The following is a 115,343-nucleotide window of genomic DNA, read 5'->3' on the forward strand; positions in this document are numbered from 1 at the left end:
GCGCCCGCTGCCCGAGCTGGTCGACGAGCGCACCGCCGCGATCTACGAGCTTGGCCTCGACAATATGCAATTGTCGCCCGGCGCCGGCGCCACCCCCGAGGAGCGCCGCCGCTTCGAGGAAGGGCTGATCGACCTGATGAAGCGGCGCCAGCTCTATTTGGAGGATCCCACCGGCGTCGAGATAACGGAGGGCGTTCTCTATCGGGCGCGGGTCGACATTCCGGCGCGGGTGCCGGTCGGCGAATACACCGCCGAGACCTTCCTCATCCAGGACGGACGCGTGGTTGCCGCCGCGGTGCGGGAGATCCGGATCGAGAAGCTCGGCTTCGAGCGCTTCGTCGCAATGGCGGCCGAGCGCTGGTCGATCGCCTACGGCCTGTTCGCGGTTCTGGTGTCGCTATTGCTGGGCTGGGGCGCGAGCGCGCTGTTCCGGCGCACGTAGCACCCGTAAGCGGCGCCAATCACTTGTTTACCCCTGTCGTCTAGGGATTGGACGGTACGTCTCTTCACAAGGGAAAGACCGGCCGCGCATGGACGAAATGATGAACTTCAGCAGCTTGCCGGGCGCGGCCGATCAGGCGCCCGCTACCCACGCCGTTTCGCCGCAAATGCGGGCGAAGGCGCGGCACGAGGCGCTGGGTTCCGTCGCGTCCGTCACCGGCGGCGGCGCGCAGATCGAGATCGAGGGACGCCGCCTGCGCGAGCTGGCGCTGGACAGCGACCCGACGGTCGCCATGTCGGGCCAGGTCGGCAGCCAGGTGAAGCTGGAATCGGGCCGCCGCTGGCTGCTCGCCAACGTCCGGAACCTGCGCCGCACCGACAGCGAAAGCGATGTCATCAGCGCCGAGATCGACTTCCTCGGCGAAGGCGACGAGGACGAGGCGACCGGTCGGCTGGTCAATTTCAAGCGCGGCGTCACCAGCTTCCCGATTCCCGGCAACCGCGTCTTCCCGGTCACCGGCGACGACTTGAAGCAGATGTTCGCCGCCGACGACCGTCCCCATATCGAGATCGGCACCGTCTATCCGACCCGCGACGTCCGCGGCGCCCTCTATGTCGACGCCCTGCTCGGCAAGCATTTCGCTTTGCTCGGCTCGACCGGTACCGGCAAGTCGACCGCGACCGCTCTGATCATGCACCGCATCTGCGACATGGCCCCGGAAGGCCATATCGTCATGATCGATCCGCACGGCGAATATTCGGCCGCGTTCAAGGGCTATGGCGAGCTGTTCAACGTCGACAATCTCGCCATGCCTTATTGGCTGATGAACTTCGAAGAGCATTGCGAGGTGTTCATCACCTCCGCCGGCGCCGAGCGGCAGCGCGACAGCGACATCCTCGCCAAGTGTCTGCTGCTCGCCCGTTCGAAGAACCGGGCGGCCGAGGGCCTGACCAAGCTGACTGTGGATTCGCCGATCCCGTACACATTGTCGGACCTCACCAACGCCATCAATCACGAGATGGGCCTGCTCAACAAGGCGACCGACACCGCGCCCTTCATGCGGCTCAAGACCAAGATCGACGAGCTAAAGGCCGATCCGCGCTACAGTTTCATGTTTTCGGGGATGCTCGTCGCAGACAGCATGACCGGCTTCATCTCGAAGATTTTCCGCCTGCCGGCCAAGGGCAAGCCGATCTCGATCGTCGACGTCTCGGGCGTTCCGTCGGACATCACCTCGGTGGTGGTGGCCGTGCTTTCGCGCCTCGTCTTCGATTATGCGATCTGGTCGCGCAACGAGCTGCAGCGGCCGGTGCTCCTGGTCTGCGAGGAGGCGCACCGCTACGTGCCCGCCGACAAGACTTCGAGCGGCCAGGCGGTGCGCAAGGTTCTCGAGCGGATCGCCAAGGAAGGCCGTAAGTACGGCGTGTCGCTGGGGCTCATCACCCAGCGTCCGTCCGATCTGGCCGAAGGCGTGCTCTCCCAGTGCGGCACGATCATCTCGATGCGCCTCAACAACGAACGCGACCAGGCTTTCGTGAAGAGCGCGATGCCGGAGGGCGCGCGCGGCTTCCTCGACGTCATCCCGGCGCTGCGCAACCGCGAATGCATCGTCTGCGGCGAAGGCGTCTCGATCCCGCTGCGCGTGGCCTTCGACGATCTCGAGCGCGACCGCCGTCCGGCCTCGTCGGATCCGGCCTTCTCGGACCTGTGGAAGCAGACCGGCGACGAGGAGGCGATGGTCGCCCGCGTCGTCAAGCGCTGGCGCGCCCAGGGCCGCTGACGGCCTTCCCCTCGGAACCAAAAAAGGGCGGTGCCGAGGCGCCGCCCTTTTCCTTTTCAACGAACCTTTTTGGGCTCAGCCCTTGGCGGGCTTCTTGTCGGTCTTGGCTTCCGCCTGCTGGACCGGGCCGCGCGCCGCGCCGGTCGGGACTGCGAGCAGGTTGCGCAGCTTCTGCCGGAAGCTGGCGAGCTCGCCGCCGGCAAGCTGGGCGCGCATCGTGAACTTGACCGACGCCGGGTTGATCGGCGTGCCGTTGCGATAGAGCTCGTAATGGAGGTGCGGGCCGGTCGAGAGGCCGGTGGAGCCGATATAGCCGATCACCTGGCCCTGGCGGACGCGCTGTCCGGGCTCGGCGACGATCCGGCTCATGTGGCTGTAGCTGGTCATCAGGCCCCCGGCATGGTTGATCCGGACCTGCTTGCCGTAGCCCCCGGCCCAGCCGGCGCGGGCGACGCGGCCGTCGGTGGCGGCGAGGATCGGCGTGCCGTAGCCGCCGCGGAAGTCCATGCCCTTGTGCATGCGCGAGTAACCGAGGATCGGGTGGCGGCGCATGCCGAAATTGGAGGAAACCGCGCCCGGAACCGGGCGCTGCAGCATTCCGCTGGTCTTGCCGACGCCCGAGGCCTCGAACCATTGCAGGCGGCCGCCCTGGTCCCACTGCATCAATTGCAGGTCCTTGCCGTTGGCGCGGTTGAGGCCGGCATAGAGGAGTTCGCCGGTCTCGGTCTCGCCGGTGGCGGCGCGGCGGTGCCGGACGATGATGTCGAAGCGATCGTTAGCGCCGACCGAGCCGATGTTGAGCTGGGTGGAGAGTGCGCGGATATAGGCCTCGACCGCCTTGGCGGGTGCGCCGGCGGCGCGCGCCGTGCGGTAAAGGCTGGATCCGACCGTCCCCTGGATGCGCAGCGGCGTGTTGTCGACCGCGATCGGGATCTGGGTGAGCTGCAGCGCCCCGCCCACACGGTTGACCTCGAGCTTCAGATCGAAATCGGCACGGAAGGCGAGCGCGTCGAGCGGGCGCGGCACGTTGCGGTTGGGGCGGCGGCCGAGAGTCAGGTCGAGCGTCGTGCCGCCCTTAAGGTCGGCGAGCGGCATGACCCGGGCGATCATGGCCGCGACGGCCGCTGCTTCCTCGTCGGCGATGCCGGCGCGTTCGAGCGCGCGCGCGAAGCCGTCGCCGCTGGAGAGCGTGGCGACGAGGTCGATGCTGGGCCGTTCGGGCGTGTCGGTGAGCGGTTCGACCGCGTCGGTCGGCGCCATGCGGCGGCCGGTGTCGCCGCCGTAAGCGAGCGGTGCGATGGCGAGCGTGCGGGCCTCTTCCCATTGCGCGTCCGGCAGGACCGGCGAAGCGGCGTGGAGCGGCTCGAGCCCGGGGGCGAGCGCATAAGCGGCGTAACAAAGGAGGCTGCAGGTCGCGAGACCGCGCCACCAGGTGCGCGATCCGATCCGCGCGCCGAGGTCGGTAACGAGTTCGATATCCGCAGCGGGGATCGCGTCCTTGACCTTGCTGCCGAAACCGCGGGCGATCGCCGGCCGGTGCAGCGCATTGTCCAGGCTCAGCGCGGCCGTGCCGCTGCCGTTGCCGGACGAAAACTCGTTAAATTGATACAAGATTGCCCCGCACCTTCGGTAATCTGCCCCCGCCGCTTTCGCGACGGCCCGGAAACTCTGGGGAAACAGGGTTAAAGTAAAGTGTAGAATTACGGAGATGGGCCAACCTGTGCGGTGAATCGCGCCGTGCCATCGACGAACCGAAGAATTCGCGGGAACCTTAGGGAAAGATTGCGCTTTCGCGCGCCAATGCCGATCTATCGCCCATGAGCGACTACGCCCGGGCGCCCCTTGCCGCCATCCTCGGTCCGACCAACACTGGAAAGACCCATCTGGCCGTCGAGCGCATGTGCGCCCATTCGAGCGGGATGATCGGATTCCCGCTGCGACTACTGGCGCGCGAGGTCTACGACCGGGTCGTCAAATTGAAGGGCGAGAGCCGGGTCGCCCTGATCACCGGCGAGGAGAAAATCCTGCCGAAGGACGCGCGCTGGTTCCTTTGCACGGCGGAATCGATGCCGATGGAGCGCGATTTCGCGTTCGTCGCGCTCGACGAGGCGCAGCTCGGCGCCGATCCCGAGCGCGGCCATGTCTTCACCGATCGGATGCTGCACGCCCGCGGCCGCGAGGAGACGATGATCCTCGGCTCCGAAGCGTTGAAGCCGATGGTGCGGGCTTTGCTGCCCAAGGCCGAGATCATCAGCCGGCCGCGTTTCTCGACCCTGAGCTTTGCCGCTCCGACGAAGCTGTCGCGGCTGCCGCCGCGCTCGGCGATCGTCGCCTTCTCGGCCGAGCAGGTCTATGCGGTCGCCGAGATGCTGCGCCGGATGCGCGGCGGCGCGGCGGTGGTGATGGGCGCGCTCTCGCCCCGCACCCGCAACGCCCAGGTCGCCATGTACCAGGCCGGCGAGGTCGATTATCTCGTCGCCACCGACGCAATCGGCATGGGGCTCAACATGGACGTCACCCATGTCGCCTTCGCCGGCCTCGGCAAGTTCGACGGCCGCCGGCGCCGCCGGCTGACCCCGGCCGAGATGGCGCAGATCGCGGGCCGCGCCGGCCGGCACCAGCGCGACGGCACGTTCGGCACCCTGCTGCTCGACGGCGAGCGCAGCGCCGAATTCACGCCCGAGGAGATATCCGCGATCGAGGAACATCGCTTCGCGCCGATGGACTTCCTCTATTGGCGCGAGGGCGAGCCTTCGTTCCGCAGCGTCGAGGCCCTGGTCCGCGATCTCGAGCGGCGGCCGGGCGAGGCCGGGCTCCGCCCTGCGCCCGAAGCGGTCGATCTTGCCGTGCTGAAGCGCCTTGCCGAGGATCCCGAGGTGCGCGGCCGCGCCGTGGGCCCGGACCGAGTCCGCCGCTTATGGTCGGCTTGCGGGCTGCCGGATTTCCGCAAGACCGGCCCCGACCATCACGCCCGCCTCGTCGCGCGCCTCTACGCCTTCCTGACCGAGGGCAATGGCCGCATCCCACAGGGCTGGTATGCCGAGCAGGTCGCCCGGCTCGACAATGTCCAGGGCGATATCGACACGCTCGCCGACCGCATCGCCGGGGTGCGCACCTGGGCCTATATCGCCCACCGCGCCGACTGGCTGCTCGATCCCGCCGCGATGGCCGAGCGCACCCGCGAGGTCGAGGAGAAGCTCTCCGACGCGCTGCACGAACGGCTCACCCAGCGCTTTGTTGACCGCCGCACCGCGGTGCTGATGCGCGACGTCGGCGGCAAGGGCGCGGCCGAATTCCCGGTCCTCGTCGACGAGCAGGGCGAGGTCAGCGTCGGCACCTATCCGATCGGCCGGCTCGAAGGCTTCCATTTCGAGGTCGATCCGGCCGCGCGCCACGCCGACCGCAAGATGCTGCTCGCCACCGCCGAGCGCCGCCTGGGCGGCGAATTCGAGAAGCGCGCCGCCGCTTTGGTCGCGGACACCGACGAGCATTTCACCTTGCGGACCGAGGCGGACCAGATCGTCGCCATCCTGTGGCGCGGGCACGAGGTGGCGCGGCTCGGCCCCGGCAAGAATCTGCTTTCGCCCCGCGTGCTGCTCGACCGCCGCCTCGAGCGCCTGTCGGACCGCGGCCGAGAGGCGGCGATCGCGAGGCTGAAGACCTGGGTCGCGCACCAGATCGAGAGCGTGCTCGGCCCGCTCCGCAAGGTCGGCGCCGCCGGCCAGGATCCGGCCCTGCCGCCCGCCGTACGCTCGGTCCTCGCCATGATCGCCGACGAAGGCGGCAGCCTCGCCCGCTCCGAAGTGGCCGAGGCGCTCGGCCAGGTCCCCAAGGAGCAGCGCCGGCTGATCTCGCGCCTGCGCATCCGCATCGGCGCGCTCGATCTGTTCATGATCGACCTTCTGAAACCCGAGGCGGTGCGCTGGCGCACGGCGTTGCGGGCCGCCCGCGCCGGCCGGCCGATGCCCTTGCTGCCGCCGCCGGCAAGCGTCGTGCTCGACACGCCGGGGGAGGAGCGCCGCGCCTTGCTCGGCCGGCTCGGCTTCCGCGCGCTCGGGCCGCAGATGCTGCGCGTCGACATGGTCGAGCGGCTCGCCCGCCACGCGCACGAGGCGCGCGCCGGCAAGCAGCCGAGCGTCGTCGATGAAGCGCTCGCCACGTCGCTCGGCCTGCAGCCGCCGGCGGTGGCGCGGCTGATGAAGGATATCGGCTTCCGCCCCTCGTCCGGCGCGGCCGGCTGGGTCTGGAAGGGCCGCGGCCGCAAGCGCCCGGAGCCCAGGCACGATCCCTCGCACGCCTTCGCGGCGCTGGCCGGGCTGCGGCGTGGCTGAGACGATCCGGCTCGACCGCTTCCTGTGGTTCGCGCGGATCGTGAAGACGCGCGGGCTGGCGCAGCAGCTGGCCGAAGGCGGCCGGCTCCGCCTCTCTGGCCGGGTCGTCGATCGCGCCCACGCCGCGGTCCGGGTCGGTGACGTGCTGAGTTTGGCCGTCCGCGGCCAGGTACGGGTGCTGCGCGTCGAGAAACTGCCGCTCCGCCGCGGCCCGCCGGCCGAGGCTGCCCTTCTCTACAGCGAAGTTTCGTCCGTCCCGCGCGACCAGCCGTTGACGAGCGAAGGCGGCGGGGACTAGGGATTCCCTGTCCTCAGGAGAGCTTCTTCATGACGTACGTGGTCACCGACGCCTGCATCCGCTGCAAATATATGGATTGCGTGGAAGTTTGTCCGGTCGACTGCTTCTACGAAGGCGAGAATATGCTGGTGATCAATCCCAGCGAATGCATCGACTGCGGCGTCTGCGAGCCCGAATGCCCGGCCGAGGCGATCCTGCCCGATACCGAGACCGGCCTCGAGAAATGGCTCGAGGTCAACGCCACCTATTCCGCCGAATGGCCGAACATCACCCGCAAGCGCGAGGCCCCGACCGACGCCGACGAGCATAAGGGCGAAGAGGGCAAGTTCGAGAAATATTTCACGACCGAGCCCGGCCAGGGCGACTGACCCGGCTGCCCGCGCAGTCATCGAACTGCAAGCTCGGGGCGGTAGGCCCTGAGAGATATCGGACGAATCGCACCGCGGCGCCTAGCTTTTGCGGGCAACCTTTGCTATATACACGCCATCGAAGCGGGTGCTGGCGCATCCGCATTTTGGTGATCTAGAAGAATCGCCGCAATTCATGACCGGTCCGCATCGTGGGGAGAAGCGGTTTCGTGCATCTTGCGGCTGTCTCCACGGAAAGGTCCACATTCATGGCAGCGAAGGCGTTGAACTTCGACGTTGGCGATTACGTAGTTTACCCCAAGCACGGCGTTGGCCGTGTTGTCGAACTGCAGAGCACCGACATCGCCGGCATGCAGCTTGAACTCTACGTACTGCGTTTCGAGAAGGAAAAGATGACGCTGCGCGTTCCGACCAACAAGGCGGAAAGCGTCGGCATGCGCAAGCTTTCGTCCGACAAGACGATGCAGGAAGCGCTCGCCACCCTCAAGGGCAAGCCCAAGGTGAAGCGCACCATGTGGTCGCGTCGCGCCCAGGAATATGAAGCGAAGATCAATTCGGGCGACCTCGTGTCGATCGCCGAAGTGACGCGCGACCTGTTCCGCGCCGACGACCAGCCCGAGCAGAGCTACTCCGAGCGCCAGATCTTCGAAGCCGCTTCGAGCCGCCTCGCGCGCGAGCTGGCGGCGATGGAGCATGTCGACGAGCCCAAGGCGCTCGAGAAGATCCTCGAGATTCTCAACAAGGCGGCCGCCATCTACAACAAGGACAAGGTCGTCGAGAAGTAAGACTTCCCGCAATACCGGATTCAAAAAGGGCGGCCCGCAACGGCCGCCCTTTTTCATGTTGCCGTCCACCTTACGCCTGTGTATTATTCCGACAACACAGTCGAGGGGAACAACGATGCGTACCGCAATGATTCTGGCTTCCACGATCGCTTTGGCGGCCTGCGGCATGGTCGCCGATGCGCGGGAGAATGGTGATGCCGGTCCGGTCACGCAGCGCAATTTCTCGGTCGCGGGCTTCGATTCCGTCTCGCTCGGCGGCCCGCACAACGTCATCGTCAAGGTCGGCCCCGCCGCCTCGGTGCGCGCGGAGGGCCCGGCCGGCGAGCTCGACCGGCTCGAGGTCGAGGTCAAGGACGGCGACCTCAAGATCCGCACCAAGAAGGGCAAATGGTTCGGCAGCTCGAAGGGCAAGCCCGTCACTGTCTACGTCACCACCCCCCGCCTCGGCAGCGCCGCGATCGGCGGCTCGGGCGACATGAAGATCGACCGCGTCGAGGGCACGCGGTTCGCGGCCGCGATCGGCGGCTCGGGCGACATGGACATAGCGTCGCTGAAGGTCGACGAGGCAAGCTTCTCGATCGGCGGCTCCGGCGCCATCCGCGCCGCGGGCAGCGCAGCCAAGACCAACGTGTCGATCGCCGGCTCGGGCGACATCGATATTTCCGGGGTCGAAAGCCGCACGGCATCGGTCTCGATCGCGGGCTCCGGCGACGTCAAGGCGCGGGCGAGCGACACGGCCAGCGTCTCGATCGTCGGTTCGGGTGACGTCGAGATGGCCGGCGGCGCCAAGTGCAAGGTCAGCAAGATGGGCGCCGGCGACGTGCGCTGCGGAGCCTGATCCTTATCGATCGTTAACCATCTCGGGGGCATGATCGCAGCCATGAACCGGATCATGCCCCTTTTTCTCGCCTGCGCCGCCGCCGCCGCGCCAGCCTCGGCCGCCGACCGCCGCTTCACCGTCACCGATTTCGATCGCGTCCAGGTCGAAGGGCCGTTCGAGGTTGTGCTCGTCACCGGCAAGGCGCCGTCCGCGGTCGCGACCGGCGACAGCCAAGCCGCGCTCGACCGCGTTTCGGTCGATGTCCAGGGGCGCACCCTGCGCGTGCGCGCCAATGCCTCGGCCTGGGGAGGCTATCCCGGCAAAAGCGCTGGCAGCGCGCGCCTTACCCTCTCCACGCACGATGTGCGCGCCGTCACCGTCGCCGGCTCGGGCATGCTCGACGTGAACCGCGTCCGCGCGATGCGCTTCGATGCCGCTTTGTCCGGCACCGGCCGGCTCGGCATCGCTTCGATGGAGGCCGACACTTTGATGGTCGGCCTGATCGGCTCCGGCACGATCGCGATGGCCGGCAAGGCCAAGGCTCTGCGCGCCACCGTCCAGGGCGCGGGCAATTTCGAGGCCCCGGGCCTCGTCGTCGAGGATCTCGACCTCAACGCGGCCACTACCGGCACGATCGCTGTCACCGCGCGGCGCACCGCCAAGGTGACCTCGCAAGGCGTCGGCGAAGTCCAGGTGCTCGGCAAACCCGCCTGCACCATCCAACAGCGCGGCCCCGGCCCGGTCGCCTGCGGGGATTAGAGCGTCGCCTTCTTCCCTCCCTGGAAGGGAGGGGTTGGGGGTGGGTCCCGCCGAGGCACTCGGGAGGCCATCAGCCTGATCGCTCGTTCGACCTTGTTGCGTTCCGAACCATTGCCTCACTGTCCGCTCCGGCCCATTGCGAGCATGGGCTGAATGCCATTACCCTTGAGCGATGTCGCTGCGGAAAAACCGTGTTGTCGTATTAGCCGTGGTGGCGGCACTTGTGCTGATTAGCGCGTGCGAGCGGCCTATCCAGAACCCCACGAAGCTTAGCGCGATCAAAGTCGAAGCGCAGATGCTCATGAAAGCCCATCCAGTTGCCGCGGAGATCACGCGAGCCCAATGGCCGCCCGCAGTTGCCAGCCTTAAGCCCGAGTTCGTGACAATCGACCCGGATGGCCTGCATATAACGACGCGCGCCTATTTTGATGGCGGTTGGGGGTATTTCGTCCCCCGAAAATCCGGCCCGCTGCCGGAGCCTGTCGGAAGATTCGAAAAGGTCGCGGACGGCGTCTTTTGGTGGCATCCTTACTGAACTCACATCTGAAGAGACGACGGCAAGCCTGTCCGACCAGTATCCTTTCCGCCCATCGCGGATATTCACGGCTGCTCATCTAACCGAAGCGCTTGCCTAGCCTCCCTCCCTTGCAGGGAAGGACTGGGGGGTGGGCCCGCCGAGACATTCGGCGCCGCATGCCGTCATTGCGAGGCGCGGCAATCCAGCCCGCACCGGTCGTCGCGTCGATCGCTGGATTGCTTCGCTGCGCTCGCAATGCTGCAAGGGCGGTCCGGCTCGCCACTGCTTGCCTGCAGCGCCTAGATCAGCCCCAGCGCCGCCAGCTTGATCGCCAGGTTCGGGGGCAGGCTCGCCAGGCCTTCGTCGTCGCCGTCGAAATCCTGCGGCGCGTCCTCGGCGGCGAGATAGCGCCAGCCCTGGTGGGCGCGCTTGGCGATCGCCTTCACCGGCACCAGATTGGGATCGAGGCGGATGATCGTGCGCCGGTCGTCGCCCTCGCCGAAGCCGAGGATGGTCTGGCGCGCGCACAGGCGGTGCTTGATGATCCAGTAGATCGATCCGCCGATCAGCTCGTCGGCGCGCTTGGGCATGAAGCGCGTGACGATCGGCACACAGCCGTCCTTCAGCCGCGCTTCCTGCCGCCTGCGCAAAGTGTCGAAGCTCGCGCAGCCGACCGCGACCTTGCTGATGTTGAGGGAAGGCATAAGCCGCCGTCTAGCGCCGCAGTCCCTGTCGGATCAACCGCTTAGCCGACCAGCCCCGTCGCCACGGCGAGGCCGAGGAAGGCGAAGAAGCCCATCGAATCGGTGATCATCGTGACGAACACCGATGAGGCGACCGCCGGGTCCTGGTCGAAGCGCTCGAGCAGCACCGGCACCACGACCCCGGCGAGGCCTGCGATCGCTATGTTGATCAGCATCGCCGCGGCGATGACCCCGCCCAGCGGCGCATTCCAGAAGACCAGCCCCGCACCCACCCCGATCAGGATCGCGATCGTGACGCCGTTCAGCAAAGCGATCCGGATCTCGCGCGAGATGGTGCGCCAGGTGTTCGAGCGCGTCAGCTGGTTCATGGCGAGCGCGCGCACGGCCACCGCCATCGTCTGCGTGCCGGCATTGCCGCCGATCGAGGCGACGATCGGCATCAGCACGGCGAGCGCCACCATCTGTTCGATCGCGGCTCCGAACAAGGCGATGATGGTCGAGGCGACGAGCGCGGTGCCGAGATTGGCGATCAGCCAGCGCACCCGCGCGCGGTAACTGTCGCGGATCGGCTCGTTGATGTCGCCCTCGCCGGCGCCGGAGAGGAGCAGCACGTCCTCGGCCGCTTCCTCCTGGATGATGTGGACGATGTCGTCGACGGTGATCATGCCGACCAGCCGCCCCGACTGGTCGACCACGGCCGCCGAGATCAACGCATATTTCTGGAACCGCAGCGCCACCTCTTCCTGGTCCATGTCGACCGGGATCAGGGTCTGCTCGCGCTGCATCAGGTCGGTCATCTTGAACTTGCGCGGCGTGCGCAGGATCCAGCTCAATTGCACCGTGCCGATCGGGTGATGCTGGGGGTCGACGACGAACACTTCCCAGAAATCGGTGGTGAGATGGTCGCCGGACCGGAGGTAGTCGATCACCTGGCCGACGGTCCAATGCTCGGGCACCGCGATCAGGTCGCGCTGCATCAGGCGGCCGGCCGATTCCTCGGGGAAGGTCAGCGCCTCCTCGATCGCGGCGCGGTCGTCCGGGTCGAGCGCGCGCAGCACGGCGCGCTGCTCGGATTCCTCCAAATCCTCGATCAGGGCGACCGCGTCGTCGGTCTCGAGCTGGCCGGCAATGTCGGCGACTTCGTGCGGCTCGAGCGCCTCGATCAGCTCCTCGCGCACCCAGTCGTTCATCTCGGCGAAGACGTCGGCGTCGAGCAGGTCGGAGACCGTCGCCGCCAGCGCCCGGCGCTCGTCGCGGTCGAGGATCTCGAACAGGTCGGCGACGTCGGCCGGGTGGAGCGGTTCCACCAGGGCGCGCGCGCCGTCGCCGTCGCCGGCATGGACATGGTCCATGACGTCGCGGACGAAGGCGTGCTTCAGCCGGTCGTCCTCGTCGTGCAGGGTCTCCGGCGGTTCCGGGACCCCGGGCGCGGGGAAGGCGGGCGTTTCGAGTTCGCTGTCGCTCATCGCCTCTCCTGATGTGTGGCCAACCGCCTCCTAGGGCGGCTGGCCGCGCCTGTCGATATTTCCGATGCGGCGAGGGGTGGCGCAATTCCGCCCCCGGCTTTAAGTCGCTCGGCAACGCATGACAGGAGACCCGACATGGCCGACGAACTCAACACCCTGGTCCTTTCCCTCGACAGCGGCGGCGACGTCGTCATCAAGCTTCGCCCCGATCTCGCGCCCGGCCATGTCGAGCGGATCAAGGAGCTGACCCAGGAAGGCTTTTACGACGGCGTCATCTTCCACCGCGTGATCGACGGCTTCATGGCGCAGGGCGGCGATCCGACCGGCACCGGCATGGGCGGCTCCGACAAGCCCGACCTCAAGGCCGAGTTCAGCCGCGAGCCGCACGTCCGCGGCGTCGCCTCGATGGCGCGCGCGCAGAACCCGAACTCGGCCAACAGCCAGTTCTTCATCTGCTTCGACGACGCCCGCTTCCTCGACGGCCAATATACCGTGTGGGGCGAGGTCACCGAGGGCATGGAGCATGTCGACGCGCTGCCCAAGGGTGAGCCGCCGCGCGAGCCGGGCAAGATCGTCAAGGCGAGCCTGCGCGCCTGAGCCTTGGCGCGGCCGGTCACTCTCGTCACCGGCGCCTCGGCGGGGCTCGGCGCGGAATTCGCCCGGGCCTGCGCGCGGCGCGGTGACGAGCTGGTGCTGGTCGCGCGCCGCCGCGACCGGCTCGAGGCGCTGGCGGCGGAACTGGGCGGCAGGGCCCACGTCGTCGCCGCCGATCTCTCGGCCCCCGGCGCGCCCGAGGCCCTGCTCGGCGAGGTCGCGGCGCGCGGCCTGACTGTCACGACCCTGATCAACAATGCCGGATTCGGCCTCGCCGGCCCCTTCGCCGACCAGGCGCTCGAGCGGCAGCGCGAGATGATCGATCTCAACATCCGCGCTTTGGTCGGGCTCACCCACCTCGTCCTGCCGGCAATGAGGGCGAACAGGGCCGGCTTTATCCTCAACGTCGCCTCCACCGGCGCTTTTCAGGCCGGGCCCGGCTTCGCCCTCTATTTCGCGACCAAGGCGTTCGTGCTCTCGTTTAGCGAGGCCCTGCATCAGGAACTGAAGGGGAGCGGCGTGCGCGTCTCGGCGCTGTGCCCGGGCCCGACCCGGACCGAGTTTGGCGAGGTGGCGGGCGTCACCACCGACCGCTTCGATCGCTTCGCCGCCGACGCGGCTTCGGTGGTGCGCGCCGGCCTCGCCGGGCTCGATCGCAACCAGGCGATCGTCATCCCCGGCTTCTCCAACAAGCTCAGCGCCCAGTCCAATCGCCTGCTGCCGCGCGCCTGGATGCGGCGCATCGTCGCCTCGATGAAGCTCTAGGCCGGCCGTCGGCTCAGCGGCGCGCGCTGCTTATCCAGCCCTCGCGGAAGGCGAGGTTGAGCGCGTTGGGATCGACGAAATTCAGGAACGCCCGCTCATGGCCGAGCGCCACCACGCCATATTCGCCCTTCGCGACGCGTGGCGGCGGTGCCTGGATCATGCCGAGGCACGGCGGCGGATCGAAGCCGTAACTCGGCCTGGCGCGCACGATCGCGCCGGGAGCGAGGGCGCCCTTGTAGACGTGCAGGATCTTGAACGACGCCTTCTGGCCGTCGCGCGCGCCCTTCAGCACCACGCCATAGACGATGTCGGTCGCGGCATCGAAGCCCGGCTTCAGCCGCTCGGTCTCGGTCTGGCCGGGGATCGGCGGCGGGCACGCCGCGGCCGGCGCCGCGACGCAGGCCAGCAGGAGGACGAATAGGTTCGGCCATCGACCCATCTTTCCAGCCTAACATCTTCGATGCCGGGCGAAAACAGGCCGGCCTCACCCCGCCGCAGGTTCGGCGCGGAGCGCGCGCAGCGTCAGCAGCACGGCGAAGAGCAATTCGATCGCGCCCACGGCCAGGATCGTGCCGCCCGGAATCGCCCCGCCCGCGAAGAGGCCGAGCAATCCCGCTGCGGTGATCAGCCCGCCCAGCACCCAGAACAAGGCGTCGCCATAGAGCGTCCGGAACACGGCATAATGGGTGCCGACCGCGATCGCCGCGATCGGGAACACGTGAGCGGGCTCGAGCGGAAGGAACAGCCAGGCCGCGAGCAGCCCCCCGATCATCGCGACCGTGCTCTCCAGCGCGATCGCGGCCAGCCTGTTGTCCGCCGCCTCCTTCGCCCTTTTGAAGACCAGCCGGCAGGCGAGGGCGCCAAGCGGGAAGATCAGCATTCCCCCGAAGAACAAGGTCGTGAACGCCGGCCCGATACCCGTCTTCCGCTCGACCATCGCCGCCGCGAGCCAGACCGGACACGAACACGCCCGGCCCGCCCCCGACATAGGCCCGCCGCAGATCGCTCTGCGCGTCGTCAATCGTCATGTCCCCGCCCCTCATGTACGGGCGCACCATGGCCGCTCGCGCCGGAGCGTGCCAGCCAAAGCATGGCCCCGCTCACAACAAGCGGACCGCGGGCGCCGGCCCCGCGCCGCGCAGCAGTCGGCGAGCGCCCACACCATCGCGTCGGCCCGGTCCGGTGAGCGACCCGGCCCCGCATAGAGCCCGCCGATCGTCATCCCGCACAATTGGTCCTCGAGCGCGGGAAAGCGTGCGAATGACGGCTTTCGACCCATTGCGCACATTCCGCGCATCGGCTGAAGTCGCTTAGCGGGTTGCCCGAGGGCGATCAGCGATGGATGATGGAGACGAGGCAGCCAGGATCGGCGTCTGTAACTTCGACCGTCGCCGAGAGCTGGCCCGCGAGCGCGTTGACGATCCCGGTTCCAAGGCCCGGCTTCCCGCTCGCGTGATCGCCTTGTATCCCGATCCCGTCGTCGGCGACCGTGAGAATCCATCCTTCGGCGGTCGCATGGAATCCAATCTTGATCATGCCCTTCGCGGTCGCGGGATAAGCGTGCTTGAGCGAGTTGATCACCAGTTCCGTGACGATCAGGCCCATGCTGACAGACTTTTCAGCGGTCGTGATGCTGTCGTCGGCGTCGACGGTTAAGGACAGCAATTGGGGATCGGCAATCATCGAAGCCCCGATGCTGGCGCATAGGTCGGTAAAGTAGCGACGCAGCTCCACATCGCCGGTCGAGCTGGACGCGAGCTGGCGCTGAAGGGTGGCGATCGACATAACCCGGTGATGCGCGTCACGAAGGTGGATCCGGGTCTCTTCGGACTGGGAGATCCGCACGCGCTGCATCAGCACACTGGCGATGATCTGCAAGCTGTTGGCGACGCGGTGGTTCAACTCTTGAAGCAGCACCTGTTTTTCCTGCAGCAGCGCATCGTTGGCGCGCTGCGCCTGGCGGATCTCGGTGACGTCGGTCACGGCGACGACAAGGCGCAGGGCCTCCTCGCCATGATGATCGAGCATATGGGCATGGATCACGAGGTGACGTGCTGAAACGCCGTCGCGCTTCAAGTCCATTTCGTACGCGTCGATCGAGGCGTGGCCCGCAGCCGTCGCCGTCAGCAACGATCGCAATTGCGGTATTTCCCACTCACCGACGCCCAGTTCGAACAGCTCCTTGCCGACCGCGCTTTCGCAATCGACCGAAAAGTTGCGGCAGAACGAACCGCTGGCGGCCTGCACAACGAGCTGCTGGTTCAGCAGGATCAGTGGGGTGCTGGAGGACACGACGAGCGCCATACCCAAGCTGCTCGCTGACAAAGGTCTCACAGAGATACCAAATTCCATGGCCGAAGCCTTGGCTAACCGGAGACTCGCGGTGCGAAAGTCATACCCGGGGCTCGCTTATCGACGCTGCGGCGAGGGGAGCCTCTTCCATCTAGCACAGATCGGAACGGAGTGCGCCGCTAAATGCAGGGATAATCATTCTACCCAGATTTGGGCGGGGAACGTCTCGACCGAGGTCTCCGATCTCAGGTAATCGCGTACCACTCACTTGCGTCATTGCGAGGCGCGGAACGCGCCGCGGCAATCCAGTCGATCCCCCCGCAACGCCCGCTGGATTGCTTCCTTCCTCTCGCAACGACGGAGGAGGCTCATACGCTTGGCGCACCACGCCAGCTTGACGCTGTCGATATGAATTAACCATACCGGCGCATTCTACGCCGCCATTTCCTCCCGCACCGCCCCGAACAGCCAATCGTGGAAAATCCTGACCGGCCGGCGCGCCAGTGCCGAGCGGCGGCAGGCGAACCAATAGCTATAAGGGCTCTCGACCTGGATACCGAACAATTGGACCAGGCGTGGATCGTGCGACTCCTTCAAATGACTCTCGAGCATGAAGGCGACGCCCAGCCCCTGCGCGGCGGCGTCGAGGATGAGCTGGCCCGAATCGAAATGGTCGACTGCGGCGGGCTGCAGGTCCGGCAGGCCGATCGCCTCGCGCCAGTAAGCGAAGGTGTCGGGCAAATCGCGGTGCAGGAAGATGGTGGCGCCGCTGAGCTGGGCCGGATGGGTGAAGGCGGCGGCGGTCTCGCGCGATCCGATCGCGATCGCGCGGTTGTTGTCGATCCGCCGCGAATAGAGATTGGGGTCGACCTCGGTCGCCACCACGATCGCGGCGTCGAGCCCCTCGTCGAGCCGAGCGAGGCCGTGCGCGCCGGTGTCGATGTCGATGTGGAGCTGCGGGTGGAGCGCGCGCAACTCGGGCAGATGCGGCATCAGCCGCTGCGACGCGAACAAAGGCAGCACCGCCAGTCGCAGCCGCATCACCGCGCTCTCGCCGGTGGCGCGCTCCATCGCCAGCGCCAGCGCATCGATCGACGGCGCGATCTCGCCGAGCAATCTCTCGCCGTCGGGATTGAGGTGGATCGACTGGTGGCGCCGCTCGAACAAGGGATAGCCGACGAAGCGCTCGAACGCCTGGATGCGGCGGCTCAGCGCCGGCGCGGACAAAGCCAGGGCTTCCGCCGCGGCCTTGACCGAGCCCAGCCGGGCCACCTGCACGAATGCCTCGATCGCCGTCAGCGGCGGCAGTCTGCGCACTTCAAACCATCCTTCTTGTGCATCTGCACAGCTCCTTGGGAAGCGCACCCCGCGTGCATTTCCGTGCCGCCTCTGCGTGCAGCTGGTGCAATCGTAGCAAACGCGTTCGCACTTGCAACATAACTCAACCTGTTAGATAGAGAAGGGGCCTTTCAGGCATCCTCTCCTAAAAACTTTCAGGGTCGGCTCCCCGGAGCCGGCCCTTTTTTTGTCCCCGCACGCGCCTCGATCGTCATTGCGAGCCTGCGCCGGGATAACGCGCGCCCACCCGTTCGCCCTGAGCCTGTCGAAGGGTCTGCCTTCCTCAGAACGTGCGAAAAGGAGCGGGCTTCGACAGGCTCAGCCCGAACGGGTCCGGGGAGCTACCCCGCCGTCATTGCGAGCGCAGCGAAGCAATCCAGCCGCACCAACCGTCTGCGCCGTGCTGGATTGCCACGTCGCGTGCCGCGCCTCGCAATGACGGGCGGCGGTGGGTGCTCCGTCGCCCCGGCGCAGGCCGGGACCTCAGGACGAGACCGCACGATCCCCATGAGATCCCGGCCTCCGCCGGGATGGCGCCGCCGCCGCTTCGCGCCGGCGCCGCCACCTTTTTTGAACCTTGGCGGTGGAAGCGCCGTTGTCTTTTCTTATGTCGGGGGCGGACACAGGAGCGAAGAGAGTTTCATGGCGGACGAAGAAACACCGAGCCGGCTGCAGGTCGCCAACATGCGGCCCGACGACAGCGGCCGCGGCCTCGCGCGGTTGCCGCGGGCGATGATGAACGCGCTCGGCCTCAGCGAGGGCGACGTCGTCGAGCTGACCGGCAAGCGCTCCACGCCCGCCCGCGCCGTCCTCTCCTACCCCGAGGACGAAGGGCTCGACATCATCCGCCTTGACGGCCTTCAGCGCGCCAATGCGGAGATCGGCTCGGGCGATTTCGTCACCATCCGCAAGGCCGAATCCAAGCCCGCCCAGCGCGTCGTGTTCGCACCGGCGCAAAAGAATCTGCGGCTCCAGGGCTCGGGCCAGGCGCTGAAGCGCAGCTTCGGCATGAAGCCGGTCACCGCCGGCGACGTCATCGCCACCACCGGCCAGCAGCAGGTCCAGCGCGGCGACATCCCGCCGCAATTGCGCCAGATGTTCAACGCGCCGGCCTATGCGCTGCAGGAGATCCGCCTCAACGTCGTCTCGACCACGCCCAAGGGTATCGTCCATATCGACGCCAATACCGAGGTCGAGCTTCGCCCCGAATATACCGAGGCCAAGGATACGCGCCGCGCCGACGTCACCTATGACGATCTTGGCGGCATGGGCGCGACCATCGACCAGCTGCGCGAGATGGTCGAGCTGCCCTTGCGCTATCCCGAGATTTTTGAGCGGCTCGGCGTCGATCCGCCCAAGGGCGTCCTGCTGCACGGCCCGCCCGGTACCGGCAAGACCCGGCTGGCGCGCGCGGTCGCCAACGAGAGCGACGCCAATTTCTTCCATATCGCCGGCCCCGAGATCATGGGCTCGGCTTATGGCGAGAGCGAGAAGAAGCTGCGCGAGCTGTTCGAGCAGGCGTCGGCCGCGGCGCCCTCGATCGTGTTCATCGACGAGATCGATTCGATTGCGCCCAAGCGCGGTCAGGTCCAGGGCGAGACCGAGAAAAGGCTGGTCGCGCAATTGCTCACCCTGCTCGACGGGCTCGAGCCGCGCCAGAATCTGGTCGTGATCGCCGCCACCAACCGGCCCGAGGCGCTCGACGAGGCGCTGCGCCGGCCAGGCCGGTTCGACCGCGAGATCGTGATCGGCGTGCCCGACGAGAAGGGCCGGCGCGAGGTGCTGGGCATCCACACCCGCGGCATGCCGCTCGCCGAGGGCGTCGATTTGCAGGAGCTGGCGCGCCAGACCTACGGCTTCGTCGGCGCGGATCTCGCCGCTTTGACGCGCGAGGCGGCGATCGACGCGGTGCGGCGGATCATGCCGCGCATCAACCTCGAGGAAGGGACGATCCCGCCCGAGGTGCTCGACGATCTGTCGGTGACGCGCGAGGACTTCACGCAGGCGCTGAAGCGGGTGCAGCCGTCGGCGATGCGCGAGGTGATGGTGCAAGCGCCGAACATAGGCTGGGACGATATCGGCGGGCTCGACGCGGCGCGCGAGCGGTTGCGCGAGGGGGTCGAACTGCCGCTGAAGGATCCCGACGCGTTCCGGCGCCTCGGCATCCGCCCGGCCAAGGGCTTCCTGCTCTATGGGCCGCCGGGGACGGGCAAGACTTTACTCGCCAAGGCGGCGGCGCGCGAGGCGCAGGCCAATTTCATCGCCACCAAGTCGTCCGACCTCCTGTCCAAATGGTATGGCGAGAGCGAGCAGCAGATCGCGCGCCTGTTCGCGCGGGCGCGGCAGGTGGCGCCGACGGTGATCTTCATCGACGAATTGGACAGCCTCGTCCCCGCCCGCGGCGGCGGGATGGGCGAGCCTCAGGTCACCGAGCGCGTGGTGAATACGATCCTCGCCGAAATGGACGGATTAGAAGAATTGCAATCCGTCGTGGTCATAGGGGCGACTAACCGGCCGAATCTGATTGATCCGGCTTTGCTGCGGCCGGGGCGGTTCGACGAGCTCATCTACGTGTCGGTGCCGGACGAGGCGGGGCGGCGGCGGATTCTCGGCATTCACACCGAGGATGTGCCGCTGGGCGAGGGCGTCGACCTCGACTCGCTGGCGGCGCGGACCGACCGCTTCACCGGCGCCGACCTCGAGGATCTGGTGCGCCGCGCCGGCCTGTTCGCGCTGCGGCAATCGCTGTCCGCACAGACGGTCGAGGCCGAGCATTTCGAGAAAGCGCTGAAGGAAACCCGCGCCTCGGTCACGCCGGAGATGGAGAGGGACTATGCCGAGATCGAATCGAAGCTGAAGCAGGACGCGTTCAGCGCGGGCGGAATCGGCTTCGTCTCTCCGGGCATGCTCACGCCGCGGGATCGGCGGGGCGGAAGCGAAGGCTGACCCACAGCGCCTGGCCCAGCATCAGCGCGCCGGTAACGAGGAACGGGAGCGGCATCGACAGGCCATAAAGCGCCACGCCGACCGCCGGTGCGGCGACGAAGGCGACCCCGTTCACCGACGTCACCATCCCCGCGACGGCGTTCTGCTCGTGCGGCGCGACTGCGAGCGAGGCACCGCTGGTGAAGCCCGGGCGGAAGAAGCCGAAGCCGAGCGAGGCAAGCGCGAAGCCGGTTGTGATCCCGTAGAGGCTTTCCGAAAGGCCGGTGATCACCGCGCCGACCGCGGAGATCACGGAGCCCCACCAGACCAGGGCCCGGGGTTGCAGCGCCAGCCGCGGGATCAGGCCCCATTGCGCGAGCAGAGTGGCGCCGGCGCCGGCCATCAGCACGAGAGCGATCCATTGCTGAGCCTCGTGCAGCGGCAGATGCAGCCGGTCGATGACGTGGAAGCCGATCACGCCAAGCAGGGCGGCGTGGCCGTGGCCGCCGATTGCGCCGATCATCAGCCAGGTTGCGATGCGCGAGTCGCGCCAGCGCAATTCGCCGCTATCGCTGGTTTCGTCGCGCATCGAGGCGCCGCCGCCGCCGCCGCCCATGATCGGCTCGGAGGTGAGCGGTCCTTTGGCGGCGGCGCGCGGCGTGTCGTCGGGCAGGCGCAGCGCCACGGCGGCGAGGACGAGCACACCGATCGCGGCGAATACGATCAGCGGCCCCGACAGGCCCAGCGGCGGGAAGATGAACAAGGGGGCGAGGGCGGGGCCGACGATCGTGCCGAGCCCGAACGAGGATGCGATCGCGGCGATGGCGTTGGTGCGCTGCTCGCCTTCGGTACGCGCGGCGACATAGGCCTGGACGGCTGGGGGCGAGGCCGAGCCCCACGTCCCGTAGATTGCCCGTCCGAGCACGAAGATGATGAACACCGTCATTGGCGGAAGCAGCCCCTCGAGGCCGGCCGCAAGCACGGCGCCGCAGACGAGCATCGAGATGATGAAGCCGTAGAGTCCGAGCCGCATCAGGGCGCGGCGGCCGCGCTTGTCCGACATGCGCGCCCAATGCGGCGCGGTCAGCACCCAGATCACCGCCGAAAGGCTGAAGGCGATCGCCACCCAAAGGTCGGGGATACCCAGCTCGCGGCCGATCGACGGCATCAGCGACTGCATCGCCGTGTTGCCGGCGGCTGCGACCAGCATGATCGCGAACAGCAGGGCGAAGCGTTCCCGCGTCAGCGACGATCCGGAGGCCGGGTCGCTGCTGGGTTCGGTCGCTGCCGGATCGTGCGAAATGGGGCTCACTCCTCGTGCGCTGGTCAGTCCAGGTCGCGTAAAACCGGCAACCCGTCGTGCAATAGGGATAAATGCACGGTAGCGCTGCCCCGCCCTTGCCATTGCCGCGTTGTTTTGCCAACGCACCTGATATCAAGAGGATTGGGACCAGCATGACGCTTTCGGCTGAACAGGCACGCACCGATGGGGCCTTTGCGCGAACCGCCGGCGCGGGCCCGCTCTGGATGTTCCTCCGCGGATTCCTGAAGCACCCCGTAATGGTCGGATCGGTCATTCCGTCGTCGAAGGTGCTGATCGACAAGATGCTCGAGCCGGTTGACTGGGCCAGCACCAAATTGTTCGTCGAATATGGTCCCGGTGTCGGCACTTTCACCCAGCACATCCTGGACCGGCTCGCGCCCGATGCGACGGTGCTGACGATCGACACCAATCCTGACTTCACGGCCTATCTCAACGGTAAGTTCACCGACAGCCGCCTCGAGGCCGTCACCGGCTCGGCGGCCGACGTGCGCAAGATCATGGCCGATCGCGGCTTCGAAAATGCCGACTATATCCTGTCGGGCCTGCCCTTCTCGACGCTGCCGCCGGGCGTCGGCCCTGCAATCGCCGCGGAGACCGCGGCCGCGCTTCGCCCCGGCGGCGCCTTCCTCGTCTATCAATTCTCGCCCAAGGTCCGCGAGTTCATCGCGCCGCATTTCGACCGGATCGACAAGGGGTTCGAGTGGGTCAACATCCCGCCGGCGACCCTGTTCTGGGCCTGGAAGGACTAACCGGACGTCTTCTTCTCCCCGCCGAAATTCAGCCGGCGAGAGATGCGGTAGTCGGCCACGGCGACCAGGAAGTAGGACGCCCCCCATTTCAAGCGATTGAACCATGTCCGGTGGGTCCGATGGCGCTCGCGCGTGATCGGCTCGCTGTCGGCGATCTCGTGGTCGACGAAGCCGCGCATCGCCTCGGCGAACGCCCGGTCCTCGACGCGCAGCATCATCTCGAGGTTCAGGAACAGGCTGCGCATGTCGAAATTGGCCGATCCGATATGGACCGCGTCGTCGATCACGAACAGTTTCGTATGGAGCTTGGTCGGCTGATATTCGTAGATCTCGACGCCGCGCTTCAGCAGCCACCAATAGGTATTACGGGCGGCCCCGATCGTTGCATTGTTGTCGGACTTCGCCGCAGTCACCAGGCGCGCCTTCCCGCGCCGCGCAACCCGCGCGATCCGGCGCAGGATGCCGACGCTCGGTGCGAAATATGCGGCGATGATGTCGAGCCGCGTTGCCGACAGCATGTCCCTCCGCATCGCCCGTGCCCACGGGCTCAATCGCCGGGTGGGGCCGCCGAACAGCCAGTGGAGCTTGCCGTCGGTTACGCTGTGCTTGTGGAGCAGCCGACGCAGTTCGCGGATGCGGCCATTTGGCTTGCGGGCCCACCCGAACAAATCGTCGAAATAACGGACGAGGCCAAGGACGCTGTCGCCTTCGACCTGGAGGCCAAGATCTCGCCACGCCCCGGATTCAAGCGTGCCGAAATAATCGTCGGAAACGTTGAAGCCGCCGATAATGACTTTGTGGCTGTCTGCGAGCGCGAGCTTCTGGTGATTGCGCAGCAGGTAGCGCCGCCCGAAGCGCGGGCTGAAGCGGCAGAATTGACACGCGCTCTCGATGAGCGGCTTGAAGAAGGCGGCCTTGGCGGTGTCGCTGCCGAAGCCGTCGACGAGCAATGACACATTCACGCCACGATTCACCGCTGCCAGCAAGGCGTCCCGCACCCGCCGCCCAGACACGTCATCCAGGAACATGTAATAAAGGACGCGAAGATCTTCTTTGGCCCCGTCGATCAGCGCGATCAGCGCCTCGAGCCGCTCGCGGCCGTCGGCGAGCAGAACGAGATCGTTGCCTGCGACGGAGACCGATACGGACGGCGTCGTTTTCTTCGGATTGGCGTCGGCCATAGGGTTCGACATGAGGGCCTTGACCGGCCGGCGCAAGCCCCCCAAATCATTGACACTGGCGGCTTCGGCTGGTAGCCGCCCGCCTTTCCCATCCAGCCGAGACTAGCGGAGCTGCTCCATGGCGCGCGTAACCGTCGAAGATTGCGTCGACAAAATCCCGAACCGTTTCGACCTGGTTCTGCTCGCCGCCCAGCGCGCGCGGCAGATTTCGGGCGGCGCCGAACTTACCATCGATCGCGACCGCGACAAGAATCCGGTCGTCGCGCTGCGCGAGATCGCCGAGACCACGGTGCGTCCCAAGCAGCTCGAAGAAGCGGTCATCTCCAATCTTCAGCGCGTCCAGGTCGACGACGACGATGCGCCGGACGAGGTCGGCTCGCTGAGCCAGTCGGCCGAGGCGCTTCGCCTCACCGCCGCCGCTCCGCCGCGCAACACCAACCTGGCCGGCGACTACGAATAAGCGTCGCTAGCGTCGGAATAGAAAAAGCGGACCGTTCCAGCTGGAGCGGTCCGCTTTTTTCGTAGAGTGGCTGAATATCAGGCGAGCTCGGGATGGGCGGTTTGTTCAGTGTCCGTGCTGGCAATCAGTTCCGAGTCGCGCCACACTTGGAAAGCCGACCCGCGCGCCATCTTGCGGGCATATTCGACCGCCGCCTGATCCTGATAAAAGCCCAGTTTTTGCGAGACGGGCGTACGGCCTTCGCTCTGCACCTGCAGCGAATACATCGGCATGGGATCGTCCCCCCTGGTCCTGCGAATTAAGACTTAATTTACCCTTCGACCCGCCTGGAGTCGAGTCCGGCCCGTCCGGCCCAACTCAGGCGGCGTCCGCCTTGCCGATCTCGGAACGGTCGACCCAGGCGAGATCGCGGAGGGTGAGGGCGCGGCCGTCACCCGCCCGGACGGCGATCGGCGCAATCGGCTGATGCGCGGCGCGGTCGACGAGGACGGGGTTGGACGGCACACCGGTGACCCAGCGTTCGCCCCATTGCCGCAAGGCGATCAACACCGGCAGCAGGGCTTCCCCCTTCTCGGTGAGGCGGTAGGCGATCTTGCGGCGGTCGCCCGGATCGGGCTCGCGCTTCAATATGTCGTTCTCGACCATGCGTGCGAGGCGGTTGGAGAGGATGTTGCGGGCGATGCCGAGCGTCGACTGGAATTCCTCGAAATGATGGAGGCCGTTGAAGGCCCCGCGCAGGATCAGGAACGACCAGCGTTCGCCGACCGCTTCGAGCGCGGCCGAGATGCCGCACTCCGCCAGCACGGCTTTCTTGTAATCCAGCTTGAGCATTGCGCGCTTAGACTAGCTCTTTTTGCGCCATTGTCATGCCCGAAGCGAATATCCGCTTCGGACCGAAGACTTCGACCGCCTCCGCAACGGCTTCTTAAGGCGGGACGCTTAGATTGGGCGCTCTCCAATTCAGCGGATCTCAGTCTCGATGTCCCAGTGCCGCGTCCATCTGATCGCCGCCGCGCGGCCCAATTTCATGAAGGTGGCGCCGCTCTGGCACGCGCTGACCGCGACGACCGAGTTCGCGCCGGTGCTGATCCACACCGGGCAGCATTACGACATCAACATGTCGGACGCGATTTTCGCGGACCTGCGGCTGCCGGCGCCCGATCACCATCTCGGGGTCGGTTCCGGCTCCCATGCGGAGCAGACCGCGCGCGTCATGGTCGCTTATGAAAAGCTGGCGACCGACGACCGGCCCGACTGGCTGGTCGTGGTCGGCGACGTCAATTCTACCGCGGCCTGCGCAATGGCGGCCGCCAAGCTCGCGATTCCGATCGTCCATCTCGAGGCGGGGCTGCGCAGCCGGGACCGCGACATGCCGGAGGAGATCAACCGCTTGGTCACCGACGCCGTTACCGACGTTTTCTGGACCCCGTCCGAAGATGCCGATTTCAATCTGCTGGACGAGGGGGTTCCTGCCGACCGGATCAGCCGCGTCGGAAACATCATGATCGACAGTCTGGAGATGGTCCGCGGCGGCATCGAAGCGGCCGGGTTTCGGGCCGACCTGGGGCTGGGCGACGCGCCCTACGGCGTCGTGACCCTCCACCGGCCGTCCAATGTCGACGATCTTCAGCAGCTGACGGCGTTGGTTGATGCGCTGGTCGATGCGCAGCAGCGCCTCCCGCTCGTCTTCTCGCTCCATCCGCGCACGCTTGCCCGCCTCACCGAGGCAGGGCTGCTGAACCGTCTCGACACCTCCGGAGTGCGATTGCTCGAGCCGGTGCCCTATGTAAACTTCATGAACCTCGTCGTCGGTGCGACGGCGATCATCACCGACAGCGGCGGCATTCAGGAGGAAACGACCTATCTCGGCATCCCCTGCCTGACGCTGCGCGAAAATACCGAGCGGCCGATCACGGTCAGCCATGGCACCAACCGGCTGGTGCGCGCCGAAACCCTCGTCGCGGAGCTCGAAGCGGCGCTTGGCCGCCGCGGAGCGCCGCAGGCGCCGCCCGAACATTGGGACGGCCGGACGGCGCTTCGCTGCGTCGAGGACCTGCGCGTCCGCAACGGCAGCGGCCGCCGCCGCACGCGGTGAACCGCAATCTGCCGTTTTTTGCATTGCAACGAAGCAGGGCCGCACCCAATGTCGGTTCGTGCTCAGGCAATATGAACTGCTCGAAAAAGTAAGGGGCTACGACCCCGACGCCGACGAGGCGATGCTCAACCGCGCCTATGTCTTTTCGATGCAGAAGCACGGGACGCAGAAGCGCGCGTCGGGCGACCCCTATTTCAGCCATCCGATCGAGGTGGCGGGCATCCTTACCGATCTGCGGCTCGACGACGAGACCATCGTCACCGCCATTCTCCACGACACGATCGAGGATACGGTCGCGACGCCCGAGGAGATCGAGAAGCTGTTCGGCAAGAATGTCGCGCGGCTGGTCGACGGCGTCACCAAGCTCTCCAAGATCGAGGCGCAGACCGAGAGCCAGCGCGCGGCCGAGAATCTGCGCAAGTTCCTGCTCGCCATGTCAGGCGACATCCGCGTCCTGCTCGTCAAACTCGCCGACCGTCTCCACAACATGCGCACGCTCCACTTCATCAAGAATGAGGATAAGCGTCGCCGCATCGCCCGTGAGACGATGGACATCTATGCCCCGCTCGCCGAGCGGATCGGCATGTACGAGTTCATGACCGAGATGCAGACGCTCGCGTTCCGCGAGCTCGAGCCCGACGCCTATGCGTCCATCTCGAAGCGGCTCGAGCAGCTCCACAAGGGCGGCGGCGACCTGATCGAGCGGATCAGCCGCGGCCTCAAGGCGCATCTCGAGGCGAGCGGCATCGAGGCCGAGGTCCAGGGCCGCGAGAAGCATCCTTATTCGATCTGGCGCAAGATGGCCGAGCGCCACGTCAGCTTCGAGCAATTGTCGGACGTCATGGCCTTCCGCGCGATCGTGGGCTCGGTCGAGGAATGCTACCACACGCTCGGCCTGATCCATCAGCGCTGGCCGATGGTGCCCGGCCGCTTCAAGGACTTCATTTCTACGCCCAAGCGCAACGGATACCAGTCGCTGCACACGTCGGTGATCCACGACGAGCAGGTCCGCATCGAGATCCAGATTCGCACCCGCGACATGCATGCCCAGGCCGAGCACGGCCTCGCCGCCCACTGGGCCTATAAGGAAGGCAAGACGGTCGCCTCGACCCAGCATCCCTGGATCAGCGACCTGATCGAGATCCTCGACCATGCCGGCAGCGCCGAGGAGCTGCTCGAACATACCCGCATGGCGATGTACCAGGACCGGATCTTCGCCTTCACGCCCAAGGGCGAGCTGATCCAGCTTCCCAAGGGCGCGACGCCGGTCGATTTCGCTTATGCGGTGCATACCGATCTCGGCGACCAGACGGTCGGCGCCAAGATCAACGGCCGGGTGATGCCGCTACGCACCCCGCTCGAAAATGGCGACCAGGTCGAGATCCTCGTCTCCAAGGCGCAGCACCCACAGCCCGGCTGGCTGAGCTTCGTCGTCACTGGCAAGGCCCGCGCCAAGATCCGCCGCTTCGTGAAATCCAAGGAGCGCGAGGAGACGATCGCGCTCGGCCGCAAAATTTTCGACGAGATCGTCCAGCGCCTGCCGACGCAGCTCGGCTGGGAAGCGGTCACCGAGGCGATGAAGCGGCTCAACATCCACGACGACGATTCGCTGATGGAGGCGATCGCGCTGAAGCGGATCGACGACGTCGCCGTGATGGAAGCCCTGATGCCGGGCTCGGCGACCAAGCAGGGCGTCAAGCCGCCGCCGCAACGGCAGGCCATCTCGATCAAGGGCCTGACTCCAGGCGTGGCGTTCGACCTTGCCGCCTGCTGCCACCCGATTCCGGGCGACCGCATCGTCGGCCTGCGCCGCGAAGGCGCCGGGATCGAGGTGCACACGATCGGCTGCGAGACTCTGGCGAGCGGAATCGATGCCGACTGGGTTGATCTCGCCTGGGGCGACGAGGCGGACGGCGGCGCCGCGCGCCTGTGCATAGTGATGAAGAACGAGGCCGGCGCCCTCGCCGTCATCGCCGGCATCCTCGGCAGCCACGGCGCCAACATCGTCAGCATGGACCAGGTGAGCCGCGACGGCAGCTTCCACACCTTCCATTTCGACATAGAGGTGCACGACGTTCAGCATTTGATGCGGATCCTCGCCGCGCTCCGCGCCACCGAGGTGGTCTCCACCGCCGAGCGGATGTAATGATGGACCGGCGCCTCTTCCTCGGTGCGCTCGGCGCGGCCGCCTTCGTCGGGCCCCGCGCTGAAGCGTTCGCGCCGGCGCCGAGCTTCGTGATGTGGCACAGCCCGGGCTGCGGCTGCTGCCTCGAATGGGCAAAGCGGATGGAGGCGGCCTTCAAGCGGAAGCTGCCCGTCGTGGAAGTCGCCGACCTCGCCGGAGTCAAGCTCGCCCGCGGCGTACCGGCGGAGCTTCAGTCCTGCCACACCGCCCTGGTCCACGGCTATGCGATCGAGGGCCATGTGCCGCCGGCCGATATCCAGCGGCTGGTCGCAAGCCGGTCCCGCACCATCGCCGGCCTCGCCGTCCCGGGCATGCCCGCCGGATCGCCGGGCATGGATGTCGGCCACAGCCGCAAGCAGCCCTACCAGGTCATTGCGTTCGCGCCGAACGGGCGGCGATCGGTCTTCGCCAGCTACGGCTGATCGGAGCGGCCCTGCACTAGCCCTTTTGTGCGCTCTGCTTTGTGATAGGGTCGCGGCATGAACGACAAGCCTTCCATGACCTACGGCCAGTATCTCGGCCTCCCGCGATTGCTGAGCGCCCAGCATCCGATCTCGGATCACCATGACGAGCTTTTGTTCGTCATCATCCACCAGACCAAGGAATTGTGGCTGAAGCAGGTGATCCACGAGCTCAAGCTGGCGCGCGAGCTGGTCCGCGCCGACGCGCTCGTGCCGGTCCACAAGAATCTGTCGCGCGTGTCGCGCATCCAGGCGGTGATGACCTTGTCCTGGGACGTGCTCGCAACGCTGACGCCGACCGATTATACCAGCTTCCGCCACGTTCTCGGATCGAGCTCGGGCTTCCAGTCCGCCCAGTTCCGCCAGGTCGAGTATCTGCTGGGCCTGAAGGATGCCGGCCACCTCCGCTTCCAGGAGGAAGGGAGTGCGGAGCACGAGGCACTGGGCGCAGCGCTGCGCAGCCCGAGCCTGTGGGACGAGGCCAATGCCGCGCTGGCGCGGGCGGGATTCGATCTGCCGCCCGCGGTGCTCGATCGCGATTGGAGCGAGCCCTATCAGCCGAGCCCCGAGGTCGAGGCGGCCTGGGCCACCGTCTATCGCGACGCCAAGCGCTGGTGGCCGCTCTACCAGCTCGCCGAGAAATTGGTCGATGTGGACGACGCTATGGCCACGTGGCGGCACAAGCATGTGATCACGGTCGAACGCGTCATCGGCTTCAAGCGCGGCACGGGCGGCACTGCGGGCGTCTCCTATCTCCAGTCGACGCTCGGCAAGCGCGCCTTCCCCGAATTATGGACGCTGCGGACGGCTTTGTGACGCGCCCAGCTCGGCAATTGTCTCGGCGATGATCTTCTCCCGCGCCTTGAGTCCGGGATGCGTGGTGGCGAAGTGCGGGCCGACGCGGGCGGCGTAACGGCGCCAGAAGGGCACGGCCGCCGAAATATCGTAGCCCGCGGCCCAGGCGAGGCGCAGTCCGAGCCTGTCCGCCTCGATCTCGGTCGCCTTCACGCGCGACGCATTCTTGCCGAAATGCCGCAGCAGACCGCGCGGGACGCCGGCTGCGTCGAGCTGCTCGGGATGGCCGAGTATGACGTGCGCCATTTCGTGGCCGAGCACGATCGCCAGCTCGTCGTCGCTCTGGAGGTAATCGAGCATCCGGGTCGTGACGATCGCATAGCCGCGGCGCGCGAAGGCGTTGAGCTGGCTCGAACGGGCGAGGCGGACGCGCGCCGGACAAGCAGGCACGGCCGTGATCGTTGCCGTCGCCGGCCGGCCATCGCGCAGCAAATCGAGGCGTACCGGCCCACCCGCGAGCTGCAATTCCAGTCTTTGCTCGAGCGCTTCTATGCCCCGCCGCGGTGCGTCGTCGCGATCTTCGTCTCCCTTGTCCGGGGCATAGGAGAAAGGAACGGCGTTCGCGGTCAGCAGCACGTCGCCGGCGCGCAGCCCGGCTTGGGCCGCCGGACCGCCCGCGACCACCGCCAGCACGCCCGGACCGCGATCGAGGCCGAAGCGGGCGACCGCATCGTCCCGGTCCGCCACCGCATATTCGCCGAGATGGTGGAGCAATAGGCCCGCGGCAGGCGCCGTACGGACGCATAAGGCCAAGCCCTGGCGCGCGATTCGGAAGCCCACCTCGGCAACTCGATAATCGTCGGCACGGACGAAGGAGGGTGAATCGGCTGTCTGAACCGCATCGTCGTGCAGCTGGATTTGTGTCGCGGCAGCGGAGGACCACAGCATGAATGCGGAAATGGCGATAACGGCGCGGGTCATACGCTGATCCTAGCCTCTCGCTCCGGCTTGATCGAGTTCGGACTAAGCTGGGCGGGGCGGACCCGGCGAAGGGGCGCGTTGCGCGTAATCGGCGGGGCGAGATTGACAGGATCAGACAAAAGAAAAGGCCGGGAGAAACTCCCGGCCTTTGTCAGAATATTCAGATGCCAGCTGTTACGGGCTGACCGGCTCGTCGTCGCTGTCGTCGAGGATCACCCACAGGCCGAGGCCGGCGGCGATCAGCGCGAGAATAGCGACAACGACATTCGCGCCGCCGTCGAGCTCGGAGCCGTCGACGGTCTCAGCCGCCGGAGCCAGATCAACCGACGCCGCGCGAGCGGTGCTGGCGGCGGCAAGCGCCGGAGTCGCCGTCAGCGCCAGTGCGGCCGTCGCAGCGATTAGTCCCTTAAAAGTCACGTCAGCTTCTCCCTTCGTACTCAACTTAGTCTTCTATTTCGGCGGCCTAACTACCTGACAGGGGATCGAGTGTCCACCCCGAAAACAGCCCCATTTGGAATCGGGCGATGCCACCTAGCCGCCGCAAGGTGTACAAAAGGCTAACGAAAGCAATAGTTCCCAAGTAGAGGCGCGCATTAGGCACGGCTCGACATTGCACGTCACCGCCCTGTTTCACTATAGGCATCTTTCGCATGACGAGAAAAACGCATCGATTCAAGGGGAGAGCAGGGTGAAGCCGCGACCGTGCCGACCTGCGGGCTGGCCCTGCCTATCGGCTGGACTGTGCCGCCTTTGGCTCGGGGTGCTTCTGCTGGCGCTGCCGTCGCTGGCCTCCGCGGCGGTCGAGATCTCCTTCTATTCCAAGGAGTGGCGCGACACGTTTCCGCACGCTTTCATTGTCCTTCGCGGCATCGACGAGCGAACAGGCCAGCGATTCGACGCCAGCTATGGCTTTACGGCCACACATGTCAGCCCCGCGATTCTGTTTGGCTCAGTCCAGGGCGAAGTAAGGCCTTCGAAGCCCGACTATATTGCTGGCAGCGACGAGCACTTTCGTTTCGTGCTGAGCGATGCCGAGCTGGACAGCGTGCTCGCCATTGTCGCGCGCTGGAAGGCGCTCGCTCAGCCGTCATACAATCTCAATCGCCAGAATTGCGTATTCTTCGTCGCGGACATTGCCGCGGCCGTCAACATGAAGGCGGACCGGCCCAAAGAGCTGATGAAGAAGCCGCGTTCTTTCCTGCAGTCGGTCAGCGCATCGAATCGAGAATGGCTGGCGGCGCGCGGCGCTTTGGTTGTTCGCGAGACGCCGCCCTCGACGGCCGTCGGTGCCCGAACCCGTTAGCGGCCGGTCCGCCGGCCACCCCGCGTTGACGGGGCGGTAAGACATAGAAGCTAAGCTGTTCGAAACCAGCAATTCCGCTGACGGTCTGCGACATGTCCCAATCCATCAATGAACATGTCGTGGTCGTGGGCCTCGGTTATGTCGGCTTGCCGCTCGCCGTCGCGCTCGCGCGGACGACGCGCGTCACCGGGTTGGACATCGATACGTCCCGTATCGCGGAACTGCGCGAGAGCCGCGACCGCACGCACGAAGTCGGCGCGGACGTCCTGGCTCAGTCGACGCTGGCCTATGCTTCCGATCCCGCCGATTGCGCCGCCGCGGACGTCTACATCATTACGGTGCCCACTCCGGTCGATGCTGCCAGCAGGCCCGACCTGCGTCCGCTTCTCGCCGCCACGCGGACGGTGGCGCAACATCTGGTCCAGGAACGGCGGCCGGTCATAGTCTACGAGAGCACGGTCTATCCCGGCGTCACGGAAGACCTTTGCGGGCCGCTGCTCGAGGAAGTGTCCGGCCTGAAGCGCGGCGTCGACTTCTTCCTCGGCTATTCCCCCGAGCGGATCAATCCGGGGGACCGCGAGCACAGCATCGACAAGATCGTGAAGGTTGTCGCCGGCGAAAATGCTGCGGTCCTGGATCGGCTGGCTACGCTCTACGATCGCGTCACCGACGCGGGAACGTTCAAGGCCAAGTCGATCAGGACGGCCGAGGCTGCGAAGGTAATCGAGAACGCCCAGCGCGACATCAACATCGCCTTCATGAACGAGATCACCCAGATTTTCGAAAAGCTCGGCCTGTCCGCGCTCGACGTGCTCGAGGCGGCAGGCACCAAGTGGAACTTCCTCAATTTCCGTCCCGGCCTCGTCGGGGGGCACTGCATTGGCGTCGATCCCTATTATCTCAGCCATTGCGCGCAGAGCCTCGGCCATTTGCCGCGGGTCATCCTGGCAGGTCGCGCGATCAACGACGGCATGGGAAGCTGGATCGCCGACCGTATTCACAGTCGCCGGCAAAGCCGTACCGGGTCGGTCCTGATCCTCGGCGTCACTTTCAAGGAAGACGTCCCGGACCTCCGTAACTCGAAGGTCCTGGACGTGGTCAATCGGCTGCGATGGCTGGGCCACCACATCACCCTTCACGATCCGATTGCCGATCCTGCGGAGGTCCAACACGAAAGCGGGCTCGCCCTGGACACCTCGGCATTGGCAGCACGCTACGACGTCGTCTTGGTCGCCGTGTCCCACCGCAGCTACTGCGCAATGGCGGTGGATGAAGTGACGGCGCTCGTTGCGGAAGGGGGCCTCGTCGCCGACCTCCACGGCATATGGCGGGATCAGTCCTTCCCGGAAGGCACGACGCTCTGGTCGCTCTGACCTGGCTCAAACGCCGTGATAGGCGCGGTACCACTCGACGAAGCGCGGAATTCCCACATCGATCGCGGTCGACGGTTGGAAGCCGAGGTCGCGGTGGATCGCGCTGATATCGGCATAGGTGTCGCGGACATCGCCAGGCTGCATCGGCATCAGACGTTTTTCGGCGCTGCGCCCGCAAGCCTGCTCGATCACCGCGATCATGCGCGTCAGCTCTTCGCTATTGTTGTTGCCGATATTGTACAGGCGATGCGGGGCTTTGCTGCCGCCCGCTTTCTCCGTGCCATCGTCGGCGGGAGGATTATCCAGTGCGGCCACGATCCCGGTGACGATGTCGTCGATATAGGTGAAGTCGCGCCGCATATTGCCTTCGCCGAAGACGTTGATCGGTCGGCCCTCCAGGATCGCCTGGGTAAACAGCCACATCGCCATGTCGGGCCGCCCCCAGGGACCGTATACGGTGAAGAAACGCAGGCCGGTCTGGGGAAGCCGGTAGAGATGGGCGTAGGTCTCGCTCATCAACTCGTCGGCCTTCTTCGTCGCGGCATAGAGGGAGAGCGGGTGGTCGACCCGGTCTTCGACCCGGAAGGGCAACGTATCGTTGCCGCCATAGACCGAGGAAGAGGAGGCATAGACGAGGTGCGGCGCCCGCCGCTGGCGCGCGACCTCGAGCAGATTGAGATGCCCGACGAGGTTGGAATGGGCGTAAGCGTGCGGGTTCTCAATCGAATAGCGGACGCCGGCCTGGGCGCCCAGATGCACGATCGCCGCGAAATCGCAGTCGTCGAATTGGCGCGTCAGCCCGGCAAAGTCGCCGAAATCGGCTTCGATGAACCTGAAGGCGGTGCCGAATTCGGTGTGGAGGGCGGCAAGCCGATCACGCTTGAGCTGGACGCTGTAATAATCGTTGACGTTGTCGAGCCCGATGACCTTTTCGCCGCGCGCCATCAGGCGTCGGGCCACATGATAACCGATAAAGCCGGCAGCGCCGGTTACGAGCGTGGTCATAAATCAAGCTTCTCCGGAACCCCGCCGTGGGCATATCGTTTCGCCTGCCAAACCTCAACGAGCAATCAGTCGTTGAATCGGCCCGGGATTTTGGGCTTATAGGGGATAGTGTAAGGCGATGCCTTTATCCGACCTTTCGAATAGCTGCTCCGCAAAACCCGGCAGCTGGAGCATTCTGAGCTAATCCAACGTGCCAACACAAAATGGTAACCTCAACAGCGCGCGACGCACATTGTGGAACCGCGTCCGCTTCCAGCTGGGCGCCGGGCTGCTCCTCGCCGTCCTGCTGCCTTATTGGGTGCGCCGCCAGTTTCCCACCGAAGGGACGATCACCAGTCTGCATTATTCGTTGATCGGTACCGTGATCGGGCTGGCGCTGGGCTATTACGGGTTTCGGCGGCTGTCGCGTTATCCGGGCGCACGAGCCTCCTTCCATATCCTCCCGTCGTTCGCGGTGTCCTATGGGCTGGTGCTGCTGGTCTTCTTCTTCTTCCGGATCGATTACAGCCGACTGCATTTCCTCGCCAGCTTCGTCATCTGCATCGTCTGGTACTATTTCATCTACTTCCGCGTGCAGCGCCAACGCCGGCTCTGCATCGGCATCGTTCCGTTCGGACAAATCGATTCCCTGCGGAGGGTGACCGACGTGCGTTGGGTGACGCTGGTGGATCCGGCTACCGACACGCGCGGGTTCGATGCCGTGGTCGCCGACTTGAGGGCGGACATCCCGGAGGCCTGGGAACGCTTTCTCGCCGATCGGGCGCTGCAAGGCGTGCTCGTAATGCACGTGAAGCAGGTGGAGGAATCGCTCACGGGCAGGGTCGCGATCGAACATCTGTCCGAGAACAATCTCGGATCTCTCATTCCTGGCGTCGTTTATGGCAAGGTGAAGCGGGCCGCGGATTTCGTTTCGGCCCTAGTCGCCCTGCCCCTGCTGCTGCCTTTCCTGGGTCTGGTCGCGCTCGCAATCCGGCTCGATTCCGCAGGCCCCGCTCTCTTTCGTCAGGAGCGAATGGGCTATCGCGGCGTGCCCTTTAGAATGTTCAAGTTTCGGACCATGATCCACACGAACGGCAGGCCGGAAGACCCCAGGGTCGCCGCCATGACGCGGGATTCAGACGATCGCGTCACACGCATCGGCCGGTTTTTGCGGCAGATGCGCATCGACGAACTGCCCCAGGTGGTGAACATCCTGCGCGGAGAGATGAGCTGGATCGGCCCGCGGCCCGAAGCTGTGCCGCTCTCGCAATGGTACGAGGCCGAGCTTCCCTTCTACCGGTACCGGCACATTGTTCGGCCCGGCATCACGGGCTGGGCACAGGTGAAACAGGGCCATGTCGCTGAGGTCGACGAGGTCCTGGGCAAGCTGCATTACGACTTTTACTACATCAGGAATTTCTCGTTCTGGCTTGATATCCTGATCGTCGCGCGCACCATCCGCACCATCATGAGCGGCTTTGGCGCCCGGTGAGACGGGCCGTTTGCGCTGACTGCCGGGTCACGTGCCGTTCACAGGACAAGGCATAGGCGCGAAACATGGTCTGGAATCGACGATCCATCCTGCAGGTTGGCGGCCTTGCCGCAGCGGGTGCCCTCGTCCCCGCTGCGGCGTGCCGCGCCCAAACCCGTTTGCCCGATGCCGCACAGCCGGGCCAGATCGTCGATCTGGAGGCGGGCCGGCGGTCGGGACGCTTCGTCTGGAATGCCGGCAACATGGCCGCGGAAATCGCCGGGGATCCGTCCGGCGGCGTCTATGTGCCGTCATCCGCCGATCCGTCGGGCCGGACGGGCGCCTGGGTCCGGCAAGTCGAGGGCGGCCTGCAGCCCGAATGGTTCGGTGCCTTGGGAGACGGCGTCACGAATGACACTGCCGCGCTTGCAGCTCTCGCAGCCTTTGTGACGCGCAAGGGCGGTGGAGAGATTAGCCTTCGCCGCACGACCTACTTGGTGGGCGGACAACGAAGGAGTGCAACGGGTCCTTTCGCCTTTGCGCCCGATCCGATCCTCGATTTCAAGCGCTGCACTCGGCCGTTGATCATTCGTGGCAACGGCGCTCGCCTGAAGTGCGTCAAGGGGCTGCGTTATGGCACCTTCGAGGCGCGTTCCGATCGGCCGGCCCACCACAAGGCGCCTTATTACGGGGACGGGCGGGCCACGCCCTATTGGGCCATGATCCGCATCGACGATTGCACTGGGCTGATCGAAGTCTCGGACCTGGAACTCGACGGGAGCCTTGATGGCCACCGGCTCGGAGGGATGTGGGGCGATCTGGACGGGGGGCGCCAGATCGGAGCGTTCGGCCTTGCGCTCTACAATAACCGCGGCCGCGAAATGGTGCGTAACGTCTACGCGCATCATCACGCTTTGGACGGGATACTGATCGACGGTCCCGACGTGGAGAGGGCCGAGGAGTGCGTTTTCGAACAAGTGCGCTGCGAATATAACGGCCGCCAAGGGGTGAGCGTGGTCGGCGGACGCGGCTACGCCTTTATCGACAGCCAGTTCAACCATACCGGCAAGGCCGCAATCGTCAGCGCTCCGGGCGCCGGGGTCGATATCGAGGCCGAAGGCGGAAAGACGGTCCGGAAACTGCGGTTCGAGAATTGCGAATTCTCAAACAATGCCGGTTGCGGGCTGGTAGCGGAATCCGGTCCGGCCGAAGACATTGCGTTTCGCAACTGCGTCTTCATTGGGACCACGAACTGGGCGGCCTGGCCGCGCAAGCCCGGAATGGCGTTTGATCGCTGCACCTTCGTAGGGCCGGTGACGAATTGTTATGGCGATGCGCGCAATCCCGCTGCGGCCACACGGTTTACGAACTGTTTCTTCCGGGATGATCCGAAATTAAGCCCCAGCGGGTTGGTCTACCAGCCCGGGCCGATCGTCGCCTTGTCGCAGGCGCCCAACGTCTCTTTTAGGCGCTGCGACTTCCGATTGACCCACGGCCACGTTCTGCCGTGGACCCACAGCGAAGTGATATTCGCCGATTGCACGATGTCCCAACGCAAGAAGGATGTGGCTTATCCTCGCGGCACCTTCCTCGGCCGCAACACGATCGTCGGGAACGTGGATCTGACTGGTGCCAAGATCGTCGGCGAGGTGATCGTGAATGGGGTGCGCAGATCTTGATTCCTGCGATCAATGTGTGGTGCGGCCAACGATCCCCACCGACAGGGATAAGGCCGGAGGCAATCCGAACGACGCCAGGCCTTCCACGCGCACAATGTCGAAATGGACCGCCAGTTCGTCGATCATCCGTCGATAATCGAAGCCTTTATGCTCGTTGCGCCTGACCTTGTGAGACTGGCGTGCGGTGGCAGCGACGATTTCCTTGAGCGTGTAGTTCTCGGAGTCCCCATATACCGCGCGCTTCATAAGATATTTGACGAGGAAGACGGGTCCCATCTCGTTGGGAACCGACACGTAAAGGTGGCCTTCGGTCACTCGTGCAAGTTCGGCCAGATATTCGCGCATCGCCGGTTCCGGAATGTGCTCTAGCGTTTCGAGCGACACCGCCGTGTTGAACGAGTGGTCGGGGAATTGGCGCAAAGTCTCGGCGCAGGTGCACTCTATCAGTGAGACGTCGGGTCGGCCGGCATAAGCGGCGCGACCCAGGTCGAGGCCGCCTTCCCAATTGGCGTCGAGCCCCACATATCGCTCGACCTTGGCTGGCGTGTGCTGGAGGACACGTCCGTCGAAACAACCGAGTTCGATAATGCGAAGCGGCGCGTCCTCTTGGGCCGCAAGTCGATCATGCAGCCAGCGAAATCGTGAAAGATGATAGTAGGACCTGAGGCCACGCTTCGCGAACAGGCGTTCGTTGTAATCGGGCACTCCAAAGTCCCCTTCTGCCTGACCATATCCCCTGACTCGGAGAAGCATATGCTTCACCATCGGGACGACTTTGACAAGGGGCTATCTCTATTGCCGCGCAGGGGGAAATGACTTCCGCGTTACTCCGGCAGGAACTGCGGGAATATCTGGTAGGGTATCCAGAACTCCGAGTGGCCGGCGAAATTGAGCCACACGAACTGCACGGCGGCGGAATAAGCAAGAAGAAGGAAGATGATCAACCGGTTCTGTTTGGCTGACTCGCTGTACAAAGATGGAATCCACGCAAAAACGAAAATCTGCAGAGGAATCGCATACAAGGAAAAGCGATCCAGGACCGTGTTCGAGTCAAACACAAACAAGAGCGGCCCAGATGAAATCGCGACGATGGAGAAGTTTCTCCACATCTTCTTGGCCGACTCGCCGATGGGAATCCTTTTCATATTAGCGAGGTAGAGCAACGCAGGAATCGCGTTCATCCCGGCGCGGATGGCGGCGCCCTGCGATTCATACTCGTTTTCAGAATAGTTCATGATCATGCCTTCGAGGCCGGAGACGATGAACACGTAATAAGCCACTACGGCCGCGATCGCGCCGAAGGCGAAGACGAGTACGCGGTTGCGCGTATAGGCCATGCCTACGAGCGGCAGGACCACGAGGGCACTGCGGTGGAAGGCAGTAGCGACGATAAGCCAGAACAGGAATTTGGCGAACGAGTGTTTGCTGATCGCGACGAGTCCCAGCATGAGGCAGCCGATCGCCACGCCCTGACGGCTGTATCCCATCGCCACCACGATCACGAGGTAAGGCGTGGCCACGGCGAGCGCGAGCCACGGGTTCGGCAGCTTGAAGGCGAAAACGAACAGGCCGGTCACGAAGATCGCTGCGCACATGAGGTTGACCAGCCAGATGTCGGCATCGGCCCGGTGCGCGAGCCAGTTCAGAAACCCATAGGCGGTGTCCGTCCGGCTGAGCGCATCGCTGAATTTCATCAGCGCGATGTCCTCGAACATCAGTTCATAGGGGCTCCAGTCGGCGCCGACCTCGTAGCGGAGCCCGATGAACAGGATGAGCAGCAGGGCCATGAAATACGCCCCCCACGTCATCCGTTGTCCAAGCTGATAGCCGCCGGTCTTGAGCGCCGGAATCGCGGTCAGAAAATAGAGAATCCAGTAAGGCAGCATTACTCGTTGCTTCTTGCGGCGGACCGAAGAGGTCGCAGTGGAAAAAGGGAGGATTGGGCGGCTGGGACTGGTTTCTCTGACGCCGAGGCTGGCGCGGCACGATGGCAGTTTCGGCCTTGGCTTGCAATGCCGCGGGAAAGCTTGGAATGACGAGCTATGCGGCGTCAACGGCTTGTCATTTCGATCAATTCCTCATGGAATTTCGTCAATTTTCGCGCCGGTCTGATCCGGGGCCTGGTCGACCAGGGCTATGAGGTTGTCGCGGTCGCGCCCGAGGATGCGCATTCCGCTCGGATCGCGGAACTCGGCGCGCGCTTCGTGGCGCTTCCGATGGATGGCCGCGGCACCTCGCCGCGCAAGGATGCGGCGCTGTTTGCCGGCTATCTGAAGATCCTGCGCGCGGAGCGGCCCGCCGCGTTCCTCGGATACACGATCAAGCCGAACATCTATGGCTCGCTCGCCGCCGGCCTGCTCGGCATCCCGACGATCAACAATGTCGCCGGCCTCGGCACGGCATTTCTTCAGCGCAATTGGCTGAACCGGACGGTGCGGATTCTCTACAAGACCGCGCTGCGGCGGGCCGAGGTCATCTTCTTCCAGAACCCGGATGATCGCGACCTGTTCGTCGGCGAAGGGCTGGTCCCGCCGGGCGTCGCGGACCTCCTTCCCGGCTCCGGGGTCGATACCCGCCGATTTGCTCCGATGGAGCGCCCGACCGCCCACTCGGGGCGCGTTTTCCTGCTCGTGGCGCGCATGCTCTGGGCCAAGGGCGTGGCCGAATTCGTCGAAGCGGCCCGCGACGTCCGCGCTCGCTTCCCCGACGCGCGCTTCCAGGTCCTCGGCATCGTCGATGAAACGAGCAAGGGCGCGATCGATCGCGCCACGATCGAGCGATGGGCCGCCGAGGGGGCGATCGAATTCCTTGGCAGTGCCGACGACGTGCGACCCCATCTGGCAGCCGCCAATTGCATCGTTTTACCGACTTATTATCCGGAGGGGACGCCGCGCAGCCTGCTCGAGGCCGCGGCGATGGGCAAACCACTGCTGGCGACGGACGTGCCCGGCTGCCGCCAGATCGTCGATCACGGCCGCAACGGGTTCCTGGTGCCGCCGCGCGATGCCCGCGCGCTTGCCGACGCGATGGCACGCTTCTGCACTTTATCGGACGAAGCGGTGGCGCTCATGGGCGCCGCCAGCCGCGAGCGCGCCGAGAAGGAGTTTGACGAGCGGATCGTGATCGACCGCTATATTGCGGCGATCCGCCGGACCGTCGGTTCCTAATCCGCCGAGAGATGCCGGGCGCGCGGCGCCTTCTTGGCGCGCGGTCCGCCCCATGGGCGAGGCTCCGCCATCAGCGCGCAGGCCGCCGCGAAGAGGGCGGCAATGGCCGCCGTTCGGAGCGGATAATCCACCATGCTGTGCGCCACGATCGCGCCCGACGCGATGGTCGCAGCCCGTGCGAAAGCGTCGGGTGCTTCGGCTGACCAGATCGCAATCGTCCGGCGCAACCACCAGAGCAGAAAGACCAGGATCACCACGATCCCGGGAATGCCGGTCTCGAGCGCCAGCTCCAGATAATCGCTGTGGGCGTGGTTCATGTAGACCCGCGTGACCGCCTTGGGATCCTCATGCGTGCGATAGACATCGGCAAATGTCCCAATGCCCGAGCCGAGCGGCGCATATTCGACTGCGGCCGTGATCGTCTTGCCGAACGAGGTGTAGCGGGAGTCCTGTCGTTCCTCAGCGCCCTTGCCGGTCAGGTTGTTGCCAAACGGCCCGACGACCACGAGCGCTACCGCGAGCACGGTGGCGAGGCCCAGGACGGGTATGCCCCATTTCATGGGCTTGGTCTTGGACGATCGCAGCATGAGGAGGCTCGCCAGTGCAACCGGCACTCCAAGCCCCAAGCCCGCCAGCGAGGTGTTCATGATCAGGCCGAACAATGAGATGGCGATTGCACCGCCGAGGACGACGACCATGCCGGACGTGCGCCGTGCCGAGCGACGCGCGCGCGCCGATACGTACAGCGCGGTGATGAAAGGAACGGAGACGAGCAGCAGCGTGGCGAGATGATTGCTGTTGGAGAAGAAGCCCGTCGTCTGTCCGTAATTGGTGATCCGATAAATATACCAGGACGACATGTTGCCGCCGGCGATCTGCAGGGCGCCCAGGCAGACGGAGAGCGCGGATGCCAGTGCGATGGTCCAGGCGATGCCGGCCGCGGTGAAGTTGCCGAGTCGCACGATCGAGAGAAGGACGGCATAAGCCGGCAGCAGCCAAAGCGCCGATGCCACCGTCCGCCCAGCATCGAGCGAGATGGGCAGCCACGGCAACGGCTGCCCGGCCAGGACGAAGCCCTCGGCGATCGGGCCGCGACCGGGGAGTGTCGTCCACAAGCCGGGCGGGAGGGGAATTAACTGGAGCAGGATGACGATGACGATGGCGGCGGCGATGCCCAGCAGGTGCCGCGCCGCTCCCGAAACGGGCGTCTTTCTGACGGTCACGAACGACCATACGATCATCGGGATCGCCATCAGCTGCAGAATCAGGTTGGCCCAGAACCCCGCCGCGCTGGCTCCGCCAAGCAGGACACAAAGCATCAGATAGGCCGGCGTCATGCCGAGCCGCAGATATTTGGCCACTATTTTTCTGCCCGGATGTCGAGATTGGTGATGAGGACGTTCTGGGTCTTCGGGAATTCTGCGGGCTCGCCAATCAAACGAAGCCACTGGGCGCTGCAGCCGGTCCGTGGGACCGCGAAACGGATGGAGAGCTTCTTCCGGTCATAGCTGACGCCGACCATCTCGGCTCGCCCCAGGGAGGCTGAAGAACCGGCACAGGAAATGTCCCACGCCAGGCGGCTTCCCTCGCCGCTGGCGTTTCCTTCGGCCTCGAACTGCAGGCGGTACGCGCCCGGCGACAACGTCAGCAACTGGCTCGCCAAAGCCGCTCGCTGGCGCCCGTAATATTCGACCTGCAATCCGGGCTTGCGCCCAATCTCGGCGACGCCCGCGGGCGTCGTGTCCAATGCCCAATTGAACGGCGGAAGAGCGGCATCTTGTCCGAAGCGGCCATTATAGACCAAACCTTCGGCGGGCTTGGCGCCGCCCAACTGCCGCCACAGCTCCTGCGCCCGCCCCACGTCGCCGCGCTGCACGAGATTATGCAGGAGCATAGCCGGCCACATCGGCGGCTCGGACGGAGCGCCCGACGCGCCTTCGCGCGCCAGTTTCAGGATAAGTGCATCGCTGGCATTGGCCGAGGCGAGATGCTTGAGGACCGCCTGGTGCATGTCCGGATCCTGGCGAAGCACCGTGATGAGTGCGGGTTGGGATGCCGGATCGGCCGCCATGCGGGCCAGTTCGGGGACGAGCACCTTGCTCGCCTCCGGAAGCAATCGCGCAAGGACGGTCATCTCGGACGCGGCGTCGGCGACGCGGCCGGCTCTCAGATATTGGTCTAGAAGCAGGAGGCGCGACAGTCGCGAGCGCGGGTTGCGCCGACGCGCTTCCTCGAGAAGCGGCAAAGCTGCCGCATTGTCGCGCCGGATCACCGCCTGGGTTGCGGCGATGAACAGGGGCTCGTCCGCCATCGGCGCCCGGGCCAGCGCTTTGATTGCGGCGTCGGCGAGCGGGGGGCTGATCGAACCCTTTCGCTCCGTAAATTCCGACATCGCCATCGTAGTCGGGATTCGCGGGTCGTTCGGCGCAATCGCGCGCAACCCTTCCGGGTCGCGGCGAAGGAGCTCGTTGAGCGCGGCCTTCTGGGTTGCCAGCCCGGCGATGCCGAGACCCGCAATGGATAAGAAACCGATGGAAGCGAACCGCTTCCAGGACGATCCCGTTGGCGAGGCCCGATTAGGCCTCGCGCTGTGTGATAAGCTCAATTTCCCGCTCACGTTTACCAACGCCACCGTAACGATATGGCTCATAGTCGTAGCCGTAGCCATAGCCATGCGCCTGGTGACGGAATTTGGTCAGAACCGCCCCGATGATATGCGAACCAGAGCTCTGGAGGCGGTTTATGGCGTCCACCGCTGCCTTGGTGCGCGTCTTGCCGCTCTCGATCACCATCAGCGTGCCGCGTGTCACGGCGCCGAGCAAGGGCGCGTCGGCCAGGCCGAGCACGGGCGGCCCGTCAAGAATGACGAGGTCGAACTCCGCAGACGCTTCCGCGATCAGCGCCTTGAGGCGGGGCGAGGACAGCAGCTCTGCGGGGTTGGGCGGGAGAGGTCCGCACGGAATGATGCAAAGATTCTCGATCTGGGTCTTCCGCACGTGCGTACGCAGGCGGTCATGGTTGGTCAGCAAGCGCGACAGGCCGACGGTGGTGTCTGAGCCCGTCACGAAGGCCGGCTTGCGAAGGTCGGCATCGATGAGCAGCACCGAATTGCCAAGGCGCGCGAAATTCTGGGCCAGCGCGAGCGTCGTGCTCGACTTGCCTTCTGCCGGCCGCGTGCTGGTGACCAGCAGCGACTTGGGAACGCCGTCCTCGGTCGTAAACTGAAGCGCCGTTCGGACGGAGAAATAAGCCTCGGAAATCGGTGAGGTCAGATCCTTCAGTTCCTCGGAGAGGCTGTGGCTGTTTTCCTTGCGCGGCACAACGCCGAGCGACGTCAAACCGAGCTTGTCGCGAACGTCGTCCGGAGTCTTGACCGTGTCATTCAGGAATTCGAGCACGAAGGCCGCACCGAGCCCTGCTGCCAGGCCGAGAATGAGGCCGATGGCAAGGTTCACGAAGAGATTGGGCTTGTACGGCGCGGTCGGCACGTCGGCACGGTCGACCACCGATACGAGGTTCGTGCCGATGCCGCCGGCCACGCCGATTTCCTTGTAGCGTTGGAGCAGCGCGTCATACAGTGACCGGTTGGTGTCGACCTCACGCTGGAGGATATTGTACTGGATCGTGCGGCCGCGGAGGTTGAGCACGCTCGCCTTGAGCTCATTGACGCGCGCCTGCAGCGTCCGTTCCGCGGCGGCGGCCGCTTGATAGTCGGCGAGGAGCGAGTTCGACCGGCCGCCCGCCACGTTGCCGGCTTCGGCGCGGATCTGCCGATTGATCTCGTCGATGCGGGACCGCAGGCTGATCATGTCCGGGTAATCGGGCCGGAACTTCGTCAACCTCTCCTGATATTCGGATTCCAGCGCGGCGCGCTGCTGACGGAGCGGCGCGGTGCTCTCGTTGACTTCTGCGGTCGTCCCGACCGCGCTCGCTTGGCGGTACTTTTGCTCCGCTGCGATTCGCTGGGTCTGAGCTGCGGCCAGCGCCTTGTTCAGTTCGACCAGCGACGCCCCGGTCAGCGAGTTGGCGTCGCTGGAGCCGATGTCGGCGGTGGTGCCGGTATTGATGATCCCTTGGCGCTGGGCGTAGCCGACGAGCAGTCGCTCCGACTTTTCCAGTTCGCCCTTCACGTTGCGGATCTGGCGCTCCAGGAAGTTGCGTGCATAAGATGATGCCTCGTACCGCCGCTCCAGGTTGGAATTAATGAAATTGTCGGCGAAGCTGTTGACGACCTTCGTCGCCAGCACGGGATCTTCTGAAGAATAGGAGATGATAATCAGACGGCTGAGCTTGACCGGATCGACCTCAAAATTCTTGCGCAGCTTATCGGTCGCAAAATCGATCTTTGCGGAGCGATCCTCGGTTTCGATCGGCACGAACTGATCGTTGGCCGCCAGATTGAGATCCTGGGCGACGCGCTGCGCCAGGGTGCGGCTCGCCAGCAAGCCATATTGGGTCGCGAGATATTCGCGGTCCTGCGCCATCGCAGGCGCCTTCTCGTCTTCCATGATGGCGACCGACGGCGGATTGATCTCCAGCGTGGCGGTCGCGCGATATGCCGGCGCCGTCAGGAACGTGACCAGGACCGCGCCCGCTAGGCCGACCGCGACCGCCGCCAGGATGAGCCAGCGCCATTCCGAAAGAATGCGAAGGATCATCGCAAGGTTGATGTCGATCCCCTGGGGAGAGGCATAGCTGCGAACTCCCCACTGCGGACGCAATGCAAGGTCGCTGGCCTTATCCGTCGCAAGCGGCCAAACACGCTGCGCGCCAGAGGGGTCGAGATCGGTCTTGCTCATATAGCTGCGAGATGCCTTCTGGTCTGTGCGTGAAAGTGCGGGCTGAAGGGATCAATAAGGTCGGAACATTGCCAGCACAGGCAGCACCCCAACCAGCTCCCTGTATATCGAATTGATGGCGTTACCGTCCACGACAACGATGTCGCCGCTATAGATGGCCGGGTCTTCGGCTTGGCCCCGACGGATCGCGACGAGATCGAACGCGGCGGCCATGCGCTGGCCGTCGATCTGCCGGAACACGGCCACGCGACGGGGATTGGCCCGCTCGTCCGTCCCGCGCGCCATGGCCACGGCCTGGACCAGGGTCATAGGCCCGTTGACCGGATACATTCCGGGCTGACGGACCGACCCGTCGACCGTCACGTTCCGGCGGCTGGACGATTTAACGCCCACTGCCACGTCGGGGGACTGGAGATATTTGTTGCCGAGCCGGGCGGTCAGGAGCTGGTCGATCTGCGCGGTCGTCATGTCGGAGACTTGGACGTTGCCGACCAACGGAAGAGCGATGTGGCCGGTGAGGTCCACTTCGAAATCGCCCGAAAGGTCGGCGACCTGGAAGACGTCGATCCGGAGGGTGTCGAGCGGAGCGACGCGATAATCCGCTTCGAGCGTCAGCGTTGTGGGAGTGTCAGGCGATCCGAAGTTGCGAACGTCGTAAGGGATGGGACCCCCACGGGTTGAACCACAACCCGACAGCGCCAGCAAGACCATCAGCATCAGCAGCAGGCCGGGAAATGAAAACGCCTGCGCGCGAAGGGACTTGAGGCGAATGGCAGCCTGGCCTCCATTAGGAGCCGACACGCTCAAATTCGATGTCGTCACTTTACCCACCTTGAATTGTCCGGACTTGCGCCGGTGAACCGAAGCTCTTAGTCCGATGTGACCAAAGGGCGCAAATGAATTCAAGCTGCTATGGCTTCCGGGGCCGAAGGAAACCGGGCTTCACTTGGACCATTGTCGTGTCGGAATTGACTGGTCACGAACCGGTTGGATCAGGGCCCGACCCCAGGTAAATAGTTGTCCTCGTCACTTTCGGGAAGTTCGAAGCGCGATATGTGCGGAATAGCCGGCTTTGTAGGAGCGCAGTTCGCGCAGGATCGCCTGTCGGTTCAGGGCGCCGTGATGGCCATGACCGACCGGATCGCGCGGCGAGGCCCGGACAGCGACGGGCATTGGGTCGATCTGGAAGCGGGTGTGGCCTTGGGCCACCGCCGGCTCGCCATTGTCGAGCTATCCGATGCGGGCAGCCAGCCCATGGCCTCCCATTCCGGGCGCTTTATGGTCGTCTACAACGGCGAGATCTATAATCAGGATGACCTCCGGGCCGAGCTTACCGGCCAGGGTCTTGCCCCGAATTGGCGTGGTCACTCGGACACCGAGACGATGCTGGCCTGCTTCGAGGCGTGGGGCATTCGCACTACGCTCACGAAGCTCATCGGCATGTTCGCTTTCGCGCTGTGGGACCGCCAGGAGCGGACCCTCACGCTGGCCCGCGACAGGCTGGGTGAGAAGCCGTTATATTATGGCTGGCAGGGGAAAGGCGCCGGCCGCAGCTTCCTGTTCGGGTCGGAACTCAAGGCGCTTGGCGCGCACGCCGCGTTCGAAGGCGCGATCGATCGGGACTCCTTGGCGCTCCTGATGCGCTACGCCTACATCCCGGCCCCCCATTCGATCTACCAGAACATCCACAAGCTTCTCCCGGGCACTTTCGCCACGCTCCATCCCGGCGACGGAGAACCCCGCCTCGAGACCTATTGGTCTGCCGCCGAAGTCGCGCGGCGTGGCGTGGCCCAGCCGTTCGCCGGGTCTGCCGACGAGGGCGTGAAGGCGCTCGAAGGCTTGCTTCACGATGCAGTCGGCCGGCAGATGATGGCCGACGTCCCGCTGGGCGCTTTTCTGTCCGGAGGCATCGACTCCTCGACGGTCGTTTCGCTGATGCAGGCGCAGTCGTCGCGGCCGGTGAAGACCTTCTCGATCGGCTTCCACGAGAAGGGCTATAACGAGGCCGAGCACGCCAAGGCGGTGGCCCGGCATCTCGGCACCGACCACACCGAGCTCTATGTGACCGCGCGCGAAGCGATGGACGTCATTCCGCGCTTGCCGCAATTGTATGACGAGCCGTTCGCGGACCATTCGCAAATCCCGACCTTCCTCGTCGCGCAGCTGGCGCGCCGCGACGTTACGGTGTCCTTGTCGGGCGATGCGGGCGACGAACTCTTCGCCGGTTACAACCGCTATCAGTTCTTCTCCTCGCTCTGGCAGCGGCTTCGGCACGTGCCAAAGCCGCTGCGATCGCTGGCGGCGCGGGCCATTTTGGCCGTGCCGCCCGCCCGCTGGAACGCTCTGGGGGACATGCTGCCGGAGCGGCTGCGGCCGTCGTTGCTCGGCGACAAGCTGCACAAGGGCGCGGGCGTCCTCGCCAGCAGCAACTCCGACGAAATCTATCACGGTCTGATCTCTCTTTGGCGCAGTCCGGAGGATATCGTCCTGGACACGACCGGGCGGCCGAGCCAGCGGCTCGCCGACGGGATCGACCTTCAGGGCCTGTCGGAAGTGGAGCGGATGATGGCGTTCGATTTGGTGGGTTATCTTCCCGACGACATCCTCGCAAAGGTCGATCGGGCAGCAATGGGGGTCTCGCTCGAAACGCGCGTTCCCTTCCTTGACCACCGTGTGGTCGAGTTCGCCTGGTCGCTGCCGATGGAGCACAAGATTCGCGATGGCCAGGCCAAGTGGCCGCTGCGCCAGGTTCTCTACAAGCATGTTCCAAAATCGCTCGTGGAGCGCCCGAAAATGGGCTTCGCGCTGCCCAACGGGGAGTGGTTGCGCGGCGATCTGCGGGAGTGGGCCGACGACCTTCTCGATCCGCGGCGGCTCGATGAGGAAGGCTTTCTTGCCTCCGATCCGATCCGCGCGGCGTGGAATGCGCATAGCTCCGGCCAGGTCAATTTGGAGTACAAGATCTGGCCGCTCCTGATGTTTCAGCAGTGGCTGGGGGCGCAAACCGAATTCAGCCGCGAAAGTCGACTGCCTGACAGCATGGACGGCGATCGGCTTGCGCGCGTCGCAGTGGTCTAAACATCTTCTCCTGGACTGGCCACGCGGATCGCGGGAGCCGCGCTCGGCAGATCTCGACTAGAAGAGGAAGTCGGTCGGCGCGAGGCTTGAGGTGCCCAAGAGCAATATGCTGAAATCGGGAGCCCCATTCTTGTCAGTGTCGACGCGAAGCACCGTATCCGCGCCGTAACCCACGGCCGTAACCTGGGCCAAGGTGATGCCGAAGGCTCGCAAGTCGATCCGATCGGCCCCTGAGACGAAGTCCCCGATGGTGTCGTTTCCGACGTTCGCGCCACTGAAGGCAAAAACATCGTTGCCGGCCCCGCCATACAGGGTGTCCGATCCTGTTCCTCCATCGAGCAGATCGGCGCCGTCGCCACCTATCAGGGTGTCCTCGCCGTCCTGGCCGAACAATTTGTCGTTGCCGGTACCGCCCAGCATGAAGTCCCGGCCCAACCCTCCAAACAGGGTGTCGGCACCGTTCCCGCCATCGAGCCAGTCGTCGCCGTCATCGCCGATCAGCGTGTCATCGCCGTCCTGGCCGTAGATCTTATCGTTGCCGACCCCACCGAGCATATAGTCGCTGCCGATCCCGCCAAACAAGGTGTCGGCACCGTTCCCGCCGTCGAGCCAGTCATCGCCGTCATCGCCGATCAGCGTGTCATCGCCGTCCTGGCCGTAAAGCTGATCGTTGCCGACCCCACCGAGCATATAGTCGCGGCCGGTCCCGCCAAACAGGGTGTCGGCACCGTTCCCGCCGTCGAGCCAGTCGTCACCCTCTTCGCCGATCACCGTATCATCGTCATCTTGGCCGTAGAGCTTGTCGTTGCCGACTCCACCGAGCAGATAATCGCGGCCAATCCCGCCAAACAGGGTATCGGCGCCGCCCCCTCCGTCGAGCCAGTCGTCACCTTCTTCGCCGATCACCGTATCATCGTCATCTTGGCCGCAGAGCTTGTCGTTGCCGACTCCACCGAGCAGATAATCGCGGCCGGTCCCGCCAAACAGGGTGTCGGCACCGTTCCCGCCACCGAGCCAGTCGTCGCCGTCATCGCCGATCAACGTATCATCGCCGTCCTGGCCGTAGATCTTATCGTTGCCGACCCCACCGAGCAGGTAATCGCGGCCGGTCCCGCCAAACAGGGTGTCGGCACCGTTCCCGCCATCGAGCCAGTCGTCGCCGTCATCGCCGATCAGCGTGTCATCGCCGTCCTGGCCGTAAAGCTGATCGTTGCCGACCCCACCGAGCATATAGTCGCGGCCAATCCCCCCAAACAGGGTGTCGGCACCGTTCCCGCCGTCGAGCCAGTCGTCATCGTCTTCGCCGATCAGCGTGTCGTCGCCGTCCTGGCCGTAGAGCTCATCGTTGCCGAGGCCACCGAGCATATAGTCGCGGCCAATCCCCCCAAACAGGGTATCGGCTCCGCCCCCTCCGTCGAGCCAGTCGTCACCTTCTTCGCCGATCACCGTATCATCGTCATCTTGGCCGTAGAGCTTGTCGTTGCCGTCTCCACCGAGCAGATAATCGCGGCCGGTCCCGCCAAACAGGGTGTCGGCACCGTTCCCGCCACCGAGCCAGTCGTCGCCGTCATCGCCGATCAACGTATCATCGCCGTCCTGGCCGTAGATCTTATCGTTGCCGACCCCACCGAGCAGGTAATCGCGGCCGGTCCCGCCAAACAGGGTGTCGACACCGTTCCCGCCATCGAGCCAGTCGTCGCCGTCATCGCCGATCAGCGTGTCATCGCCGTCCTGGCCGTAAAGCTGATCGTTGCCGACCCCACCGAGCATATAGTCGCGGCCGGTCCCGCCAAACAGGGTGTCTGCACCGTTCCCGCCGTCGAGCCAGTCGTCATCGTCTTCGCCGCTCAGCGTGTCGTCGCCGTCCTGGCCGTAGAGCTTATCGTTACCCATGCCGCCGGCGAGGAAGTCGTTGCCGGTTCCGGCAAAGAGGACATCGTCTCCCGAGCCCCCAGACAACAGATCATTGCCGTCGCCCCCGATGAGCGTGTCGTTGCCGCCCATTCCGAAGAGCTGGTCGTCACCGCCGGCCGCGTTGAGGTAGTCGTTGCCGGTTCGGCCATTTAGCGTTTCCGGGGCATCCGTCCCCGACAGTTGAATCCCTGGTCCGCCAATTCCGGCGATCGTGATCCGCACGGCCCCTGTGTGACCGTTGTTCAGGGTGTAATGAAACCATTCCTGGGCAGACCCGCCCGGGGTTCCGGGCGCATCGGTCAGATAGTTGAATGCGCCTGCCGGATCGTAGGTCAGGGTGCCGTCGGCGGCGAGGGTTACGATCGCCCCGGACGCCAGTGTCACGCTGCCGTCCGCGGCAATTGCGGCGCCCTCGATCGCGACCATTTGGAGCGGCGTCCCGTCCGCCGAACGGTCGTTGGCGAGGGGGAATATCCGCGCCTTGGTGGCCTCATCCGTCACCGCCAGGTCGCTGGTCACGATGCTGGTGTCAGCGCTGACCACGATCGGGCCTGCACCATAAGCGGTGCCACGGCCGCCAATCGCGGAGAGATGCCCACCATTCCAAGAAATAGCCCCGCGGATGGCAAAGGCGGCAGCTTCAAAGCTGCCCATATTCTCCACCGTCGCGACGGAGTCCGTGAAACTCGCGCTACCGCTAAAAACAGCGACGGCCACCCTACCGCTTTCGACGTGTGTGTTCGTTGCGGTCAAATCGACATTGACCAAGTGCATCCCGTAATTGGAGAAACTCGTGAAGGAGGAGTCGATCAGGAAAATCTGGTTGGTTTCGCCCTGAGCATCGAAGGCAACCGATTTCGTGGTGACCCCGGTCACACGCTCAAAGACGATGTTGTCTTGAGGGCCGATATTGGCGTGCACCGACACTATGACCGAATAGCCGCTATAAGAACAATCGCGGAAGGTGATGTTGCTTGAACCGGCTATGGGATGGAATGCCGAAAGGACGTTGACGTCGCCGTCGCCATCGGCACCGACGCAGCGTTCGAACAGAACTCCGTCCGCGAAGGTCGTTTCGAACAGCACGTTGCTATTCTCGGCATAACAATCCCTGAAGACGCCGCTGGCCGGGGTCGACGCTGACAGTCCATTGGCCCAGAATGCGTAGCCTGTCGCATCCTTGACGGTGACGTTCTCGACGAGAAAATCGGTTCCGGTCCCGGTGACCGCGCATATGCGCTGTGAGGTCCCGGCGCCGTTATTCACCTTGTCGCCATCGACTGTCAGGTCGGACAGGCCGGCATTGCTGCCGATCAAAATTGCCGAATTGCCGGTTGGCAAAAGCCCGCCTCCAAAATCAGGCAGGAACTTGATCGAGGTGCTGTCCTGGCCGGCACCGACCAGTTGCTTGCCGTCCGGGATGATGATGGCTGAGGAGATGCAATATTCGCCGGGTGGAAGCTGCAGCGTCGCAGAATGGGAATTCGCCAGATAGGCGTTGATCAGCGCCGACTGATCAGTCCCGTCGGCCACGACCGGGATCGTCGCGATGTTGTCGGTGACCAGAGTGATCTCGGCGTCGGACGTGGCGGTCTGGCTGGCCGTATCCGTCGCGGTTAACGTGACGGTTCGGGGCGCGGGCAGGGGATCGTCGGAGGGGTTATGAAAAGCGACCGTGCGGACGAGGGCGTTGACCGACACAGCATCGGCCGCGCCATTGGTGGTAATTACTAGATCGGAACCGCCGCTTCCGCCCGCGAAGGTCCCGATCAGGCTGCCTCCATAATAGATCTCGTTGCCGGCGATCCCGATTTGGCCGGGATCCATCCCCTCATGGAGGAGGAGCAGTTCGTCAGCACTCGTGCCGTTGGCGGTCAGCGAGATTTCAAAGGTGGCGCCGCCGAAAATGAAAGAATCGAAGTCTCGCAACAACGCGGCTGGTGCGATCGCTATCGGCGCGCTTTGCTCCGCATAGTTGACGGCGCCAGTTGCGCCGTCCGCATCACCATTGAGATCAATTGCTGCCCCCATCACGAATCCTTTCGCCGAGCAAAGGAACAATCAAGCGTACAAACGCATACAAGCTGCGGGCGCTGGCCAAAGGATGGCGTGATCGGCCGTCCCAGCTGGTCCACAAGGTCCGATCCGCGATCGAACGCGGCCAGTGCATGTTCTTACATAGCAGAAGAGATTGTTGGTAGCTAAGGGGTGCGGCGAAAGCCGGCGCTTGAGGCCGCGGCGGCAGTGTTCGTTTCCTGTGCGAGCACATTGCCTCGGTACCCGCGCTCTGGCAGGAACTGCCGTAACAAGGGGAATTCATGGCTCTTACGCTCACCGCGCTCCGGCTCTTGGCCCGTTCACATGCGCAAAATCCGTTCGAAGGACCTGTCCTCACTTTCGGACGCCAGGCTATCATCGCCACGCTGGCAGATTGCGAAGCGGCGATTCGCGAAGCGGGCCTGGAGCCCCACCCACTGCCCCCGGAAATTCCGCGTGGACCCAATGTTCCGGCATTCCAGACCGGGCCCACCTCGGCTTTCACCAACGACGTCTGCTTTTTCTGGTTGCTTTGCGGCAGCCGCATCGAGACGCTCGACGTGAGCGACTACGAGGATGCGGACCATATCCATGATCTCAACCGGCCGATCCCCGATGCGCTCAAGGACCGGTTCGGTCTGGTGATCGATGGCGGCACGATGGAGCACGTCTTCGACGTCGCTCAGGTGCTTCGGAACATAAAGGCGCTGGTCCGCGAGGGTGGGCGCGTCATCCACATGAATCCCATGAACAACTGGGCCGAGCATGGCTATTACCAGATCAGCCCAACACTCTATCACGACTTTTACGTCACCAACGGTTTCGCCTTTTCGGAATGCTTGGTAATCGGGGTTCGCCGCGGCAGCGCGGAGGGCATGTACGACGGCCGTTCGGGCGCATGGCGTTGGTCGCCGGAACGTCCCTCAGCCCAAATCACCTCGCGCGAGATGCTCACCACTTTCTTTGAAGCGAAGAAGGTCGAGAAGGTCGCCGATCGTATCCCGCAACAGGGCGAAGCGGCGAGCGGCGCCAGCAGCAGCCAACTTGGTGGCACGGCACGGGCTGGCGGGGGGCTGGGGCGGGCCAAGGCGCGGCTCCTCGAGACCGTCCCGTCGGCGGGCTGGGCGGTGCTGATCGCGAAACGGCTGCTGGGGCGGGACCTGTCCAGCAAGCCTTGGGGCCTCGAACACGTCGGACGATTCTAGCCCCGGGAAGCCCGCCCGGTTCTCGTCCGCCGGAAGAAGAAGAGGGCGAGCGGCAGGCCCACCAAGAGCGACGCCGCCAAGGCCGCCCCCGCAGCCCCCAACGATCCGTAGTTGCGCCCCAGCGCCCATACGGCCAGTCCCGTCACCGCGCCCGGAACTACGCCCCAGAACCGCATCGGCTCCTCGCGCTGGGCCCGCCAATAACTGGCCATGCACTGCACTGCGTGGAGCGAGACTCCCCAAGCCAGCAGCAGCCAGAACGGGGCCGGATCCAGGAAGCGAGCGACCAATGCGAGTCCGCTCGACGCGCCGAACCATATGACGATGCCAATAACGATCGCGCCGGAGCCGATGACGAGCATCGATGCCAGCGCGGATCCGTGCCAAATCCTCTCATACCGCGCCTTGTCGCCGCTGGCGAAGGCCGTTCCCATCCGCGGCGCCGCGATCGTGAGCCAGGTCGTCGCAATGCCGAGCAGCGCAAGCACGACCTGCAGCGACAGGCCCATCCGCCCGGCTTCGACCACGCCGTGGAAGGTAAAGAGCACGGGCACGAACAGCGAGAACATGAAATAGTTGGTTGTGCCCTGCAGGGCGAGCGGCCATTGCATCGGCCATATGTCCGCCCGCCATCGAAAGCTGGAAGCCGTGCGGCTGCGCAGCAGCCCGCCGAGGAAATGGCGGTAGACGAAGCCGAGAAAGACCAAGGCACACACCAGATTGGCGGCGAGCATCGCCACGAGCGACCAGAGCTCGGCCCCGGAAATGACCGCGACCCAGAGCGCCAGCACCGAAGCCACGGCCTGCACCAGCCGATAGACGGCGACCTGAAACACCTGGTTGCAGCCCTCGAGGACGGCAATCTGGCCTTGGCACCAGAGAAAGGCGGCGGCCGTCGCGACGGCCGCAAGCCACGGTGCCAGCCACAGATCGGAGTGTCCGTGCTGGCTCAGGATCGCATAACCGACGGATCCGCCGACGACGAGGAGCAATGCCGAGAGCCCGCTGAACCAGATAGCCACGAAGCGTGTCGCCGCCGAAAGTCGCGCGCATTTGTCGGGCGCACCGGTCACGGCGCCCGACGGGCCGATGACCAGGCCGGCCCATTCGTGGCTGACGACGCTGATGATGGCGACGATGATGCCAAGTTCGAGGAACGCCTGCAGCGCGATCAGGCTGAGGAACGTCTGATAATAACCCTGCGTCTCGGGCGAGAAATAGGCGACGACGAAATAGATCGTCCCCAGCCCAGCCAACGATTGCCAGATTCGGGCTGAAAACGCCACGAGAAGAGCTGGTTCCAAGCGCAGGCATCCCCGGGCCGTCCCTAACAGGCGCGTGAAGGTCACGCCGCTCAATTCCGGAGCAGCGAAAGGATGGTTCTGGCGGCTGTCTCTGCCGAGAAGTTTCGTTCTGCGAACGCGCGTGCGCGGTCAGCAAGTTGCTGTCGAAGCGCCCGGTCCTCCAATTCCAGCAATGCGGCGGCAATTTCGCTCGGCCTTTGCGCCTGAACGATCGGCAGTGATTCGCCAAGAAACGCGCGATGGATTTCAGGCTTGCCGTTCGCGATTACCGGCCTTCCCAGCGCAATTGCGTCCCGAGCGCCCATTCCAATCGCGCCTTCACCAAAATGATCGGCGATGATGTCCGCAGCCTGCATCTCCTTCATAAATTCGGCTTGCGTCAATTCGGGCAGCCAGATCGTATTTTCAGACAAGCCGAGCTGTTCCACGAGACGCCGGGTTTCCTCGACGTGCAAGCCCTTGGTGGGCAACACCAGTTCGAACCGCTCCGAAGTCCGCCGCTTAAATTCGGCAACGCCATTCAGAAGGATATCGGTGCGCTTGTTGTCGAGTACAGAGAAACCCGGCGGAAGGGGATTGCGCCAATTAAGTCGCGCAACGCAGAGAATCTGGAGGCAGTCGTTGTCGGGGAGGGGCGTTTTGGGAACCTTCTCCAGATCGGTCAGCATAAAGGCGTAACGGCGGCTGTCGTCGACCCCGATATCCCGCAGCAATTCGTCCCCGTGCGGCAAGATGCCCGGAAGCGCGTATTCCACGCCTGCGGCTTTCCTGAACCCTGCACGCTGTGCCGGTATCAGGCGGCGGTATAGCCAGCGCTTCACTTCAGAGCGTAAGCGGCGCCTGAGGCCGTTGCGACCCTCGTCGCAGATTTCCTGAAGGTATTCGGGGTTGGCCGCCATATCGAGGTCCGATCCGGAGCAAATGACGAACAATGGTTTGTCCTGCCGCGCGGCCAACGCGATCATCACCCCATTCGCCACGATGGCGTCGCAGTCGCGGAGCAATTCTTGCGCGCGCGTACGCTTCGGCGTGGGGAGGATAGAATCCCAACTGTACATCGGGGCCAAGTCGAATACCCAGTCCCCATAAGACACGGCGTCGGCGCCAAAGCGCGCTTCTGGGCGATCCAGCGCCGCAATGCTGGTGACCAAAAACCGAACCTCGACGCCGAGCCGGCGCATCGATTGCGCCAACGTGAACGGATAATTGTTGGCGTTGCCAATGAAGCCGACCTTCACGTTACGCGCCTGTCGGCCGTGCGGGAGCGGATCGCATCTGGGGCATCGGGGCCGACGTTAGCGATCAGGTCGATGATCGTCGTGTCGGGCTGAAAGTCCAGTCCGGACTGCGGGTAGGGATCATAGTCATAGCTCTTGTAATAGAGGTCTATGCCGGCCTGCTGAAACGCACCGAGATTGAGATAGGCTTGGGCGGCTGGTCCGGACAGATATGAGGTCGCTCCGACCGCCTGCAGGAGCGTGAGAAGGCGCTCTGTCGAGCTTCCCTCAAGCGCATAGTCTCGCGAGTCGGCGAACGGCGTGCTGATGCCGAGCTGGCTGCAGTAAGACCGCAGCAGCGACACGTTGAGATCCGAAAGGCTGTGGGGGCGATCCGCAACGCAGGCCTCCCAGGGCACGATCGAGTTCTCAAAATGAGGAGCGTCGCGGAGAGACTGACGGAACAGCCCCCTGTGTTGCTCGATCCAATCTTTGGCGCCGTAATCGATCTCCACGTCGGAGATACGCTGCCCGAACTCGACGTGCACCGGAATGGTCACCCACTTTGAACCGGAGTCCGTTTTCACCTTGTTCCGATTGCGCCAGCTCCCTTTGGAATATTGCACGTCATCATAAATGATGAAGAGGTCGACGCTGGCGATAATATCGAAATAGCCGCGCCACGGAATATAGGCCGACTGAAGCACCGCAACGTGCATGTTGCCTTACACCTTCTGAAGAACATTCACTTCGTAATCAGCGCCGAAGAGCTTGATGGGCTCCGGCATATTCCGGACCCAAGTCTGCTCTTTCATGCCGCGGAAGTAGCGAAGCGCCTTCATTTCAAGACCAGCGCGCCGAAAGGCGCGGTGAGCCTCCTGCGGTTTGATGCGGTTCATGTACATGATGTCGTTTAACTGGCCGTCCCGACAGATGCTCGCGACGGCCGCGGGGACATGGCCGTGGCGAGAGACCATGTTGTCATAGTAAAAGGCCATCAGGGCCTTTTCCGAAAATATGCGGTGCGCAAACGGGATTCCGATGATTGAATTCAGATGGCTGCCGAAGCGGGTTTGGTACGGGTGCCATCGATTCAGGAAAAGTCCACCGGGCTTCAACACGCGCCGAACCTCCGCGAGAGAGCGGTCCAGATTGGATAAGTGCTCGAGCACGGACGACGACAACACGAGGTCGATAGAGGCATCGGGCAACGGGATGCCGTTGTCGGGCGTGATCTGGCTGATATGGAACTTCAGCCCCAGGTCACGGGCCTGTTCGATTGCGGTTCCCGCATAGTCGATCGAAACGTCGACGCCGTAGGTCTCGGACGCGCCCTGTTTCGCATAGTAGAGGGTCTTGCCGGCGGAACCGCAGCCGAAATCGAGAACGACCTTACCACGAAGGTCATTGTACCCATAAAACTGGCCGAGAACGACTTCGCCCGATTTCTGAGTGGCGGCAAGGATCTTCTGCTGATCGCCCGATTCCAGTACGTCCACCCAGTTGGTGGCTTGGAAGAGCGGGTTGAGCGCACCGATTGCCCGCATCTGAATGTTCATGTCTTAGTCTTTCTAGATAGGGTTCGAGACGCTAGCGCGAAGCAGCCACACTGCTCCAGAATTCTTCGGCGAAATCCTCGACCCGGAGCGACGCGGGCGGCGAGACGAACCCCCCCGAGCCCAGCAGAACTGGTTTGACCCCGTCGCTGAGGTTTCGAATCGCCGAAAGAAGGTTGATGCAGCCGCTCCGGAATACGTCGCTCATAAGACGATCGATGTTCAACGTGCTTACGGGAATCGCGCTCTGGCTAATGATTTCGCCGGCATCCACCGCCTCGCTGACATAATGCACCGTGGTCCCGACGATCTTGCAGCCCTGTTCGATAGCGAGGCGCACCGGTTCCACGCCGATTGCTCCCTTGAATAGCGGCAAAAGCGAGTAATGGAGATTGATCATGCGCCCACTGAAGGCGCCGACGGTTTTAGAATCCAGAATTTTGTGGATGTTGGTGACGATAACATCCGGCCGAAGCTCTTGGAGTGCCGCACCCAGTTCTTCGGGCTCGGCCCGCGAATAGCGGATGACGTAGGTGGGTATCTGGCGAGCCTCGCAATAAGCGAGAGCCGGGCAATCACGGTCTGCCACCACTCCAACGAGTTCCGCGCCGGGAAGCTGTCCCTGTTCGATGGCGCGGTGGATGAACCGTAGGTTCCCGCCGCCGCCTGAAACCAGGAATACGATGCGTTGCTTGGCGCCAGCAGTCACCACGGTCATCCCTGGGCCGGCGTACCGATGAGTTCCAGCAGGTGATCGCAGACATAGTCGGCGTCATCCGGCGTCATGCTGGCGCTGATGGGCAGCGTCAGGATGAGCGGCGCCAGCGCTTCCGTTTCCGGCAACGAGCCTGAACCCATGCCCTCGTAGAGCGGCATGGTGTGCAGCGGGTGATAATGGAGCGATGCACCGATATTGGCATCGCGCATCCGCATCAGCAAAGCGTCGCGGGTGAGGCCGGCGGCCGCCAGCGCTTCGGGAGACAGGCGCACCAGCATCAGATGATGGGCATGCTCGGGACGGCCGACCCCCGCCTGGAACTCCGCCACGCCCTGGTTGGAGAGCCGCGAAACGTAGCGCTGCGCGATCTCCAGCCGCTTGGCCTGCATCTCGTCGAAGCGGGCGAGCTGGGCGCGCCCGATCGCCGCCTGCAAGTCGGTATAGTTCATCTTGTAGCCGAGGGTGTCGATGCCGCCGTTGAACGTAACGTTCGGATTGGTGAAGCGCCGCCAGGCGTCGGCGGGCAAGGCGTGGAGGCGCAGCGACCGGACCTTGTCGGCCAGGACGTCGTCCGCCGTCGCGACTGCGCCGCCTTCGGCGGTCGACAAATTCTTGTTGGCGTAGAAGCTGTAGCAGACGAGGTTGCCCGAAGCGCCGATGGGGCGGCCCTGCCGGTCGGTGGTGCCCAAAGCGTGGGCCGCGTCCTCGACGATGGCGACGCCCTCCGGCAGCACTGCACGAATTCCATCAATATCGGCTGCCAGCCCGCCCATATGCACGGGCATCACCGCCTTGGTGCGGGTGGTCAGCTTGTCGGCCACGCTCTCAGGCGTGATGCAGAAAGTGCGGGGGTCGATGTCGGCAAAGACCGGCTTGGCGCCCAGATAAAGCGCGGCATTGGCCGTGCTGCACCACGTCAGGCTGGGCACGATCACCTCGTCGTCCGGTCCGACGCCCAAAGCGAGAAGCGAGAGAAACAGCGCGGAGGTGCAGGAATTGACCGTCAGGACATGCCGGGCGCCGGTCGCTTCAGCGAGATCGGCTTCGAATGCCGCCGTCTCGTTTCCCTGGCCGATCCAGCCGCTCCGCATCACCGCGACCACGGCGGCGATTTCGGCCTCCGTGAAGTCGGGGCGGCCGAACGCCAGATACTCCGCTCTTTTCTCGATCGCCATGCCGGCTGAATCCTCTTGCGCTTTTTTGAACATGCTGGCCGTCCCCCTCAATATCCGGGGCGGGTTTCGTCGGCCAGATCGGCCAGATATCGGCCGTAACCCGTCTTGCCGAGCTCCTCGCCGCGTCGGCGCAAGGTCGCCCGATCGACCCAGCCCGCATAGAAGGCGATCTCCTCGAGGCACGCGACCTTGAATCCCTGGCGATGCTCGACGGTCTGCACGAACTGCGACGCTTCGAGCAGGCTGTCGTGGGTGCCGGTGTCGAGCCAGGCATAGCCGCGGCCCAACATTTCGACATAGAGCTGGCCGCGTTCCAGATAGACCTGGTTCACGCTCGTGATCTCGAGTTCGCCGCGGCCCGAAGGACGCACGTTGCGGGCGATGTCGACCACCTGTGCATCATAGAAATAGAGCCCCGTCACGGCCCAGTTCGACCGCGGCGTCGCAGGCTTTTCCTCGATCGATACCGCGCGCAGCTGATCGTCGAACTCGACGATGCCAAAGCGCTCGGGGTCGCGGACCTGATAGCCGAAGACCGTCGCCCCAAACGAGCGTTCGGCCGCGGCGATCAGCTTGGGGGAGAGGCGCGGCCCGTAGAAGAGATTGTCGCCGAGCACGAGGGCGACCGGCCCTCCGGCTATGAATTCCTCGCCGATCAGGAAGGCCTCGGCAATGCCATTGGGCTTTGCCTGGGTCGCGTAGCTGAACGAGACGCCAATGTCGCTCCCGTCGCCGAGCAACCGCTTGAACGCGCCCGCGTCCTCCGGCGTGGTAATGATCAGGATGTCCCGGATGCCGGCCAGCATCAGCACCGAGATGGGGTAATAGATCAGCGGCTTGTCGTATACCGGAAGCAGCTGTTTCGATGTCGACAGCGTGAGCGGATGAAGACGCGTGCCGGTGCCGCCGGCCAGTACGATGCCCTTCACAATGCGACAGCCTGTTTCTCGCTGGCCAGGCCCAGCCTTTCGCGCGCGTAGCGGTCGGAATGGATTTCGGCGCACCACCCGCGATTGGCCAGATACCATTCGATCGTGCGGCGAAGCCCGCTGGCAAAACTGTGCCTTGGCTCCCAGCCCAGTTCGCGCGACACTTTCTGATTGTCGATGGCGTAGCGGCGGTCGTGGCCGGGGCGGTCGGAAACGGTCGTGATCAAATCGGCAAAGCGGGCGATGCCGTCCGGCTTGGGAATGTCGAGTTCTTCCAGAATGTCACAGATCGCCCTTATCACTTCGATGTTGGTGCGCTCGCTCAGCCCGCCAATATTGTAGGTTTCGCCGACGACCCCGCGTGTCACGACCTGATACAGGGCCTCGGCATGATCCTCGACATAGATCCAGTCGCGGATCTGAAGGCCGTCGCCATAGACCGGCAGCGGCTTGCCTTCGATCGCGTTCAGAATCATCAGCGGGATCAGCTTCTCGGGAAATTGCCGCGGACCATAATTGTTCGATGTGTTGCTGACGATGGCGGGCAAGCCGTAGGTGCGCTGCCATGCCCGCACCAGATGGTCCGACGCCGCTTTCGATGCCGAATAAGGGCTGCTCGGGCTGTAGGGATGGGTCTCGGAAAAGGCCGGTGCGCCCGGCTCGAGGTCGCCGAATACTTCGTCGGTCGATACGTGGTGAAAGCGGAAGCCTTGCCTTTCGTCGCCCAGCGAGCGCCAGTAATCGAGCACGGCTTCCAAGAGGTTGAAAGTCCCCAGAATGTTGGTCTGGAGAAAATTCGCCGGAGCGTCGATCGAACGATCGACGTGGGATTCCGCGGCGAGATGCATGATCGCATCGGGGCGGCTGGACTCAAGCACCGACCGGATCTGATCCGGCGCGCAGATGTCGGCGTGGGCGAACCGATAGCGGGGATGGCAAATCTCCGCTGCGGCCGGATCGGCCGCATAAGTCAGCTTATCGAGATTCACGACCTCGTGCGGCGTGTGATCCAGAAGGTAGCGAACGAGCGCCGACCCGATGAAACCCGCCCCGCCGGTGACAAGAATGCGCACCGCTTTCCTCCGTTCAACCTGTAGTTGCGGCTTTTAGGCGGTGTAGAACTCGGCGGGGCCGCCGACCATGCCCACCCATTTTCCTTCAAACTCGAAGACCATGAACGGCCAATCCTGCCCCTTAACGAAGTCCCGGAAATGCGCGTTGTCCTGAATGTCGTCATACATGACTAACGTGCCGTCATGAAAGGCCGATTCCAGCGTCTCGTAGGCAAAGCGCCGTCCTTCGTACGACTTGTCGGAATCATAGTGGAAAAGGTCGATCTTCTCAATTTTGGCGGCGATCTGCGGGATGTTTGCCTGATCCCCGGCCATGAGCAGCGTCCAGCCCTCGCGCAGCTCCGGTTCGACGATATAGCCGACATAGCGCTCGGGATTGGCCAGTCTGAAATAAGGGAAATCGCTCGAATAAAGCGAGCCGCTGCCGTTCTTGGAGAGCGCGGTCAGGAACGCCCTGGAACTGTACCCGGCGGCGACCCCCGTCTCGACGACCGTTTGCGGGCGCAGCTTGCGGGTCAGGAAATAGAGAAGGTCGTATGCGCCACCTCCGCCGAGGTCGATGCCGAGCGCCTCGAGCCTCGGGCGCGCCATGGCATGCTGGTCCTTGGCGAACTGCGACGCCTCTTCCCACATTAAGGCGTCAATTCTTCTGGCCCAGGCGTCGATCGGGCGCGCCTGCGCGCGACACCATTGTTCGACCTCCTTGCGCGTGCGCTGTGCATCGCGCTCCCGCCAACGGAGCAGCGCCTTGTGCGCCATCACGCCTCCGTAACCTGGTTTGAGCACGTTTCGAAACAGGTTCAGTATGGTCGACATAAAGGGCCTTGCAGAATTCAGGAATATGATCGCGACGCTAGGCAGCAAAGGGCAGTTTGGCAACGACCCTGTTACTTTGCGTCTCAAGTCGAAAGGAACCAGCGCTCGTCATCTTCGATGGCCAGCGCAGTCAGAATCCCTGTTCGATAGGCGCCCGTGTCGATGGCGATCCGGTTCGGACGCTCTTCCACGCCATCGACGATCGTATGACCGTGCACCACGACGAAGCCATGCTCTTTAACATCGCTCAGGAAAGGATCTCGGATCCACCTGAGATCGGAATGGACCTGATCGTCCAGCGCAATGCCCGGCCGGATTCCGGCGTGGACGAAAAGATAGTCACCGAACCGAAAGGTGTCCGCAAAGCTTTCGAGAAATTCAGCGTGGCCGCGGGGCACCTGCGACGCCAAAATTCGCAGGGCCTCCTGCTCTTCGACCCGCTTGAGGCTGTCGGCCTCGATGCCATAGCTGTCGGCGCACTCCTTGCCGCCGAACCGCAGCCAGCTGTCGAGGATGCCGCGTTCGCCGCGCAACAGCCGGATCAGCACTTCCTCATGGTTGCCCGCTAGGAAAATGGGCCGGCCGAAAGGCGGCCGATATGTGCGAAGGCGCTCCACCACACCCGAGGAATCCGGCCCCCGGTCGACAAGATCGCCGAGGAAGATGATGAAAGTCTTCTTCGGCGCACGGGAGGTCGCATCCGCTTCGATTTTGGCGAGAAGATCATCCAGGAGGTCAAGCCGGCCATGGATGTCGCCGACTGCATAAGCGCGCGCTCCGACGGCGCCTTTCGGAGGAAGAGGTCCGTGATTCACCAGCCCGCGAGTCAGGCGCTTCAGGATGCTCACCGTGTCCACTCTCCCTCGGCCCCCACGGCCGTTTATTGGAATGGGGCGTCTAGACAGGGAATCATGGACGGGGAGCAAGCTAAAACGCAAGGCTTCGCGCCCTCCGGAAAAATTGATGGCATTCATTGTCGCGCAAGGGAAGTTCCCGTAATCGGTTGTTTCAACGGGATATCGTCTGGCCGGCTGGCGAGGGAATTTGATTGATGGGAAAGCTGTTTCACGTGGCCACCGCCGTCGCGGTTGGCATCGCTGGTGCCGGAGCGGGGAGCGCTCAAACCTACGATTGTGACGGCGCGCAGCGCGGCCTGACGGCCAAAAGACAGGATGTCGAACAGACGGTCCGGAAATATTCTGCCTGCGTAGCGAGCAGCAAGTTCGATAATAATTGCAGCGATGAGTTCACGCGTCTGCGCCACGCGCATGCCGATTACGAGCGGGCCGTGCTGGATACCCGGCGCTATTGCGGCCTTCGCTAGAGGCTAGTTCTCGGCGCGCATTCCATCATACAGTTGCTCATAGCGGCGACGAATTGCGTCCATCGAGAATTCCGCAACGATACGTTCGCGACCCTTCGCGCCTAGTTTTTCGCGCACCTCTTCTTCAAGCGAAGCCAAAGACGTGAGCGCCTCCGCCAATGCGACGGGATCCGCAGGCGGCACCGTGAGGCCGGCATCGCCGAGCAGTTCGGCCGAATCCCCGACTGTGGTCGTGACGCTCGGTCGCCCCACGCTCATCGCCTCGGCCAGCACGTTGGGAAAGCCTTCGCCGATCGAGTGCAGGCAGAAGAGGTCGAGCGCCCCTAGGCATTCGATCACATCCGTTCGCTCGCCGAGCAGTCGAAACTTCTCCGGACACCCCGTGGCGCCGATCCAGGCGTTGAGTTCCGGATTGGAGGAATCGTTCCCGCGACCCATCATCACGAAATATGCAGAGGGGATGGCCGCAGCCACCTGTGCCGCTGCGGCGACGAAGCCGCGCTGATCCTTTTGTGCGCTGAAGCGGCCGGCGCTTCCGATCACTAGCGCGTCTTCCGGCAGCTCCCATTCGATCCGTTTGCGCGCTCGCTGTTCCGCGGTGGGCAGGCCCGGGATCGAATAGCCATTCGGAATGAACACCGATTTCGCGGGATCGTAGCCCAGTCGCTCATGGATCGCTCTGGCCGAATTTCCAACGTACACGATGCGTTGGGGAATCCGCCTGGATAGGACGGCGCAGGCGCGGCGTACCCAGGTGGTGGCGCGCGACACGCCCATCTGGGGAGAAATGTCGGCGATGCGGACGCCCCAGGCGATATGCCGAAGTCCGGCTCGCCGGGCCGCCAATCCTCCGATCAGATCGGCATGGTACATCCAGGTTTGCACGATGTCCGGACGGAGCTCCCGGATCCGTCGCGACAGCCGAAGCACGATACGCGGCAAACCCAGGGGACCGTTGAGACCCATGGCCTCGACCTCGATCCCTGCGGCTTGCATCGCGGGGCCCACCCTGCCGAGGCCGCGCAACGAGATCACGCGGTGGCGATAGTCAGCGCTTCCAATATGCGATTCGATGAGCCTCTTCATCATCAACTCGGCGCCGCCGGTCTGAAGGTCGATGATGATGTGGACGATCAACATATCGTCATGAGGCGGTGCGCGACGGTTATCACCGTCATTGTCAGTAATGGCATCTGGTATCCTGGCCGCCGAGAAAGGGCACCCGCTTAACAAGCCGCGGGAAAACGGAAAAGGCCATGCTCGCTTTTCGGAAGGCGGGACGCGTCAGGGCTCCTTTGCCTGGAGCGCCCCCGTCTACGATATGTCCAGCCAATGCGGGCCGGTGGCAAGTTCTGTGCAAATTCTGGGTAAATGGTGATTTGGTCAGCTGAAATCCGCTGCGTGAGCGGTATCGAACCGCTACCTACATCCATTGATACATAGCCGCCCTTGCTTCGGTGCTATACTAGCGCTAGCTTCTTTTCTCCAGCGACTCTGCTTGGCTTAGGGAGAAGTCCATGTTGTCGAAAAAAATAAGCGCCTTGGCAGCCGGCGCCTTGCTGGTCGCATCGACCTCTGCAGTTGCGCAAACGGCGGCGGACACCGCCGCTCCGCTTGCATCTGCCGCGATGGTCCAGAGCAATGACGATGATGATGGCGGCGTCGACAGCACTACGGCCATTGGGATGGGTTTCCTTCTGCTCGTCATTGTCATCCTGATCGCGACGTCGGGCGGCGGCGATAAGGATGAAGAGCCGGAGACCCCGGTCAGCCCGTAACCTCAGCCCAGCTTCGGCATTCAAGGCGTCCCAGTCAGACTGGGGCGCCTTTTCTATATCCGGGGCCAAGACTGGTCCACAGTCGGCGCAATGGCTCATAAGCGAGCATTCGCTTGTTCCCGCGCGATTCTTAATATCGTACAGTAACCTCTTGCAAAACGGGGCGGTCGTCGCTGGCCCGCCCGGCAAAATACCCTGTTCATATTGGACGCTTTCTGTCTATGCTGCGAATCCCGCCGCGGCTTCACTGCGGCGCTAGGGAAACTCATGGCGGGATGATCATGGGGATGACATGTGGGGGGATGCGCTCGGCGCGATCATTACAGCGCCGACGTTTGAGGGAACTTGAAAAGCCGCGCGCGGGCAGCGGCCACACTCCGGGACGGCGGACCATCCTGCGCCTCGGCGCGGCAGCGACCTGCGCCGCCGCCTTGCTGACATCGCCGGTCTACGCCCAGCAGACTCCGCCGCCCGTGCCGCCTCCACCAACCCGTGAGGAGGTCGAGCGCGCTCCGCCGACCCCGCCGCTGCCGGCGCGCCCGCGGCTCAGCATCGAGGGCGACGTCGAACGCGCCCCGTGCGCGCTCGATACCGAGGCCAATCGCGGCGTCACTTTCACCGTCAACGCGGTCGAGTTCGCCGACCTGCAGCAGGTCTCGCCCGAAACGCTCCGTCCCGCTTATGCCGAATATATCGGCACCACCCAGCCGGTCGCTGTGATCTGCGAGATACGCGACCGCGCCGCGACGATCCTGCGCAATCTCGGCTATATCGCGGCGGTCGAGGTGCCCGAGCAGCGGATCGCCGACGGCACGATCCGCTTCCAGGTGCTGATGGCGAAGCTGGTCGGCATCCGCGTCCGCGGCGATGCCGGTCGCGCCGAACGCACCATCGCCGCCTATCTCCAGCGACTGACCGAGCAACCGGTCTTCAACCGCTTCGAGGCGGAGCGCTATCTCCTCCTTGCCGGGGACCTGCCCGGCTACGATGTGCGGCTGGCGCTGCGCTCGGCCAATGCCGGCCGGGGCGAGGTGATCGGCGAAGTCGCGGTGCTGCGCTCGCCCGGCCAGATCGACTTCAACATCCAGAATTTCGGCTCGACCGATCTCGGCCGGTTCGGCGGCCTGCTGCGCGGCCAGTTTTACGGCCTCACCGGCATGGGCGACCGGACCACGATCGGCCTGTTCAGCACCGCCGATCTCGACGAGCAGCAGACGATCCAGCTCGGCCACGAATTCCGTGTCGGCGGCGAGGGGCTGACCCTCGGCGGGCAATTCACTTACGCCTGGGCGGACCCGGACATCGACGATCCGCGCTTCGACGTGAAGGCGCGCACGCTGCTCGCCACGCTGGAGGCGTCCTACCCGTTCGTCCGCCGCCAAGCCGAGACGATCCGCGGCGCCGTCGGCTTCGACATCATCAACCAGCGCATCAACCTCAATGGCGATCCGCTCACTCGCGACAAATTGCGGGTCGGCTATCTGCGCCTCGATCTCGATGCGATCGATCCGGCCAGCCTCAGTCGAATCGACGGCTTCTCGGCCGCAGAGCCGCGCTGGCGCGCCGCCGGCTCGCTGCAGTTGCGCCAGGGCTTCGACATATTGGACGCGACCGACGGCTGCGGACCGGCGCAGGTGCGCTGCATCGGACCCGGCGGCACCGACATCAGCCGCCGCGAGGGCGACGGCACCGGCACCGTCCTGCGTTTCGCCGGCATCGGCGAGGTGCGGCCTGTCCCGAACATCGTCTTCGCGCTCGGCATGCGCGCGCAGCAGTCGCACAGCAAATTGCTGAGCTTCGAGGAATTCTCGGCCGGCAATTATACGGTCGGGCGCGGCTACGATCCGGGCACCTTGCTGGGCGACCGCGGCATCGGCTTCCAGGCCGAGGTCAGGGTCGGCAGCCTGATGCCGCCCTCGCTGGACGGCTATGCGATCCAGGGTTTCGTCTTCCTCGATCATGCCAAGGTCTGGAACGAGGACCGCCAGAACGCCCTCGACATCCAGCAGGATCTGACCTCGATCGGCGGCGGCGTGCGCGCCGTCTATGGCGACCGGGCCCAGCTTGAGGTCGCGCTCGCGGTCCCGCTCGAGCGCGCCGGCACGCTCGCCACCGAGAAGCCCGATCCGCGTCTGCTCGTATCCCTCACGACCCGGCTCTGGCCATGGAGCTTGCGATGAAAGCCCAGCGCACGTCCGCCTCTCCCGTCCGCCTTGGCGCCGCGCGCCGGAGACTGCTGCTCTCCTGCGCGGTGGCCGGCGTGATCGCCTCCGCCTTCCCGGCCGAACGGGCGCTCGCCCAGGCGTTTCAGGGTTCGCCGGCGGTCGCGGCCGGGAGCGCCACGCGCAACCTTACGGGCCCCACGACCGAAACGATCACGGTGGCGAGCCCCAGCGCGATCCTCAACTGGACGCCCAGCGACAATCAGGGCAGCGGCCCGATCGATTTCCTGCCGGCCGGCCATGTCGCGACCTTCACCAACGGTCCCAGCAACGCGAATTTCGCAGTGCTCAACCGGATCATCGCGGCCGACCCGAACCGCACCGTCGTTTTCAACGGCCAGGTCGTCTCCCAGCTGCAGTCGGGCGCGGGCGCCGTCACTGGCGGATCGGTCGCCTTCTACAGCCCCGGCGGAATCCTGGTCAGCTCGTCCGCCGTGTTCGACGTGGGCAGCCTGCTGCTGACGACGCTCGATCCGATCAACTACGGGGTCGGGCCGAATGCCGCGCTTCAGCTTCGCGGTGCCGCCAACAGCACGTCTTCGGTCGCGGTCGCGGCGGGTGCCCAGATCAGGGCGCTGGCGGCCGGCAGCTACGTGGCAATGGCCGCGCCCCGCATCGACATGCAGGGGGCGGTCCGCGCCGATGGCTCGATCGCTTATATAGCGGCAGAATCGGTCGATCTCACGATCGACAGCGGCCTGTTCGACATCACCGTCAACACCGGCACGACCGTGTCGACGCCGGTGACGCACGGCGGCTCGTCCGGCGGGCCCGCCAGCACCGGCGCCGGCGATGCGCAGCGCGTCTTCATGGTCGCGGTGCCCAAGAACCAGGCGATCACGATGGTCCTGCAGGGCTCGGTCGGCTTCGACGCCGCGACCAGCGCGACCGTCGAGAATGGCGCGATCGTCCTTTCGGCCGGCCACAACATCATCAACGGCACGATCGCCCAGAATCCGAACAACTCGCTGGCCGCCAACGTGCACGTCAACGGCGGCAACTTCACGTCGGACGTGACCGGCCGCGCCACCACCGACTTCTTCGTCGCCGGCCTGTCGGCGACGGCCGACTTCACAGGGGATCTCGATATCCAGGGCGGCGCACGCGCGCATGTTGGCTCGCGCGTCGGCGGCGAGACGCTGACCATCGCCGGCGATCTCTCGATTTCGGCGGAGCAGGATCGGACCACGCTCGGCGTGCCGACCGCCGCGACCGGCGGCGAGGCCCTGCTCTATACGAACAATGGCGGCAGCGTGACGGTCGGCGGGTCGGTCACGATCAACGCCGATGGGCGGGCTTCCGGCGGCGGCACGAGCAGCAACGGCGGGGCCGGGCAGGGCGGCGTCGCGCGGATCAGCGCGGGCTCGGGTACGATCGACATCGCCGGCTCGGCAACGGTCAGCGCCTCCGGCTTCGGCGGCAATGGCGGGACCTCCAATCAGGGCGGCGCGGGCACCGGCGGCACGGCCGACATCCTCGCGAGCACCGGCGGCACGATCGCGATCGACGGTTTCGCCTCGGTCGCCGCCAACGGCCGCGGCGGGGTGGGCGGCGCCTCGGGCCGCGGCGGCGCCGGCACCGGTGGCCACGCCAATCTCGTCAACAGTGGCGGCGCGGGCTTCACGATCGGCGGCGTTCCCTTCGTCGATGCGCTGGGGATCGGCGGCGGCGGCGGCGCGGGCGGCGACGGCACCGGCGGCTTGGGCGTGGTCCAGGCGCAAAATGGCACCATGACCCTCGTCGGGGCGCTCGATCTCGACTCTCGCGGTCTTGGCGGGCTCGCGACGCAGGCGGGACAAGCGGGCGGCGCCGGACTCGGCGGCAACGGCAATGTTTCCGCCGGGCCGGGCGGAACCCTGGCCATGACGGATGGAGGCATCGTCGATGCCCGCGGTCAGGGCGGCAGCGGACCGATTGGCGGCGCCGGGACCGGCGGCGCCGCGATCCTCAACGCCAATGGCGGCGATGTCACGGCCGGCGATTCGGTCCTGCTGCTGGCCGACGGCAGCGGCGCGTCGGGCTCCGCGGGCGCTGGCGGCATTGGCCGTGGCGGCCGCGCTCTGGCGCTGGCGATCGGAGGCGACCTGACGCTCGCTTCGAATATCTTCGTCGGCGCCGGCGGCACCGGCGGGGGCTCCACCGGAACGGTCGGCGGCGCCGGCCGCGGCGGCCTCGCCGAGCTGGTCGTGCGGAACGGCGGTACGATGGACTTCACGACGGCTTCGCTGCAGGTCAATGGTATCGGCGGCGCCGGCGCGACCGGTGGCGTGGGCGAAGGCGGCTTCAATACGCAGCCCGAAACGGCCGCGCCTGACGGCGGCATATTCGTGTCTGTCGCGAATGGGACGATCACGGGCGATTCGATTCAGCAAACATCCTTCGGCTTCGGCGGCAACGGGCTGAGCGGGGTGGGCGGCAATGGCGCAGGCGGCAATGTGCACGTCGCCGCGCTCAACAGCACCGGCCCCAGCCGCGTCGAAGTGCCCAGTCTCTCGCTTCTCGCAGGCGGATTCGGTGGCAGCGGTGCTGCCGGTGCCGCGGGCGCGGGCGGCGCACGCGGCGGTGACGGCCGGGGCGGTTCGGCCAGCGTGCTGGCACAGACGCTCAACGGCACGGTGGTCAACACCAGCGCAACGCTCGACATGTCGGGTCATGGCGGACAGGGCGGCGCAGGGGGCAACGGCGGGTCCGGCGCCGGTGGTACCGGCGGCGCGGGCGGCGACGGATTTGGCGGCGGCGGCACGGTCGGAACGGCAAGCGGCGACGGCTCCGGCACGCCGGCCGGCGCGGGCAATAACGGTTCGATCTCCGTCCTTGCACACGGCATTGGCGGCAGCGGCGGGACGGGCGGCACTGGCGCGACCGGCGGCGTCGGCGGAGCCGGCACCGGCGGCGGGGCGCTGTTGCTGGCCCGTGGCGGTACGCTCGATGTCGGCGCCGCGTCGCTCAACGCCGACGGCTTCGGCGGCATCGGCGGGCAAGGCGGCGCGACCGGGGTGAGCGCGGGCCGGGGCGGGCTCGGCGCGGGTGGCGAAGCGGCAACCGTAATGACTGTCCGTTTCATGACCAGCGATCCGGCGACGGCGACGGTCGATGCGCTGGATCTGTCGGCCAGCGGACACGGGGCCGGCAGCGGCACCCTCCTCGGGGAATCGCACTACGGCACGACGTTGGTCGAGGTCATCGGTAGCACGGCGACCTTCGGCCTGGTGACCGCGGAGGCGCTCGGCAACACGGCGCGCAACGACGGCCAGACCTTCGCCGAGCCGTCTTACTTCCGAGCCAATGGCGGGACCCTGGGAGTGACTGGCGGGTTATTCGTCAACTCCTCGGGCGGCGCCTTGTTCGAAGCGATCGGCTCCGGCCTGTTCGACCTGGACGGCGATCTCGTCGTGGCCACGAGCGGCGGCCCGGGATCGATCGATTTCCGCGCCGTCGGCCAGGGCCGGTTCGACGTCGCGGGCATTCTGTCCGCGACCACGTCGGGCGACGATACCGATATCACGGTGCATCACGCCACCGACGCCACCAATCCGGCACAGCCTGTCGGCCTCGTCACCATCAACGCCGGCAACGTCCTGTTCTCGGGCCACGACATCGACACCGAGGGCAGCCTCATCCGTGCCGTCCAGACGGTCGACTTCACGACGTTCGACGATATCAACGCCGGCGACATCCAGGCGGGCACATCGATCGCCATGCGACTGGCCCCGGCCGCCGATCTCTCGGTCGACAATGATCCGGTCACGACGATCGTCGGCGTCGTCGAGGCGCCGCTGATCGACATCGAAGCGGCGAACCTCGATATCGAGGAGACCGGCGCGCTCGGCGGCGACGCCACCAATCGCATCAACCTGACCGTCCGGAGCAACGGCCAGGCGGCGATCATCGGCGGACCGGAGCCCACGCAGCCGGTGGAGGGCGGACCCTTCCACCTGTCGCAGGAGGAAGCGGAGCGGATCGAGACCAACACGATCGTCCTCACCGCACCGGCGGTCAGCACCGACCCGAACCGCGGCCCGGATGTCGTCATCCGCGATCTCACCTTTGCCGGCACGCAGCTCGATGGCGCGTCGGAGGTCACGGTCACTTCGCCCGGGCGGCTCCGGGTGGAGGGCGCCGTGCTCTATGGCGGCGCGGCGGCGACCGACCAGCTCAATCTGATCGGTGGCGAGCGGGTCGAGGTCGTCACCCCGACCGGGAGCATCAGGATCGTCGACAGCCAGGGCGCGCTCAGCGGCTCGCTGCTGATGCGGTCGATCAATCTATGGGTGACCGATGCCGCGCTCGCGGCGCAGCTTGCGGCCGATCCCGCCTTCGCCGGCCGGACCCAGGCCCTGCGGACCAATAACGGCCCGGTGAACGAGGCCGGCTTCGTCCAGGCCGGGGCCATTTCCCTGCTCTCGGGCGGGACGCTCTACGTGCAGAATACCGGCACCGCGACCCAGTTCGCCGGCCTCACCGCGGGTGGCGGCGGCCTGCTGATCGGCAGCTTCTCGCCGATCGCGGGTAGCGGCGGCAGCTTCTCCTTCACCGGCCAGCTGGTCACTGCCGACGACGTGCTGTTCTTCGATTTCACGATCGACTCGTCACGTGTGATCACGTTGCGCAGCTTCTCTTATGCGGGTGGGACGAACGGTAATGGCGACGTCATCCCGGCTGGCGGGTTCGATCCGATCCTCGCTCTGTTCGACGCGATGGGCGCGCTGATCGGCGACAATGACGATGGCGGCGCGGCCGTTCCGGCCGATCCGGTGACGGGCAACCGCTACGACGTTTTCTTCCAGCAGACGCTGCAGCCCGGCAGCTACCGGGTCGCCGTCACCGCCTTCAGCAATTTCGCCAACGGCCCCAACCTGTCCGACGGCTTCGACGGCGGCGGCAGCTTCGGCGGACGGTCGCAGCAATTCGCTTTCGACGTGCAGGGTGCCACATCGGCCAGCGGACCGGGCGCCGAAGCGCCGCCGATCGACGTGGTCGCCTTCGGCCGCATCCGCAACGCCGACGGCAGCTTCGCCACCGGCGAGCAGGCCTTCAACGGGCTCGATAGGGCCGGCGTCACCTTCACGTCGACGTCGGAATTCAACACAATCAACATCAATACGGGGCCGGTCGTGCCGCCCCCGCCACCCCCGCCGCCGCCAGATCCGCCGCCACCTCCGCCGCCGCCCCCGCCGCCTCCGCCGGCACCGCCGCCGGTCTCGGGATCGGAAGTGGTGCTCGGGCCGATCGAGGCTGAGCCGACCGGCGCCGCGGGCGAGGAAACCGGCGAGGGTGATTCCGGGCCGGGCGGCTTCGGCTCGGGCTTCGTCGGGCTGATCGATACGCAGGCGCTCGCCGGCGAGGCTTTGATCGAGGAGCCGGTCGCGAGCGGCGGCGACAGCACGTTGTGGACCGATTGCGAGGACGAGGATCCGGACGGGGACGACCAATGCTGAACTGGAGCAGAGCCCTCATCGCCGCGGCCCTGGTCGCCGCTCCCGCCGCAGCCCCGGCGCAGTCGCTCGGGCTGCAGGACAGCTTCCGCCTGGGCTCGGGCGCGGGCATCCTCTGCTCCGCCCAGGTCGCGAGCAACGACAAGGCGCTCAGCGACATGTTCGATCAGGCCTATGCCATCGTGTGTAGAGACGCCGCGGTACCGGTCGGCCGACTGTACGTGCTGCGCGATCGCGGCGGTGATCCGGGCGCCCGCCTGGCGACGCTGCGCGCGGACGTGGCCGAATGCGCGGCGCCCAGCCAGCAGCAAGTGGAGGAACTCGCCTCGGTCGCCGCTTCCGAATGCAAGATGAAGGATTTGGACGTCGGCTACCGCGTCTATGCCTGGCGCGGCAAGAACGGCCTCTACGTCGCCGAAGGTCTTGCCGGCTATGACAGCGCCCTTCGCCTCGGCCTGCGTTCGATCGTCGCGGACCGCCTCGTCCCGGGCGAAATCTCGATCGCCACCACCCAGGCCGGCAACGCCGCCTCGTTCGCCCGCGTGCAGGCTGGCACGCTCGACCCGCGCCGGGCTCTGACGGAAGCCTATCGCCGCAACAATGCCGGCGCCTATGCCGAAGCGGCGGAATTCTTCGGCACCCTGCTCGCCAGCGGCGATGCGGCGAGCCAGGGCGAAGCCGCGCTGAACGAAGCGCTGCAGCAGTCGAACCTCGGCAATTTCGCCGGTGCCGAATCGTCGTTCACGCGGGCACGCGGCATGATCGGTACCGATCCGGTCTTGATGCGGATGATGCGCAACTATCGCGCCATGCACCTGATGAATCAGGGACGGTCGCGCCAGGCCCTGGCCGAGCTCGACCGCAGCCTGGACGTCCAGGAAAGCGGTACGACGACCGCCAACCTTTCCAGCCTCGAAATCGATGCTGCCACCGCGGCACGGCTCAATTCGGAGACCTCCGTCTCGCGCCAGCTAAGCCTCGCCGGCGGCGGCCTCCTGCCCGAGGACAAGGTGCAGATCCTCGATGGGCAGGCGCAACACTTGCGCGGCACGATTCTGCGTTTGCAGGACAAGCCCGTCGAGGCCTCGGCCGGGCTCAATGCCGCGCTGGCGCAGCTCGGTGCGGTCCGCGGCGGCCGCGTCAGCTCGACGGTATGGATGCGGGCGCAATTGCTCGGCGAACTCGCCTCGCTCGCCGAGGAGCAGGGCAACGCGGCCGAGGCCGAGCGCCAGCACCAGGCCGCGGTGAGCTTGCTCACCGCCAATTACCCGAATAGCGCCGCCTTGCTGAACAGCCAGTCGCGGTTGGCCGCTTTCTACAGCCGCACCGGCCAGACCGCTCCTGCGCTCGCCCTCTATCGGCAGATCGTCGATGCCAACGCGGCCAGCGGCAACAGCTCGCCGGTCTTGCAGCGGACGCTGGCGCCCTATTTCGCCCTGCTCTCGCAACAGGCGTCGGACCCCGCGGCGGTGGCGGATATGTTCAAGGCGAGCCAGGTGCTGGTCCGTCCCGGCGTCGCCCAGACCCAGGCGATCCTCGCCCGCGAGCTTTCCGGCGGTAGCGACGATGCGGCCCGCCTGTTCCGACAGTCTGTTACGCTGACCCGTGATATCGAACGCAACCGCGTCGAGACGGCGCGCCTTTCTGCGTTGGCTGCGCCGACCGCGGCGGACAGCGCCCGGCTGGCCGAGCTCCAGGTGCGACTAGGCGAGATGGAGCGCGACCAGGTGGCGACCCAGGCAAAGCTCGCAGAATATCCGCGCTACCGCGTGCTTTCGGGCGGGGCGATGGGGCTGGACGAGCTGCAGCAGGTGCTGCGCGAGGGCGAAGCCTATTACAAGATGACGATGGTCGGCGACGACGGCTACGCCATCTTCGTCACGCCGCAATCGGCCCGCGCCTACAAGCTCGGCATCAACCGGACCGGGTTGGACGAACAGGTCGATGCCCTGCGCAACACCATCTCGACGGTCGAGAACGGCCAGCTCGTTACCTATCCGTTCGATGCGCAGTTGGCGCACCGTCTGTATGGCGAACTGTTCCAACCGATCGACGGCGAACTCGCCGCGGTCCGCCATCTCATCTTCGAGCCCGACGGCGCGATGCTGCGGCTGCCGCCCAACCTGCTCGTCACCGAGCAAGCAGGCGTCGACGCCTATCTCGCAAAGGCCAAGCGGCCCGATGACGACGGCTTCGATTTCACCAGCGTGCGCTGGCTCGGGCGCGATCGCGACGTCAGCACCGCCGTGTCGGCGCGCTCGTTCCGCGACGTCCGCCAGGTTGAGCGCTCGGACGCGGCCAACGACTATATCGGTTTCGGCGAGAATGCGCCGCCGTCCGGGACGGTCCAGACCGCCAGCGCCGTCCGCGGGCTGATGGGCGAGGCCGACAGCTGCAACTGGTCGATTGCCGAATGGACGCGGCCGATTTCCTCCGAGGAGCTGCGGACGGCGAGCTCCTCGATCGGCCGCAAGAGCGAGATCGTGACCGGCGAGGCCTTTACCGATACGGCGATCAAGCAGCGGTCCGACCTCTCGCAATATCGGATCATGCATTTCGCGACCCACGGCCTCGTCACCGCCCCGCGCCCCGAATGCCCGGCGCGGCCGGCGTTGATGACGAGCTTCGGCCAGGGCGATTCGGACGGGCTTCTGACCTTCGCCGAGATTTACGACCTCAAGATCGACGCCGATCTCGTCATTCTCTCGGCCTGCGATACCGCGGGCAAGGCGACGGTCGCGGCGACCCGCGAGGCCGGCGTCACCAGCGGCGGCGACCAGGCGCTTGATGGTCTCGTCCGCGCCTTCGTCGGCGCCGGCGGGCGATCGGTGATCGCGAGCCATTGGCCGGTTCCGGACGATTATGACGCGACCAAGCGGCTGATTTCAGGCCTGTTCACTGCCGCGCCAGGCACTTCGACCGCGACCGCCCTGCGCAACGCCCAGCTCCAGCTGATGGCGCGGCCCGAAACGTCGCATCCTTATTATTGGTCCGGCTTCGCCATCATCGGCGACGGCGCCGCGGCGGTGGTGCCGAAGGGCTGAAGTGAAATTCGTAGGTGGCCCCGGCCGCAACGCTTTCTAAGGTAAAGCGGGTGTATCGTCCGCGGGCCCAATCAGGCCCGAGCGGACGAAAGATGCGAGTCGAGACATTTCCAGCCAAAGCACGTGACGATTCATCGTCGCTGGACCGGATCCGCCCGGTGATTCTGTCGGGAGGATCGGGAACTCGCCTCTGGCCGATGTCCCGTTCGCTCTATCCGAAGCAACTGCTGGCGCTCGCGCAGGCCGAGACGATGCTGCAGGCGACCGCCTGCCGCGCCAGCGGGCCTGACTTTCAGGGCCCAATCGTCGTCGCAGGCGAGGAGCACCGCTTCATGGTCAAGGACCAGTTGGAAGCGAGCGGCTCGCCTGCCGACGCCATCCTGCTGGAGCCGCAGGGCCGCAACACGGCCGCGGCAATTGCGATCGCGGCGCGCTGGATCATCGCTTCGGGTTCTGACGACATCATGCTGGTGATGCCGTCGGACCATCTCGTCAACGACATAGACGCCTTCCATCGCGCCATCGCAGCGGCCCTGCCTGCCGTTCATGCCGGCGCCCTGGCAACCTTCGGCATCCGGCCGGACCGACCGGAAACCGGCTACGGCTATATCGAGGCGGGTGAGGCGCATCCGCTGGCGGCAGGGGCCTTTGCCGTCGCCCGGTTCGTCGAGAAGCCGGAAACCGCCCGCGCCGAAGCCCTGATTGCGCAAGGCAACGTTTATTGGAACGGCGGCATCTTCCTTTTCCGGGCTTCGGCCCTCCTCGCGGAACTCGCAGTCCACGCCCCCGAAGTTGCCAAGGCTGCGGAAAGCGCGATGGCCGGGAGCGTACCGGACGGCAGTTTCGTCCGCCCGGATGCGGCAGCGTTCCTGGCCTGCCCGAGCATCTCGATCGATTATGCCGTAATGGAGCATACCGCCCTCGCCTGCGTGGTGCCGGCGGACATGGGCTGGTCGGACGTGGGATCGTGGGATGCGTTGTGGGAGGTCTCACCCAAGGACGCGGACGGAAATGTCGTCCACGGCGACGTGATCGCCATCGATTCCTGCGGCTCGCTGCTCCGCAGCGACACCGCCCAAACGATCGCGACCGTCGGTGTGGAGAATCTTGCGGTGATCGCCACCCGGGACGCTATCCTCGTCATGCCGCGCGATCGGGCGCAGGATGCCAAGCGGGTCGTCGAGGCGCTGGAAGTGGCGGGGCGTGACACGCATCTCGTGCCCGCGCAGGTGCATCGTCCCTGGGGAACCTATGAGACGACCGATTCGGGGCACCGCTTCAAGACCAAGCGGATCGTGGTGAAGCCGGGACAGCAACTGTCGCTGCAGAAGCACCATCACCGCTCGGAGCATTGGATCATCGTCAGCGGCACGGCGCGCGTCACCGTCGGCGAGGAAGTGTTCCTGCTGCAGGAAAATCAGTCGACGTATATCCCTGCCGGAACCGTCCATCGCCTCGAGAATCCGGGCCGGATCCCGCTTCACCTCATCGAAGTGCAATGCGGCCCCTATCTCGGCGAGGACGATATCGTCCGCCTGGAAGATACTTACGGCCGGCTAGATTAGTCAACCCGGCGTCCGATACCCGTCCACTGGAGCCCGGCTTCGGCCGCGTCCTCGGGCGGATAGACGTTGCGCAGGTCGACGAGGATCGGCCGGGCCATGATCGTCTTGAGCCGCTTCAGGTCGAGCGCGCGCAGTACATCCCATTCGGTGACGATGACGGCGGCGTCTGCGCCCTCGGCGGCCTCATAGGGGTCGGCGCAAAAGGTGACGTTGGGCATCAGTGGCCGTGCCTGTTCGACGCCCTCCGGGTCGTAGCCGCGGACGGCGGCGCCGGCATCCTCGAGTGCCTGAACGATCGCGAGCGACGGCGCGTCGCGCATGTCGTCCGTGTTGGGCTTGAAGGTGAGGCCCAGCAGAGCGACGGTGGCGCCGCGTGCGTCCCCGCCCAAGGCCTGGATGACCTTGCGGCCCATCGCCCGCTTGCGCGCGTCATTCACGCTGACCACGGATTCGACGATCCGGAGCGGCGTCTGGAAGTCTTCGGCCGTCTTCAGCAGCGCCAGCGTATCTTTCGGGAAGCACGAGCCGCCATAGCCCGGACCCGCGTGCAAAAACTTGCCGCCGATACGATTATCCAAGCCAATTCCACGACTTACGTCCTGGACGTCGGCGCCGACGATTTCGCAAAGATCGGCCATTTCGTTAATGAACGTGATCTTGGTCGCGAGGAAGGCGTTGGCCGCATATTTGGTGAGCTCGGCGGTGCGACGGCTGGTAAACAGCAGGGGCGCCTTGTTGAGATAGAGCGGGCGATAGACTTCGCGCATGATCTGCGCCGCGCGCTCGTCCTCGGTGCCGACGATGATGCGGTCGGGACGCTTGAAGTCCTCGATCGCTGCGCCCTCGCGCAGGAATTCGGGATTGGACACGACCCAGGCCTCGACGTCGGGCGCCGTCTCGCGGATGATGCGCTCGACCTCGTCGCCGGTGCCGACCGGCACGGTCGACTTGGTCACGACCACGGTCGGCTTGCGCAGCGCCTCCGCAATCTCCTTCGTGGCCCCATAGACATAGCTCAGGTCGGCATGACCGTCGCCACGACGCGACGGCGTGCCGACGGCGATGAACACCGCATCGGCATCCGCGACCGCCGAGGGCAGATCGGTCGTAAAGGAGAGGCGGCCTTCCTTGACGTTGCGCTCGACCAGCAGGTCCAGGCCCGGTTCGAAGATCGGCATCACACCCTTCTTGAGCGCCTCGATCTTGCTCGCGTCCTTGTCGACGCACACCACATGATGGCCGAAATCCGAGAAGCAGGCTCCGGAGACGAGGCCGACATAGCCGGTCCCGATCATGGCAATACGCATCGACGATCCTCAGATGGCGTGAAAGTTGCGCCCGCTTAACAAAGGCCGCGGCAAGGTGAAAGGCCGGTAACGGGCCAAGTTCATAACTACGGGCACTTTTTTACGAAAGGTTCGTTTCGCCTTTTCAACGGAGGGGGCGGAAGCTTTGGTGAGGCGCGGGAGGTTATTCGCGGCGGTGGCGGTCGGCGCTTTGGTGCTGGGCGCCGAAGGTCGTGCCCAAACGCCCCCGGAGCAGGATCCGAACGCGCCGATCGTCTCCGACCAGGCGTTCGAGGAACAGCTCCCGTCGCTCGACGCGCCGCTGGAGCCGATCGAGGCCGCGCCGATGCCGGCCGACGTCGACGTCGAGACCCTGCCCGACGCCCCGGTCGTCGATCCGGCGCTGACCGAACCGCTGCCGCCGCTCGCGACATTCGACGTCACGCCGCCACCGGCCACCACCGAGGACACGGCCGCTCCCGAGCCGGTTCGCTACACGCTCGAGCTCGAAGGGTTCGACGAAGTCGAGCTCGAAGGCCGCTTCCGCGACCTCTCGGCGCTGGAGGATGGCGACGGCGAGGCGACCAACGGCGCGATGGTCGCGGCCCGTGCGCGCGAAGACGAGGCGCTGGCCGTGCGAATGCTGCGCTCGGAGGGCTATTACGATGCTACGGCGGTGGCCGTGTCCGAGCAGGTGCCCGACTCTCCGGGCCGGCTGCGCGTCGTCGTCACCGCCGCACCCGGTAAGCGCTACCATCTGGGCACGATCAACTTGACCGGACCGGAAACGGTACCGCCGGGGCTCGCCCGCGAGGCGCTGCCGCTGAAGAGCGGCGACCCGATCGTGGCGGCCGTCGTGCAGGGCGCCGAGGCCAACGTCCTGCTGCGCCTGCCCGAGCAGGGCTATCCGTTCGCCTCGCTCGGCCTGCGCGACATCTCGCTCGATAGCACGACGATGCTCGGCGACTATATCCTGCCCGTCGATCCGGGCGTCCGCGCGCGCTTCGCCGGCTTCACGACCGAAGGGGATTTGGCCTTCGACGCCGAACATGTCGAGGTATTGTCTCGGTTCGACCGCGGCGACCTCTACGACCGGCGCATGGTCGACGATCTGCGCGAGGCGATGGTCGCGACCAACCTGTTCAGCTCGGTCTCGGCCGAGGTCGTGCCGACCGGCGAGAAAGCCGAGGACGGCAGCGAATATGTCAACATCCTCGTCCGCCAGGATGCCGGCCCAGCGCGGTCGCTGACGGCGAGCGGCGGCTACAGCACCGGCCAGGGGCTGCGCGTCGAAGGCGCGTGGGAGCATCGCAACATGTTCCCGCCCGAAGGCGCGCTCCGCGTCGCGGCGGTGGCCGGCACACAGGAACAGTCGGCCAGCGTCAGCTTCCGCCGCTCCAATGCGGGCAAGCGCGACCGGGCGGTCTGGCTCAGCGCCGAGGCCGGACGCCGCGATTATCCCGCCTTCCAGGGCTATACCGCGCAGCTCACCGGCCGGGTCACGCGCGAATCGACGCCGATCTGGCAGAAGCGCTGGACCTATGCCTATGGGGCCGAGCTCATCGCCACCAACGAGGCGCGCACCGGGGCCCCCCGGCTCGCGCTCAGCGACGCCTTCTTCATAGGCGGCCTGCTCGGCCAGATCGGCTACGACCGCAGCGACAGCCTGCTCGACCCGACCAAGGGCTTCCGCCTGCTGGCACGCACCAATCCGGAAGTGTCGCTCGGCAACGGTACCAACCCCTATATCCGCAACCTGATCGAGGGCAGCGTCTACCGTTCCTTCGGCGACAGCTTCGTGCTTGCCGGCCGGGCCCGGCTCGGCTCGATCTACGGCATCGAGCGTGACAATCTGGTGCCGTCGCGCCGCTTCTACGGCGGCGGCGGCGGATCGGTGCGCGGCTTCGGTTATCAGGAACTCGGCCCCAAGGATCTGGACAACAAGCCGATCGGCGGCCGCAGCCTCGCCGAGTTCGCGCTCGAAGGTCGCTACCGCTTCGGCAATTACGGGATCGTCGGGTTCGTCGACGCCGGCCAGGTCTATGAGGCGCAATATCCGACGTTCGACAGCATGCGCTTCGGCGTCGGCATCGGCGGCCGGCTCTACACCAATTTCGGGCCGCTGCGCGTCGACGTGGCGACTCCGATCGGCCGCAAGGCCGGCGAATCGCGCGTCGCGGTCTACATCTCGATCGGGCAGGCCTTCTGATGGCCAGCGACACCGTCCTCGACACCCCCGCGCCGGCCGCTCCGGCCCCCCGCGGGCGGGGCGCGACGATCGCGAAATGGGCGGGGATCGCTGCGGGCGTCTTGCTGCTGCTGGTCGCCGCGCTCTATTTCGGCCTCAACACCGAGCTCGGTCGCGGCTACGTCGTGCGGCAGATCAACAATCTCGAAACGGCGTCGGGCCTCGACATAGATGTCGGCCGGATCGAGGGTTCGATCTACGGCGAGCTGATCATCCACGACATCACGCTCAAGGACCCGAAGGGCGTGTTCCTGACCGCGCCGCGGGCGGAGCTCGACTGGCGGCCCTTCGCCTATTTCCGCAACCATATCGACATCAAGGCGCTGTCGATCCCCGAGGCGCATCTGCGGCGCTTGCCCGAGCTTAAGCCCGGCGATCCGAACGCGCCGACCCTGCCCGACATCGATATCGACATCGGCCGCTTCGACGTGGGGCGGCTGCTCGTCGGCCCTGCGGTGACCGGGCAGCGGCATCTCCTTCGCCTTTCCGGCGGCGCCAAGATCGCCGACCGCCGCGCCCAGGTCTCGGCCGACGTGGCGGCGATCGTCGCGCCGGGCTTTGCCGGCGGCGACCGGCTGACTCTGCGCCTCGATGCGGTGCCCGACGACAATCGCTTCGACGTCGACGCCCGCATCCGCGCGCCCGCCGACGGCTTCGTGGCCGGCCTGGCCGGGCTCGACCAGCCGCTGGTGGCGGCGCTGGAAGGCAAGGGCAGCTGGAAGGACTGGAAGGGCCGTGCCCGCGCCGATCTCGGCGGGCAGGGCTTCGCCAATCTGGCGATCACCGGCCGCGACGGCACGTTCCAGGTCAACGGTCCGGTCCGGCCCGCTTTGATGATGGCCGAGGGGCCGCTGCAGCGGCTCGTCTCGCCGCTGGTCCAGATGAACCTGGTGACCACGCTTGCCGAGCGCAGGGCCGATACGCGGCTGCGCCTGACGTCGCCGGTGGCCGCGGTGGCGGCGGAAGGCGTGATCGATCTCGGGCGCAGCGAGTTTAACGGTCTGCGCGTCGCGGCGCGCCTCACCCGGCCCGGCGCGATCGCGCCCAACCTCAGCGGCCGCGACGTCCGGCTGGCCATGGTCCTGAACGGCGCCTTCGCGAGGCCGGTGGTTGCCTATGACCTCCAGGCGGCGGCGCTCGGCTTCGACGGGACGATCGTCGAGGGGCTGCGCGCACGGGGCCGAGCGCGCGCGACCGACGACCGCATCACCATTCCCGTCTCGGCCACGGCCCGGCGCATCTCCGGGCTCAATCCGGCCATCGGTGGGTTGCTCACCAATGTCGCGCTCGACGGCACGTTCAACATGGCGGGGTCGTCGATCCTTTCCGACGATCTGCGCATCCGTTCCGACAAGCTGAATGCAACGGCGGTGATCGCCGCCAATGTCGCGCGCGGCGAATATCGGGCGGGTATCCAGGGACGCATCAACAATTATCTGGTCGAGGGTATCGGCCTGCTCGATATCGATTCGAACCTCGACGTCGTCAGCGAGGGCCAAGGCTTCGGCATCAGGGGCAAGGTCGCGGTCCGGACGCGCCGGATCGACAATGCTTCGGCGCGGGACTTCCTCGGTGGCAACGCGATCGTCACCGCGCAGCTCGAGATGGATTCGGCAGGCCTCATCCGGCTGAACGCGATCCGGCTGGCCTCGCCGCAATTGCGGATCACGTCGGGCAGCGGCGTCTATCGGCCCAACGGGACGATCGACTTCCGCCTCGCCGGCAACTCCACCGCCTACGGGCCCCTTGCCGTGACGATCACCGGCACGGCGAGCGCCCCCAACGTGCATCTGCGCGCGTCGCGTCCCGGCTTCGGGATCGGCCTCGCCAATGTCGACGCCCGGATCCGCGCCACCGCCAACGGCTACCGCATCACCGCGACGGGCACCTCCCAATATGGCCCGTTCAGCGCCGACGTGACGGTCCTGACCGGCCGCGGCCCGATGACGATCGACGTCCATCGCCTGCTTTTCGCCGGCTTCACCTTCACCGGCCGGGTCGTTCAGACCGCCGCCGGCCCCTATGCCGGGACGCTGCGGATCAGCGGCCAGGGCGTGGACGGCGTCGTGCGGCTGGCGGCGGCTGGCCGCTATCAGCGCGCCGACATTTCCGCGCGGGCGAACGGCGCGACGATACCGGGCGAGACGCCGATCCTGATCCAGCGCGGCATCGTCCAGGCCACCGCGATCCTCTATCCGACCGCGCCGTCGATCGTCGGCGACGTCCAGCTCGCGGGACTGCGCAGCGGGCAGTTCCAGGTCGAAACCGCGCGCGCCCGGATCAACTATCAGGGCGGCCGCGGCAACGCCCAGATCGTCGCGCAGGGACGCAGCGGCGTGCCCTATCGCGTTGCCGCCAATGTCGCGCTGACCCCGGACCATATCCGTGCCGCGGCGCAGGGCACGATCAACCGCCTGGCCTTCCGCCTCGCGCGGCCGGCCGACATCCGCAAGGTCGGCCGCGACTGGGTGCTGGCGCCCGCCACACTGGTCTTCCCGCAGGGCAATGTTCGCCTCGCCGGGCGCTGGGGCAACGGCCTCTCGATCCAGTCGCGGATGGAGAATCTCGATCTCTCGATCGTCAATGCCTTCGCGCCCGCGCTCGGGCTGGGCGGCCGGGCCAACGGCAGTCTCGATTTCGCCCAGCCGACCGGCGCATCCTTCCCGCAGGCCGACGCGCGGATCACGATCACCGATTTCACGCGCACCGGCGTCGCGACGCTGTCCGAGCCGGTCAATATCGCCCTGGTCGGCCAGCTGCGGCCGACGGGCGGCGCGCTCGCAGCCGTGATCCGGCGCCAGGGCGCCGTCATCGGCCGGCTGCAGGCGCGGCTGCAGCCGCTGTCGCCTTCGGCCGGCGGCTGGATGACGCGATTGCTCGCATCGCCCCTTTCGGGCGGCATACGCTATAACGGCCCGGCCCAGGTCCTGTGGTCGCTGACCGGCATCGCCGACCAGCAGTTGTCGGGCCCGATCGGGATCGCCGCCGATTTTTCCGGCCGTGTCCAGAACCCGCAATTCACCGGCGTCGTCCGCGCCAACAACCTTACGTTCGTCGACGAGACGTTCGGCACCCGCATCACCAACCTTGCCTTGCAGGGACGCTTCACCAGCTCGACCTTCGAGATCACCCAGCTCAACGGCCGCGCCGGCAGCGGCACGGTCACCGGCAACGGCCGCGTCAGCCTGGCCGCGGGGGCCGGATTCCCGGTCGACATCCGGCTCGTCTTCGACCGCGCGCAGCTTGCCCGCAGCGAATCGCTCGGCGCCACCGTCAGCGGCGAGGTGGCGGTGACCAACAGCCCGGCCAATGGCGCTTTGATCAGCGGCGACCTGCGCCTGCCCGAAGTGCGCTACCAGATCATCCGCCAGGGCGCGGCCGAAGTGGTCGAGCTGCAGGGCGTCCACCGCAAGGGCGAGCCGCTGGTGCGGCCCGACGAGATGGTCAGCCGCGACGCGCCGCCCAGCATCTGGAAGCTCGACCTGCGCCTGCGCGCCGAGAACGAGGTGTTCGTATCGGGCATGGGGCTCGAATCGGAATGGGGCACCGACCTGCGCGTGCGCGGCACGACCTCGGCGCCGGTCATCACTGGCAGCGCCGAGGTGATCCGCGGCACGATCAGCTTCGCCGGCAACCGCTTCAATCTCACCACCGGCGAGGTCGAGTTCACCGGCAGCACGCCGATGGACCCGCGGCTCAACGTGGTCGCCGAGGGAGAGGTCGAGGACGTGACCGTGACGCTGGCGATCAGCGGCCGCTCGACCGATCCGCAGATCCGCTTCAGCTCCTCGCCGGCGCTGCCGCAGGACGAGATCATGGCGCGGCTGCTGTTCGGCGGCTCGGTGAACGAGCTGAGCGCGCTCCAGATCGTCCAGCTTGGCGCTTCGCTCAACACGCTGCGCGGCAGCAGCGGCGGGCTCAACCCGCTCGGCCAGCTACGCTCGGCGACAGGGCTCAGCCGGCTGCGCATTCTCGGCGCCGACGAGGCGACCGGACGCGGCACCGCGATCTCGGCGGGCTTCTACATCAGCAACAAGATCTACCTCGAGGTTATCACCGACACGCGCGGCTTCACCGCTACCCAGATCGAGATCGCCCTGTCGAAGGCGCTGAGCCTGCTCTCGCAGACCGGGACTTCGGGCAGCACCAACATCAATCTCCGATACCGCAAGCAATATTGAGTTGCGCGCGGGGACGGGGCGCGCTTCATTGCGCGCCCAGCCCTGCGGGGTCGTGATGAGAGGTGCCAGGTCTTGAACGACGCCAACGGCTGGACCTTCTCGATCGACCGCGGCGGCACCTTTACCGACATAGTCGCGCGCGGGCCGGACGGGGCGCTGGTCACGCGCAAATTGCTGTCCGACAATCCTGAGCGTTACGACGACGCCGCGGTGGCGGGGATCAGGCAGATCCTGGCCGAATGCGGCGCGGCGCCGATCCGGTCGGTGAAGATGGGCACGACCGTTGCGACCAACGCCTTGCTCGAGCGCAAGGGCGAGCCGGTGGCGCTGGCGATCACGCGGGGGTTCGGCGACGCGCTGCGGATCGGCTATCAGGCGCGGCCCGATATTTTCGCGCGCGCCATCGTCCTGCCCGAACCGCTCTACGGCCATGTCGTCGAGATCGACGAACGGGTGACCGCAGGCGGGGAGGTGGTGCGGCCGCTCGACGAAGCGAAAGCGCGGGCGGACCTGCAGGCCGCCTATGCCGCCGGCTATCGCGCGCTCGCGATCGTGCTGATGCACGGCTGGCGCTGGACCGACCACGAGGCGGCGGTGGCGGAGATCGCGCGCGACATCGGCTTCACCCAGCTTTCGGTGAGCCACGAGGTCGGCCCGCTGATCAAATTGGTCGGGCGCGGCGACACCAGCGTGGTCGACGCCTATCTCTCGCCGGTGCTGCGCCGCTATGTCGACAAGGTCGTGGCAGCACTCGGCGCCGAGACGCGGCTCTTCTTCATGCAGTCGAACGGCGGCCTCACCGACGCCGCCGCCTTCCAGGGCAAGGATGCGATCCTGTCGGGCCCGGCCGGCGGCATCGTCGGCATGGCGCGGACCGCCGAAGAGGCCGGGTTCGACAAGATCATCGGCTTCGACATGGGCGGCACCTCGACCGACGTCTCGCATTTCGCCGGCAGCTACGAGCGCAGCAGCGAGAAGATGGTCGCGGGCGTGCGGGTGCGCGCGCCGATGCTGGAAATCCACACGGTCGCGGCCGGCGGCGGGTCTATCTGCCATTTCGACGGCGCGCGCTTCCGCGCCGGGCCCGATTCCGCCGGCGCCGTGCCGGGCCCGGCCTGCTACCGCCGCGGCGGGCCGCTGACGATCACCGACTGCAACGTCATGCTCGGCAAGATCCGGCCGGAGCATTTCCCGCACGCCTTCGGCCCGAACGGCGACGAGCCGATCGATGCGGCGATCGTCGCGGAGAAGTTCGAAGCCCTCGCCGAGGAGGTTGCGACCGCGACCGGCAATCGCTTGGAGCCGCGGGAGATCGCCGAAGGCTTCGTGCGCATCGCCGTCGACAACATGGCCAATGCGATCAAGCAGATCTCGATCGCGCGCGGACACGACGTGACGCGCTACACCCTCGCCTGCTTCGGCGGCGCCGGCGGCCAGCACGCCTGCCTGGTGGCCGACGCGCTCGGCATGGCCAGGGTCATGATCCACCCGCTCGCCGGCGTGCTTTCCGCGTACGGCATGGGCCTCGCCGACATGGTCGAGCTGCGCCAGCGCACCTTCGGGCAGCCTTTGGCGGAGGCCGCGGCGCTGGAGCCGGTGCTGGCGGAGCTCGCGGCCGAGGCCGAAGCAGCCCTGCTCGGCCAGGGCGTGGCCCGGGATGCGATCGAGATCCGCCGCCGGGCCGCGCTCCGCTACGAAGGCAGCGACAGCAGTCTTGAAGTGATGGTCGCTGAGCCGGCCGAGATGCGCCGGGCCTTCGAGGAGCAGCACCAGGCCCGGTTCGGTTTCCTGGCCGAGAAGACCGCCGTCGTCATCGAGACGGCGATCGTTGAAGCGGTGGGGGTTGGAGCCCGAGAGCCGAGTGCGGAGCAACCCCTCCACCAGCCTTCGGCTGGTCCCCCTCCCCGTTCCGGGGAGGATTTGTATGATCGTGCCGATCTCGCGCCCGGCGACGTGGTTGCGGGACCGGCGCTGATCATCGATCCTTCGGCAACCACCGTCGTCGAGCCGGGCTGGGCGGCGGAGGTCGATCGCCTCGGCAACCTGATCCTGACCGGCAGCGAGGCGCGCGCCTCGGGCACCGCGATCGGGACCGATGTCGATCCGGTGATGCTCGAGATCTTCAACAATCTCTTCATGGCGATCGCCGAGGAGATGGGCGTCGCGCTCCAGAACACGGCCTCGTCGGTGAACATCAAGGAACGGCTCGATTTCTCCTGCGCGATCTTCGACCGCGAGGGCGGCCTGATCGCCAACGCGCCGCACATTCCGGTCCATCTGGGATCGATGGGCGACAGCATCCGCACGATCATCGCCGCGCGGGGGCAGGGGCGCGACGGCCGCGGCATGAAGAGCGGCGACGTCTACGTCTTGAACGCGCCCTATTGCGGCGGCACCCACCTGCCCGACATCACCGTGATCCTGCCGGTCTTCGTGGACGGCGACGGCGATCCGGCCTGGTATGTGGCCGCGCGGGGCCATCATGCCGATATCGGCGGCCGCACGCCGGGATCGATGCCGCCGGACAGCAAGACGGTCGACGAGGAAGGCGTGCTGATCGACAACGAACTGCTGGTCGATTCCGGGCGCTTCTGCGAAGCCGAGATGCGGGCGCTGCTGGGCTCGGGACGCTGGCCGGCGCGCAATCCCGAAGTCAACATCGCCGACCTCAAGGCCCAGGTCGCCTCCTGCACGCGCGGCGCGCAGGAACTTCGCCGCGTCGCCGGCGAATATGGGCGCGAGGTCGTCGACGCCTACATGCGCCACGTCATGGCCAATGCAGAGGAAGCGGTGCGGCGACTGATCTCGGGACTGAAGGACGGCAGCTTCACCTACCGCACCGACAACGGCGCCCAAGTCTCGGTGTCGGTGAAGGTCGACGCAGAGGCGCGCTCGGCGGTGATCGACTTCGCGGGCACCAGCGACCAGCAGCCGAACAATTTCAACGCGCCCTTCAGCATCTGCCGCGCCGCCACGCTCTATGTGTTTCGCACGCTGGTCGACGACGTCATCCCGATGAACGATGGCTGCCTGCGGCCGATCACGCTCAAGGTTCCGGAAGGATCGATGCTGAACCCGCAATATCCGGCGGCCGTCGTGGCCGGCAATGTCGAGACAAGCCAGGTCATCACCGACTGCCTGTTCGCCGCCTGCCGGGCGATCGCGCCGAGCCAGGGCACGATGAACAACTTCACCTTCGGCAACGATCGCTACCAATATTATGAGACGATCGCCGGCGGGGCAGGCGCGGGGCCGGATTTCGACGGCGCCAGCGCAGTCCAGACACACATGACCAACAGCCGCCTGACCGATCCGGAGATATTGGAGACGCGCTATCCTGTGCTGCTCGAGCGGTTCGCGATCCGCCGCGGCTCCGGAGGTGCGGGGCACCACAAAGGCGGCGACGGAGTCGTCCGCCACCTCCGCTTCCTCGAACGGATGCGCGCCAACATCCTCTCCAACCGGCGCGCAATTCCGCCTGCCGGGCTCAAGGGCGGCGACGACGCCAAGCCGGGGGTCAATCAGATCGTCCGCGCCGACGGCACCGTCGTGACGCTGACGGCGACCGCGTCTGCAGACATGGCGCCGGGCGACATGTTCGTGATCGAAACGCCCGGCGGGGGAGGGTTCGGCGCATGAGCGATCTGCTCGTCCTGTCCGGGATCCTCGTCGTCGTGGTCGGCTTCCTGCTGCGGCTCAATCCCCTGCTGGTGGTCGCCGCGGCGGCCTTGATCACCGGCCTTGCGGCAGGGCTTGGGCCGGTCGCCCTGATCTCGGCCTTCGGCAAGGCCTATAACGACAACCGCTTCGTCACGATCATCTACATATTGCTTCCGGTGATCGGCCTGCTCGAGCGCTACGGCCTGCAGCAGCGCGCACGCACCCTGATCGCCAGCCTGAAGGGAGCCACCACCGGGCGGCTGCTCGTCGCCTATCTGCTGTTCCGCCAGATCTTCGCCGCGCTGGGCCTGACCTCGGTGGCCGGACACCCGCAGACGGTGCGCCCGCTGGTCGCGCCGATGGCGGAGGCCGCGGCCGAGCAGCAGCATGGCGAGCTGGACGAGCCGACGCGCGAAAAGGTGAAGGCCTATGCCGCCGCCACCGACAATGTCGGCCTGTTCTTCGGCGAGGACATCTTCATCGCGATCGGATCGATCCTGCTGATGATCGGCTTCCTCGAGCAGAACGGTATCAGCCTGGCGCCGCTCGAACTGTCGGTCTGGGCGATCCCGACCGCGATCGTCGCTTTCGTGATCCACGCGACGCGGCTGCTCATGCTCGATCGCAGCCTTGAAAAGGGGAGGAGCGGCGCCGTCTCCGGGCCCCCGCTTTCGCCGGGGAACGAGGAGGCACGATGATCACGCTGGTCTGGCTCTACGTGCTGGCGGGCGCGACCTTCGCCGCTTTCGCCGTGCTCAGCCTCTCCGACCGGACCAACAGGAAGCGGTTCGGCAACGCCGCTTTCTGGGGGCTGATCGCGATCAGCTTCTTCTTCGGCGACCAACTCGGGGACTTCGGCAACGGCCTGCTGGTCACCGGCCTTGTCGCGCTGGCCGGTTTCCACCTGCTCGGGCGCGGCGATCCGCACACGACCGGGCCGGAAGAGCGCGCGGAGTCGGCAGAGCGACGCGGCAACAAGCTGTTCCTGCCGGCGCTGATCATTCCGGCGACGGCCTTGCTCGGCACCTTGCTGCTGAAGGACAGCGGGCTTCTCGATCCCAAGCAGGCGACCCTGATCTCGCTCGGGCTCGGCGTGCTGATCGCGCTCGCTGTCTGCTATTTCTGGCTTCGCCCGCCCGTGCTCGCGCCGCTCCAGGAAGGGCGCCGACTGATGGATTCGGTCGGCTGGGCGGCGGTGCTGCCGCAGATGCTGGCCGCGCTCGGCGCCGTCTTCGCGCTGGCAGGGGTCGGCGAGGTCGTCGGCGGGATCGCCGGCACCGCCATTCCCGAGGGCAGCCTGTTTGCGGCCGTGGCCGCCTATGCGGTCGGCATGGCCTTGTTCACGATGATCATGGGCAACGCCTTTGCCGCTTTCCCGGTGATGACGGCGGCGATCGGCCTGCCGATCCTCGTCCACAAATTCGGTGGCGACCCTGCCATCGTCTGCGCGATCGGCATGCTGGCTGGCTTCTGCGGGACTTTGATGACGCCGATGGCGGCCAACTTCAACATCGTGCCGGCGGCCCTGCTCGACCTCAAGGATCGCAACGGCGTCATCAAGGCGCAGGTCGGCACGGCTTTGCCGCTGCTCCTCGCCAACACCCTCCTCATCTATTTCCTGGCATTCCGATGAAGCATCAGCTGACCGCAGAGACCGCCGCCCGTTTCGCGCAGCTCGCGCTCGGCCATGTCACCCGCGAATATCCGCACAAGCTCGACCATGTCATGGCCGGGCCCGAGGACGTGCTGGGGCCGAAGGCGCTGCACCCGATCTTCCATGGCAGCTTCGACTGGCACAGCTGCGTGCATGGTTACTGGCTGTTGCTGCGGCTGCGCCGGCGCTTTCCGGATCTGCCCGAGGCCTCGGCGGTCAAGCGGCTCGCCGACGACATGCTGACGCCGGAAAAAGCGGCGGTCGAGCGCGCCTATCTCGACCGGCCTTATTCCGGCCCGTTCGAGCGGCCTTATGGCTGGGCGTGGCTGCTCGCGCTGCACCGCGAGGCGATGCGGCACGAGGGGGAGAGCTGGGGTGAGGCGCTGGCGCCGCTCGCACGCGCCTTCGCCGATCGTTTCCACGCCTTCCTGCCCAAGCTCACCTACCCGCTCCGCGTCGGCACCCATTTCAACATCGCCTTTGCGATGATCCTTGCGCTTGAATGGGCCGAGGCGAACGATCCCGCGCTTGCCGAACTGATCGGGGCCCGCGCTCGCGACTATTTCGGCCGCGACCGCAATTGCCCCGCCTGGGAGCCCGGTGGCGACGAATTCCTGTCGTCGGCGCTGACCGAGGCCTTTCTGATGCGGCGCGTGCTCGAGCCCGCCGACTTCCGCGCGTGGTTCGCGGATTTCTTGCCCGATCTGGCAGCGGGGAAGCCGGCTTCCCTGTTCACGCCGGCGGTGGTTTCCGACCGCTCGGACGGCAAGATCGCGCATCTCGACGGGCTCAACCTCAGCCGGGCCTGGTGCTGGCGCGGCATTGGCGACGCGCTCGATACCGAGTTGGGGGCGTTGGCCCTGCGCACCGCTGACGAGCATCTCGACGCCAGCCTGCCGCATGTGGCGGGCGACTATATGGGCGAGCATTGGCTCGCGACCTTCGCGCTGCTCGCCCTCGAGGGCTAGCGAATCCGCGCGCAATCTCTATATGCGGGGCCGCCGCGTCGCGGCTAACCCCACTTTTCCATTATCCTTTTGTCGGGCATGGGCCCGGCGATTGCATTCGGAGTTTGTATGGCCAGCGTGCGTAGCGAGAAGGTGCTCAGCGTCGAGCATTGGAGCGACACCCTCTTCAGCTTCACCACCACCCGCGACCCGAGCTTCCGGTTCGAGAGCGGCCATTTCGTGATGCTGGGCATCCATCTGGGCGGCAAGAAGCTGATGCGCGCTTATTCGATCGCCAGCCCGCATTATGACGACAAGCTCGAATTCCTGTCGATCAAGGTTCCGGACGGCGCGCTCACCTCGAAGCTGCAGCTGATCCAGCCGGGGCAGGAGGTGCTGGTCAGCGACAAGCCGGTCGGCACCCTGGTGGTGCGCGATCTGAAGCCGGCGAAGAACCTCTATCTCTTTTCCACCGGCACCGGCCTGGCGCCGTTCATGAGCATCATCCAGGACCCCGAGACCTACGAGAAGTTCGAGAAGGTGGTCCTGCTCCACGGCGTGCGCACCAAGGCCGAGCTCGCCTATCGCGACTTCATCACCAACGAGCTGCCGAACCACGAATTTCTGGGCGAGATGATCGCGAACCAGCTCATCTACTATCCGTCGGTGACGCGCGAGGAGTTCGAAAATCGCGGGCGCATCACCGACCATATCAATTCGGGCAAGCTTGCCGCCGATACCGGCCTGCCGCCGCTCAACCCTGAGACCGACCGCGCCATGATCTGCGGCGGCCCGGCGATGCTGTCCGAGCTGTCGGCGATGCTCGACGCGCGCGGCTTCACCATCTCGCCGGGCGTCGGCGAGCTGGGCGATTATGTGATCGAGCGCGCGTTCGTCGAGAAATAAGGAGCGTCGGGCCGCTCAGTGCGGCCCCGTGCAGCGATGCACCTCGACCGAGAGGTGGACGATCGTGTCGAGGCCGGCGAGCCGGTCGCGATAGGCATCGACGCTGTGCGGTTCGGCCGCGATCAGCGATACGATCCCGGCATGCTTGCCCGGCGCAATCCGCCACACGTGGAGGTCGGTGACCTGGGCGTCGCCGTCCGATTCGATGCGCGCGCGCACGGCGTCGGTGAGATGGGTGTCGGTGCGGTCGAGCAGGATCGCGGCCGTGTCCTTCATCAACCCCCACGACCAGCGCGCGATCACCAGCGCGCCGACGATACCGATCACCGAATCAAGCCAGCGCCAGCCGAGCCACGCGCCGGCGAGCAAGGCGGCGATGGCGAGCAGCGACGTCAAAGCGTCGGCGAGCACGTGCAGATAGGCCGAGCGCAGATTGTTGTCGTGGTGGTGGTGGTGGTGGTGGTGGTGGTGGTGGTGCGCGGCGTCGTGCGGACCATGGTCGTGGCCGTGATGATGGTCGTGGTCATGGCCGCCGCCCGACAGCAGCCAGGCGCTGAGCAGATTGACGCCGAGGCCTATGACGGCGACCACCGCGGCCTCTCCGAAATCGATCGACTGCGGCGCGAACAGGCGCCGGACCGATTCGGCGCCGATGCCGAGCGCGAACACGCCGAGCAGCAGCGCCGAGGCGAAGCCGGCGAGATCGCCGACCTTGCCGGTGCCGAACGCGAAAGCGGGATCGTGGGCGCGCTTCCGGGCGAAGGCGTAGGCCGCGGCGGCGACGGACAGGGCGCCGGCATGGGTCGCCATGTGGAAGCCGTCGGCGAGCAGGGCCATCGAGCCGGTCCAGTATCCGGCCGCGATCTCGCCGACCATCATCACCAGGGTCAGCGCGACCACCCAGCGCGTGCGCCGTTCGTTGGCGGCATGCGCGTCGCTCAGGAAGACGTGCTCGTGCCTCTGGTGGCCGGCGCTGTGCGAATGCATTCCTTGCTTCTCCAAGGCTTCGTCCATGGCACAGAGATGGCGCCGGTGAAACCGAAGGCAATAAGCCCACTAACCGGACGTTATCAATTATGCGGCTAGCAGGTCCTGACGGGAGGACCGGACGAGCGATGCTGAATCAGGCGTGCAACAATGAAGAATCCGGTGGCCCGTCCGAGGCGCAGCGGCGAATCGACGAGATTGTCGCCGAGGCGCGCAAGCAGCCGCGGCCGCTGTTCCGACCCACGCCGCCGCCGCCGCCGCCGCTGGATCCCTCGTCCTGCATGATCGAGCAGCGGCTGGCCGAGGAACTCGAATATGTCCGCCGGCTGGTCGAGATCATGGGCGATCAGCTCGCCAACGACGCCGCCGTATTGCAGCGCCACGCCGAGACGATGCAGGGATTCGACCGCGTGAGCCAGATCCTCGGTCATTGCGCGAAGGTCATCGCCACCGCCGACAAGGGCGCGGCGGCCGAACGGATCGGTATGCAGGAGATGCGCAGCCGCTTGCTGCGGCGCCCGCGGTAAAGGGTCGGGTTGTCCTGCCTGCCGTGTCAGGCGAGCAAAAAGGGCGGCACGGGGCTCAGCCCCAGCGCCAGCTCAGGCTTTCGATCTGGACGACGGCGCTCCGCGCCTCGCGCATCAGCGCTGCGCGCACCGCGCTATTCCACGCGACGGCGTCGAACGAGACAAGCGTTGCCAGCGATATCAGCACAGCCTTGAACATGGCCGAAACAATAATGGACGGTGGTTTCCAATTGGTTGCCGCGCACCTGCGCGAAGGCCGGAGTGAAGCGTGCGCCTGGGGGGAGGCCGGATGCGCTTCTTCTTTGACGACTTACCCTAAATAGGGGATGCAGCTGGACGGGGGATGCTTATTCCCCATTTCAGGGGGGACGATAATCTGGCCGGGGCGCGATCGCGCCCCGCGTCATGGATTCCATCGCTTCAGCCGAACTTTCTCCTGCCGCCTGACGGGCGGCCAGGTCAGTCGCCGAAGGTCAGCCATGCGTCCGGACGAGTTGCTAGCGCTTTCAACCCAGTTTTCGGAAGCGCCCTTCGACGGGCGGCGCTGGATGCAGGCGTTGGGGGGGCTTGCGGCGGCAACAGGATCCGAGCGCGCCCAGATGATCGCAATCGGTCCGGAAGCGAGCGTCCCGCTCAACCTCGTCACGGACTTCGAGCCGTCCGCGCTGGCGGAATTCGTCGCGATCGACGGCGCCAATCCGGCCGTGAACTGGCGCGTCGCTGCGGCGAACGCGGCGACGCCCATGGAGATCATCCACGAGCATCATTATGCGGCCGCGAAGAGGCGTATCGATGCGGGCGCCTATGACGAGTTTTGCGCGCACCACGACGTTGCGTTTGGGTGTCAGACGAGGCTCCACGAGGCAGACCATTTAAGCATTGGGCTGGTCACGCTGCGGACGCGACGGGACGGCCCCTCGACACCGGAGTCCCGCCAGGCATTCAGCGCTGTCGCTCCGTTCGCTCGCCTCGCCGCCAGAACCGCGCTCTTACTCGAGCAACAGGGGGCGCAGTTACTCGAGGGGACGCTGGAGTCGATGGCGATGGCGGCGCTGCTGATCGACGACCGTGGCGTGGCGCGGGCGATCACACCGAAAGCCGAGGCGTATCTGGCGGGTGCATCTGCGCTGCGCTGGGCCCATGGCGCCGTGAGGGCGCGGAACCCGGCCGATTCCGCCGCGCTTCGCGATGCAGTGAACAGCGCATTAGCCGGGATGCCGACACCGACCATCGCGATCGGAAAATCCGAGCATCCGACCTTCCTGACCTTCATCCCGCTGCCGCGGCTGGAATGGGCATTCGGCTTCCCGCCGCGGGTCCTGGTCGTGATTCGGGGCCACGACGATGCCGGCGAGAGGCCTGCTCTTCTGCGCGCGCTTTACGGCCTCACGCCGTCGGAAATCGAGATCATCCAGCATTTCCTCGCCGGCCGGGCGCGGTCCGAAATCGCCGAACTGCGGGCGGTCTCGCTCGGAACGATGCAGTCCCAAATGAAAATGATCTTCCGAAAACTCGGTGTGAATCGCGAAGCCGAGCTGGCCATCAAGCTTGCGACCATCCCCTAGACAATTCGCCGCGTGGGAGGTCTCGGACGTACGACCGGGGCCTTAACAACGCGCGCGGGACTGTTCCAAACAGGGGCAGTGCGACCAAACCCTTCGTAATTTTACGGTATCCCATGATCGTGGGATGCCCCTTTCCGAACACACGGTTTACAAATCGTTAAATCGCTCAGGCCCGGACAAGGTTCGGGAGAAAAGCGCCGGGGGGCGCTTCTTGAGCGAGATCGGGACCTGGTCCCGATACAGTGGGGGGAATGAATAGCGTGCAGGTTCGACGTACCAAAAAGCCGAGTCCTCGGCTGCTTAAACTTGCGGTTTCAACATCTATAGCGCTGAGCGCATGGCCGGCCGCAGCTCAGGATCTGGTGTACGAGCCGATCAATCCGAGCTTTGGCGGAAACCCGTTCAATTCGGCGCATCTGCTCGGAATAGCGAACGCCCAGAACAATTATAAGGACCCGAAGTCTTCAACCGGCGGCTCGCAGGCCGATATCTTTGCGCGCCAATTGCAGTCCAGGCTTCTGTCTGCGTTGTCGTCGCAGATCGTCGATGCGATCTTCGGTGAGAATCCCCAGGAGAGCGGAACGATCACGTTCGGCGGCCAGACGATCAACTTCAACCGCGGCCTGGACGCGGTAACGCTGACCATCACCAACGACGAAACCGGGGAGATCACGACGATCGTCATCCCGACCTTCATCGAGGTCAATTGACATGCGTCGTTTGAGCATCCTCCTCGCGGTAACTCTGAGCCTTTCCGGCTGCATGACCGTCGGCGAGCACGGCCGCAGCACCATCCCCGAGACGAGCAGCCTGGCCGTCTATCCGGAGCGCACCCAGACGCAGCTCATGCTGACGGACATTCCTGCGCCGACGCGGCCAATCGCGATCGCCGTCTATGGGTTTACCGACCAGACCGGGCAGTTCAAGCCGAGCGACACGGGCCAGACGCTTTCCCGCGCAGTGACCCAGGGCGGCGGCTCGATCCTGGTGAAGGCACTCCAAGATGCCGGCAACCGCCAGTGGTTCACGATCGTGGAGCGCGAGCAGCTCCGCAACCTGCTGAACGAACGCCAGATCATTCGCGAGATGCGCGAGCGCTATCTCGGCGAGCAAAACGTCAATCCGCAAGCCTTGCCGGCGATGCTGTTCGCCGGCGTGCTGCTGGAAGGCGGCATCATCAGCTACGACACCAACACGGTGACCGGGGGGGCCGGCGCCGGTCTGCTCGGTCTCGGCGCGCGCAGCGAGTATCGGCAGGATACGGTCACCGTCTATCTCCGCGCCGTCTCTGTGCGCACCGGCGAAGTCCTTACGTCGGTGACAGCGTCGAAGACGATCGCTTCGCAGGCACTCGGCGCCAGCGCGTTCCGCTTCGTTGCCTTCAAGAAGCTCCTCGAGGCCGAGACCGGCTTCACCACGAACGAGCCCGACCAGCTCGCCCTCCAGCAGGCTATCGAGAAGGCAGTCTATGCCCTGGTCATGGAGGGCGTCGAACTGAAGCTCTGGGACTTTGCCGACAGCCAGGCCGGAGCGCCGATGCTCGACCGCTACCGCAAGGAGCGGGACGGCGTTTTCACCGCCGAGCAGGTGCAGGAGGCCATGGAGCGGTCCCGCGAAGCCGCGCCGATGCGTATCAAGCGCGAGGAAGAGAAAACATCCGCAAAGAAGGATGATGCGGGTGGGAGGCAGGGGGCTCGCCGTTAGGCGGACCACTCAACCAGTCAGGTGCTGCCCGGGCTTTTTTATCCGGAAAGCACAATAGTTCGGTCGGAACAGCAACTCTGGGGGCGCCGACTGATGAAGCCCAGAGCAAAAAAACACGCACCTGAGTTGCAGCTCGGATGCGTGAGATAAAAATGAACGTGTTGAATTACTTGATCATGTTGGCTCCGTCGCGTGTGCTTCGGAGCGGGCATGGTTATCACTCTTGCTATGAGGAATGACAACCATGAAACGCACTATTCTCACGTCGGTTTCCGCGCTCGCAATGCTCGCTTCCGGCCCGGCCCTCGCCCAGACGGTCACACAGACGTCCGCCGACAACGAAGCCAGCGTCACCCAGACCGGCAACAGCAACCGCGCCACCGTCAAGCAGTTGCAGAACAACCAGACCGCTTCGGTTTCGCAGATCGGCAACAGCCACCTCGCGACGATCAACCAGGGCGACCTCGGTGTCCCGGCGCAGAGCTCGAACAACAAGGGCACGATCACCCAGAAAGCCCGTGCCGACGGCGGTGGCAGCTCCAACGGCGCAATCGGCCAGGAGTCGAGCAACAACGAAGCCACGATTGATCAGACCGGCGAAAACCAGGCCGACATCGTCCAGGGCATCAACAGCCGCACCGGCGGCCGCAACACCGCGACGATCACCCAGACCGACAACGCTTCGGGTCCGGCGATGATCAACATCGCAGGCATCGGGCAGGAAGGCTCGAACAACGTGGCCACGACGGGCCAGAGCGGCGATCGCAACATCGCGCTGATGCGTCAGAGCAACACCGTGGGCGGACTCGGCAACACCGCCGGCATCGCGCAGACCGGCAACGACAACGTGTTCGACGGCACGCAGACCGGCGATAACAACTCGGTCCTCGGCACCCAGACCGGCGACGACAACGTCGCGGACGCGGCCCAGTCGGGCAACGACAACCGCATCATCCTGTCGCAGCTCGGCAATTCGAACGAAGCCGCGGTCCGTCAGGAACTCGGCAACAACAACGAAGCCACAGTCATCCAGACCGCCAACAACAACAATGTCGGCGATCCGCTCCCGGACGCGACTCCCGGCGGCTTCGTCAATCCGCGCGTGAGCAGCTTCACGCCGCGTACCGTCGGCGTCCTGCAGCGCGGCAGCGACAACAACGCATTTGTCTCGCAAACCGGCAACGGTTCGGCGAACATCGACCAGATCGGTAACTCCAACTTCGCCGGCGTGGCGCAGGACGGTGCAGGCGCGATCTTCGGTGTCGATCAGACCGGCAACAACAACCGCGTCACCAAGACTGCCGGTTCCAACGTCGACGTCACCCAGAACGGCGCCGGCGCGCAGGTCTATGCGAGCCAGACCGGCAACCGCAACCAGGCGGTGCTGGCGCAGATCGGCGACCGTGCGTTCGTCGAAGTCGATCAGATCGGCAGCGACAACCTTGCCCGCACCACCCAGACCCCCATGGCTGCGGATGCGAGTTCGACGATCGTTCAGACCGGCAACAACAACCGCGCGGAAGTGACCCAGGCGTCGTTCGCATCGTCGACGGTCGTGCAGAGCGGCAACGACCACCAGGCCGATGTCAGCCAGGGCGCCAACTCGTCGTCGTTCGTCTCGCAGACCGGCGGCAACGGTAACGTCGCATCGGTGACGCAGGGCGCCAGCGACTGGTCGAGCGTGATCCAGGCCGGCAGCGCCAACACTGCCACGGTCACGCAGAACTGATCGGAAATGGGCGGCGTCTGGTGCGCCGCCCGGAACCGGCGGGCCGCTTCGTGCGGCCCGCCTTCTTCCGCGGCCCGACAGGCTCTTCCTCTTCAGCAGGGCGGGACGAATGACGAGACGACGGCACCCCCCAGGCTATCTGCTTCTGGCGGCAGGGCTGTCCCTTTCGTCCAGTGCAGTGACCGGGTCTCCAATCTGTCCAGGAAAGAGCAGGATGCCGGACGCCACAAACCACACAACGGTGATCAGCAGCGGACCTGGCGATTCGTCGCTGGTCGTCCGGACCGATCCCGACGGTATCGTGCATATCGAGCAGCACGGGCCCGACGACAGGTCCATCGCCGTTCGCTCCGGGAGCGGCAGCCGCCTTGTCATCCGGCAGTCAGAATCCCCGGCCGAAGCCCGCATCGACCAGGACGGCGAGTGCCATGTTGCGGAGATCGCTCAGTCCGGTTCGGGCAACAGCGCCGTCATACGCCAATCCGGCGCCGGCAATCATGTGTCGATCCACCAGTCCAGTTCCCGGGAGCAACCATGAACTTTCGCCGCCTAACGGCCCGCCTCGCGATCGGCAGCCTCCTTGCTCTCGCAACCGCGCCCGCTCTTGCCGAAAACGGCAAAGAGCCGCCGGGCGCGCCGTGCGACAAGGGCAACGGCAATCCCTGCAACGGCAACCCTGGCAATGGCGGACAGCAGGGCAACGGCGGCGGGCGGGGCGGCCAAGGTGGCCATCCGCCCACGATCGACATTCCGGTCGCCCCAGTTTCCGGGCGCGGAGCCTTTATCACCCAGATCGGCGAGGCAAACGGCGCCAGCGCCGCCCAGGCCGGCCCCAATGCGCTGGTCGCGGTCCATCAGGCCGGCGATCACAATCGGGCGGAGGTCACCCAATCGGGCACCCGCTCCGACTTCGCCGACCTCGTCCAACTCGGTGACAGGAACGTCGCCGTCGCGGTTCAGTCGGGCACCGGCGAGAACGTGCTGTGGGTCGCCCAGGCCGGCTGGCGCAACAACGCAACGGCCGTGCAGGATTCGAACGGCGGCTTCAATGGCGCGATCCTGGCCCAGGCAGGCTATGGCAACGAGATGCACCTCCGCCAGGACGGAGGCGACAACAAGGCTGTTCTGGCGCAGGTGGGCAATGACAATGCGATGTCGGCGGCGCAGAATGGCGACGGCAACCGCCTCGCCTGGACCCAAACGGGTAGCGGCCTGTCCGATCTGGGCATCGTCCAGAACGGCGGACAGGCTATTCAGATTACCCAGACCGGCGGACGTTAAGGGCCTAACCGGCAACGGGCCTGCATCACGGAGGCGACGATGAAGCGGATGCTCTGCCTATTCCTGCTTTCCTCGACCGGCCCTGCGCCGGCCGAACCCCAGCCGGTCGAGCAGGTCGGCGACCGATCGGCGCCCACCGGGGCGATCCAGCAGGTCGGCGGCGCGCCGGCGCGGCATTCCTTCCAGCTGACTTCGGAAATGGACAGCAAACCCTCCGCCGCACAGGTCGCGCCTGGCGGGCGCGATCCTCAGGCGGTGCAGCTTTACAAGGGCGACCGCACCGCGCAGCCGTTGGAGGCGCTTTCTTCACCCAGCGAAGGCAGGACTGCCGATGTCGTCCGCGTCGCGGGGCGAGACCGCTGCGATCCCGCCGAGGAGGACGGGCCGCGGGCGGGCGAGTGCAGGAACGTGATCGAGAGCCGAGCAGCGGAATTTGAGCCGCCGGCCGCGCCGGCTCTTTCGCCCGAGGAGCGACTCCTCGTCACGCAGCATCAGGAAGTTCTCTCGATCAAATCCGCGGCAAGGCAGCTCGCCGGCAGCGGGCCGGAGGCGGATTCACTGCCGGCCCAAGGGGTCGCGTCGCAGGTCTTGAGGAGGCCGTCCGATTCCTCGCGGCCGGAGGAGACAGGGACACCTCTATCCGCGGAGGTCGCGGCGATCGTCAACGCGATCGCGGGCGGCGGCGGACAGGTGCCGAACTAGGCTGCGGGGTCCTGGGCCGGGGCATACCCTAAATGGGGGATGCCGGCGGGCGGCGAATCTTTATTCGCCAACCAGGTGGGACTCGACAATCTGGCGAAGGCGATCGCGACGTCGGCGCAGGCCCTGCGGGAGCAGGCCCTGCGGTGCCGGCTGGTGGCCGACCGCTACGGCCCCGAGCGCGGCGCGCCGATGTACGAGCTCGCGCATAATCTCGAGCGGCAGGCGGACGAGCTGGAGCAGCGCGCAGCGGCGGTGTCGCTCAGTGATCTGCGCGAAGACGGGGAAGGCTGCCGATCATCGCGACCAGCTCGGCCTGGCGGCCGCAGCCCATCTTGGTCGCGATCGCCTTGAGCTGGCTTCGGATCGTGCTGATCGCGGCCTGACGCTCCTCGGCGAGGCTCTCGAGCGAGGCGCCGTCGGCCAGCCGCGCCGCGACTTCCGCCTCTGCCTGGGTAAGGCCGTAGAGCGTGCGGAGCCGGGCCGGAACGCTCGGGTCGCGCCGCGCCCGGTCGGTCGCGACCAGAATGATGTGACGCGCGGCCCCGGTCCTGTTGGCCGCCGCGACCGTCAGCTCCAGTGGTTCTCCCGCTGCCCGGTGGAGGAGCAAGGCGCTCGCCGTGCTGTCATTCGCGGCGCCGGCCAGCGCCAGCGCGCGCTGCAGCGCCTGCTGGTCGCGCGAGGACCGGGCCGCGAGGCTGCTGCCGTGCAGCTTCAGCGGATCTCCCTGGCGCAGCATCGCGTCTCCGGCGGCATTAGCGTTGAGGAGGCGACCGTGCACGTCGAGCGTGAAGACGGCGTGGATGCTCATGTCCAGCACCGCCGCGGCGCCGGCGCAGGCGCGCTCGGCCGCGCGCAGCTTGTTGCGGATCGCGATCATCTTGCCGAGATGGCCGAGCGTGCCGTTCATCCACCGCACCTTTTCGGTTTCGAAGGCGGGCTGGCTACGGCCGCGATGGAAGCCGATCTCGGCGGTCATGCCGGACGCGCGAAGCGATGCGCCGAGGCAGTGGAAGGTGTCGTCGCCCATCGGCCGGATCCACTCATTGTAGATCCGGCTCTGCCCGTAGAGCGAGGAGGGGACCAATTCCCCGCAATCCCAGGCGCGGTTGACGAAGGCCGAGCCGCGCACCGCTTCCGACCAGAGATCGCTGTCCGTGAAGTCGCGCTCGAACGCGACCATGGCGTCGGCCGCGAAATATCCGGAATAAGAGATTTCCTCGCTGCCGCTGGCAGGATCGCGCCAGTGAAGGACTCCGGACCGCGCCCCCACGGCGTCGGCGAGACGGGACGCGAGGTGCCCGAACGCTTCGTCATCGAGCGCGGCGTCGTAAATTTCCTCGGTGCGGATGGGCTGCATCTACTCGCCTGATCGAAGCTGGCGGGTCCGTCATCCGAAATTAGCGCGCCGCGCGCAAGGGCCGTCGTGGGGCGACATGAGACGCCGGCCAACACATTTCCCTCATTCTTCAAAGCGATGGCCGTCTCCTTACCCCATATGGGGGATGTTCGCTCCTTCAGGCCGCTCCACAAGGCGCACATTATGTGCGGCGCGGCCCGTGGCCGCGCTTGCCATTGCTGTCTGTGTCCAGGGGGGCCTACCAATGCTTGCGAACCACAAGATCAAATTGCTTTTGACGACCGCGATCGCCGCCGGCGCCAATGTCGCCGCCGTTTCGCCGCTCTCGGCCCAGTCGTTCGGAATCCACCATACGTCGTCCGAGACTCTCGCCGTCACCAATCCCGCGGGAGACGTGATCGAGGGAGCGCGGATCGGCATCTTCGCCGAAGCAGGTCCGCTCGCGCTCGACAATGCCGGCACTGTTCGGGGCAACGGCAATTATGACGGCCTCAACGGCCCGCCCGAAGGCGGCGTCACCCTCTCCCAGGGCAATTCGAGCATCGCCAACAGCGGCACGATCTCGGGCGCCGGCTTCGGCGTCACGACCGCCCATTATTTCAATCCCGCCACCAACCAGCTCGAGCCGCACGCGGTCGGAACGACGGTCACGAACAGCGGCACGATCCGGGGGGACAGCAATGACGGCGTGCGCCTGATCGGCGGCGGCACCGTCACCAACAGCGGCACCATCCAGGGTCTGCGCGGCGGCGGCGCGGACGGCATCTCGATGTTCGCGCTGACCGGCCAGGACACGAGCGCCCGGGAAACGATCGGCACCGTCACCAACGGCGCCGAGGGCGCCATCGCCGGCCAGCGCTTCGGCATCCTCCTGTCGGGCGGCGGCGTCGTCGCGAATGAAGGCACGATTTCGGGCAATGCCGGCGCGCTGATCATCCAGGCAGTCGCCGGCGAGACCGGCAAGACCGCAACCGTCACCAACAGCGGCACGCTGACCGGCGGCGATGCCGTCAGCATCGCCGGCACGATCGCAACTGCGAGCATCACCAACAGCGGCACGATCGAAGGCACCGGCGCCTACGGGATCCACAACAGCGCGACCGGCACCGTTACCGTCACCAACGATGCCGGCGGGGTCATCGAGGGCGCCAAGAGCGGCATCTTCGGCCAGGAAGGCCCCGTCGTCGTCAACAATGCCGGCACGATCATCGGCCGCGGCACCTATGACGGCTTCAACGCCGAACCCGATTCGGGCATCGTCTTCGCGACCGAAGGGTCGAGCGTCGTCAACAGCGGCACGATCATCGGCGCCGGCACCGGCATCGGCACCGCCAATTACTACAATGCCGGCACCAACAGCCTGCAGCCGCGCGCAGTCGGCACCACCGTCGTCAACAGCGGCACGATCACCGGCCAGAATAACGACGCGATCCGCCTGATCGGCGGCGGCACCGTCACCAACAGCGGCACCATCCAAGGCCTCGCCGGAGCCGGCACCGACGGCATTTCGATGTTCGCGCTGCAGGGCCAGGATACGAGCGGCCAAGGGTCGATCGGGACCGTCACCAACGCGACGGACGGTACGATCAGCGGCCCGCGCTTCGGCGTCCTGCTGTCGGGCGGCGGCGTGATCGACAATGCGGGCGCGATGGCCGGCAATGCCGGCGCCGTCATTATCCAGTCGGTTGCAGGCGAGACCGGCAAGACCGCGACGATCACCAACAGCGGTACCATGACCGGCGGCGACGCGGTCAGCGTGGCCGGCACGATTGCATCGGCTTCGATTGCCAACAGCGGCACGATCGAAGGCACCGGCGCCTACGGCATCCACAACAGCTCGACCGGCACCGTTACCGTCACCAACGAAGCCGGCGGGGTCATCGAGGGCGCCAAGAGCGGCATCTTCGGCCAGGAAGGCCCGGTCGTCGTCACCAATGCCGGCACGATCATCGGTCATGGCACCTATGACGGTCTCGACGCGGAGCCCGATTCGGCGATCGTCTTCGCGACCGAAAGGTCGAGCGTCGTCAACAGCGGCACCATCACCGGCGCCGGCACCGGCATCGGCACCGCCAATTACTACAATGCCGCCACCAACAGCCTGCAGCCGCGCGCGGTCGGCACAACCGTTGTCAACAGCGGCACGATCACCGGCCAGAACAATGATGCGATCCGCCTGATCGGCGGCGGTACGGTCACCAACAGCGGCACCATCCAGGGCCTCGCCGGGGCCGGCACCGACGGCATCTCCGTATTCGCGCTGCAGGGCCAGGACACGAGCGGCGCGCAGATCCTCAGCACCGTCACCAATGAAGCCGGCGGCACGATCAGCGGCCAGCGTTACGGCCTCGCCCTTACCGGCGGCGCTAATGTCGAGAATGCCGGCACGATTTCCGGCAATGTCGGTGCAGTCCTGATCCAGGCGGTCGATGCCGGCAAGACTGCGACGCTGACCAACAGCGGCACGCTCAACGGAGGCGTTGCCATCCTCGGCCAGATCGCAGCGTCGGACATTACCAACAGCGGCACGGTCGTGACCACGGCGAACGGCGCTGCCGGTATCCGCGTTTCGAACGGCTCCGCGACGATTGCCAACAGCGGCTCGATCACGACCAGCGGCTCCGGCTCGCACGGCGTTCTCATCAACGGCACCGGTGCGGTCGCCATCACCAACGCCGCGATCGTCACATCCGGGCTCGATTCCTACGGCATTAACGTGGCGACTTCTGCGGGGGACATCGCGATCGACAGCGAGAGCGCCCGCGCGACCGGCAACGGCCAGACCTATGCCATCGGCGCGATCTCTAACGGCGGCGGCGACATCGTCATCAACAGCGGCACCGCGATCGCCAGCGGCACCGAGAACAGCCGCGGCATCTACGCGCTCGTCAACAATGGCGGCGACATCACGATCAACGCCGGCACCACCGTCGGCAACACCCGCGCGATCTACACGTTCACCGGCACGGGCAAGACCACGATCGTCAGCGAGAATGCCACCGGCAATGGCGGCAACGCCATCGTCGGCCAGGGCGCGTCGCTGAGCATCACCAGCGGCATCGCCACCGGTACCGCCAATGCCGCCTTCTCGGCAGCGACGATCTTCGCCAACGCCGACACCGACGCGACGATCGTCGCCGACACCACCGTGGCCCACGGCTACGGCCAGTATGGCATCGAGGCCAATGCAGTCGGCACGGTCGACATCATCAGCGGCACCGTCACTACGGACGGTGATTACGGCCAGGGCATCACGGTCTACGCCGGCGGCGCGGTCATGGTCGCAAGCGGCTCGATCACCACCGACGGCCTGCTGTCGCACGGCATCGTCGTCGACTCCGGCACCAGCACGGCGGCGATCGACATCGCCAGCGCCACGATCGTCGCGGCGGGCGAGGAATCCGACGGCATCCAAATCGTGTCGGCGGGCGATGTCACCATCGACACCGGTTCGATCTCGGCCACCGGCTACGCGATCCGATCGCTCGCCGGTGGCAATCTCGATGTCACCATCAGTGCCGGCCAGGCGGTCAGCGGGGATGCCGGGGCTATCCTGACCGCCGCTTCGATCGATCTGGTCCGCAATGCCGGCCACGTCACCGGCGCGATCGAGCTCGCCGCCGGCGACGACACGCTTGAAAATGCCGGCCGCATCGACGGCGACGCCTTCCTCGGAGCCGGCAGCGACCGGCTCGTCCTGCTGACCGGCTCGACCGTGAACGGCGTGGTCGATGGCGGCGACGGCATTGACACCGTCACCCTGCGCGGCACCAGCGCGACTGCGACCCAGGCCCAGACGATCGCCGAGGTGGCGAATTTCGAAAGCCTCGACGTCGTCCAGGGCTACTGGACCGCCTCGCACGCGGTCGGCGCGTTCAACGAGGTCACGATCGGCGCCAACGGCATCCTTGCGGTGCACGAACTGGTCACGCCGGCCGGCTCGGACAGCCCGATCGTCACCGCGTCGATCGTCAATAACGGCCTGCTCGTGCTCGATTTCGACAATAGCGAGACGCTGACCGACTTTGACGGCCTGACCATCTCGGGCACCGGCGGCGTCCGGCTCGAGGGCGAGGGTATCTTCCATGTCGAGGGGAGCGATCTCACCTATACCGGCACGACCACGGTCGCGAACGGCGGGCTGGTGCTGATCGGCACGCTCGGTGGCGGCGTCACGACCAGCGGCGACGGCACGTTTACGCTCGGCGACGGCGGCACCACCGGCGAATTTGCGGGCGACCTCGTCAATAACGGCCGCTTCGTCTTCAACCGCTCGGACAATTACGATTTCCTCGGCGCCTTCTCCGGCACCGGCGATTTCGCCAAGATGGGCGCCGGCACGCTGACCTTCGCCGGCGACTACAGCTACACCGGCACGACCCGCATCCTGGGCGGCGCCGTCCGATTCGCGGGCCAGATCGACCCGGACACAGAGGTCGACCTGCAGAGCGGCAGCTTCGACATCAGCGGAACATCGCAGACGGTTGCTGAACTGGCCGGCGCGAGCGGCACCAGCGTCGTCATCGAAGACGCCACGCTCACCGTCGATCAGGACAGCAACAGCGCCTATGCCGGAGCGATCACCGGCGACGGAAGCCTGGTGAAAGACGGCGACGGCCGCCTCAACCTGACCGGCGCGAGCACCTATACCGGCCCGACCTCGGTCAATGGCGGCACGCTCTCGGTCAACGGCTCGATCGTCTCCGACGTCACCGTGAATGACGGCGGCCGCCTCGGCGGCACCGGCACCCTGGCCGACGTCGTCGTCGCCAGCGGCGGCGTGTTCGCGCCGGGCAACTCGATCGGTACGATCGACGTCGTCGGCAACGTCGCTTTCGCCGCCGGCTCGATCTTCGAGGTCGAGGCCAATGCGGCCGGCGCGGCCGACCGGATCAACGCCACCGGCACGGCCACCATCGCCAACGGCGCCCGGGTCAGCGTCCTCGCCGAGGCTGGCACCTACCGGCCGCGGACCGACTATACGATCCTGACCGCGCAGGCCGGCGTCACCGGCACCTTCTCGACGGTGACCTCGAACCTGGCCTTCCTGACGCCGACTCTGGCCTATGGCGCCAATGCGGTGACGCTCCGCCTCTACCGGAACGACATCGCCTTCGCCGACGTGGCCGGCTCGTTCAACCAGGCGAGCACGGGCGCGGCGGTGCAGGCGCTCGGCATTGGCAACCCGCTGTTCGAGGACGCGCTGATCCAGAGCGAGGCCGGCGCCCAGGCGGCGTTCGATGCTCTGTCCGGCGAGATCCACGCCAGCGTCCAGTCCGCGCTCGCCAACGACAGCCGCCACATACGTGACGCCCTGTTCGGTGCGACGCAGACCGGCGAAGGCCTGGGCCTGTGGGGCAGCGCGATCGGCAGCTGGGGCGAGGCCGACGCCAGGGATAGCGTCGCCGAGCTCGCGACCGATCATCGCGGCCTGATGACCGGCTTCACCTTCGGCAGCGCCAATTTCGTCGCGGGCATCGCGGCGGGGGTCAGCAATGCGGATTACGATGCCGACGCGCGGGGCAGCAAGGCCGACGTCGACAGCCAGTTCCTCGGCGTCCACCTCGGCTATGCGGCCGGGCCGTGGAGCGCGAAGGGCGGTCTCGCCTTTGGCTGGCACGATGTCGACACCAGCCGCTCGGTCGCCTTCGCGACGATCAACCAGACGCCCGAAGCCTCCTATGACGTGACCACGCGCCAGATCTTCGGCGAGGTCTCCTACGGCCTCGATATGGGCGGCTTCAACCTGGCGCCGTTCGCCCGGCTCGCCCATGTCCGCACCAAGACGGATGGGTTCGCCGAAGCCGGCGGCAGCGCAGCGCTGAGCGTCGACCGCGCGGTGCAGAACGTCCAGTTCCTGAACCTGGGCGTGCACGCGAGCGGCCCGGGCGAAGCGACCTTCCAGCCGCGCCTGTCGGTGAGCTGGCAGCATGGCTGGGGTGATCTCCGCGGCGTCTCCAGCGCGGCCTTCGCCGGCTCGAGCGGGGACTTCCTGGTGGTCGGCTCGCGGCTGCCGCGCAACGCGGTGGCGGTCGACGGCGGCTTCGACGTCGATCTGGGCCGCGTCCGCATCGGCGCGTCCTATGTCGGGTCGCTGTCGTCGGACTGGACGGACCATGGCGCCAAGGCGAACCTGACCTTCAAGTTCTGATCGATCACCTTCGGGGGGAGTGGGGGCCGGCTCGTCCGGCCCCCTTTTTCATGGAGGTCGCCGCGCCGGTCGCACGGGGTCGCGGGCAAGAATGAATTGACAGCGGACCGGAACCATTATGGAGAATGCGGCAGTGATGTTGCGTTCCCCGGTTCCCGTGCGGGCCTTTGCGGCCACCGGCCTGCTTGCCGCAGGCTTCGCGGCCCTGACCCCGGCTCGGGCAGCGCCGGGCAGCGCCGACGACGCCTCGATCATCGTCACGGCGCGTCAATATGCCGAGCCGCTGCACCAGGTTCCCTTCAGCATTACGGCGCTGGGCGATGCCCAGATCGAACTCGGCGGCGCCGAGCGCCTGTCGGACCTGGCGCGGGCCGTCCCCAATCTGATCGTCGTTCCGGTCGGCACATTGGGCGCCGAGCAGCCCGCGATCCGCGGCATTTTCTCGCCCGCCGGCTCGGCGACGACCGGGCTCTATCTGGACGACGTGCCGATCCAGATGCGCTCGCTCGGCTTCGGCGGGAGCGCCGACATACGGACGTTCGACCTCATCCGCGCCGAGGTGCTGCGCGGGCCGCAGGGAACGTTGTTCGGCGCCAGCTCGATGGGCGGCACGATCCGCTTCATCACCCGCCAGCCCGATCTCGACGAAACCAGCGGCTATCTCTCGGCCACGCTCGAACAGGTGCGTGTCGGCGGCCTCGGCGGCGGGGTGGAGGGCGCGATCGGCGTGCCGCTCCTGCCCGGCACGATCGGCCTGCGCACCGGCTTCTACTATCGGCGCGACGGCGGCTATGTCGATCGCGTGGACCGGCAGACCGGTGCGATCGCGCAACGCGACGTCAACGACGTCGATGCACTGGCGCTGCGCGCAGCGGTGAAGGCCGCTGTCGGCGAGGCCGTGGAGCTGACGCCGGCACTGCACTACCAGCGCACCCGGCGCGGCGACTTTCCATTCTTCGACAGCACGCGCGGGCCGCACCTCAAATCCTCGATCCACGAACAGCCGGGCAGGGAGGAATTCATCCTGCCGAGCCTCACCGTCCGCGCCGATCTGGGCGGCGCGACGCTCACCAGCGTCACCGCCCACCTCGACCGGACCGACCGGCAGACGACCGATTATTCGCTGGCCTTCGGCGAGCTCGTGCTCGGCGGAGCCGTCCCGGGGCTCGTTCCCGCTGGCGGGACGCGCAGCCTGACCAAGGTCACCCAGCGCAGCTTCAGCCAGGAATTGCGCTTCGCCTCTCCCGACGGCGCGGCGCCCCTGCGCTGGGTCTTCGGCTTTTTCTATCGCAGCGCCCAGTTCGGCCTGACGCAAAACGTTGTCGAGCCGGGGATCGCCGATCTCACGCACCTCTATCTGGACGCTTCGGTCGAGGACGTGTTCGGAGTGCCGCTCTTGCCGGGCGGGGTCAGCTACCGCGGCAGCGAGACGGTGCGCGAGGTCCAGGTCGCAGCGTTCGGCGAGGCGAGCTGGCGCATCAGCGAACGGCTCGAGGCGCTTGCCGGCCTGCGCGTGACCCGCTCGCGGCTCGATCTGGAGGTGGTGTCGGAAGGGCCCTATGCCGGCGGCGCGTTCAAGGCGGCCGACGCGCCGAGCCAGCGTGAGACGCCGGTCACGCCGCGGCTGGGCCTGAGCTATCGTCTCGGCGAAAGCGCTTTGGTCCATGCCGGCATCAGCAAGGGCTTCCGCGTCGGCGGCGCCAATCCGCCGGTGCCTGCGGGGCCCTGCGGCGCGGACCTGCAGGCCTTCGGCCGGTCCGAGGCTCCGGCCTCGTTCGGGTCGGACTCGCTGTGGAGCTACGAGGCCGGCTTCAAGGGCAGGTTCGCGCCCGGACTGAGCCTCAGCGCCTCGCTGTTCCGGATCGACTGGAAGGGCATCCAGCAGCCGGTCATGCTGCCGGGGTGCGGCTTCTCCTTCACCGACAATCTCGGCCGCGCCCGCAGCCGCGGCTTCGAGTTCGAAGGCGAAGCGCGCCTGGCGCCCGGCCTGCGGACAAGCCTCGGCCTAGGCTTCGTCGACGCCCGCTTCCGCGAGACCATCCTGGGCGGTGTCGGCGAGGATGGACGGGTCGTCATCGCCGGGCGCGGCGACCGCATCCCCTATGTGCCGCGCTGGACGACGCGCGTCGCCGCCGATTACGAGATGGCGCTGCCGGGAGCGCTGCGCGCCTTCCTCCATGGCGAGATCCAATATGTGAGCGGCTACCGCCGCGCGCCCTCGGCGGAGGCCGCCGGCTACGACGCCCGCGTCGACCGTGGCGACGATTACGCCAACGCCTTGTTGCGCGCGGGCGTCGGCCGCGGTCCCTGGCAGGTTTCCCTGTTCGTCGACAATCTGCTCGACGACCGCTCGATCCTGTTCAGCAGCGCCGATCTGGTGCCCGCAACCGGGTCGCCGCTGCGCCAGCAGACGCTGACGCCGCGCACCGCGGGCGTCAGCGCAGCGCTCCAGTTCTGACGGCCGCTTAGGAAACTACCTGGACGAGATTCACTTCGGCGATGCGCTCGCCGCCGCAGTGGATTTCCGCGCGAGAATAGCGGCCGGTCGCTTCGTAACGCGCGCTGTCGCTGAGACCGCCGGCCTTGGGAGCCAGCGTGAGGTCCAGCACGAGCGTGCCGCCGGAGCCGCCGGCGCGCGGCGTCAGCGCGGGTTCGAAGCCGGCCATCTGCAGATCGACTTTGCCGTTCACCAGCACGCGTCCGCCGGTGACCGATCCTTGCCAGTCACGGGTTTCGCGGAACGGGCAGGCCGCCAACTTGGGCTTGCTCTGCTCGTCGATGGCGGCGGTCGCGTTCGCGCTCTCGTTGGCGGCCGGATCGGCAGCCGTGCTCTCGGTACCGTTCGAGCCACAGGCCGCCAGCATCAGGCCCAGCGCCGTCATCGCAGCGAATCGCATCATTCTCCGTTCCTTCCGTTCGTCGCTCCCAGCCGGAGCCGCGGTGGTTGTCGCTTTGCCCTAGCGCAGGCGCGGAGACGCGCCTAGCCGCCGCGGGGCGCGCCAGTCGGGACGTTTGGCAGAATTTGGAGAATGGTGCCCAGGGACGGGATCGAACCGCCGACACTGCGATCGATAAACTGTCTGCTGGAGCGTTGGAAACGTGGCAGCGTCTATCGCAACAACTGCTGCAGGCCTGCCTTTTTCCTGTGCCGACGAGCGGTTAAGAGCGGGCGATCACGGGATATCCGTCGAGCTGCGCTCTCACCTTCGCGGCAAGCTGATCAAAGGTGAACGGCTTACTGATCAGGGCGACATCGGCATCAAGTCGGCCGTCGTGCACGATAGCGTTCTGCGTGTAGCCCGTCATGAAGAGGAGCTTGAGGTCCGGCCGCAGGCGGAGGGCGTGCACGGATAGTTCACGCCCGTTCATCCCGCCCGGCAAGACGACGTCAGTGAGGAGAAGATCGAGATCGGGTCGCTCGGCGATCACTTTGAGCGCGTCGGATCCGGTGGCCGAGCCCACCACCTGGTAGCCGAGTTCGGACAGGATGCCGACGATGTACTTTCTCAGCTCTTCCTGATCCTCAACCACGAGGATGGTCTCGTCGCCGGAGAATGCGGCGGGATCCTGGCGAACATTGGCCTCTGCAGGAACGGCCTCGAGCCCGGTGCGCGGGAGGTATATCTTCACGCACGTCCCGACGCTCAGCTCGCTGTAAATGCGCACGTGCCCGCCGCTCTGGCGCACGAAGCCGTAGACCTGGCTCAAGCCTAGCCCGGTGCCCTTTCCGGCTTCCTTGGTCGTGAAGAATGGCTCGAACACCTTTTGCCGGGTCTCCTCGCCCATCCCTGAGCCGGTGTCGCTGACAGCGATCAGCACGTACTGACCTGGCGGAAGGCCTTCCGGAATGCCGGCAACATAGGCGTCATCCAGATTGGCATTATGCGTCTCGATGGTGAGCTTGCCGCCTTCCGGCATTGCATCGCGCGCGTTCACCGCAAGGTTCAGTATCGCATTTTCCAGCTGCATCGGGTCGGCTTCGACGCTCCACAGGCCGGCGCCGAGCACCGCCTCGAGGGCAACCTGTTCGCCGATCGTGCGCCGGAGCATGTCCGATATTTCCGCGACCAGCCGGTTCACCTCGAGCACCCTTGGCTGGAGCGGCTGACGGCGGGCAAAAGCGAGCAGATGCTGGGTGAGCTTCGCCGCTCGCCGTGCCCCCTCCATCGCCGTGTCACGGGCTCTCCGGATGCGGTCGGTTCCGGGTCCAGCAGGCTGGGAGGGCAACTGGCGATCGATCAGATCCAGGCCGCCGATGACCAGCGTGAGAAGGTTGTTGAAATCGTGTGCGACGCCGCCCGTCAGCTGGCCAATCGCCTCCATCTTCTGTGACTGTCTCAGCGCTTCTTCGGCCCGCATCCGCTCCTCGACAGCAGCCGTCACGCGCTGCTCGAGCTCAGCGTTCAGCCGCTGCAGTTCGTCCGCGGTCCGTCGCGCAAGATCGCGAGCCGCCAGAAGCTCCTGTTCATATTGCCGCCGGTCTCGCGCATCGAATATCGTCGTGAGGTTGACGACGGGCTGGCCGTCTTCGCCAACGCGCTGGATCGTATTCACCAGCGTGGGGAGGCGGTCGCCGCTCTTGCAGACGAAATCGAGCGCGACTTCCCGCACCGCGCCTTGCATCCGCAACAGCGGCGCGAAATGCGTCTCGTGATAGATGCGGCCCGCAAGCGTCAGCTTTTCCTGGAGGCGGGTCCCGCACAATTCTTCGGCGGCGTAGCCGGTCCAGCGCAGGAAGGTGCGATTGACTCGAACCACCGTCCCGTCCGGGAGCGTTGCGACGTAGCCGCAAGGAGCATCCTCGTAGAGCGTCTCGTCATCGAAGCCGGGCAGGCTCCCGTCTGGCTGTTCGGGCGGAGCTGGATCTTCCACTTTGGCTCAGATCCAGGCCCGGATCGCATCGACCGTTTCTTGAGGAGCGCTGAGGTTGGGGCAATGGCCGGTGGCCTGCAGCTTGACCAGTTTGCTCCCCGGGAGCTGGGCGTGAACATAATCGCCCACGCCCTCGGGGGCGATGAGATCGTCGCTGCACTGCAGGATCAGGCTTGGCAGCGTGACGCCTTCAAGGTCCTGGCGGTTGTCGGAAAGGAAGGTCACTCGCGCGAACTCCTTGGCGATGTCCGGATCGGTGCGGCAGAAGCTGTTGTTGAGCTCCTCGGCAAGCTCCGGCCGGTCCGGATTGCCCATGATCTGTGGTGTCAAGGCAGCCGACCAGCCTAGGAAGTTGCTGTCCATGAAGGTCATCAATTCTTCAATGTCGGCGCGTTCAAAACCGCCGCGATAGTCGCCGTCGTTGATGTAGCAAGGGGACGGGCCGATCAGGACGAGGCGGCTGAACAATTCGGGCGCTGCGCGCGCTGCCAGGATACCGATCATTGCGCTGACCGAGTGGCCGACGAAAATGCCATTGGTCACGCCCAATGCGCGGGCGATCGCCACAACGTCATCGGCATAGCCCTGAAGGCTAGAGTGGCGCGAAGCGTCATAGCCTGAGGTGTCCGACTGCCCGCATCCTACGTGATCGAACAGGACCACGCGGTGGCTGTCCTCGAAGGCCGGCGCTACGAAGCGCCACATATTCTGGTCGCACCCGAACCCGTGGGCGAACATCATGAATTGCTTTCCACGCCCGGAGACGTGGACATTGTGGCGGCTTAGGCGATCCATGGACGCTCCGTGTGACAATCGAGGGTGTATACCCGCCGCGTTCCAGCGTGTCTGTAAAGGGGGTAGCTGACGGCAGGGAGTCTTTTGCAGCAGTGTCTTACCTCACGCCTGTCCAGGTCGGCGTACACGTCGAATAAGAAGCGCAGCATCACGAAAGCGCTCGGCCCCTACGCGGGTTCCCCAATCAACCTCGGCACTGACCAAATCTTCTGAAATAGACGGGCGAGAGGCCAATAAGATGATCGAGCGGGCCGAACGAGGCTATGGCACCTAGCGAGGTGGCCCTGCGTTATCGCCGAGGAGGTCAGTCATGGTGGTCGACGACAGGAGCCTGAAACATCCAACGCCCAAGGAGAGGCAGGAAGGTGACATGGGAGAGGGCAGCTTTTTAGAGACGCACGAGGGGCAGGACGCGTCTCCGCAAACTGCCAAGGGCCCACGCCACATGCCTCAGCCTCCAAAAGACAAGAAAGGCTGATGGGGCCCCTACCCAGATAGCCTCGCGTGACAGCGTTGGATCTTTACATTGCGCCACGTCCATCCATGACTCAGCGGCAGCCGCTCTCGCCGTCCGATGATTGCAGACCCGAGTCCGCCGGCGCGCCGGCCGACCGTGGTAGGGAGGGAACGGGAGGTGGGGTAGCCGTCATCCGGGCATTTGCGGGCTCCGTGATAAGGCGGGCGCGTCGGCCAAAGGTGACATAGTCCCATAGCCAGCTGAAGGCGACGGCGATGCGGTTGCGCAGCCCTATCAAGAAATAGACGTGCGCGATGCCCCAGAAAGCCCAGGCCGGGAAACCCTTCAACGTGAACCGGCTCAACTTCACGACTGCGGCACCCCGGCCGATGGTCGCCAGGTCGCCATGGTGTCGATAACGGAAGACTGGCGGTGGGGGCCTGTCGTCGATCCGGGCCTGTATGACGGAGGCGACGTACCGCCCCATCTGTTTCGCGGCAGGGGCAATGCCCGGCACCGCCTTGCCTGTCTCGTCGGCAACCGCCGCTGTATCGCCGATCACGAAGATGTCGGGGTGGCCCGGCACGGTCAGGTCGGGCATGACTTTTACACGGCCCGCGCGGTCGCAATCGGCGCCCAGCCAGTTCCCGGCCGCTGAGGCGGCCACACCGGCTGCCCAAACTACCGCGCCAGCAGCAATCTTATCCTCTCCGATGGAGACGGTGCCAGGACCTATGGCGGTGACGGGCGTTC

General features: G+C 65.9%; 88 protein-coding genes (2 of these 88 only partly in view). 47 read left to right on the forward strand and 41 right to left on the reverse strand.

Annotated elements, in window-relative coordinates:
* Both SH591_RS10445 and SH591_RS10450 read left to right on the forward strand, forming a co-directional pair.
* Window positions 1-442: the 3' portion of a TIGR02186 family protein gene (locus SH591_RS10445; RefSeq protein WP_324749070.1), read on the forward strand. Its footprint begins 317 nt before the window's first position; only the last 442 of its 759 coding nucleotides appear in the window; its start codon lies beyond the left edge, outside the window; the stop codon is at window positions 440-442.
* A gap of 97 nt (window positions 443-539) precedes the next feature.
* Window positions 540-2,222, forward strand: a complete 1,683-nt coding sequence (locus SH591_RS10450) for an ATP-binding protein (RefSeq protein ID WP_416222335.1) — start codon at window positions 540-542, stop codon at window positions 2,220-2,222.
* 75 nt (window positions 2,223-2,297) lie between these two features.
* Here the strand turns inward: SH591_RS10450 and SH591_RS10455 are convergent, their stop codons facing one another.
* Window positions 2,298-3,833, reverse strand: coding sequence for a M23 family metallopeptidase (locus SH591_RS10455; RefSeq protein WP_324749071.1), 1,536 nt, complete (start codon window positions 3,831-3,833; stop codon window positions 2,298-2,300).
* Between the two features lie 206 nt (window positions 3,834-4,039).
* Here SH591_RS10455 and SH591_RS10460 point away from each other — a divergent pair, with 206 nt between their 5' ends.
* From SH591_RS10460 to SH591_RS10490, 7 genes are all read left to right on the forward strand, one after another.
* Window positions 4,040-6,553 (forward strand): helicase-related protein, encoded by a 2,514-nt coding sequence (locus SH591_RS10460; protein ID WP_324749072.1) that lies wholly within the window; start codon window positions 4,040-4,042, stop codon window positions 6,551-6,553.
* A complete protein-coding gene (locus SH591_RS10465) occupies window positions 6,546-6,851 on the forward strand; it encodes an RNA-binding S4 domain-containing protein (RefSeq protein WP_324749073.1) in 306 nt (101 codons plus the stop codon). The genes SH591_RS10460 and SH591_RS10465 overlap by 8 nt, the downstream gene beginning before the upstream one ends.
* 29 nt (window positions 6,852-6,880) lie before the next feature.
* Complete coding sequence (gene fdxA / locus SH591_RS10470; protein WP_322831452.1) at window positions 6,881-7,219, forward strand: ferredoxin FdxA; 339 nt, start codon at window positions 6,881-6,883, stop codon at window positions 7,217-7,219.
* A 248-nt stretch (window positions 7,220-7,467) separates the two neighbouring features.
* Entirely contained in the window at window positions 7,468-8,004 is a 537-nt protein-coding gene (locus tag SH591_RS10475) for a CarD family transcriptional regulator (RefSeq protein WP_322831453.1), read from the forward strand.
* A 115-nt stretch (window positions 8,005-8,119) separates the two neighbouring features.
* Window positions 8,120-8,842 (forward strand): head GIN domain-containing protein, encoded by a 723-nt coding sequence (locus SH591_RS10480; RefSeq protein ID WP_324749074.1) that lies wholly within the window; start codon window positions 8,120-8,122, stop codon window positions 8,840-8,842.
* A 30-nt stretch (window positions 8,843-8,872) separates the two neighbouring features.
* Entirely contained in the window at window positions 8,873-9,583 is a 711-nt protein-coding gene (locus tag SH591_RS10485) for a head GIN domain-containing protein (protein ID WP_324749075.1), read from the forward strand.
* Between the two features lie 172 nt (window positions 9,584-9,755).
* The gene (locus tag SH591_RS10490) at window positions 9,756-10,118 is read left to right on the forward strand and encodes a hypothetical protein (protein ID WP_324749076.1); all 363 of its coding nucleotides are present in this window, start codon (window positions 9,756-9,758) and stop codon (window positions 10,116-10,118) included.
* Between the two features lie 281 nt (window positions 10,119-10,399).
* Here the strand turns inward: SH591_RS10490 and SH591_RS10495 are convergent, their stop codons facing one another.
* The gene (locus tag SH591_RS10495) at window positions 10,400-10,804 is read right to left on the reverse strand and encodes a DUF1489 family protein (protein WP_324749077.1); all 405 of its coding nucleotides are present in this window, start codon (window positions 10,802-10,804) and stop codon (window positions 10,400-10,402) included.
* Window positions 10,805-10,845: 41 nt separating this feature from the next.
* Entirely contained in the window at window positions 10,846-12,270 is a 1,425-nt protein-coding gene (gene mgtE / locus SH591_RS10500; RefSeq protein WP_322831457.1) for a magnesium transporter, read from the reverse strand.
* 135 nt (window positions 12,271-12,405) lie between these two features.
* Here mgtE and SH591_RS10505 point away from each other — a divergent pair, with 135 nt between their 5' ends.
* On the forward strand, window positions 12,406-12,867 hold the full coding sequence (locus SH591_RS10505; RefSeq protein ID WP_322831458.1) for a peptidylprolyl isomerase: 462 nt from the start codon (window positions 12,406-12,408) through the stop codon (window positions 12,865-12,867).
* A 3-nt stretch (window positions 12,868-12,870) separates the two neighbouring features.
* The gene (locus SH591_RS10510) at window positions 12,871-13,629 is read left to right on the forward strand and encodes an SDR family NAD(P)-dependent oxidoreductase (protein ID WP_324749078.1); all 759 of its coding nucleotides are present in this window, start codon (window positions 12,871-12,873) and stop codon (window positions 13,627-13,629) included.
* A 13-nt stretch (window positions 13,630-13,642) separates the two neighbouring features.
* On the opposite strand, the gene SH591_RS10515 is transcribed toward SH591_RS10510, so the two are convergent.
* The 4 genes from SH591_RS10515 to SH591_RS10535 form a co-directional block, all read right to left on the reverse strand.
* Window positions 13,643-14,068: a hypothetical protein gene (locus tag SH591_RS10515; RefSeq protein WP_322831460.1), complete on the reverse strand. Its 426-nt coding sequence runs from the start codon at window positions 14,066-14,068 to the stop codon at window positions 13,643-13,645.
* Between the two features lie 45 nt (window positions 14,069-14,113).
* Window positions 14,114-14,566: a DUF7010 family protein gene (locus SH591_RS10520; protein ID WP_324749079.1), complete on the reverse strand. Its 453-nt coding sequence runs from the start codon at window positions 14,564-14,566 to the stop codon at window positions 14,114-14,116.
* 395 nt (window positions 14,567-14,961) lie between these two features.
* Window positions 14,962-15,933, reverse strand: coding sequence for a sensor histidine kinase (locus tag SH591_RS10530; RefSeq protein ID WP_324749080.1), 972 nt, complete (start codon window positions 15,931-15,933; stop codon window positions 14,962-14,964).
* Window positions 15,934-16,353: 420 nt separating this feature from the next.
* The gene (locus SH591_RS10535; protein ID WP_322831466.1) at window positions 16,354-17,238 is read right to left on the reverse strand and encodes a LysR substrate-binding domain-containing protein; all 885 of its coding nucleotides are present in this window, start codon (window positions 17,236-17,238) and stop codon (window positions 16,354-16,356) included.
* A gap of 663 nt (window positions 17,239-17,901) precedes the next feature.
* On the opposite strand from SH591_RS10535, the gene SH591_RS10540 reads away from it, so the two are divergent.
* Window positions 17,902-20,205 (forward strand): CDC48 family AAA ATPase, encoded by a 2,304-nt coding sequence (locus SH591_RS10540; protein WP_324749081.1) that lies wholly within the window; start codon window positions 17,902-17,904, stop codon window positions 20,203-20,205.
* Here SH591_RS10540 and SH591_RS10545 read toward each other — a convergent pair.
* Window positions 20,168-21,496, reverse strand: coding sequence for an MFS transporter (locus tag SH591_RS10545; protein WP_322831468.1), 1,329 nt, complete (start codon window positions 21,494-21,496; stop codon window positions 20,168-20,170). The two genes, SH591_RS10540 and SH591_RS10545, sit on opposite strands and share 38 nt — an antisense overlap.
* Window positions 21,497-21,639: 143 nt before the next feature.
* Here SH591_RS10545 and SH591_RS10550 point away from each other — a divergent pair, with 143 nt between their 5' ends.
* Entirely contained in the window at window positions 21,640-22,257 is a 618-nt protein-coding gene (locus SH591_RS10550; RefSeq protein ID WP_416385181.1) for a class I SAM-dependent methyltransferase, read from the forward strand.
* On the opposite strand, the gene SH591_RS10555 is transcribed toward SH591_RS10550, so the two are convergent.
* Window positions 22,254-23,438: a phospholipase D-like domain-containing protein gene (locus SH591_RS10555; RefSeq protein ID WP_322831469.1), complete on the reverse strand. Its 1,185-nt coding sequence runs from the start codon at window positions 23,436-23,438 to the stop codon at window positions 22,254-22,256. The two genes, SH591_RS10550 and SH591_RS10555, sit on opposite strands and share 4 nt — an antisense overlap.
* Before the next feature lie 118 nt (window positions 23,439-23,556).
* Here SH591_RS10555 and rpoZ point away from each other — a divergent pair, with 118 nt between their 5' ends.
* Window positions 23,557-23,898: a DNA-directed RNA polymerase subunit omega gene (gene rpoZ, locus SH591_RS10560; protein ID WP_322831470.1), complete on the forward strand. Its 342-nt coding sequence runs from the start codon at window positions 23,557-23,559 to the stop codon at window positions 23,896-23,898.
* 77 nt (window positions 23,899-23,975) lie between these two features.
* On the opposite strand, the gene SH591_RS10565 is transcribed toward rpoZ, so the two are convergent.
* The gene (locus SH591_RS10565; RefSeq protein ID WP_322831471.1) at window positions 23,976-24,170 is read right to left on the reverse strand and encodes a hypothetical protein; all 195 of its coding nucleotides are present in this window, start codon (window positions 24,168-24,170) and stop codon (window positions 23,976-23,978) included.
* Between the two features lie 85 nt (window positions 24,171-24,255).
* A complete protein-coding gene (locus SH591_RS10570) occupies window positions 24,256-24,729 on the reverse strand; it encodes a winged helix-turn-helix transcriptional regulator (RefSeq protein WP_322831472.1) in 474 nt (157 codons plus the stop codon).
* A gap of 148 nt (window positions 24,730-24,877) precedes the next feature.
* On the opposite strand from SH591_RS10570, the gene wecB reads away from it, so the two are divergent.
* Genes wecB through SH591_RS10590 form a run of 4 tightly spaced genes read left to right on the forward strand, consistent with a single transcriptional unit; the run spans window position 24,878 to window position 29,455 of the window.
* Window positions 24,878-25,993 carry a non-hydrolyzing UDP-N-acetylglucosamine 2-epimerase gene (gene wecB / locus SH591_RS10575; RefSeq protein WP_324749082.1) on the forward strand — a complete coding sequence of 372 codons (1,116 nt, stop codon included), beginning with the start codon at window positions 24,878-24,880 and terminating at the stop codon, window positions 25,991-25,993.
* 58 nt (window positions 25,994-26,051) lie between these two features.
* Window positions 26,052-28,139: a RelA/SpoT family protein gene (locus tag SH591_RS10580; protein ID WP_322831474.1), complete on the forward strand. Its 2,088-nt coding sequence runs from the start codon at window positions 26,052-26,054 to the stop codon at window positions 28,137-28,139.
* The gene (locus SH591_RS10585; RefSeq protein ID WP_324749083.1) at window positions 28,139-28,600 is read left to right on the forward strand and encodes a DUF411 domain-containing protein; all 462 of its coding nucleotides are present in this window, start codon (window positions 28,139-28,141) and stop codon (window positions 28,598-28,600) included. The genes SH591_RS10580 and SH591_RS10585 overlap by 1 nt, the downstream gene beginning before the upstream one ends.
* 57 nt (window positions 28,601-28,657) lie before the next feature.
* Window positions 28,658-29,455: a tryptophan 2,3-dioxygenase gene (locus SH591_RS10590; RefSeq protein ID WP_324749084.1), complete on the forward strand. Its 798-nt coding sequence runs from the start codon at window positions 28,658-28,660 to the stop codon at window positions 29,453-29,455.
* On the opposite strand, the gene SH591_RS10595 is transcribed toward SH591_RS10590, so the two are convergent.
* Window positions 29,429-30,415 (reverse strand): M48 family metallopeptidase, encoded by a 987-nt coding sequence (locus SH591_RS10595; protein WP_324749085.1) that lies wholly within the window; start codon window positions 30,413-30,415, stop codon window positions 29,429-29,431. The genes SH591_RS10590 and SH591_RS10595 overlap by 27 nt on opposite strands.
* Before the next feature lie 174 nt (window positions 30,416-30,589).
* Window positions 30,590-30,832: a hypothetical protein gene (locus SH591_RS10600; protein WP_324749086.1), complete on the reverse strand. Its 243-nt coding sequence runs from the start codon at window positions 30,830-30,832 to the stop codon at window positions 30,590-30,592.
* Window positions 30,833-31,175: 343 nt separating this feature from the next.
* On the opposite strand from SH591_RS10600, the gene SH591_RS10605 reads away from it, so the two are divergent.
* Entirely contained in the window at window positions 31,176-31,718 is a 543-nt protein-coding gene (locus tag SH591_RS10605) for a hypothetical protein (protein ID WP_324749087.1), read from the forward strand.
* Window positions 31,719-31,810: 92 nt separating this feature from the next.
* A complete protein-coding gene (locus tag SH591_RS10610) occupies window positions 31,811-33,091 on the forward strand; it encodes a nucleotide sugar dehydrogenase (protein WP_324749088.1) in 1,281 nt (426 codons plus the stop codon).
* A gap of 6 nt (window positions 33,092-33,097) precedes the next feature.
* On the opposite strand, the gene SH591_RS10615 is transcribed toward SH591_RS10610, so the two are convergent.
* A complete protein-coding gene (locus tag SH591_RS10615; RefSeq protein ID WP_324749089.1) occupies window positions 33,098-34,096 on the reverse strand; it encodes an NAD-dependent epimerase/dehydratase family protein in 999 nt (332 codons plus the stop codon).
* A 190-nt stretch (window positions 34,097-34,286) separates the two neighbouring features.
* Here SH591_RS10615 and SH591_RS10620 point away from each other — a divergent pair, with 190 nt between their 5' ends.
* Both SH591_RS10620 and SH591_RS10625 read left to right on the forward strand, forming a co-directional pair.
* The gene (locus SH591_RS10620; RefSeq protein WP_324749090.1) at window positions 34,287-35,567 is read left to right on the forward strand and encodes a sugar transferase; all 1,281 of its coding nucleotides are present in this window, start codon (window positions 34,287-34,289) and stop codon (window positions 35,565-35,567) included.
* A gap of 158 nt (window positions 35,568-35,725) precedes the next feature.
* Complete coding sequence (locus tag SH591_RS10625) at window positions 35,726-37,225, forward strand: right-handed parallel beta-helix repeat-containing protein (RefSeq protein ID WP_324749091.1); 1,500 nt, start codon at window positions 35,726-35,728, stop codon at window positions 37,223-37,225.
* A gap of 9 nt (window positions 37,226-37,234) precedes the next feature.
* On the opposite strand, the gene SH591_RS10630 is transcribed toward SH591_RS10625, so the two are convergent.
* Window positions 37,235-37,930 carry a class I SAM-dependent methyltransferase gene (locus SH591_RS10630; RefSeq protein ID WP_324749092.1) on the reverse strand — a complete coding sequence of 232 codons (696 nt, stop codon included), beginning with the start codon at window positions 37,928-37,930 and terminating at the stop codon, window positions 37,235-37,237.
* A 119-nt stretch (window positions 37,931-38,049) separates the two neighbouring features.
* Entirely contained in the window at window positions 38,050-39,111 is a 1,062-nt protein-coding gene (locus SH591_RS10635) for an EpsG family protein (protein ID WP_324749093.1), read from the reverse strand.
* A gap of 156 nt (window positions 39,112-39,267) precedes the next feature.
* Here SH591_RS10635 and SH591_RS10640 point away from each other — a divergent pair, with 156 nt between their 5' ends.
* Window positions 39,268-40,392: a glycosyltransferase family 4 protein gene (locus SH591_RS10640; RefSeq protein WP_324749094.1), complete on the forward strand. Its 1,125-nt coding sequence runs from the start codon at window positions 39,268-39,270 to the stop codon at window positions 40,390-40,392.
* On the opposite strand, the gene SH591_RS10645 is transcribed toward SH591_RS10640, so the two are convergent.
* The 4 genes from SH591_RS10645 to SH591_RS10660 all read right to left on the reverse strand — a co-directional run bounded on the left by SH591_RS10645 (window position 40,389) and on the right by SH591_RS10660 (window position 46,097).
* On the reverse strand, window positions 40,389-41,840 hold the full coding sequence (locus SH591_RS10645; RefSeq protein ID WP_324749095.1) for an O-antigen ligase family protein: 1,452 nt from the start codon (window positions 41,838-41,840) through the stop codon (window positions 40,389-40,391). The two genes, SH591_RS10640 and SH591_RS10645, sit on opposite strands and share 4 nt — an antisense overlap.
* The gene (locus SH591_RS10650; protein WP_324749096.1) at window positions 41,753-42,790 is read right to left on the reverse strand and encodes a hypothetical protein; all 1,038 of its coding nucleotides are present in this window, start codon (window positions 42,788-42,790) and stop codon (window positions 41,753-41,755) included. The genes SH591_RS10645 and SH591_RS10650 overlap by 88 nt, the downstream gene beginning before the upstream one ends.
* A 178-nt stretch (window positions 42,791-42,968) precedes the next feature.
* Window positions 42,969-45,191, reverse strand: a complete 2,223-nt coding sequence (locus SH591_RS10655; protein ID WP_324749097.1) for a GumC family protein — start codon at window positions 45,189-45,191, stop codon at window positions 42,969-42,971.
* Window positions 45,192-45,242: 51 nt separating this feature from the next.
* Window positions 45,243-46,097, reverse strand: coding sequence for a polysaccharide biosynthesis/export family protein (locus SH591_RS10660; protein ID WP_324749098.1), 855 nt, complete (start codon window positions 46,095-46,097; stop codon window positions 45,243-45,245).
* Window positions 46,098-46,244: 147 nt separating this feature from the next.
* On the opposite strand from SH591_RS10660, the gene asnB reads away from it, so the two are divergent.
* Window positions 46,245-48,269: an asparagine synthase (glutamine-hydrolyzing) gene (asnB, locus tag SH591_RS10665; protein ID WP_324749099.1), complete on the forward strand. Its 2,025-nt coding sequence runs from the start codon at window positions 46,245-46,247 to the stop codon at window positions 48,267-48,269.
* Between the two features lie 57 nt (window positions 48,270-48,326).
* Here the strand turns inward: asnB and SH591_RS10670 are convergent, their stop codons facing one another.
* Window positions 48,327-52,214, reverse strand: coding sequence for a glycosyl hydrolase family 28-related protein (locus SH591_RS10670; RefSeq protein WP_324749100.1), 3,888 nt, complete (start codon window positions 52,212-52,214; stop codon window positions 48,327-48,329).
* Window positions 52,215-52,501: 287 nt separating this feature from the next.
* Here SH591_RS10670 and SH591_RS10675 point away from each other — a divergent pair, with 287 nt between their 5' ends.
* Window positions 52,502-53,425: a class I SAM-dependent methyltransferase gene (locus SH591_RS10675; protein ID WP_324749101.1), complete on the forward strand. Its 924-nt coding sequence runs from the start codon at window positions 52,502-52,504 to the stop codon at window positions 53,423-53,425.
* On the opposite strand, the gene SH591_RS10680 is transcribed toward SH591_RS10675, so the two are convergent.
* From SH591_RS10680 to SH591_RS10735, 12 genes are all read right to left on the reverse strand, one after another.
* A complete protein-coding gene (locus SH591_RS10680) occupies window positions 53,422-54,774 on the reverse strand; it encodes a polysaccharide biosynthesis protein (protein ID WP_324749102.1) in 1,353 nt (450 codons plus the stop codon). The two genes, SH591_RS10675 and SH591_RS10680, sit on opposite strands and share 4 nt — an antisense overlap.
* 5 nt (window positions 54,775-54,779) lie before the next feature.
* On the reverse strand, window positions 54,780-55,967 hold the full coding sequence (locus SH591_RS10685) for a glycosyltransferase family 4 protein (RefSeq protein WP_324749103.1): 1,188 nt from the start codon (window positions 55,965-55,967) through the stop codon (window positions 54,780-54,782).
* Complete coding sequence (locus SH591_RS10690) at window positions 55,964-56,665, reverse strand: WbqC family protein (RefSeq protein WP_324749104.1); 702 nt, start codon at window positions 56,663-56,665, stop codon at window positions 55,964-55,966. Before SH591_RS10690 ends, SH591_RS10685 begins: the two co-directional genes overlap by 4 nt.
* A gap of 6 nt (window positions 56,666-56,671) precedes the next feature.
* Complete coding sequence (locus SH591_RS10695) at window positions 56,672-57,505, reverse strand: class I SAM-dependent methyltransferase (protein ID WP_324749106.1); 834 nt, start codon at window positions 57,503-57,505, stop codon at window positions 56,672-56,674.
* 31 nt (window positions 57,506-57,536) lie between these two features.
* Window positions 57,537-58,220 carry a phosphoribosylglycinamide formyltransferase gene (gene purN, locus SH591_RS10700; RefSeq protein WP_324749107.1) on the reverse strand — a complete coding sequence of 228 codons (684 nt, stop codon included), beginning with the start codon at window positions 58,218-58,220 and terminating at the stop codon, window positions 57,537-57,539.
* Complete coding sequence (locus SH591_RS10705) at window positions 58,217-59,395, reverse strand: DegT/DnrJ/EryC1/StrS family aminotransferase (protein WP_324749108.1); 1,179 nt, start codon at window positions 59,393-59,395, stop codon at window positions 58,217-58,219. Before SH591_RS10705 ends, purN begins: the two co-directional genes overlap by 4 nt.
* Before the next feature lie 47 nt (window positions 59,396-59,442).
* Window positions 59,443-60,324, reverse strand: a complete 882-nt coding sequence (gene rfbA / locus SH591_RS10710; protein ID WP_324749109.1) for a glucose-1-phosphate thymidylyltransferase RfbA — start codon at window positions 60,322-60,324, stop codon at window positions 59,443-59,445.
* The gene (rfbB, locus tag SH591_RS10715) at window positions 60,321-61,397 is read right to left on the reverse strand and encodes a dTDP-glucose 4,6-dehydratase (RefSeq protein ID WP_324749110.1); all 1,077 of its coding nucleotides are present in this window, start codon (window positions 61,395-61,397) and stop codon (window positions 60,321-60,323) included. The genes rfbA and rfbB overlap by 4 nt, the downstream gene beginning before the upstream one ends.
* A 33-nt stretch (window positions 61,398-61,430) precedes the next feature.
* A complete protein-coding gene (locus SH591_RS10720) occupies window positions 61,431-62,213 on the reverse strand; it encodes a class I SAM-dependent methyltransferase (RefSeq protein ID WP_324749111.1) in 783 nt (260 codons plus the stop codon).
* An 83-nt stretch (window positions 62,214-62,296) separates the two neighbouring features.
* Window positions 62,297-63,061 carry a metallophosphoesterase gene (locus SH591_RS10725; RefSeq protein WP_324749112.1) on the reverse strand — a complete coding sequence of 255 codons (765 nt, stop codon included), beginning with the start codon at window positions 63,059-63,061 and terminating at the stop codon, window positions 62,297-62,299.
* Window positions 63,062-63,183: 122 nt separating this feature from the next.
* The gene (locus SH591_RS10730; RefSeq protein ID WP_324749113.1) at window positions 63,184-63,477 is read right to left on the reverse strand and encodes a hypothetical protein; all 294 of its coding nucleotides are present in this window, start codon (window positions 63,475-63,477) and stop codon (window positions 63,184-63,186) included.
* Between the two features lie 63 nt (window positions 63,478-63,540).
* On the reverse strand, window positions 63,541-64,677 hold the full coding sequence (locus SH591_RS10735) for a glycosyltransferase (RefSeq protein WP_324749114.1): 1,137 nt from the start codon (window positions 64,675-64,677) through the stop codon (window positions 63,541-63,543).
* A 377-nt stretch (window positions 64,678-65,054) separates the two neighbouring features.
* On the opposite strand from SH591_RS10735, the gene SH591_RS10740 reads away from it, so the two are divergent.
* From SH591_RS10740 to SH591_RS10760, 5 genes are all read left to right on the forward strand, one after another.
* Window positions 65,055-65,315 carry a hypothetical protein gene (locus SH591_RS10740; RefSeq protein WP_324749115.1) on the forward strand — a complete coding sequence of 87 codons (261 nt, stop codon included), beginning with the start codon at window positions 65,055-65,057 and terminating at the stop codon, window positions 65,313-65,315.
* A 335-nt stretch (window positions 65,316-65,650) separates the two neighbouring features.
* Window positions 65,651-67,495, forward strand: a complete 1,845-nt coding sequence (locus SH591_RS10745; protein WP_324749116.1) for a ShlB/FhaC/HecB family hemolysin secretion/activation protein — start codon at window positions 65,651-65,653, stop codon at window positions 67,493-67,495.
* Window positions 67,492-72,975 (forward strand): DVUA0089 family protein, encoded by a 5,484-nt coding sequence (locus tag SH591_RS10750; protein ID WP_324749117.1) that lies wholly within the window; start codon window positions 67,492-67,494, stop codon window positions 72,973-72,975. Before SH591_RS10745 ends, SH591_RS10750 begins: the two co-directional genes overlap by 4 nt.
* Window positions 72,969-76,016 carry a CHAT domain-containing protein gene (locus tag SH591_RS10755; RefSeq protein WP_324749118.1) on the forward strand — a complete coding sequence of 1,016 codons (3,048 nt, stop codon included), beginning with the start codon at window positions 72,969-72,971 and terminating at the stop codon, window positions 76,014-76,016. Before SH591_RS10750 ends, SH591_RS10755 begins: the two co-directional genes overlap by 7 nt.
* Window positions 76,017-76,030: 14 nt before the next feature.
* Window positions 76,031-77,581 carry a mannose-1-phosphate guanylyltransferase/mannose-6-phosphate isomerase gene (locus SH591_RS10760; protein ID WP_324749119.1) on the forward strand — a complete coding sequence of 517 codons (1,551 nt, stop codon included), beginning with the start codon at window positions 76,031-76,033 and terminating at the stop codon, window positions 77,579-77,581.
* On the opposite strand, the gene SH591_RS10765 is transcribed toward SH591_RS10760, so the two are convergent.
* Window positions 77,578-78,888, reverse strand: coding sequence for a UDP-glucose dehydrogenase family protein (locus SH591_RS10765; RefSeq protein WP_324749120.1), 1,311 nt, complete (start codon window positions 78,886-78,888; stop codon window positions 77,578-77,580). The two genes, SH591_RS10760 and SH591_RS10765, sit on opposite strands and share 4 nt — an antisense overlap.
* 148 nt (window positions 78,889-79,036) lie before the next feature.
* Here SH591_RS10765 and SH591_RS10770 point away from each other — a divergent pair, with 148 nt between their 5' ends.
* From SH591_RS10770 to SH591_RS10800, 7 genes are all read left to right on the forward strand, one after another.
* Entirely contained in the window at window positions 79,037-81,076 is a 2,040-nt protein-coding gene (locus SH591_RS10770; RefSeq protein ID WP_324749121.1) for a BamA/TamA family outer membrane protein, read from the forward strand.
* Window positions 81,076-85,296, forward strand: coding sequence for a translocation/assembly module TamB domain-containing protein (locus SH591_RS10775; protein ID WP_324749122.1), 4,221 nt, complete (start codon window positions 81,076-81,078; stop codon window positions 85,294-85,296). The genes SH591_RS10770 and SH591_RS10775 overlap by 1 nt, the downstream gene beginning before the upstream one ends.
* Window positions 85,297-85,368: 72 nt before the next feature.
* Window positions 85,369-88,935, forward strand: a complete 3,567-nt coding sequence (locus SH591_RS10780) for a hydantoinase B/oxoprolinase family protein (protein WP_324749124.1) — start codon at window positions 85,369-85,371, stop codon at window positions 88,933-88,935.
* 5 nt (window positions 88,936-88,940) lie between these two features.
* Entirely contained in the window at window positions 88,941-89,654 is a 714-nt protein-coding gene (locus SH591_RS10785; RefSeq protein ID WP_324751365.1) for a DUF969 domain-containing protein, read from the forward strand.
* Complete coding sequence (locus SH591_RS10790; RefSeq protein ID WP_324749125.1) at window positions 89,651-90,589, forward strand: DUF979 domain-containing protein; 939 nt, start codon at window positions 89,651-89,653, stop codon at window positions 90,587-90,589. The genes SH591_RS10785 and SH591_RS10790 overlap by 4 nt, the downstream gene beginning before the upstream one ends.
* Window positions 90,586-91,578 (forward strand): DUF2891 domain-containing protein, encoded by a 993-nt coding sequence (locus tag SH591_RS10795; protein WP_324749126.1) that lies wholly within the window; start codon window positions 90,586-90,588, stop codon window positions 91,576-91,578. The genes SH591_RS10790 and SH591_RS10795 overlap by 4 nt, the downstream gene beginning before the upstream one ends.
* Window positions 91,579-91,686: 108 nt before the next feature.
* The gene (locus SH591_RS10800) at window positions 91,687-92,463 is read left to right on the forward strand and encodes a ferredoxin--NADP reductase (RefSeq protein ID WP_324749127.1); all 777 of its coding nucleotides are present in this window, start codon (window positions 91,687-91,689) and stop codon (window positions 92,461-92,463) included.
* Window positions 92,464-92,478: 15 nt separating this feature from the next.
* On the opposite strand, the gene dmeF is transcribed toward SH591_RS10800, so the two are convergent.
* The gene (dmeF, locus tag SH591_RS10805; protein ID WP_324749128.1) at window positions 92,479-93,477 is read right to left on the reverse strand and encodes a CDF family Co(II)/Ni(II) efflux transporter DmeF; all 999 of its coding nucleotides are present in this window, start codon (window positions 93,475-93,477) and stop codon (window positions 92,479-92,481) included.
* Between the two features lie 101 nt (window positions 93,478-93,578).
* Between dmeF and SH591_RS10810 the strand changes: the two genes are divergently transcribed.
* Window positions 93,579-93,977 (forward strand): hypothetical protein, encoded by a 399-nt coding sequence (locus SH591_RS10810; protein WP_322831518.1) that lies wholly within the window; start codon window positions 93,579-93,581, stop codon window positions 93,975-93,977.
* 55 nt (window positions 93,978-94,032) lie between these two features.
* Here SH591_RS10810 and SH591_RS10815 read toward each other — a convergent pair whose 3' ends face one another.
* The gene (locus tag SH591_RS10815) at window positions 94,033-94,176 is read right to left on the reverse strand and encodes a hypothetical protein (protein WP_322831519.1); all 144 of its coding nucleotides are present in this window, start codon (window positions 94,174-94,176) and stop codon (window positions 94,033-94,035) included.
* A 280-nt stretch (window positions 94,177-94,456) separates the two neighbouring features.
* Between SH591_RS10815 and SH591_RS10820 the strand changes: the two genes are divergently transcribed.
* From SH591_RS10820 to SH591_RS10850, 7 genes are all read left to right on the forward strand, one after another.
* The gene (locus SH591_RS10820) at window positions 94,457-95,542 is read left to right on the forward strand and encodes a helix-turn-helix transcriptional regulator (RefSeq protein ID WP_324749129.1); all 1,086 of its coding nucleotides are present in this window, start codon (window positions 94,457-94,459) and stop codon (window positions 95,540-95,542) included.
* 251 nt (window positions 95,543-95,793) lie between these two features.
* A complete protein-coding gene (locus SH591_RS10825; protein ID WP_324749130.1) occupies window positions 95,794-96,252 on the forward strand; it encodes a curli production assembly/transport component CsgF in 459 nt (152 codons plus the stop codon).
* A gap of 1 nt (window position 96,253) precedes the next feature.
* Window positions 96,254-97,246, forward strand: coding sequence for a CsgG/HfaB family protein (locus SH591_RS10830; RefSeq protein WP_324749131.1), 993 nt, complete (start codon window positions 96,254-96,256; stop codon window positions 97,244-97,246).
* A 244-nt stretch (window positions 97,247-97,490) separates the two neighbouring features.
* Entirely contained in the window at window positions 97,491-98,975 is a 1,485-nt protein-coding gene (locus SH591_RS10835; RefSeq protein WP_324749132.1) for a beta strand repeat-containing protein, read from the forward strand.
* 214 nt (window positions 98,976-99,189) lie between these two features.
* On the forward strand, window positions 99,190-99,513 hold the full coding sequence (locus SH591_RS10840; RefSeq protein ID WP_324749133.1) for a hypothetical protein: 324 nt from the start codon (window positions 99,190-99,192) through the stop codon (window positions 99,511-99,513).
* Window positions 99,510-100,256, forward strand: a complete 747-nt coding sequence (locus SH591_RS10845) for a hypothetical protein (protein WP_324749134.1) — start codon at window positions 99,510-99,512, stop codon at window positions 100,254-100,256. The genes SH591_RS10840 and SH591_RS10845 overlap by 4 nt, the downstream gene beginning before the upstream one ends.
* A gap of 39 nt (window positions 100,257-100,295) precedes the next feature.
* Window positions 100,296-100,958: a hypothetical protein gene (locus tag SH591_RS10850; RefSeq protein WP_324749135.1), complete on the forward strand. Its 663-nt coding sequence runs from the start codon at window positions 100,296-100,298 to the stop codon at window positions 100,956-100,958.
* 259 nt (window positions 100,959-101,217) lie between these two features.
* Here the strand turns inward: SH591_RS10850 and SH591_RS10855 are convergent, their stop codons facing one another.
* The gene (locus SH591_RS10855) at window positions 101,218-102,315 is read right to left on the reverse strand and encodes a helix-turn-helix transcriptional regulator (protein WP_324749136.1); all 1,098 of its coding nucleotides are present in this window, start codon (window positions 102,313-102,315) and stop codon (window positions 101,218-101,220) included.
* Window positions 102,316-102,559: 244 nt separating this feature from the next.
* Here SH591_RS10855 and SH591_RS10860 point away from each other — a divergent pair, with 244 nt between their 5' ends.
* Both SH591_RS10860 and SH591_RS10865 read left to right on the forward strand, forming a co-directional pair.
* A complete protein-coding gene (locus SH591_RS10860; RefSeq protein WP_324749137.1) occupies window positions 102,560-108,466 on the forward strand; it encodes an autotransporter domain-containing protein in 5,907 nt (1,968 codons plus the stop codon).
* Between the two features lie 136 nt (window positions 108,467-108,602).
* Window positions 108,603-110,924 (forward strand): TonB-dependent receptor, encoded by a 2,322-nt coding sequence (locus SH591_RS10865; RefSeq protein ID WP_324749138.1) that lies wholly within the window; start codon window positions 108,603-108,605, stop codon window positions 110,922-110,924.
* A gap of 7 nt (window positions 110,925-110,931) precedes the next feature.
* On the opposite strand, the gene SH591_RS10870 is transcribed toward SH591_RS10865, so the two are convergent.
* The 4 genes from SH591_RS10870 to SH591_RS10885 form a co-directional block, all read right to left on the reverse strand.
* Window positions 110,932-111,366 (reverse strand): hypothetical protein, encoded by a 435-nt coding sequence (locus SH591_RS10870; protein WP_324749139.1) that lies wholly within the window; start codon window positions 111,364-111,366, stop codon window positions 110,932-110,934.
* A gap of 259 nt (window positions 111,367-111,625) precedes the next feature.
* On the reverse strand, window positions 111,626-113,338 hold the full coding sequence (locus tag SH591_RS10875) for an ATP-binding protein (RefSeq protein WP_324749140.1): 1,713 nt from the start codon (window positions 113,336-113,338) through the stop codon (window positions 111,626-111,628).
* A gap of 6 nt (window positions 113,339-113,344) precedes the next feature.
* Window positions 113,345-114,133: an alpha/beta fold hydrolase gene (locus SH591_RS10880; protein ID WP_324749141.1), complete on the reverse strand. Its 789-nt coding sequence runs from the start codon at window positions 114,131-114,133 to the stop codon at window positions 113,345-113,347.
* A 548-nt stretch (window positions 114,134-114,681) separates the two neighbouring features.
* Window positions 114,682-115,343, reverse strand: the 3' portion of a protein-coding gene (locus SH591_RS10885) for an NAD(P)/FAD-dependent oxidoreductase (RefSeq protein ID WP_324749142.1). Its footprint extends 673 nt past the window's final position; the window shows 662 of its 1,335 coding nt (coding positions 674-1,335); its start codon lies beyond the right edge, outside the window; its stop codon occupies window positions 114,682-114,684.

Source organism: Sphingomonas sp. LY54 (assembly GCF_035594035.1).
In the GTDB taxonomy this organism is placed as follows: Bacteria; Pseudomonadota; Alphaproteobacteria; order Sphingomonadales; family Sphingomonadaceae; genus Allosphingosinicella.

Bases quoted from the DNA above. Each gene is read 5' to 3' on its own strand.
- SH591_RS10450 (WP_416222335.1), top strand. From the start codon at position 540: ATGATGAACTTCAGCAGCTTGCCGGGCGCGGCCGATCAGGCGCCCGCT.
- SH591_RS10460 (WP_324749072.1), top strand. From the start codon at position 4,040: ATGAGCGACTACGCCCGGGCGCCCCTTGCCGCCATCCTCGGTCCGACC.
- fdxA (WP_322831452.1), top strand. From the start codon at position 6,881: ATGACGTACGTGGTCACCGACGCCTGCATCCGCTGCAAATATATGGAT.
- SH591_RS10475 (WP_322831453.1), top strand. From the start codon at position 7,468: ATGGCAGCGAAGGCGTTGAACTTCGACGTTGGCGATTACGTAGTTTAC.
- SH591_RS10480 (WP_324749074.1), top strand. From the start codon at position 8,120: ATGCGTACCGCAATGATTCTGGCTTCCACGATCGCTTTGGCGGCCTGC.
- SH591_RS10485 (WP_324749075.1), top strand. From the start codon at position 8,873: ATGATCGCAGCCATGAACCGGATCATGCCCCTTTTTCTCGCCTGCGCC.
- SH591_RS10490 (WP_324749076.1), top strand. From the start codon at position 9,756: ATGTCGCTGCGGAAAAACCGTGTTGTCGTATTAGCCGTGGTGGCGGCA.
- SH591_RS10495 (WP_324749077.1), bottom strand. From the start codon at position 10,804: ATGCCTTCCCTCAACATCAGCAAGGTCGCGGTCGGCTGCGCGAGCTTC.
- mgtE (WP_322831457.1), bottom strand. From the start codon at position 12,270: ATGAGCGACAGCGAACTCGAAACGCCCGCCTTCCCCGCGCCCGGGGTC.
- SH591_RS10505 (WP_322831458.1), top strand. From the start codon at position 12,406: ATGGCCGACGAACTCAACACCCTGGTCCTTTCCCTCGACAGCGGCGGC.
- SH591_RS10515 (WP_322831460.1), bottom strand. From the start codon at position 14,068: ATGGGTCGATGGCCGAACCTATTCGTCCTCCTGCTGGCCTGCGTCGCG.
- SH591_RS10520 (WP_324749079.1), bottom strand. From the start codon at position 14,566: ATGGTCGAGCGGAAGACGGGTATCGGGCCGGCGTTCACGACCTTGTTC.
- SH591_RS10530 (WP_324749080.1), bottom strand. From the start codon at position 15,933: ATGGCGCTCGTCGTGTCCTCCAGCACCCCACTGATCCTGCTGAACCAG.
- SH591_RS10540 (WP_324749081.1), top strand. From the start codon at position 17,902: ATGGCGGACGAAGAAACACCGAGCCGGCTGCAGGTCGCCAACATGCGG.
- SH591_RS10550 (WP_416385181.1), top strand. From the start codon at position 21,640: ATGACGCTTTCGGCTGAACAGGCACGCACCGATGGGGCCTTTGCGCGA.
- SH591_RS10555 (WP_322831469.1), bottom strand. From the start codon at position 23,438: ATGGCCGACGCCAATCCGAAGAAAACGACGCCGTCCGTATCGGTCTCC.
- rpoZ (WP_322831470.1), top strand. From the start codon at position 23,557: ATGGCGCGCGTAACCGTCGAAGATTGCGTCGACAAAATCCCGAACCGT.
- SH591_RS10565 (WP_322831471.1), bottom strand. From the start codon at position 24,170: ATGCCGATGTATTCGCTGCAGGTGCAGAGCGAAGGCCGTACGCCCGTC.
- SH591_RS10570 (WP_322831472.1), bottom strand. From the start codon at position 24,729: ATGCTCAAGCTGGATTACAAGAAAGCCGTGCTGGCGGAGTGCGGCATC.
- wecB (WP_324749082.1), top strand. From the start codon at position 24,878: ATGTCCCAGTGCCGCGTCCATCTGATCGCCGCCGCGCGGCCCAATTTC.
- SH591_RS10585 (WP_324749083.1), top strand. From the start codon at position 28,139: ATGATGGACCGGCGCCTCTTCCTCGGTGCGCTCGGCGCGGCCGCCTTC.
- SH591_RS10590 (WP_324749084.1), top strand. From the start codon at position 28,658: ATGAACGACAAGCCTTCCATGACCTACGGCCAGTATCTCGGCCTCCCG.
- SH591_RS10595 (WP_324749085.1), bottom strand. From the start codon at position 30,415: ATGACCCGCGCCGTTATCGCCATTTCCGCATTCATGCTGTGGTCCTCC.
- SH591_RS10610 (WP_324749088.1), top strand. From the start codon at position 31,811: ATGTCCCAATCCATCAATGAACATGTCGTGGTCGTGGGCCTCGGTTAT.
- SH591_RS10615 (WP_324749089.1), bottom strand. From the start codon at position 34,096: ATGACCACGCTCGTAACCGGCGCTGCCGGCTTTATCGGTTATCATGTG.
- SH591_RS10635 (WP_324749093.1), bottom strand. From the start codon at position 39,111: ATGCTGCCTTACTGGATTCTCTATTTTCTGACCGCGATTCCGGCGCTC.
- SH591_RS10640 (WP_324749094.1), top strand. From the start codon at position 39,268: ATGCGGCGTCAACGGCTTGTCATTTCGATCAATTCCTCATGGAATTTC.
- SH591_RS10650 (WP_324749096.1), bottom strand. From the start codon at position 42,790: ATGGCGATGTCGGAATTTACGGAGCGAAAGGGTTCGATCAGCCCCCCG.
- SH591_RS10655 (WP_324749097.1), bottom strand. From the start codon at position 45,191: ATGAGCAAGACCGATCTCGACCCCTCTGGCGCGCAGCGTGTTTGGCCG.
- asnB (WP_324749099.1), top strand. From the start codon at position 46,245: ATGTGCGGAATAGCCGGCTTTGTAGGAGCGCAGTTCGCGCAGGATCGC.
- SH591_RS10670 (WP_324749100.1), bottom strand. From the start codon at position 52,214: ATGGGGGCAGCAATTGATCTCAATGGTGATGCGGACGGCGCAACTGGC.
- SH591_RS10675 (WP_324749101.1), top strand. From the start codon at position 52,502: ATGGCTCTTACGCTCACCGCGCTCCGGCTCTTGGCCCGTTCACATGCG.
- SH591_RS10690 (WP_324749104.1), bottom strand. From the start codon at position 56,665: ATGCACGTTGCGGTGCTTCAGTCGGCCTATATTCCGTGGCGCGGCTAT.
- SH591_RS10695 (WP_324749106.1), bottom strand. From the start codon at position 57,505: ATGAACATTCAGATGCGGGCAATCGGTGCGCTCAACCCGCTCTTCCAA.
- purN (WP_324749107.1), bottom strand. From the start codon at position 58,220: ATGACCGTGGTGACTGCTGGCGCCAAGCAACGCATCGTATTCCTGGTT.
- SH591_RS10705 (WP_324749108.1), bottom strand. From the start codon at position 59,395: ATGGCGATCGAGAAAAGAGCGGAGTATCTGGCGTTCGGCCGCCCCGAC.
- SH591_RS10720 (WP_324749111.1), bottom strand. From the start codon at position 62,213: ATGTCGACCATACTGAACCTGTTTCGAAACGTGCTCAAACCAGGTTAC.
- SH591_RS10735 (WP_324749114.1), bottom strand. From the start codon at position 64,677: ATGTTGATCGTCCACATCATCATCGACCTTCAGACCGGCGGCGCCGAG.
- SH591_RS10740 (WP_324749115.1), top strand. From the start codon at position 65,055: ATGTTGTCGAAAAAAATAAGCGCCTTGGCAGCCGGCGCCTTGCTGGTC.
- SH591_RS10750 (WP_324749117.1), top strand. From the start codon at position 67,492: ATGAAAGCCCAGCGCACGTCCGCCTCTCCCGTCCGCCTTGGCGCCGCG.
- SH591_RS10755 (WP_324749118.1), top strand. From the start codon at position 72,969: ATGCTGAACTGGAGCAGAGCCCTCATCGCCGCGGCCCTGGTCGCCGCT.
- SH591_RS10765 (WP_324749120.1), bottom strand. From the start codon at position 78,888: ATGCGTATTGCCATGATCGGGACCGGCTATGTCGGCCTCGTCTCCGGA.
- SH591_RS10775 (WP_324749122.1), top strand. From the start codon at position 81,076: ATGGCCAGCGACACCGTCCTCGACACCCCCGCGCCGGCCGCTCCGGCC.
- SH591_RS10790 (WP_324749125.1), top strand. From the start codon at position 89,651: ATGATCACGCTGGTCTGGCTCTACGTGCTGGCGGGCGCGACCTTCGCC.
- SH591_RS10795 (WP_324749126.1), top strand. From the start codon at position 90,586: ATGAAGCATCAGCTGACCGCAGAGACCGCCGCCCGTTTCGCGCAGCTC.
- SH591_RS10800 (WP_324749127.1), top strand. From the start codon at position 91,687: ATGGCCAGCGTGCGTAGCGAGAAGGTGCTCAGCGTCGAGCATTGGAGC.
- dmeF (WP_324749128.1), bottom strand. From the start codon at position 93,477: ATGGACGAAGCCTTGGAGAAGCAAGGAATGCATTCGCACAGCGCCGGC.
- SH591_RS10810 (WP_322831518.1), top strand. From the start codon at position 93,579: ATGCTGAATCAGGCGTGCAACAATGAAGAATCCGGTGGCCCGTCCGAG.
- SH591_RS10815 (WP_322831519.1), bottom strand. From the start codon at position 94,176: ATGTTCAAGGCTGTGCTGATATCGCTGGCAACGCTTGTCTCGTTCGAC.
- SH591_RS10820 (WP_324749129.1), top strand. From the start codon at position 94,457: ATGCGTCCGGACGAGTTGCTAGCGCTTTCAACCCAGTTTTCGGAAGCG.
- SH591_RS10825 (WP_324749130.1), top strand. From the start codon at position 95,794: ATGAATAGCGTGCAGGTTCGACGTACCAAAAAGCCGAGTCCTCGGCTG.
- SH591_RS10830 (WP_324749131.1), top strand. From the start codon at position 96,254: ATGCGTCGTTTGAGCATCCTCCTCGCGGTAACTCTGAGCCTTTCCGGC.
- SH591_RS10835 (WP_324749132.1), top strand. From the start codon at position 97,491: ATGAAACGCACTATTCTCACGTCGGTTTCCGCGCTCGCAATGCTCGCT.
- SH591_RS10840 (WP_324749133.1), top strand. From the start codon at position 99,190: ATGCCGGACGCCACAAACCACACAACGGTGATCAGCAGCGGACCTGGC.
- SH591_RS10845 (WP_324749134.1), top strand. From the start codon at position 99,510: ATGAACTTTCGCCGCCTAACGGCCCGCCTCGCGATCGGCAGCCTCCTT.
- SH591_RS10850 (WP_324749135.1), top strand. From the start codon at position 100,296: ATGAAGCGGATGCTCTGCCTATTCCTGCTTTCCTCGACCGGCCCTGCG.
- SH591_RS10855 (WP_324749136.1), bottom strand. From the start codon at position 102,315: ATGCAGCCCATCCGCACCGAGGAAATTTACGACGCCGCGCTCGATGAC.
- SH591_RS10860 (WP_324749137.1), top strand. From the start codon at position 102,560: ATGCTTGCGAACCACAAGATCAAATTGCTTTTGACGACCGCGATCGCC.
- SH591_RS10865 (WP_324749138.1), top strand. From the start codon at position 108,603: ATGTTGCGTTCCCCGGTTCCCGTGCGGGCCTTTGCGGCCACCGGCCTG.
- SH591_RS10870 (WP_324749139.1), bottom strand. From the start codon at position 111,366: ATGATGCGATTCGCTGCGATGACGGCGCTGGGCCTGATGCTGGCGGCC.
- SH591_RS10880 (WP_324749141.1), bottom strand. From the start codon at position 114,133: ATGGATCGCCTAAGCCGCCACAATGTCCACGTCTCCGGGCGTGGAAAG.